The 114,024-nt window shown below is 68.6% G+C and carries 107 protein-coding genes and 3 rRNA genes (2 of these 110 only partly in view); 59 read left to right on the forward strand and 51 right to left on the reverse strand.

Annotation, left to right across the window (positions count from 1 at the left end; translation table 11 throughout):
* Positions 1-174 carry the start of an AI-2E family transporter gene (locus QNO11_RS00270; RefSeq protein WP_257507184.1) on the reverse strand. The gene continues 939 nt to the left of window position 1, outside the view, so 174 of the gene's 1,113 nt are visible here — the first part of the coding sequence; its start codon is at positions 172-174; the stop codon falls past the left edge of the window.
* Between the two features lie 108 nt (positions 175-282).
* Between QNO11_RS00270 and QNO11_RS00275 the strand changes: the two genes are divergently transcribed.
* Positions 283-573 (forward strand): chorismate mutase, encoded by a 291-nt coding sequence (locus QNO11_RS00275; protein WP_257507183.1) that lies wholly within the window; start codon positions 283-285, stop codon positions 571-573.
* Between the two features lie 54 nt (positions 574-627).
* Here QNO11_RS00275 and QNO11_RS00280 read toward each other — a convergent pair whose 3' ends face one another.
* From QNO11_RS00280 to QNO11_RS00290, 3 genes are read right to left on the reverse strand one after another with little or no spacing between them, the layout of a single operon-like run.
* On the reverse strand, positions 628-1,323 hold the full coding sequence (locus QNO11_RS00280) for a hypothetical protein (protein ID WP_257507182.1): 696 nt from the start codon (positions 1,321-1,323) through the stop codon (positions 628-630).
* The gene (locus tag QNO11_RS00285) at positions 1,320-2,246 is read right to left on the reverse strand and encodes an ABC transporter ATP-binding protein (RefSeq protein WP_257507181.1); all 927 of its coding nucleotides are present in this window, start codon (positions 2,244-2,246) and stop codon (positions 1,320-1,322) included. Before QNO11_RS00285 ends, QNO11_RS00280 begins: the two co-directional genes overlap by 4 nt.
* A complete protein-coding gene (locus QNO11_RS00290) occupies positions 2,243-2,620 on the reverse strand; it encodes a GntR family transcriptional regulator (protein ID WP_257507180.1) in 378 nt (125 codons plus the stop codon). The genes QNO11_RS00285 and QNO11_RS00290 overlap by 4 nt, the downstream gene beginning before the upstream one ends.
* Before the next feature lie 353 nt (positions 2,621-2,973).
* Between QNO11_RS00290 and QNO11_RS00295 the strand changes: the two genes are divergently transcribed.
* The 3 genes from QNO11_RS00295 (at position 2,974) to QNO11_RS00305 (ending at position 6,240) form a co-directional block, all read left to right on the forward strand.
* The gene (locus QNO11_RS00295) at positions 2,974-4,290 is read left to right on the forward strand and encodes a quaternary amine ABC transporter ATP-binding protein (RefSeq protein WP_257507179.1); all 1,317 of its coding nucleotides are present in this window, start codon (positions 2,974-2,976) and stop codon (positions 4,288-4,290) included.
* On the forward strand, positions 4,287-5,198 hold the full coding sequence (locus tag QNO11_RS00300) for an ABC transporter permease (protein ID WP_257507178.1): 912 nt from the start codon (positions 4,287-4,289) through the stop codon (positions 5,196-5,198). The genes QNO11_RS00295 and QNO11_RS00300 overlap by 4 nt, the downstream gene beginning before the upstream one ends.
* 115 nt (positions 5,199-5,313) lie before the next feature.
* Positions 5,314-6,240 carry a glycine betaine ABC transporter substrate-binding protein gene (locus tag QNO11_RS00305; RefSeq protein ID WP_257507177.1) on the forward strand — a complete coding sequence of 309 codons (927 nt, stop codon included), beginning with the start codon at positions 5,314-5,316 and terminating at the stop codon, positions 6,238-6,240.
* A 166-nt stretch (positions 6,241-6,406) separates the two neighbouring features.
* On the opposite strand, the gene QNO11_RS00310 is transcribed toward QNO11_RS00305, so the two are convergent.
* The 9 genes from QNO11_RS00310 to QNO11_RS00350 form a co-directional block, all read right to left on the reverse strand.
* A complete protein-coding gene (locus QNO11_RS00310) occupies positions 6,407-7,153 on the reverse strand; it encodes a hypothetical protein (RefSeq protein WP_257507176.1) in 747 nt (248 codons plus the stop codon).
* A gap of 52 nt (positions 7,154-7,205) precedes the next feature.
* Complete coding sequence (locus tag QNO11_RS00315; protein ID WP_257507175.1) at positions 7,206-8,009, reverse strand: hypothetical protein; 804 nt, start codon at positions 8,007-8,009, stop codon at positions 7,206-7,208.
* Positions 8,010-8,099: 90 nt separating this feature from the next.
* Positions 8,100-8,231 (reverse strand): hypothetical protein, encoded by a 132-nt coding sequence (locus QNO11_RS00320; protein WP_257507174.1) that lies wholly within the window; start codon positions 8,229-8,231, stop codon positions 8,100-8,102.
* A gap of 10 nt (positions 8,232-8,241) precedes the next feature.
* Positions 8,242-10,572: a phosphoribosylformylglycinamidine synthase subunit PurL gene (gene purL, locus QNO11_RS00325; protein ID WP_257507173.1), complete on the reverse strand. Its 2,331-nt coding sequence runs from the start codon at positions 10,570-10,572 to the stop codon at positions 8,242-8,244.
* A gap of 46 nt (positions 10,573-10,618) precedes the next feature.
* Positions 10,619-11,701, reverse strand: a complete 1,083-nt coding sequence (locus QNO11_RS00330; RefSeq protein WP_285169948.1) for a LacI family DNA-binding transcriptional regulator — start codon at positions 11,699-11,701, stop codon at positions 10,619-10,621.
* Positions 11,682-12,575: a glycerophosphodiester phosphodiesterase family protein gene (locus QNO11_RS00335; protein ID WP_257507171.1), complete on the reverse strand. Its 894-nt coding sequence runs from the start codon at positions 12,573-12,575 to the stop codon at positions 11,682-11,684. The genes QNO11_RS00330 and QNO11_RS00335 overlap by 20 nt, the downstream gene beginning before the upstream one ends.
* A complete protein-coding gene (locus tag QNO11_RS00340) occupies positions 12,572-14,329 on the reverse strand; it encodes an ABC transporter permease (RefSeq protein ID WP_257507170.1) in 1,758 nt (585 codons plus the stop codon). The genes QNO11_RS00335 and QNO11_RS00340 overlap by 4 nt, the downstream gene beginning before the upstream one ends.
* On the reverse strand, positions 14,326-15,363 hold the full coding sequence (locus tag QNO11_RS00345; protein ID WP_257507169.1) for an ABC transporter ATP-binding protein: 1,038 nt from the start codon (positions 15,361-15,363) through the stop codon (positions 14,326-14,328). Before QNO11_RS00345 ends, QNO11_RS00340 begins: the two co-directional genes overlap by 4 nt.
* Positions 15,364-15,408: 45 nt before the next feature.
* The gene (locus QNO11_RS00350; protein WP_257507168.1) at positions 15,409-16,470 is read right to left on the reverse strand and encodes an extracellular solute-binding protein; all 1,062 of its coding nucleotides are present in this window, start codon (positions 16,468-16,470) and stop codon (positions 15,409-15,411) included.
* 165 nt (positions 16,471-16,635) lie between these two features.
* Between QNO11_RS00350 and QNO11_RS00355 the strand changes: the two genes are divergently transcribed.
* On the forward strand, positions 16,636-17,529 hold the full coding sequence (locus QNO11_RS00355) for a TerC family protein (RefSeq protein ID WP_257507167.1): 894 nt from the start codon (positions 16,636-16,638) through the stop codon (positions 17,527-17,529).
* A gap of 80 nt (positions 17,530-17,609) precedes the next feature.
* Here the strand turns inward: QNO11_RS00355 and QNO11_RS00360 are convergent, their stop codons facing one another.
* Positions 17,610-18,596 (reverse strand): aldo/keto reductase, encoded by a 987-nt coding sequence (locus tag QNO11_RS00360; protein ID WP_257507166.1) that lies wholly within the window; start codon positions 18,594-18,596, stop codon positions 17,610-17,612.
* 288 nt (positions 18,597-18,884) lie between these two features.
* On the opposite strand from QNO11_RS00360, the gene QNO11_RS00365 reads away from it, so the two are divergent.
* From QNO11_RS00365 to QNO11_RS00380, 4 genes are all read left to right on the forward strand, one after another.
* The gene (locus QNO11_RS00365) at positions 18,885-19,313 is read left to right on the forward strand and encodes a hypothetical protein (protein WP_257507165.1); all 429 of its coding nucleotides are present in this window, start codon (positions 18,885-18,887) and stop codon (positions 19,311-19,313) included.
* An 11-nt stretch (positions 19,314-19,324) separates the two neighbouring features.
* Positions 19,325-19,696 carry an ArsR/SmtB family transcription factor gene (locus QNO11_RS00370; protein WP_257507164.1) on the forward strand — a complete coding sequence of 124 codons (372 nt, stop codon included), beginning with the start codon at positions 19,325-19,327 and terminating at the stop codon, positions 19,694-19,696.
* Between the two features lies 1 nt (position 19,697).
* Entirely contained in the window at positions 19,698-20,690 is a 993-nt protein-coding gene (locus tag QNO11_RS00375; RefSeq protein ID WP_257507163.1) for an SRPBCC family protein, read from the forward strand.
* A 100-nt stretch (positions 20,691-20,790) separates the two neighbouring features.
* The gene (locus QNO11_RS00380) at positions 20,791-21,228 is read left to right on the forward strand and encodes a DUF2599 domain-containing protein (RefSeq protein WP_257507162.1); all 438 of its coding nucleotides are present in this window, start codon (positions 20,791-20,793) and stop codon (positions 21,226-21,228) included.
* Positions 21,229-21,274: 46 nt separating this feature from the next.
* Here the strand turns inward: QNO11_RS00380 and sufU are convergent, their stop codons facing one another.
* The 7 genes from sufU to QNO11_RS00415 all read right to left on the reverse strand — a co-directional run bounded on the left by sufU (position 21,275) and on the right by QNO11_RS00415 (position 29,899).
* Positions 21,275-21,739, reverse strand: a complete 465-nt coding sequence (gene sufU, locus QNO11_RS00385; RefSeq protein ID WP_257507161.1) for a Fe-S cluster assembly sulfur transfer protein SufU — start codon at positions 21,737-21,739, stop codon at positions 21,275-21,277.
* Entirely contained in the window at positions 21,736-23,046 is a 1,311-nt protein-coding gene (locus QNO11_RS00390; RefSeq protein ID WP_257507160.1) for an aminotransferase class V-fold PLP-dependent enzyme, read from the reverse strand. The genes sufU and QNO11_RS00390 overlap by 4 nt, the downstream gene beginning before the upstream one ends.
* A complete protein-coding gene (locus QNO11_RS00395) occupies positions 23,043-25,112 on the reverse strand; it encodes an APC family permease (protein WP_257507159.1) in 2,070 nt (689 codons plus the stop codon). The genes QNO11_RS00390 and QNO11_RS00395 overlap by 4 nt, the downstream gene beginning before the upstream one ends.
* Positions 25,113-25,224: 112 nt before the next feature.
* Positions 25,225-25,437: a hypothetical protein gene (locus QNO11_RS00400; protein WP_257507158.1), complete on the reverse strand. Its 213-nt coding sequence runs from the start codon at positions 25,435-25,437 to the stop codon at positions 25,225-25,227.
* A gap of 504 nt (positions 25,438-25,941) precedes the next feature.
* Positions 25,942-27,156 (reverse strand): amidohydrolase, encoded by a 1,215-nt coding sequence (locus tag QNO11_RS00405; RefSeq protein WP_257507157.1) that lies wholly within the window; start codon positions 27,154-27,156, stop codon positions 25,942-25,944.
* Between the two features lie 27 nt (positions 27,157-27,183).
* Complete coding sequence (locus QNO11_RS00410) at positions 27,184-28,194, reverse strand: LacI family DNA-binding transcriptional regulator (protein ID WP_257507156.1); 1,011 nt, start codon at positions 28,192-28,194, stop codon at positions 27,184-27,186.
* Positions 28,195-28,213: 19 nt separating this feature from the next.
* Complete coding sequence (locus QNO11_RS00415; protein WP_257507155.1) at positions 28,214-29,899, reverse strand: glycoside hydrolase family 13 protein; 1,686 nt, start codon at positions 29,897-29,899, stop codon at positions 28,214-28,216.
* 89 nt (positions 29,900-29,988) lie between these two features.
* Here QNO11_RS00415 and QNO11_RS00420 point away from each other — a divergent pair, with 89 nt between their 5' ends.
* Positions 29,989-30,510, forward strand: coding sequence for an adenine phosphoribosyltransferase (locus tag QNO11_RS00420; RefSeq protein ID WP_257507154.1), 522 nt, complete (start codon positions 29,989-29,991; stop codon positions 30,508-30,510).
* A 112-nt stretch (positions 30,511-30,622) separates the two neighbouring features.
* Here the strand turns inward: QNO11_RS00420 and QNO11_RS00425 are convergent, their stop codons facing one another.
* From QNO11_RS00425 to QNO11_RS00440, 4 genes are all read right to left on the reverse strand, one after another.
* Complete coding sequence (locus tag QNO11_RS00425; protein ID WP_257507153.1) at positions 30,623-31,555, reverse strand: 2-hydroxyacid dehydrogenase; 933 nt, start codon at positions 31,553-31,555, stop codon at positions 30,623-30,625.
* A gap of 16 nt (positions 31,556-31,571) precedes the next feature.
* Positions 31,572-32,279 carry a phosphoribosylformylglycinamidine synthase subunit PurQ gene (gene purQ / locus QNO11_RS00430; RefSeq protein WP_257507152.1) on the reverse strand — a complete coding sequence of 236 codons (708 nt, stop codon included), beginning with the start codon at positions 32,277-32,279 and terminating at the stop codon, positions 31,572-31,574.
* Positions 32,276-32,524: a phosphoribosylformylglycinamidine synthase subunit PurS gene (purS, locus tag QNO11_RS00435; RefSeq protein WP_257507151.1), complete on the reverse strand. Its 249-nt coding sequence runs from the start codon at positions 32,522-32,524 to the stop codon at positions 32,276-32,278. The genes purQ and purS overlap by 4 nt, the downstream gene beginning before the upstream one ends.
* A gap of 73 nt (positions 32,525-32,597) precedes the next feature.
* Positions 32,598-33,092 (reverse strand): tetratricopeptide repeat protein, encoded by a 495-nt coding sequence (locus QNO11_RS00440; RefSeq protein WP_308211098.1) that lies wholly within the window; start codon positions 33,090-33,092, stop codon positions 32,598-32,600.
* 160 nt (positions 33,093-33,252) lie between these two features.
* Here QNO11_RS00440 and QNO11_RS00445 point away from each other — a divergent pair, with 160 nt between their 5' ends.
* The 5 genes from QNO11_RS00445 to QNO11_RS00465 all read left to right on the forward strand — a co-directional run bounded on the left by QNO11_RS00445 (position 33,253) and on the right by QNO11_RS00465 (position 39,118).
* Positions 33,253-34,524 carry an ABC transporter substrate-binding protein gene (locus QNO11_RS00445; RefSeq protein ID WP_257507150.1) on the forward strand — a complete coding sequence of 424 codons (1,272 nt, stop codon included), beginning with the start codon at positions 33,253-33,255 and terminating at the stop codon, positions 34,522-34,524.
* A gap of 86 nt (positions 34,525-34,610) precedes the next feature.
* Positions 34,611-35,666 carry a carbohydrate ABC transporter permease gene (locus tag QNO11_RS00450; protein WP_374113769.1) on the forward strand — a complete coding sequence of 352 codons (1,056 nt, stop codon included), beginning with the start codon at positions 34,611-34,613 and terminating at the stop codon, positions 35,664-35,666.
* Positions 35,663-36,577: a carbohydrate ABC transporter permease gene (locus QNO11_RS00455; RefSeq protein ID WP_257507149.1), complete on the forward strand. Its 915-nt coding sequence runs from the start codon at positions 35,663-35,665 to the stop codon at positions 36,575-36,577. The genes QNO11_RS00450 and QNO11_RS00455 overlap by 4 nt, the downstream gene beginning before the upstream one ends.
* Before the next feature lie 4 nt (positions 36,578-36,581).
* On the forward strand, positions 36,582-38,078 hold the full coding sequence (locus QNO11_RS00460) for a GH1 family beta-glucosidase (RefSeq protein WP_257507148.1): 1,497 nt from the start codon (positions 36,582-36,584) through the stop codon (positions 38,076-38,078).
* A gap of 17 nt (positions 38,079-38,095) precedes the next feature.
* Positions 38,096-39,118 carry a LacI family DNA-binding transcriptional regulator gene (locus QNO11_RS00465; protein WP_257507147.1) on the forward strand — a complete coding sequence of 341 codons (1,023 nt, stop codon included), beginning with the start codon at positions 38,096-38,098 and terminating at the stop codon, positions 39,116-39,118.
* Between the two features lie 132 nt (positions 39,119-39,250).
* Here the strand turns inward: QNO11_RS00465 and QNO11_RS00470 are convergent, their stop codons facing one another.
* Complete coding sequence (locus QNO11_RS00470) at positions 39,251-40,594, reverse strand: uracil-xanthine permease family protein (protein ID WP_257507146.1); 1,344 nt, start codon at positions 40,592-40,594, stop codon at positions 39,251-39,253.
* A gap of 80 nt (positions 40,595-40,674) precedes the next feature.
* The gene (locus QNO11_RS00475; RefSeq protein ID WP_257507145.1) at positions 40,675-41,607 is read right to left on the reverse strand and encodes a phosphoribosylaminoimidazolesuccinocarboxamide synthase; all 933 of its coding nucleotides are present in this window, start codon (positions 41,605-41,607) and stop codon (positions 40,675-40,677) included.
* Between the two features lie 245 nt (positions 41,608-41,852).
* Between QNO11_RS00475 and QNO11_RS00480 the strand changes: the two genes are divergently transcribed.
* On the forward strand, positions 41,853-43,373 hold the full coding sequence (locus QNO11_RS00480) for a DHA2 family efflux MFS transporter permease subunit (protein ID WP_374113768.1): 1,521 nt from the start codon (positions 41,853-41,855) through the stop codon (positions 43,371-43,373).
* 82 nt (positions 43,374-43,455) lie between these two features.
* Complete coding sequence (locus QNO11_RS00485) at positions 43,456-44,031, forward strand: carboxymuconolactone decarboxylase family protein (protein ID WP_257507144.1); 576 nt, start codon at positions 43,456-43,458, stop codon at positions 44,029-44,031.
* A 9-nt stretch (positions 44,032-44,040) separates the two neighbouring features.
* On the opposite strand, the gene QNO11_RS00490 is transcribed toward QNO11_RS00485, so the two are convergent.
* Positions 44,041-44,919: a siderophore-interacting protein gene (locus QNO11_RS00490; RefSeq protein WP_257507143.1), complete on the reverse strand. Its 879-nt coding sequence runs from the start codon at positions 44,917-44,919 to the stop codon at positions 44,041-44,043.
* Between the two features lie 189 nt (positions 44,920-45,108).
* Between QNO11_RS00490 and QNO11_RS00495 the strand changes: the two genes are divergently transcribed.
* The 8 genes from QNO11_RS00495 (at position 45,109) to rrf (ending at position 55,616) form a co-directional block, all read left to right on the forward strand.
* The gene (locus tag QNO11_RS00495; protein WP_257507142.1) at positions 45,109-46,014 is read left to right on the forward strand and encodes an amidohydrolase family protein; all 906 of its coding nucleotides are present in this window, start codon (positions 45,109-45,111) and stop codon (positions 46,012-46,014) included.
* A gap of 1 nt (position 46,015) precedes the next feature.
* On the forward strand, positions 46,016-47,719 hold the full coding sequence (locus tag QNO11_RS00500; RefSeq protein ID WP_257507141.1) for a thiamine pyrophosphate-dependent enzyme: 1,704 nt from the start codon (positions 46,016-46,018) through the stop codon (positions 47,717-47,719).
* A 61-nt stretch (positions 47,720-47,780) separates the two neighbouring features.
* Positions 47,781-48,815 carry an Ldh family oxidoreductase gene (locus QNO11_RS00505; protein WP_257507140.1) on the forward strand — a complete coding sequence of 345 codons (1,035 nt, stop codon included), beginning with the start codon at positions 47,781-47,783 and terminating at the stop codon, positions 48,813-48,815.
* A 1-nt stretch (position 48,816) separates the two neighbouring features.
* The gene (locus tag QNO11_RS00510; RefSeq protein ID WP_257507139.1) at positions 48,817-49,239 is read left to right on the forward strand and encodes a cupin domain-containing protein; all 423 of its coding nucleotides are present in this window, start codon (positions 48,817-48,819) and stop codon (positions 49,237-49,239) included.
* A gap of 36 nt (positions 49,240-49,275) precedes the next feature.
* The gene (locus tag QNO11_RS00515; RefSeq protein ID WP_285169549.1) at positions 49,276-49,812 is read left to right on the forward strand and encodes a carboxymuconolactone decarboxylase family protein; all 537 of its coding nucleotides are present in this window, start codon (positions 49,276-49,278) and stop codon (positions 49,810-49,812) included.
* Positions 49,813-50,345: 533 nt separating this feature from the next.
* Positions 50,346-51,867, forward strand: a 16S ribosomal RNA gene (locus QNO11_RS00520).
* Between the two features lie 424 nt (positions 51,868-52,291).
* Positions 52,292-55,395: ribosomal RNA gene (locus QNO11_RS00525) — 23S ribosomal RNA — on the forward strand.
* A gap of 104 nt (positions 55,396-55,499) precedes the next feature.
* Positions 55,500-55,616, forward strand: a 5S ribosomal RNA gene (gene rrf / locus QNO11_RS00530).
* The 16S, 23S and 5S rRNA genes sit together here, the layout of an rRNA operon.
* A gap of 81 nt (positions 55,617-55,697) precedes the next feature.
* Here rrf and QNO11_RS00535 read toward each other — a convergent pair.
* Positions 55,698-56,291: a hypothetical protein gene (locus QNO11_RS00535; protein WP_257508777.1), complete on the reverse strand. Its 594-nt coding sequence runs from the start codon at positions 56,289-56,291 to the stop codon at positions 55,698-55,700.
* Positions 56,292-56,379: 88 nt separating this feature from the next.
* Here QNO11_RS00535 and QNO11_RS00540 point away from each other — a divergent pair, with 88 nt between their 5' ends.
* From QNO11_RS00540 to QNO11_RS00550, 3 genes are read left to right on the forward strand one after another with little or no spacing between them, the layout of a single operon-like run.
* A complete protein-coding gene (locus QNO11_RS00540; protein ID WP_257508778.1) occupies positions 56,380-56,730 on the forward strand; it encodes a VOC family protein in 351 nt (116 codons plus the stop codon).
* A gap of 44 nt (positions 56,731-56,774) precedes the next feature.
* A complete protein-coding gene (gene tyrS, locus QNO11_RS00545; protein ID WP_257508779.1) occupies positions 56,775-58,088 on the forward strand; it encodes a tyrosine--tRNA ligase in 1,314 nt (437 codons plus the stop codon).
* Positions 58,089-58,103: 15 nt separating this feature from the next.
* The gene (locus QNO11_RS00550; RefSeq protein WP_257508780.1) at positions 58,104-58,901 is read left to right on the forward strand and encodes a DUF4184 family protein; all 798 of its coding nucleotides are present in this window, start codon (positions 58,104-58,106) and stop codon (positions 58,899-58,901) included.
* Positions 58,902-58,950: 49 nt separating this feature from the next.
* On the opposite strand, the gene QNO11_RS00555 is transcribed toward QNO11_RS00550, so the two are convergent.
* Positions 58,951-60,720, reverse strand: a complete 1,770-nt coding sequence (locus tag QNO11_RS00555) for an FAD-dependent monooxygenase (protein WP_257508781.1) — start codon at positions 60,718-60,720, stop codon at positions 58,951-58,953.
* A gap of 42 nt (positions 60,721-60,762) precedes the next feature.
* Between QNO11_RS00555 and QNO11_RS00560 the strand changes: the two genes are divergently transcribed.
* From QNO11_RS00560 to QNO11_RS00585, 6 genes are all read left to right on the forward strand, one after another.
* Complete coding sequence (locus QNO11_RS00560) at positions 60,763-61,284, forward strand: MarR family winged helix-turn-helix transcriptional regulator (protein WP_257508782.1); 522 nt, start codon at positions 60,763-60,765, stop codon at positions 61,282-61,284.
* 181 nt (positions 61,285-61,465) lie between these two features.
* Positions 61,466-63,007, forward strand: a complete 1,542-nt coding sequence (locus tag QNO11_RS00565; protein WP_257508783.1) for an ABC transporter substrate-binding protein — start codon at positions 61,466-61,468, stop codon at positions 63,005-63,007.
* Positions 63,008-63,080: 73 nt separating this feature from the next.
* Positions 63,081-64,028, forward strand: a complete 948-nt coding sequence (locus QNO11_RS00570) for an ABC transporter permease (RefSeq protein WP_257508784.1) — start codon at positions 63,081-63,083, stop codon at positions 64,026-64,028.
* Positions 64,025-65,935, forward strand: coding sequence for a dipeptide/oligopeptide/nickel ABC transporter permease/ATP-binding protein (locus QNO11_RS00575; RefSeq protein WP_257508785.1), 1,911 nt, complete (start codon positions 64,025-64,027; stop codon positions 65,933-65,935). Before QNO11_RS00570 ends, QNO11_RS00575 begins: the two co-directional genes overlap by 4 nt.
* Positions 65,932-66,795 carry an ATP-binding cassette domain-containing protein gene (locus tag QNO11_RS00580; protein ID WP_257508786.1) on the forward strand — a complete coding sequence of 288 codons (864 nt, stop codon included), beginning with the start codon at positions 65,932-65,934 and terminating at the stop codon, positions 66,793-66,795. The genes QNO11_RS00575 and QNO11_RS00580 overlap by 4 nt, the downstream gene beginning before the upstream one ends.
* A gap of 73 nt (positions 66,796-66,868) precedes the next feature.
* On the forward strand, positions 66,869-67,777 hold the full coding sequence (locus tag QNO11_RS00585; protein WP_257508787.1) for a LysR family transcriptional regulator: 909 nt from the start codon (positions 66,869-66,871) through the stop codon (positions 67,775-67,777).
* A 29-nt stretch (positions 67,778-67,806) separates the two neighbouring features.
* Here QNO11_RS00585 and QNO11_RS00590 read toward each other — a convergent pair whose 3' ends face one another.
* Complete coding sequence (locus QNO11_RS00590) at positions 67,807-68,973, reverse strand: MFS transporter (protein ID WP_257508788.1); 1,167 nt, start codon at positions 68,971-68,973, stop codon at positions 67,807-67,809.
* Between the two features lie 221 nt (positions 68,974-69,194).
* Between QNO11_RS00590 and QNO11_RS00595 the strand changes: the two genes are divergently transcribed.
* The 9 genes from QNO11_RS00595 (at position 69,195) to QNO11_RS00635 (ending at position 76,107) form a co-directional block, all read left to right on the forward strand.
* Complete coding sequence (locus tag QNO11_RS00595) at positions 69,195-69,731, forward strand: MarR family winged helix-turn-helix transcriptional regulator (protein WP_257508789.1); 537 nt, start codon at positions 69,195-69,197, stop codon at positions 69,729-69,731.
* Positions 69,732-69,744: 13 nt separating this feature from the next.
* Complete coding sequence (locus QNO11_RS00600; RefSeq protein WP_257508790.1) at positions 69,745-70,683, forward strand: VOC family protein; 939 nt, start codon at positions 69,745-69,747, stop codon at positions 70,681-70,683.
* A complete protein-coding gene (locus tag QNO11_RS00605) occupies positions 70,680-72,155 on the forward strand; it encodes an NAD-dependent succinate-semialdehyde dehydrogenase (protein WP_257508791.1) in 1,476 nt (491 codons plus the stop codon). Before QNO11_RS00600 ends, QNO11_RS00605 begins: the two co-directional genes overlap by 4 nt.
* A 17-nt stretch (positions 72,156-72,172) precedes the next feature.
* Positions 72,173-73,003, forward strand: a complete 831-nt coding sequence (locus QNO11_RS00610; RefSeq protein ID WP_257508792.1) for a fumarylacetoacetate hydrolase family protein — start codon at positions 72,173-72,175, stop codon at positions 73,001-73,003.
* The gene (locus tag QNO11_RS00615) at positions 73,000-73,455 is read left to right on the forward strand and encodes a VOC family protein (RefSeq protein ID WP_257508793.1); all 456 of its coding nucleotides are present in this window, start codon (positions 73,000-73,002) and stop codon (positions 73,453-73,455) included. Before QNO11_RS00610 ends, QNO11_RS00615 begins: the two co-directional genes overlap by 4 nt.
* Positions 73,456-73,518: 63 nt before the next feature.
* On the forward strand, positions 73,519-74,289 hold the full coding sequence (locus QNO11_RS00620) for an alpha/beta fold hydrolase (RefSeq protein ID WP_257508794.1): 771 nt from the start codon (positions 73,519-73,521) through the stop codon (positions 74,287-74,289).
* Position 74,290: 1 nt separating this feature from the next.
* Complete coding sequence (locus tag QNO11_RS00625) at positions 74,291-74,758, forward strand: GlcG/HbpS family heme-binding protein (protein ID WP_257508795.1); 468 nt, start codon at positions 74,291-74,293, stop codon at positions 74,756-74,758.
* Between the two features lie 12 nt (positions 74,759-74,770).
* Positions 74,771-75,826, forward strand: a complete 1,056-nt coding sequence (locus tag QNO11_RS00630) for a uroporphyrinogen decarboxylase/cobalamine-independent methonine synthase family protein (RefSeq protein ID WP_257508796.1) — start codon at positions 74,771-74,773, stop codon at positions 75,824-75,826.
* Positions 75,823-76,107 (forward strand): putative quinol monooxygenase, encoded by a 285-nt coding sequence (locus tag QNO11_RS00635; RefSeq protein ID WP_257508797.1) that lies wholly within the window; start codon positions 75,823-75,825, stop codon positions 76,105-76,107. The genes QNO11_RS00630 and QNO11_RS00635 overlap by 4 nt, the downstream gene beginning before the upstream one ends.
* A gap of 9 nt (positions 76,108-76,116) precedes the next feature.
* Here the strand turns inward: QNO11_RS00635 and QNO11_RS00640 are convergent, their stop codons facing one another.
* From QNO11_RS00640 to purD, 6 genes are all read right to left on the reverse strand, one after another.
* Positions 76,117-76,632, reverse strand: coding sequence for a nitroreductase family deazaflavin-dependent oxidoreductase (locus QNO11_RS00640; protein WP_257508798.1), 516 nt, complete (start codon positions 76,630-76,632; stop codon positions 76,117-76,119).
* 134 nt (positions 76,633-76,766) lie between these two features.
* Positions 76,767-78,008 carry an MFS transporter gene (locus QNO11_RS00645; RefSeq protein WP_257508892.1) on the reverse strand — a complete coding sequence of 414 codons (1,242 nt, stop codon included), beginning with the start codon at positions 78,006-78,008 and terminating at the stop codon, positions 76,767-76,769.
* A 35-nt stretch (positions 78,009-78,043) separates the two neighbouring features.
* Positions 78,044-78,496, reverse strand: coding sequence for a flavodoxin domain-containing protein (locus QNO11_RS00650; RefSeq protein ID WP_257508799.1), 453 nt, complete (start codon positions 78,494-78,496; stop codon positions 78,044-78,046).
* A 28-nt stretch (positions 78,497-78,524) separates the two neighbouring features.
* Positions 78,525-79,727, reverse strand: a complete 1,203-nt coding sequence (gene lhgD, locus QNO11_RS00655) for an L-2-hydroxyglutarate dehydrogenase (protein ID WP_257508800.1) — start codon at positions 79,725-79,727, stop codon at positions 78,525-78,527.
* Positions 79,727-81,172 carry an aldehyde dehydrogenase family protein gene (locus QNO11_RS00660; protein WP_257508801.1) on the reverse strand — a complete coding sequence of 482 codons (1,446 nt, stop codon included), beginning with the start codon at positions 81,170-81,172 and terminating at the stop codon, positions 79,727-79,729. The genes lhgD and QNO11_RS00660 overlap by 1 nt, the downstream gene beginning before the upstream one ends.
* A gap of 144 nt (positions 81,173-81,316) precedes the next feature.
* The gene (gene purD / locus QNO11_RS00665; RefSeq protein WP_257508802.1) at positions 81,317-82,588 is read right to left on the reverse strand and encodes a phosphoribosylamine--glycine ligase; all 1,272 of its coding nucleotides are present in this window, start codon (positions 82,586-82,588) and stop codon (positions 81,317-81,319) included.
* A 128-nt stretch (positions 82,589-82,716) separates the two neighbouring features.
* On the opposite strand from purD, the gene QNO11_RS00670 reads away from it, so the two are divergent.
* The 3 genes from QNO11_RS00670 to QNO11_RS00680 all read left to right on the forward strand — a co-directional run bounded on the left by QNO11_RS00670 (position 82,717) and on the right by QNO11_RS00680 (position 84,388).
* Complete coding sequence (locus tag QNO11_RS00670) at positions 82,717-83,073, forward strand: sterol carrier family protein (RefSeq protein WP_257508803.1); 357 nt, start codon at positions 82,717-82,719, stop codon at positions 83,071-83,073.
* A 101-nt stretch (positions 83,074-83,174) separates the two neighbouring features.
* Positions 83,175-84,023, forward strand: a complete 849-nt coding sequence (locus tag QNO11_RS00675; protein WP_257508804.1) for an HtaA domain-containing protein — start codon at positions 83,175-83,177, stop codon at positions 84,021-84,023.
* 65 nt (positions 84,024-84,088) lie between these two features.
* Complete coding sequence (locus QNO11_RS00680) at positions 84,089-84,388, forward strand: potassium transporter Trk (protein ID WP_257508805.1); 300 nt, start codon at positions 84,089-84,091, stop codon at positions 84,386-84,388.
* A 1-nt stretch (position 84,389) separates the two neighbouring features.
* Here QNO11_RS00680 and QNO11_RS00685 read toward each other — a convergent pair whose 3' ends face one another.
* Positions 84,390-84,998 carry a zinc-binding alcohol dehydrogenase gene (locus QNO11_RS00685; protein ID WP_257508806.1) on the reverse strand — a complete coding sequence of 203 codons (609 nt, stop codon included), beginning with the start codon at positions 84,996-84,998 and terminating at the stop codon, positions 84,390-84,392.
* A 94-nt stretch (positions 84,999-85,092) separates the two neighbouring features.
* On the opposite strand from QNO11_RS00685, the gene purM reads away from it, so the two are divergent.
* The 3 genes from purM to QNO11_RS00700 are packed head-to-tail and all read left to right on the forward strand — an operon-like array spanning position 85,093 to position 88,916.
* Entirely contained in the window at positions 85,093-86,211 is a 1,119-nt protein-coding gene (gene purM / locus QNO11_RS00690) for a phosphoribosylformylglycinamidine cyclo-ligase (RefSeq protein WP_257508807.1), read from the forward strand.
* 6 nt (positions 86,212-86,217) lie between these two features.
* Entirely contained in the window at positions 86,218-87,678 is a 1,461-nt protein-coding gene (gene purF, locus QNO11_RS00695; protein WP_257508808.1) for an amidophosphoribosyltransferase, read from the forward strand.
* Positions 87,675-88,916: an MFS transporter gene (locus QNO11_RS00700; protein WP_257508809.1), complete on the forward strand. Its 1,242-nt coding sequence runs from the start codon at positions 87,675-87,677 to the stop codon at positions 88,914-88,916. Before purF ends, QNO11_RS00700 begins: the two co-directional genes overlap by 4 nt.
* Before the next feature lie 7 nt (positions 88,917-88,923).
* Here the strand turns inward: QNO11_RS00700 and QNO11_RS00705 are convergent, their stop codons facing one another.
* Positions 88,924-89,103, reverse strand: a complete 180-nt coding sequence (locus tag QNO11_RS00705) for a DUF3073 domain-containing protein (RefSeq protein ID WP_257508810.1) — start codon at positions 89,101-89,103, stop codon at positions 88,924-88,926.
* Positions 89,104-89,244: 141 nt separating this feature from the next.
* Between QNO11_RS00705 and QNO11_RS00710 the strand changes: the two genes are divergently transcribed.
* The gene (locus QNO11_RS00710) at positions 89,245-89,763 is read left to right on the forward strand and encodes a universal stress protein (protein WP_257508811.1); all 519 of its coding nucleotides are present in this window, start codon (positions 89,245-89,247) and stop codon (positions 89,761-89,763) included.
* A 1-nt stretch (position 89,764) separates the two neighbouring features.
* Here QNO11_RS00710 and QNO11_RS00715 read toward each other — a convergent pair whose 3' ends face one another.
* Both QNO11_RS00715 and QNO11_RS00720 read right to left on the reverse strand, forming a co-directional pair.
* Positions 89,765-90,370, reverse strand: coding sequence for a PadR family transcriptional regulator (locus QNO11_RS00715; protein WP_257508812.1), 606 nt, complete (start codon positions 90,368-90,370; stop codon positions 89,765-89,767).
* Positions 90,370-91,233, reverse strand: coding sequence for a DUF4097 family beta strand repeat-containing protein (locus QNO11_RS00720; RefSeq protein WP_257508813.1), 864 nt, complete (start codon positions 91,231-91,233; stop codon positions 90,370-90,372). The genes QNO11_RS00715 and QNO11_RS00720 overlap by 1 nt, the downstream gene beginning before the upstream one ends.
* Positions 91,234-91,380: 147 nt before the next feature.
* On the opposite strand from QNO11_RS00720, the gene QNO11_RS00725 reads away from it, so the two are divergent.
* Positions 91,381-92,130 (forward strand): MerR family transcriptional regulator, encoded by a 750-nt coding sequence (locus QNO11_RS00725; RefSeq protein ID WP_257508814.1) that lies wholly within the window; start codon positions 91,381-91,383, stop codon positions 92,128-92,130.
* Positions 92,131-92,193: 63 nt separating this feature from the next.
* Here QNO11_RS00725 and QNO11_RS00730 read toward each other — a convergent pair whose 3' ends face one another.
* The gene (locus QNO11_RS00730) at positions 92,194-92,358 is read right to left on the reverse strand and encodes a hypothetical protein (RefSeq protein ID WP_257508815.1); all 165 of its coding nucleotides are present in this window, start codon (positions 92,356-92,358) and stop codon (positions 92,194-92,196) included.
* A gap of 329 nt (positions 92,359-92,687) precedes the next feature.
* Between QNO11_RS00730 and QNO11_RS00735 the strand changes: the two genes are divergently transcribed.
* From QNO11_RS00735 to QNO11_RS00750, 4 genes are all read left to right on the forward strand, one after another.
* Positions 92,688-93,659 carry a DNA topoisomerase IB gene (locus QNO11_RS00735; protein ID WP_257508816.1) on the forward strand — a complete coding sequence of 324 codons (972 nt, stop codon included), beginning with the start codon at positions 92,688-92,690 and terminating at the stop codon, positions 93,657-93,659.
* A gap of 9 nt (positions 93,660-93,668) precedes the next feature.
* The gene (locus tag QNO11_RS00740; protein WP_257508817.1) at positions 93,669-94,076 is read left to right on the forward strand and encodes a fluoride efflux transporter FluC; all 408 of its coding nucleotides are present in this window, start codon (positions 93,669-93,671) and stop codon (positions 94,074-94,076) included.
* Positions 94,073-94,447, forward strand: coding sequence for a fluoride efflux transporter FluC (locus QNO11_RS00745; protein ID WP_257508818.1), 375 nt, complete (start codon positions 94,073-94,075; stop codon positions 94,445-94,447). Before QNO11_RS00740 ends, QNO11_RS00745 begins: the two co-directional genes overlap by 4 nt.
* Before the next feature lie 106 nt (positions 94,448-94,553).
* Positions 94,554-98,246 (forward strand): efflux RND transporter permease subunit, encoded by a 3,693-nt coding sequence (locus QNO11_RS00750; RefSeq protein WP_257508819.1) that lies wholly within the window; start codon positions 94,554-94,556, stop codon positions 98,244-98,246.
* A 2-nt stretch (positions 98,247-98,248) separates the two neighbouring features.
* Here the strand turns inward: QNO11_RS00750 and QNO11_RS00755 are convergent, their stop codons facing one another.
* Positions 98,249-99,169 (reverse strand): aldose 1-epimerase family protein, encoded by a 921-nt coding sequence (locus tag QNO11_RS00755; RefSeq protein WP_257508820.1) that lies wholly within the window; start codon positions 99,167-99,169, stop codon positions 98,249-98,251.
* 235 nt (positions 99,170-99,404) lie between these two features.
* On the opposite strand from QNO11_RS00755, the gene QNO11_RS00760 reads away from it, so the two are divergent.
* Entirely contained in the window at positions 99,405-101,546 is a 2,142-nt protein-coding gene (locus QNO11_RS00760) for a DEAD/DEAH box helicase (protein WP_257508821.1), read from the forward strand.
* Positions 101,547-101,613: 67 nt separating this feature from the next.
* Here the strand turns inward: QNO11_RS00760 and QNO11_RS00765 are convergent, their stop codons facing one another.
* From QNO11_RS00765 to QNO11_RS00775, 3 genes are all read right to left on the reverse strand, one after another.
* On the reverse strand, positions 101,614-102,855 hold the full coding sequence (locus QNO11_RS00765; protein ID WP_257508822.1) for an amidohydrolase: 1,242 nt from the start codon (positions 102,853-102,855) through the stop codon (positions 101,614-101,616).
* Positions 102,856-102,949: 94 nt separating this feature from the next.
* The gene (locus QNO11_RS00770; protein ID WP_257508823.1) at positions 102,950-104,215 is read right to left on the reverse strand and encodes a glycosyltransferase; all 1,266 of its coding nucleotides are present in this window, start codon (positions 104,213-104,215) and stop codon (positions 102,950-102,952) included.
* A gap of 43 nt (positions 104,216-104,258) precedes the next feature.
* The gene (locus tag QNO11_RS00775; protein ID WP_257508824.1) at positions 104,259-105,305 is read right to left on the reverse strand and encodes an Rv2578c family radical SAM protein; all 1,047 of its coding nucleotides are present in this window, start codon (positions 105,303-105,305) and stop codon (positions 104,259-104,261) included.
* A 112-nt stretch (positions 105,306-105,417) separates the two neighbouring features.
* On the opposite strand from QNO11_RS00775, the gene QNO11_RS00780 reads away from it, so the two are divergent.
* Entirely contained in the window at positions 105,418-106,464 is a 1,047-nt protein-coding gene (locus QNO11_RS00780) for a M15 family metallopeptidase (RefSeq protein WP_257508825.1), read from the forward strand.
* 187 nt (positions 106,465-106,651) lie between these two features.
* Complete coding sequence (locus tag QNO11_RS00785) at positions 106,652-107,815, forward strand: acyl-CoA dehydrogenase family protein (protein WP_257508826.1); 1,164 nt, start codon at positions 106,652-106,654, stop codon at positions 107,813-107,815.
* Between the two features lie 123 nt (positions 107,816-107,938).
* Here the strand turns inward: QNO11_RS00785 and QNO11_RS00790 are convergent, their stop codons facing one another.
* The 5 genes from QNO11_RS00790 to QNO11_RS00810 all read right to left on the reverse strand — a co-directional run bounded on the left by QNO11_RS00790 (position 107,939) and on the right by QNO11_RS00810 (position 112,531).
* On the reverse strand, positions 107,939-108,751 hold the full coding sequence (locus QNO11_RS00790) for an energy-coupling factor transporter transmembrane component T (protein WP_257508827.1): 813 nt from the start codon (positions 108,749-108,751) through the stop codon (positions 107,939-107,941).
* Positions 108,748-110,508 (reverse strand): ABC transporter ATP-binding protein, encoded by a 1,761-nt coding sequence (locus QNO11_RS00795; RefSeq protein ID WP_257508828.1) that lies wholly within the window; start codon positions 110,506-110,508, stop codon positions 108,748-108,750. The genes QNO11_RS00790 and QNO11_RS00795 overlap by 4 nt, the downstream gene beginning before the upstream one ends.
* 69 nt (positions 110,509-110,577) lie before the next feature.
* Positions 110,578-111,129 (reverse strand): ECF transporter S component, encoded by a 552-nt coding sequence (locus QNO11_RS00800; RefSeq protein ID WP_257508829.1) that lies wholly within the window; start codon positions 111,127-111,129, stop codon positions 110,578-110,580.
* 68 nt (positions 111,130-111,197) lie between these two features.
* Entirely contained in the window at positions 111,198-112,193 is a 996-nt protein-coding gene (locus QNO11_RS00805; RefSeq protein WP_257508830.1) for a pirin family protein, read from the reverse strand.
* On the reverse strand, positions 112,190-112,531 hold the full coding sequence (locus tag QNO11_RS00810) for a GNAT family N-acetyltransferase (protein ID WP_257508831.1): 342 nt from the start codon (positions 112,529-112,531) through the stop codon (positions 112,190-112,192). Before QNO11_RS00810 ends, QNO11_RS00805 begins: the two co-directional genes overlap by 4 nt.
* A 125-nt stretch (positions 112,532-112,656) precedes the next feature.
* Between QNO11_RS00810 and QNO11_RS00815 the strand changes: the two genes are divergently transcribed.
* Positions 112,657-114,024, forward strand: the 5' portion of a protein-coding gene (locus tag QNO11_RS00815) for a carbon starvation CstA family protein (RefSeq protein WP_257508832.1). 900 nt of this gene lie beyond the right edge of the window; 1,368 of the gene's 2,268 nt are visible here — the first part of the coding sequence; it begins with the start codon at positions 112,657-112,659; the stop codon falls past the right edge of the window.

Below are 114,024 nucleotides of genomic sequence, written 5' to 3' on the forward strand. Positions count from 1 at the left end.
GATGAGGATGGTCGACAGGCTCGAGATCGCCAGCCCCAGCACGAAGGCGGCGAGGCCACCGAGGGTGAGCATGAACCCGAGGGTGAACGGGCTGGACAGGCTCGTCGCGCGACGCGGAATCGGCGCACCCGAAGGCGCGGTATCGGCGAGCGGGCGGTCGGAGGTGTCGCTCATGGGGACACTCTAGGGGCGGGCATCCGCCGACGGCAGGGTGGTGCGTGCCCGCCCGCTACGGCCCACCCGCCGCACTCGCCGGTAGGGTCGAGTGACGAGGAGGATGCCATGACCGACCCCGCCGTGACGCTGCGGAATCTGCGCACCAGCATCGACAACATCGATGCCGCGCTCATCTTCATGCTCGCCGAACGCTTCCGATGCACCAAGCAGGTCGGCATCCTCAAGGCCGAGCACGGCATGCCGGCATCGGACCCTTCGCGCGAAGAGCAGCAGATCGCGCGCCTGCGCGGGCTGTCTGAAGAGGCCGATCTCGATCCCGAGTTCGCCGAGAAGTGGTTCAACTTCGTCGTCGCCGAGGTCATCCGCCACCACACCGCCGCGGCCGACGGGCGCTGACACGGCAAACGCCCCGAGCCGAAGCCCGGGGCGTCCGCGTCGATGAAGGAGCGGTCAGGGGATGGCGCGGCGCAGCGTCGCCCACGAGCTGACCGCGAGCACGGTGATGAGCAGCACTCCCCAGGCAGCCAGGCCCAGCGCGCCCTGCGTCAGGATCCACTCCATGACCGGGCCCCATGCGCCGCGGAGCGTGATCAGCCACGTGATTCCGGCCAGGGCCAGGCCTACTGCGGACAGGATGATCGCCACCCACGTGCTGCCGAACCGCTTGTAGATCGTGGCGGCCCAGAACCCGATGACGAAGAACAGCATGGCGATGACGAAGAACACGAAGCCCGCCGCCAGCGGCCCTGCCTCCCAGATCCAGTTCAGGTGGAAGAAGTAGCCGTTCAGGCCCCAGCCGTTCGTGGCCAGTTCGACCAGCCCGCCGAGCACGAACACCACTGCCAGGATCGCGGAGGTCATCGCGGCGGTGAGCACCGTGCCGAGGTAGAACTCCCGGCGGGTCACGCTCATGGCCTGCGAGAAGGGGAAGCTCAGCGTCAGAGCCTGGACGCCGACGAAGAGGAAGGTCCACAGTGGCGCCTGTGCACCGCCGCCGAACTTCGGTTCATCGATCCCCGCGCTGGCGAGCATCCCGTAGATCACCAAGGTGACCGCCAAAGCACCCGCCAGCACGATGAGGGGCACCCAGATGTAGGTCTGCTTGTTCACCAACTGCATGCGGACGACGTTCAGTGTGCGGCTCATCGGAGCGCTCCTTCCTCGGCGGATGCCGCGGAGTGGGTGGATGCCGCGTTCTCGGCGGCGTGCTGGGTGGTGCGCACGATCAACTGCTGGAGTGAGACCGGGGTCACGTCCAGGCCGCTGCGGGCCAGCTTTTCGCGGTCGGCGGCGGTCAGTGCCCCGAGCACGGTGACGCTGGAGACGTGGCCGAGGGTCTCTCGGTGGGTCACCTCGCGTCCGGCGACGAAGGCGTTCACCGCGGCGGTGTCGCCGACGATGTTCGCGGCGCGGTCGCGCACGGCATCCGTCGACTCGTCCATGATGATGCGGCCCCGATCGATGACCAGCACCCGCTCGATGAGGTTGGCCACCTCGTCGATCAGGTGGCTGGAGAGGATGACCGTGCGCGGGTTCTCGCTGTAGTCGGCCAGCAGCCGGTCGTAGAAGATCTGCCGAGCGACGGCATCCAGCCCCAGATACGGCTCGTCGAAGAACGTGATCTCCGCCCGTGCGGCGAGACCGATGATGACGCCGACAGCCGACAGTTGCCCGCGCGAGAGCTTCTTGATGCGCGTCTTCAGCGGCAGCTGGAAGTCATCGATCAGCTGTTCGGCGAACTCCTGGTTCCAGTTGGGGAAGAACAGCCCAGCCGTGCGGAACGCGTGGATGGGTGTGGCGTCGTCGGGGTACTTCTGGCTCTCGCGCACGAAGCACATCCGCTGCAGGATGCGGGCGTTCTCGTACGGGTGCTCCCCGAAGACGCGCACGTCGCCGCTGGTGGCGAAGTTCTGCGCCGTGAGGATCGACATGACCGTCGTCTTGCCGGCGCCGTTGCGGCCGAGGAGGCCGTAGATGGTGTCTTTTTCGATCGCGAAGCTCACGTCGTCTACGGCGACCGTCTCGCGATAGCGCTTGGTGAGTCCTGTGACCTCGATGACGGGAGTCATCGTGCCGTCCCTTCTGCGGTGGTGTAGCGCTGTTGGATGAGTGCCCCGAGCTCATCGGGGCCGAGCCCGAGGGCGCGTGCTTCGGCGAGCAGCGGCTCGACGTAGCGGTCGGCGAACGCTGCCCGGCGCTCGCCGCGCAACTGCTCGCGGGCGCCGGGGGCGACGAACATGCCGATACCGCGCCGCTTGTACAGCACGCCCTTGTCGACGAGCATGTTCACTCCTTTCGCCGCCGTGGCGGGGTTGATCCGGTGGAAGGCGGCGAGGTCGTTGGTCGAGGGTACCTGTGCCTCTTCGGCTAGAGACCCGTCGACGATGGCGTCCTCGATGCCCTCGGCGATCTGCAGGAAAAGAGCCCGGCCCTCTTCGATCACGTCGCTCCGTTCACTGGTTCATTACTTGACTAACTAACCGTGCAACGCCGCGCGGCGAATGTCAAGGGGTCGGGCCGTTCGAGGACTGCGGCGGTTTGCCACACTGGCCAGCGCTATATACCCTTGAAACGGGCCTTGAGCCCCGACGACCAGTCCGCGGTCGCTCGACGTGGCCGACCCGAGGGCCACCGATCCGAGCAGCCGTATGGTCGACGGTCATGGCGGCGGACCCGATGTGCGTCGCTCGAGCGCTGAACCGCGTCGATTTCCGACGCGTGTGCGGCGGCGCCGATGACCGTCCACCCGGGCGTTACCTATGTTGGCCTGAAGACGCGGCTGCCGAGGTGAAGCACGTGAATGACGTACCCGCTGTCCAAGCGAAGAATCTGTTCAAAGTTTTCGGACGCAACCCGAAGGATGCCGTCAAGCGGCTGCGCGCCGGTCAGAGCCGGGCGGACATCGCCGATGCCGGCACCGCGGCGGTGATCGACGCCAGTTTCACCGTGCAGCCAGGTGAGATCTTCGTCATCATGGGGTTGTCCGGCTCGGGCAAGTCGACGATCATCCGCATGCTCAACGGACTGCTGCAGCCCACCGCGGGCGAAGTGCTCGTGCAGGGCAAGAACGTCACGACTGCGTCGGCGACCGAACTGCGCGGCATCCGTCGTTCGTCTGTGTCGATGGTCTTCCAGCACTTCGCACTGCTGCCGCACCGCACCGTGCTGGACAACGCCGCGTATGCGCTGGAGATCCAAGGCGTCGGCAAGGAGGAGCGGCGCAAGCGCGCGCTGGAGATCCTCGACAAGGTCGGCCTCGCCGACCGGGCCGAGGCGATGCCGGACGAGCTGTCCGGAGGCATGCGCCAGCGTGTGGGTCTTGCCCGCGCGCTCACCGCAGGCACCGACATCCTGCTGATGGACGAGGCATTCTCGGCGCTTGACCCGCTCATCCGCCGCGAGATGCAGGAGCAGCTGGTGGAGCTGCAGCGCGAGATGGGGCGCACGATCGTCTTCATCACCCATGACCTCAACGAGGCGATGTTCCTCGGCGACCGCATCGCGGTCATGCGCGATGGGCGCATCGTGCAGAACGGCACGCCGGAGGAGATCCTCACCGATCCCGCCAACGACTACGTCGCCCAGTTCGTCCAAGACGTCGACCGGGCGCGGGTGCTCACCGCCGGCGCCGTCATGGAACCAGCCCACGCCACCACGCCGGTAAGCGCCGGCCTGCGCGGAGCCCTGCGGTCGCTGCGCGAACTGCAGGCGGGGTCGGTGTTCGTCACCGAGAACCGGCACCTGCTGGGTGTGGTCAGCGACCGCCAGGTGATCCGCGCGATCAAGGCGGGCCAGACCGATCTGCGTGCGATCGTGGACACCTCGGTGCCGACCGTGTCGCCCGAAGATTCCCTCACCGACGTCGTCGAGCGCGCGGTCGAGACCACCATGCCGGTGCCCGTCATCGACGCCAGTGGACGGCTGGTCGGTCTCATCCCTCGGGTGACGCTGCTGGCGGCGCTGGGCAACGTCCCGCCCATGACGCAGTCGATGCCGATCATCGAGCCGGCCCCGGTGCCGCAATCCGACCTCACTGATTCGCTGGCACGGCTCGGTGCGGCGGAGGCCTCGGCTTCCGAACTCACCGCTTCGTCGAAGGGGGATGCCGCGTGAACGACCTGATTCGCCTTCCGCTCGGCGAGATCGCCGAGACGTTCGTCCGCTGGCTCATCGACACGATGGGCTGGCTCTTCGACGGCATTCGCGCCGTCTTCCTCGCCGTCTACGACTCGCTCGAGTGGGCGCTGCAGGCGCCGCCGTTCTGGGTGATCATCCTCGTTTTCGCCGCGCTGGCGTGGTGGGCCAAGGGTGTGTGGCTCGCGCTCGGAACGCTCGTGGGCCTGCTCGCCATCGTGGGTGTGGACCAATGGGACAACGCCATGCAGTCCCTCGCGCTGGTGATCGTCGCCTCGGTGATCGCCCTGGCGATCGGCATCCCACTGGGCATCTGGGCCGCCCGCAACGACACGGTGTCCAAGATCGTGCGCCCGCTGCTGGACTTCCTGCAGACCATGCCCGCCTTCGTATACCTGATCCCGGCCCTCATGCTGTTCCGGGTGGGCGTCGTCCCCGGCATCGTCGCGACGATCGTGTTCGCACTGGCGCCCGGCGTCCGGCTCACCGAGCTCGGCATCCGCGGGGTCGACCGCGAGGTCGTCGAGGCAGGGCACGCGTTCGGCGCGTCGCCCGGCCGCATCCTGCGTCAGATTCAGCTGCCGCTGGCCATGCCCAGCATCATGGCCGGCGTCAACCAGGTCATCATGCTGAGCCTGTCGATGGTCGTCATCGCCGGCATGGTCGGCGCCCGCGGCCTCGGCGGCGACGTCGTGCAGAGCCTGCAGAAGATCGACATCGCCCTGGGCGTCGAAGCAGGGCTCTCCGTCGTGGTCATCGCGATGATCCTGGACCGGTTGACGTCGGCGCTGGCCACGCGCAGTGCCCGCAGCACGGCGCGCACTCGCGCTGCCACTGCCAAGCGCGGTGGCGTCAAGGCGAAGCCCGTCGCCGCGGCATCCGCCTGACGTCCCCACACCCCCCACACACTTGCGAGCTCATCACTCGCGAGGGGTGCGGAGACTCCGCGCCCGACCACAACGACCGCTCCGTGCTCAGCACGCGGAGGGAGAGGAAGTCACGATGACCAAGAGAAGCAGGATGCTGGGGGCGCTCGCCTTCACATCAGCCGCCGCCCTGGCCCTGACCGGTTGCGCCGGCGGTTCCGGCGACGGCGGCTCCACCGGCTCCGACGGCGACGCCGCGGCCGACCGCCCCATCACGATCGCCGTGTTCAACGGCTGGGATGAGGGCATCGCCGCATCCGAACTGTGGAAGGCCGTGCTTGAGGAGCAGGGCTACGAGGTCGAGCTGGAGTACGCCGACCCCGCAGCCGTGTTCAGCGGCATCGCCAGCGGCGATTACGACCTGACGCTTGACACCTGGCTGCCGCTGACGCATGGCGACTATGTCGAGGAGTACGGCGCCGACATGGTGGATCTGGGTGCCTGGAACGAGGACGCCAAGCTCACCCTCGCCGTGAACGAGGATGCCCCGGTCGACTCGATCGATGAGCTCGCCGAGAACGCGGACCTGTTCGACAGCACCATCATCGGCATCGAGTCCGGTTCGGGTCTGGCGACCGTCGTCGATGAGGAGGTCATCCCCGGGTACGGCCTGGAGGAGTTCGACCACGTGACCTCGTCGACGCCGGCGATGCTCACCGAGCTGGACACCGCCACCAGCGCGGGCGAGAACATCCTCGTGACGCTGTGGCGTCCGCACTGGGCGTACGACGCCTACCCGCTGAAGGACCTCGAGGACCCGAAGGGTCTGCTGGGCGAAGCCGAGGGTCTGCACACGTTCGCGTCGACCACGTTCGAGGAGGAGTTCCCCGAGGTCGCCGAGTGGCTGGGCGCCTTCACGATGGACAGCGAGACGCTGTACTCCCTCGAGAACGCGATGTTCAACGGGCAGGACACCGACGAGTACGAGGACATCGTCGCCGAGTGGATCGCCGAGAACCAGGAGTACGTCGACTCCCTGACGGCCACCCCCGCCGCCGAGTGAGTATTCCCCGCGTCGAGTGAGCATTCACCCTGTCGAGTGAGCATTCACCCTGTCGAGTGAGTACTCCCGGCGCGGGGAAACCCTGTCTGGGCGGGCTCGTGAGTAGTCACTCGCGACCACGAGTACTCACTCGCGATCACGAATACTCACTCGGCAGCGCGAATACTCACTCGGGAGTTCGGGGACGCGCGGGGTCGCCGGCGGTGAGCTGCAGCGCGACCTTCGTCTCCAGCACCTCGACGGCCCCGTCGGACAGCGAGATGAGACCATCCAGCTCCTCGCGCACCCGCTTGTACGCGAGCTGCCGCTCGGCGGGCGTCGCGGCCTGGTCGATCGCCACCGTCAGCAACTGCTTCGCCGTCGACAGGCGCTTGCGCTCCACCTCGGTGAACGACGAATCGCGCATGCGCCGGGCCTCCCGCTCGGCCAGGTCGAACGCCACCTCGTACTCGGTCACGGCGGCCCGGTACTCGTCGAACTGCTCCTTCGACACCTTGGTCCTGGCGGACTCCGGCCGTAGGTGGTCGGCGTTCTTCTTCGCGCGCAGGAACGCCGCCGTCAGCGGCTGCCGTCCATCGCTCATCGCGGGGAACGCGATGAGCTTGCCGACGTCGAGTTCGTACTCCAGCCAGCGGCGGGTCACTTCGTCGTGCGCCGCGATGAGCTGCTCCAGCTGGCTCGGCTCCGGCGACGGACGGGTCAGCGCCATCGGCACGGATGCTGTCGCCACCGGCTTCGCGCGCGCAGCGGCCTGCGCTGATTTCAGCTCGCTCTTGGCCCGGAGGATCTCCAGCCGCCGCTCGTGGCGGCGCTTCGACGCGCGCTCCCAGGCCTTGCCGACACCCCCGAGCGCTCCGGCGAGCGGGAAGGCCAGCCACCAGTAGCTGCCAAGGAACTCGAACAGGGGGTCCACCCCTGTCATGCTAGCCCTCGCGTGCTGCCGTCGAGGGCCGCGGGGACGCCCGTTACGCGGATGCCGGCGGCTTGGGAGTGCGGGCGGGCACCGGCCAGATCGGCCGCGACGAACCCCCGCCAGCCCCGCCATCACCGTCAACACCCGGAGCCGCGGAAGGCCGGGGCGCACCGGGAACACGCGGAAGGGCAGACCGCGCCGCGCGGTGGGCCTCCTGCTCGGCGACGGCGAACGCGACCTCCGCGCGCCGCACGGCATCGCGGTAGGCCAGGAACGCCGCCGGCGTCACCTTGTCCCGCGCCGATGCCGGACGCAGCGACTGCGCCTCGCGCTGTGCCCGCAGGAACGCGAGCGTGGCCGGATGCCGTGCGTCGAGCATCTGCGGAAACGCGAGAGCCTTGCCGGCATCCGTCTCGTACTCCAGCCAGCGCGCCGTGACGGCGTCGTGCTGGGCCAGCAGTTCCTCGATCGGCAGCGGGGCATCGCCGCCGGCCATGCCGTACCGCGCGCGCGTCGCCTTCACGCGGCTGCGGCTCGCTCGTAGCTGCAGCGACGCCTGCCGCTCCTGTTGCTTGGCCGCCTGCAGTGCGCGCCGCGCCTCGAACTGCGACGGGATGCCGGCCGCACCGCGCTGCGCCTTCGCGCTGAGTAGATCAGCCTGCGCGGCGCGCAGCTGGGCGCGCGCGGCTTGCAGCGCGCGGTACGCGGTCTGCTCCTCCTGGCGGGCGGCATCCAACTCGAGTCGTCGAGCGCGGCGCCGGTTGGTGGTCAGTGCCCCGTAGCCGACGGCGCCCACGCCTGCGGCAGCCGGGGCGATCCACCACCAGCTGCCGACGATCAGGAGCACGGTCTCCACCCTGCCATCGTAGCCGCGGCCCCGCGACGGGGTCAGGGCGGGGCCGCCGTGCGGGGCGGATGCCGCGGATGCCGCAGGGCAGCGCGCGGGTCAGCCGAAGATCAGCGCGATCACCGTGGAGCCGCCACCGACGAGGATCAGCGTCACGATCACGACCCACGCCACGATCTTCATGCGGCGCTGGCGTCCCTGTCCGTACGAGCCGTATTCGTCGTCGGTCATGTCATCCCTCTCAGGCGGGGTCGGCGACCGTCGCGCCGAACGCGGCGGGCAGGGTCGCACGCGACAGCTCGCGCAGTTCGGAAACGGGAATGGTGAACACGTCCTGCACCTCGAGCGCCGGCTCGTCGCCGTCGCCGGGGGCGTCGGTCACGCCGATGCGCAGCACCGGGTAGCCGCGGCCGTCGCAGAGCCCGCGGAACTTGACGTCGTCCTCGCGGGGAACGGTGACGATGACGCGGCCGGTGGATTCGGAGAACAGTGCGGTCGCGGCATCCACCCCGTCGCGCTCCATGATCTCGCGCAGCCACACCCGGGCTCCGACGCCGAAGCGCATGACGCCCTCGGCGAGCGTCTGGGCGAGCCCGCCGTCGGAGAGGTCGTGCGCGCTGGAGACGAGCGACTGCAGCGAGGCCGCATGCAGCAACTGTGCCAGGCGCTTCTCGGCGGCCATGTCGACCTTCGGCGGGCGACCGCCGAGGTGCCCGTGGATCGTGCCCGCCCACTGGGAGCCGCTCAGCTCCGTGGACGTGACGCCGAGGAGGTAGATGTTCTCGCCGGCATCCTGCCAGCCGCTGGGGATGCGCCGGCCGACGTCGTCGATGATGCCGAGCACGCCCACCACGGGGGTCGGGAAGATCGGGGTGTCGCCGGTCTGGTTGTAGAACGACACGTTTCCGCCGGTGACGGGCACGCCCAGCTCCAGGCATCCGTCCGACAGGCCCTCGACGGCCTGGCCGAACTGCCACATCACTTCGGGGTTCTCCGGGCTGCCGAAGTTGAGGCAGTCGGTGACGGCGGTGGGGACGGCGCCGGTGACGGCGACGTTGCGGTAGGCCTCGGCCAGGGCCAGCTTGGCGCCCTCGTAGGGGTCGAGCTGGCAGAAGCGGCCGTTGCAGTCCGTCGCGATGGCAAAGCCCAGGCCGGACTCCTCGTCGACGCGGATCATGCCGGCGTCATCGGGGAAGCTCAGCGCGGTGTTGCCCAGCACGTAGTAGTCGTACTGGTTGGTCACCCATGAGGTGTCGGCGAGGTTGGGGCTGGCCACCAGCTGCAGGAACTGGGTGCGCAGCGTCTCCGGGTCGTCGGAGCGGGGGAGGGCGGATGCCGAGTCGTCGCGGAGCGCGTCGATCCAGGTCGGGTACGCCACCGGGCGCTCGTACACCGGGCCGTCGACGGCGACGGTCGACGGGTCGACGTTGACGATCTCCTCGCCGTGCCAGAAGATCTGCAGCCGGCCGTCGCCGGTGACCTCGCCCAGCACGCTCGTCTCCACGTCCCACTTGCCGGTGACGGCGAGGAACGCCTCGAGCTTCTCGGGAGCGACGATCGCCATCATGCGCTCCTGGCTCTCGCTCATGAGGATCTCCTCCGGCGTGAGCGAGGGGTCGCGCAGCAGCACGTTCTCCAGATCCACCCGCATGCCGGAGCCGCCGTTGGCGGCCAGCTCGCTGGTGGCGCACGAGATGCCGGCGGCGCCGAGGTCCTGGATCGCCTCGACCAGTTCGCCCTGGTACAGCTCCAGGCAGCACTCGATGAGCACCTTCTCGGCGAACGGGTCGCCCACCTGCACCGCGGGGCGCTTGGTCGGGCCGCCGTCGGCGAAGGTGTCGGATGCCAGGATCGAGGCGCCGCCGATGCCGTCGCCGCCGGTACGGGCGCCGAAGAGCACGACCTTGTTGCCGGCGCCGGTGGCGTTGGCGAGCTTGATGTCCTCGTGGCGCATGACGCCGACCGCGAGGGCGTTGACGAGCGGATTGCCCTGGTAGACCGAGTCGAACACCGTCTCGCCGCCGATGTTGGGAAGGCCCAGGCAGTTGCCGTAGAACGAGATGCCGCTCGTGACACCATGGACGACGCGGGCAGTGTCGGGGTGGTCGATCGCCCCGAAGCGCAACTGGTCCATGATGGCCACCGGCCGCGCGCCCATCGAGATGATGTCGCGCACGATGCCGCCGACGCCGGTCGCCGCGCCTTGGAACGGCTCGATGTAGCTGGGGTGGTTGTGGGATTCGACCTTGAAGGTCACGGCCCAGCCCTCGCCGACATCCACGACGCCGGCGTTTTGGCCCATGCCCACCATCAGGCGGGTCTTCATCTCGTCGGAGACCTTCTGGCCGAACTGGCGCAGGTAGATCTTGCTCGACTTGTAGGAGCAGTGCTCGCTCCACATGACCGAGTACATCGCCAGCTCGCCGCTGGTGGGGCGGCGGCCGAGGATCTCACGGATCTTGGCGTATTCGTCGGCCTTGAGGCCGAGCGCCGCGTACGGCTGCTCCCTGCCGGGAGTGGCGACCGCGTTCTCGACGGTATCGGCGACAGCGGTCGAAGTGGGGGTGGTCACGCGGCTCAGCTCCAGGGATTCGGTGGGGGCGCCGGACGGGTCCATCCTAGCCGCGGGGATCCGGCGCCTCTCCCGGGTCGGCCCGCCGCAGGGTGTGGCCGGCGATGAACGTCGACGGGTACACCTCACGTACCGGCGGACGGGAATCAGATGTCCCGAGCTCTTCGGCCATTACCTCGATCCCTCGTCGGGCCAGCTCCTCGGCCGGAAGGCGCACGGTACTCAAGCCCAGCAGCTTCAAGCCCGGCAGCACGCCGTCGACACCGGTGACGGACAGGTCCTCCGGCACGCGCAGCTGGGTGCCTTGAGTCGATTCCAGGAAAGCTACGACGCGTTCGTCGGAGGGGAACATGGCTGCGCTCACGCGACCTTCCCGCGTCAGGCGCACCAACTCGGGGGTGACGTCACTCAGCCGCGCGAACGAATCTGTGTGCACGGGTACGGGGCGGGCGCCGAGCTCACGTAGACGCGCGATCATCGCTTCCGAGCGGCTGTGCTCAACGAACGAGACGGCCTCGGCGGTCGCGACCACGGCGACGTCGCGGTGCCCGTGCGCCCACACCTCCTCGGCGGCAAGGCGTCCGTTCGCTGGCTCGTCGTATGCGATGGAATGGATGCCTTCCAGCGTCACGGGGCGGCCGACGACCACCACGGGGACGAACTCCGCGAAGGTCGCCACCCTGTCCAACGGAATCGTGCCCGTCGCGATGAGGAGGCCTCGCACGCGCTGTTCCAGGAGGTGATCGAGGGCGTTCAACTCGTGCGTGACGCCTTGCATGAAGGCTGGCGAAACCGTGAGCAATCTCAGCCCGCGCTCGGTGGCTCCGTGCTGGAGTTCGGAGTGGAGTAGCCCGTAGTAGGGGTTGCGTACGTCGCGCACGAGAAGCCCGACCACGTCAGATGCGCTGCCTGCCAACTGTCGTGCGGCCCCGTTGCGGATGTATCCCGTGCGGCGGATGGCGTCCAGCACCGCACTTCGGGTCGACTCCGAGACCCCGGCAGAACCGTCGAGCACGCGGGAAACCGTTGCGTCGGACACGTTCGCCTCGCGAGCGACGTCCTTCATGGTCACGCGCGGCCACGTGCGCGTCCGACGCGCTGCGGTCATGTCATGGCCTGCGTGCGCCACGGCCCACAAGGAAGTCCTGCAGCAGACCCGGCCAGTCTGTCTGGATCACATCGGCGCCGGTGTCCACGAGGCGCCCCCACCCATCCTCAGGATCCTCAAGCACCGAGATCGTGTCATCCCACCCGGCCAGCAGGTCTGAGCCATTGCCCAGGTCCAGCGCGTTCATGTAGGAGAACGTAGCGCGTTCGCGCAGTCCATGGGACCACGCCGGGTCGCAGAACGGATGTGTGGGATCGGCGGTTACCGCCTCGATTCCTACGACGTTGAGCCGCGAGTCCCCCAGGAGCGCTTCCGCCGCCTCGGCGGACTTGGCGATGGGCAGCAGCGGATACTTGGTGTCGTGTCGCCGCGCGGCGTGCAGCGCCTCGTCGTCCGTCGCATCCACCTTCATCAGGACCCGGTCGGCCACGCCATGCTTATCGAGCACATCCAAGAACCCCGGCCAATAGCGCCACGACCTGTCGACGTTCAGTAGCGCGTCGGGACAATCGTCCAGTAGCGCCTCCAGTCGCTGCACGCGCACCAGTGGCGCCGCTGTCCGATGAGGGTAAGCGAGCTGATCGATCTCGACCGAACTCATCGTCTGCAGGTTACGGTCGATGCCGAAGTGCTGCCGTTCGTAACCGTCATGGAAGACGAAGTACTCGCCATCGAGTGAGCGGACGACGTCGATCTCGACCAAGTCGCCGCCGCTGCGGACGGCGGCGGTCACGGCGGCAGCCGTGTTCTCGGCGACCATGCCCTGTCCGGTGCCGCGGTGCACGGCGATGAGGAGACCGCGCAGCGCGAAGCGATCATTGAGGCGCCGGTTGATCAGAGTGTGCGCGGGTTGCCCGAACTCCGAGCGGCGAATGTTGGTGACGTCAGCGGTCATCGGATGCTCTTTCGGGGCGTTCGGGTGATTGCAGCACTGGTGGGAAGGGGAGAACGTCGGCGGGGCTTGCGCCCGTACACCGCCCACATCGCCGCCGTGGAGATGACCATGATCAGCACCGTGTAGACGTAGCTCAGGGCCACGCCGTCACTGATGGTCTCGGCGCTCGTCGCGTTCTTGATGACGATGCCCAGGGGCTGGAGCAGCGGGTGGGAGAGGAAAATCGCCGAGTCATAGTCGTCGAGAAGGCTCGTGAAGTTGAGCGCACTGATCGCCGCAGCCGTGGGCGCGATGAGCGGCAGCAGCACCCGACGGAAGGTGTACATCTGGCTGGCGCCGAGCATGGACGCCGCTTCCTCGAGGTTGTTCGGCACGCCGGCGAAAGCGGCCTTGAGCAGCCGGAACGTGAATGGGATCTTCCCGATGATGTAGGCGATCGCGAGTATCCAGAAACTGCCCGTGAGCACCGCGCCCAGCACCGCGGGTTGTGGCCGGTTGAACGTGAGAATCAGTCCGAGGGCGATCATCGTCGAGGGGAGGAACCACGGGATGTGTAGGAGATACTCGATCACCCGCGTGAGGGTGTTCTTGTTGTGCTGCACCATCCGCGCAGCGAAAACCATCAACGCGAGCGCCACCGTCGCTGCGATGATGCCGTACGCGACACTCACGAGGAACGGCTGCAGCCCCTTCTGGGTCGTGAAGACAGCGACGTAGTTGTCAACCGTGAAACTCGACGCGCTAAGCGTGCCCGAACTGATCGCGGTGACCTCGGTGAACGAATACAGCACCACCAAAGCCGGGGGTAGCACGTACACGACGAACAAGGCGTAGGCGATCACATGGGTGACGGCGTTCACGACCGGGTTGTGGATGCGCTGCTTCTCCAGCGGCGTCGGGACCTTCGACACTGAGAAGTACACGCCACCTCGCTCCACCCGGTTGAGTACTGCAAGCAGCACCACGGTTGCGATACCGAGGAGGATGGCGAGCGTCGCCGCGAGGTCTTGGGAGGTCGACGTGGTGGCGAACGCGAGGATCATGGGGCTGACCGTCTGGAAGTCCCGGCCGCCGAGGACCTGCGGTGCGGCCAGCGCGCCCAACCCGCCGAGGAAGGTCAGGATCGTGATCGCGAAGATCATCGGTTTCAGCACCGGCAGCACGATCCGGCGCAGAATGGACAGGTCGCTCGCCCCCATCATTCGCGCTGCCTCGATGGTCTGCAGGTCCACCTTGCTTATCGCTGCGGCGAGGAAGAGCAGGTGGTTGCCGGTCGATGCGAAGGTCATCACCGCGACGACGGCGAACATCCCGGAGAACCAGTTGGGGTCCAATTCGGGAAACAACTGCATCGCGAGGCGAGTCACGGCACCCGTCGGTCCGTAGACCTGCTTGTACCCGAACACCAGGACGATGCCACCGCAGACGAGGGTGCTCGCGTACCCGATCCACAGCAGGCGGGCGCCGCGGATCGCGTAGAACCGGGTCACCAGCACGAGGAAAATGCCGACGATGTTCACCGTGATGGAGAGGATCGTGGCCAGCAGCACGCTGTTCCACAACGACCGCACCGCACGCTCGGAGCCGAAGAGGCGGTCGAACGCGCGCAGCGTGATGCTGCCGGTGTCGTCAGTGAACACCTCGCCCAGGAGAGTGACGTTCGGCATGATCAGGAACGCGCCGATACCCCAGGCGAGCACGACGGTGACCGCGAGCCAGAGCGGGTTGCGCAGCATGCGCAGCGAGCGGGTCACCTCTCGACGTCCGCGGCTGGATACTGCAGGACGTGCTGGGCGGGCAGCGCGAGCCGCACGCGCGTTCCCGGCTCGTGTCCGACCGTCCCGTCTTCGCGGACGATCGCGCGGAGCACGCCGAGGGGCCCGCAGTCCACGGCGTACGCCGAGTTGGTGCCGTGATACACCCTCGACGCCACGGTTCCAGCCACGACCGGCTGGTCGACATTCTCGTCACCTGCGAGAAGGGTCGGTTTCTCCAGGCGCAGGTAGCTCGTCGCCGCCGGGTCCAGGTGTGTCGCCCCCTGTTCACGCAGATGTGCCACAAGGGCAGCCTCCAGGCGATTGGCCTCACCTATGAATGTGCAAACAAACTCCGTCGTCGAGTGGGCGTACACCTCTTCGGGTGTGCCCACCTGCTCGATACGACCGCCGTTCATGACCGCTACACGGTCCGACATAGCCAGCGCCTCGTCCTGGTCGTGGGTCACATACACCGTCGTGATCCCGAAGCGCTGCTGCAGTTGCTTAAGCTGCAGCCGCAGCTGCTGGCGCAGCTTGGCATCGAGGTTGGACAGCGGCTCGTCCAGCAGCAGGATCTTGGGGCGCAGCACGAGCGATCGAGCAATCGCGACGCGTTGCTGCTGGCCGCCGGAGAGTTCGCTGACGTTCTTGGTCAGCTGATCCGGGCGCAGTTCCACTTCGGAGGCGATCGCGTGCACTCGCTCGGCGACCTCGGCGGCGCTGACCCGCTTGGTCTTCAAGCCGAAGGCGATGTTCTCCGCCACGCTCATCGACGGGAAGAGTGCATAGTTCTGGAACACCATCCCGAGGTCGCGCTGGTCGCTGCGCAGCCGGGTGACGTTCTTGCCCCCGATGGTGATGGTGCCTGAGGCGGGCGCGGTGAGTCCCGCGAGGGTGCGCAGCGCCGTGGTCTTGCCGCAGCCCGACGGGCCCAGGAGGGTGAAGAACTCACCCTCCTGGACCGTCAGGGAGAAGCTCGGCAACGCGGTGAAGTCTGCGTACGTCACGGTGACGTCGGAGAAGGTGATCACTTTTCGATTCGCATTCCAGCCGGGGTGCCGACTCGGTGAGGGGGCTCAGCCCAGGTGGTTCAGTTCGATCTCTTCGACCCAGCTCGAGAGGTTCTCGGCCACGAATGCCCAGTCGATGTCCTGAGCGGTGAACGACGCCGTCATCTCCACCGCGTCCGGGTTCGCATCGGCGATCGCGTCGGCGTTGGTCGGCGCGGTGAAGAACTCCTGAGACCAGGCGGCCTGGATTTCCGCGCTGCCGAACCAATCGACGAACTCCTGCGCGAGCTCGGCGTTGTCGCTGCCCTTGACCACTCCGATGCCCTGGTTGACGAGGGGTACGCCGACCGAGGGGCGAATGGCTTCGCTCTGCACCCCGTACTCCTGCTCGCGGCTGGCCTTGCCGGCGAGCCACATCTGACCCATGTCGACTTCGCCGGAGGACATCCGCGCGTAGAGGTCCGTACCCTCCACCACGGGGGAGCCGTGTTCGAAGAAGCTGTCGATGGCGGCCCAGCCGTCTTCGCTGATGCCGAGGTAGCCGTCGTCCTCGCGATAGCGGCTGAGCAGGCTGGTCACCACCAGTTGCGTCGTGCCGCCGGTGAGCGTGGTGGCCGTCTCGTAGCGGCCATGGAAAGACTCGTCCTCGAAGAGATCGGTCCAGTCCTGCGGTGCATCACCCGGGTTCGCGAAGGCCTCCGTGTTGTACACGATCATGATCGGCTCCTGCACGATCGCGTGATAGACGCCGCTGGGGTCGATCGGCTCGACCTTGTCGGCCCAGGCCGGCTCGTAGGCCTCGAGCGCGTCGGCGGCCTTCATGTACTCGAAGTGCACGTTGTTCGGGCCGAAGACCACATCGGCGATGGGGTTCGTCGCCTCGGCGATGACGCGCTGCGCGATTTCTCCACCGCCGGCATCCACGTACTCCACATCGAACCCCGCCTCAGCGGCCTGCGCGACGAGCCACTCGCCCCGCCCATCGGATACCGAGTTGGAGTAAACGATCAGGGTCTCGTCGCCGCCTCCCTCGGCGGGCGATGAAGCATCCGTGGCGCAGCCGGACAGAATGAGGCCGGTCAGGGCGATCCCCGTGGCGGTGGGCAACGCGACTCGACGGTGGGTCATGTGCTATTCCTTTGGTCGTTGTAGATCCGAGGATCGATGTATGCGCTTACATGACTACCACGCATGCGCGTGCGCCACCATTGTTTATGTCGATACGCGTTGGACCCGTCGTCGTGGACGGCGGTTCACGGCGGTCGCATAGATTCCACCCTCTAGCCTGAGCGGATGGACTTCGCGCTCGAGCTGACCCCCGATCTCATCGCCGTGTTCTTCACGTTGTTCGTGTTGGAGGTCGTGCTCGGCGTCGACAACGTCATCTTCATCTCGATCCTCGCCTCCAAGCTCCCCGTAGAGCAGCAGGCCAAGGCGCGGAACCTCGGGCTCACGCTCGCGATGGTCATCCGGGTGGTGCTGGTCTGCTTCGCCGGCTGGATCATCACGCTGAAGGACGACATCTTCGAGTTGTTCGGGATGGGCTTCTCCGTGAAGGACATCATCCTCATCGCCGGTGGCCTGTTCCTGGTCTACAAGGCTGTCACCGAGATCCACCACAAGCTCGAGGGTGAGGAAGACTCCCACGGCGCGGCGCCGAAGACGATCACCTTCGCTTCGGTGCTGACGCAGATTCTGCTGCTGGACATCGTCTTCTCGCTGGACTCCGTCATCACCGCCGTCGGCATGACCGATAACATCCTCGTCATCGTCGCGGTGGTCGTGCTGTCGTTCGGCATCATGCTGTTCGCGTCGAAGTTCATCTTCACGTTCGTGAACAACCACCCCACCGTGAAGATGCTGGCGCTGTCGTTCCTGCTGCTGATCGGTGTGTTCCTCATCGCCGAGGGCTTCGGTGTGCACATCGACAAGGCCCTGATCTACGCGCCGATGGCGTTCGCGATCCTCGTCGAGGCCCTGAACCTGGTCTACGCGGCCAACAAGGCCAAGCGCGAGCACCGTCGCCAGCAGGCCGTGAAGCTGCGCCCCCGGTACGTCGACGTCGACGAGTCGGTCGCCGTCGCCGCTGCGGTGTCGAAGGCTCCGGATGCCGGTGCCGTCGGGATCTCCCGCAAGCCCGTCGCCGGCAACGTCGACCCCGACGCCTCCCGCGCCGGCCTCGGCTGACCCGCTGCCGAGTGAGTATTCGCGCTCCCGAGTGAGTATTCGCGCTGCCGAGTGAGTATTCGTCGCGTCGAGGTGCGGTCTCAGCGGTCGAGGTAGCCCATGTGCTGGGCGTTGTAGCGGTCACCCTGGACGCCGATGCGGCGGGTGAGGCCGTCCAGGTCGTCTCGTTCGTCCGCGGACAGCCCCACGGTCGTCGCGGCTGCGTTCTCCTCGATGCGGGAGGTGCTGCGGGTGCCGGGGATGGGCACGATCCACGGGTGCTGCGCGAGCAGCCACGCCAGCGCGACCTGCGCCGGAGTGACGTCCTTGGCGGCGGCGAGTTCTTTGACCTGATCGACCAGCGCCTGATTCGCGGCCAGGTTTCCTTCCTCGAAGCGGGGAACGCGTCGTCGGATGTCGTTCTCGCTGAAGGTGGTGGATGTGGTGACGGTGCCGGTGAGGAATCCCTTGCCGAGGGGGCTGAAGGGCACGAATCCGATGCCGAGTTCGGCGAGGGTGGGGAGCACGTCGGTTTCGGGGTCCCGGGTCCAGAGTGAGTATTCGCTCTGGACGGCGGTGACAGGGAAGACCTCGTGGGCGCGGCGGATGGTGGCGGCGGATGCCTCCGATAGCCCGAAATGGCGCACCTTGCCTTCCGCGACGAGCTCCCCGACGGTGCCCGCGACGTCCTCGATGGGAACGTTCGGGTCGACGCGATGCTGGTAGAACAGGTCGATCACGTCGGTACGGAGCCGTTCGAGGGATGCATCGGCGACGCGGCGGATCTGCTCGGGTCGACTGTTCAGGCCGACGCTGATGCCGTGCTGGATGTCCCAACCGAACTTCGTCGCGATCACGACCTGATCTCGCACCGGCGCGAGAGCTTCGCCGACCAGTTCCTCGTTGACGTACGGCCCGTACACTTCGGCGGTGTCGAATAAGGTGACGCCGAGGTCGACGGCGGATCGCAGCACCGCGATCATGTCGCCGCGGGACCCGGGATTCGGGCCGTAGCTCTGGGACATGCCCATGCAGCCCAGCCCGACGGCGGAGACTTGCAGCCCCCGTCCGAGTGTTCGTGTGTGCATCGTGCTGCTCCTTCACGGTGTCGTCCCTGACGGCGAGGCTACGCGCAGAGTCGTCAGCGGGGCATGCTCTGCCAGGACACAGCCATTTTCGGGACGAGATGCTTCGGGCGGGGCCTGAGGCGTCGTGGTAGTTCCGTCTCACCCCTGTGCGCAGTACGCTCCGAGCCCGAGGGCCGCGCGAGGTCATATGAGCCTGCTGTCGGCTGGAGACAATGGGAAAGCGCGAACGATGTGGTGTGTAGAGAGGGTGAGAATGCGGAGGACCGCGCCGTCACGAGGGTCCGCCGCATGACCGGGACCAGGGTGCACGACGGACCGGGCGGTCCGAGGAGGAGCGCACCGTGGGTTCCCGTGTCCGCCGCCCTCGGCTGGGTCGGACTGCTCGTGCACAATGTGGCCGATTTACCCGGTCAGACGATCCTCAGCCCAGAATCGCTCATCCCTCTGGCACTGACGGTCGTGCTCGTCGCTGCGTGGTTCACGCGGTTGCGATCCGTCGCAGCGTGGGCTCTTTTGGGGTGGGGTGTGTTGAACCTCCTGGGCGCAATCTTCACCGTGCTGCCCCTGCCGATCCTCCCTTTCGATCCGGCTCAGACCTCCGCCCACTACGCGTTCCACGTGCTCTACGGGATCACCCAAGTGCCGCTCGTCGTCTCCACTGCGATCTGGCTCCGGAGCCGCATCGGGGGTCTTGACGACGACAGGCATCCGTCGTAACGTGCAACCAAATGGTTGTACAAACGGAATTGACCGATGATGAGACCGACCGCCTGTTCCACGCACTGGCGGCCGCGACGCGGCGCGACATCCTGCGGCGGACGCTCGAACACGAGCAGTCCGTCTCGGCACTCGCCGCCGCGTACGACATGTCGTTCGCGGCCGTGCAGAAGCACGTCGCCGTGCTCGAGATGGCCGGGCTCATCGTCAAGCGCGCCGAAGGGCGCGAGCGGCTCGTGCGGGCGGATCCGACCATGATCGCCCGGGCACGCGCCCTCCTCGCGGCCTACGAAGCTCTGTGGCGCGCTCGCATCGACCGGCTGGACGATCTGCTGGCCGAACCCACCGAACCACCCTCTCCCTCAACGACGCAAGGAGATTGACATGCCCGTGACAGATGTCACCACCGACCCCGAAGAGCTCACGATGACGCTCAGCGCCGAGTTCGCCGCCCCCGTCGAACGCGTCTGGCAGGCGTTCACCGACCCGCGGGAGCTGGAGCGGTTCTGGGGTCCTCCCGGCTGGCCGGCCACCTTCACCGAGTTCGACCTCACAGTCGGCGGCCGCGTCCGCTACGAAATGGTCAGTCAGCAGGGCGAGCACGCCCGTGGCGCCTGGGAGTTCCTTTCGATCGAGCAACCCACGCGCTTCGAAGTCATCGATTCCTTCGTAGACGAGGACGGCGCCCCTTCCGAAGGGATGCCGCCCGGGATGCGGGTGACCTACGACTTCGAGCCGACGGCCGACGGATGCCGTCTGCGCAGCGTGACCTACTTCACGTCGGTCGAGGCGCTGGAAGAGGTCATCGCGATGGGCGCGATCGAGGGTTCGACGATGGCCATGAACCAGCTCGACCGCGTTCTGGCCGGATTGCGGGCGTACGCACAGGGCAAGGGCACGCAGGTGGAAATGCTCGACGACGCCCACGTGCGCATCACCCGACTGATCGAGGGCCCGCGTGAACTGGTGTGGCGCGCGCACCATGAGCCCGACCTGCTGCGGCGGTGGATGCTCGGTCCCGACGGCTGGTCGATGACCACGTGCGAGGTGGCCCCCGAGGTGGGGCAGACCTACCGTTACGAGTGGGTGCAGAACGGCGTCGAGGGTTCCGGCTTCGGGTTCGAGGGCGAGACCCTGCTGGTCGACCCGCCGCGGCGTGCCGCGACGACCGAGCGGATGATCGGTACGGACGGCCCAACCGTCATCAACGACCTCACCCTCGAGGAAGAAGACGGCGCCACGTTGCTGACCCTGGTGATGGAGTACCCCGACGCCGAGACTCGCGACATGATCCTCGCGACCGGCATGGCCGAGGGAATGGAAACCAGCTACGCGCGGCTGGAGTCGGTGCTCGCCGGCGAAACGGCGGTCCACTGACGCGCAGCGCCTCCTCCACAGGCCGGCAACTCCGGGGAGTTATCCCCAGAACGCCGCCGCGCGACCTCCAGGCCGCGCGGCGGCGTTGCACGCTGAGGGCATGAGCGCACCCATCCAATCCCCACCGCTGACCGATGACCTGCGCCTGCAGGAATACCTGGAGCCGCTCCTGCAGAGCGCGACTCGTCGCCAACTCTGGCTGTTCTTTCTCGACGCGGACGACCGCCTCGACGGTCCGGTACTTCCGGTCGGCGAACTGCCCGGTGACCCCGCCGTAGTCGTGCAGGTCGATGACTTCGGCGACGGCCCGTTCGCCGACGTCCTCGGCGCGCGACTATCGCTCCTCATGCGCGAACTTGAATTCGCCCAGATCGTGCTCGTGTGGGAACGGCCGGGAGGTGCGAAGGTTCGCGCGGAAGAGCGCGCCTGGGGCCGGGCCCTGGGCGGGGCGCTGCGCGCCAACGGCGCCCGCGTGCGCGCGCAATTCGTGCTGCACGACCGCGGGATGCAGATCATCGCACCCGACGACCTGATGTAGCGGCGGGCGCGGCAACGCGCGGCAACCCCGGCCGCGGCAACCGCCGTCAGGCGCGGGGCAGGGCGTCCTCGAGGGCGACCCACGCGAGCATCGCGCACTTCACGCGGGCGGTGAACTTCGACACCCCCGACAGCGAGGTCGCGTCGCCGTAGACGTCCTCGTCGAGCGGGATCCGCCCGCGCGAGCGCAGCGCCTCACGGAAGCCGGCGATCAGGGCGATCGCCTCTTCCCGGCTCATGCCGCCGTCGGATTCGACCCGGTCGTCCACGAGCGAGGCGAGCATGGATGCCGACGCTTGCGAGATCGAGCATCCGGCGCCGTCCCACGTGACCGAGGTGAGCGTCTCGCCGTCGTCGGAGACGCGCGCGCGCAGGGTGATGTCGTCGCCGCAGATGGGGTTGTGCTGGTGGGAGGTGGCGGTGCGGCCGTCCTCGGGGGCGAGTCCGCGGGCGTGCGGGTGCTTGGAGTGATCGAGGATCAGGTCCTGGTACAGCGATTCCAGCCCGCTCATGCGTGTGCTCCTTCGGCTCCGAAGAACGCGCGTACTCCGGAGACGGCGTCAAGGAAGCGGTCGATGTCGTCGTCGGTGGTGAAGACGGATGCCGATGCGCGCACCGAGGCGGTCAGGCCGAACCGGGCGTGCAGGGGCTTGGCGCAGTGGTGGCCGACGCGCACCGCGATGCCGCGGGAGTCGAGGAACTGGCCCACGTCGTGGGCGTGGACGCCGGCGACGTCGAACGAGGCCAGTCCGATCCGATCGACGGTGCCGTCCGCGGCATCCCCCAGCACCCGCACGCCGTCGATGTCGCGGAGCCCGGCGAGCAGGCGCCGGCCGATGGTGCGCTCGTGCGCGTGCACGGCATCCATCCCGATGTCCTGGAGGTAGCGCACCGCGGCGCCCAGACCGATGGCCTGCGACACCGGCTGCGTGCCGGCTTCGAATTTCTGCGGCGCGGGCAGGAAGCCGGCCTCGTCGAGGGTGACCGTGGTGACCATCGACCCGCCGGTGAGGAACGGCGGCAGCGCCTCGAGCACCTCGGTGCGGCCGTACAGGGCGCCGAGGCCATAGGGGCCGAGCATCTTGTGGCTGGAGAACGCGGCGAGGTCGACGCCGAGCGCCGGCAGGTCCAGCGGCAGGTGGGGCACCGACTGGCAGGCATCCATCACCGTCAGCGCACCGACCGCCCGCGCGAGCGCGACGAGCTCGGCAACGGGGTTCACGATGCCGAGCACGTTCGAGACGTGCGCGAACGCCACGACACGGGTGCGCTCGCCGATGATCGACGCGGCGGCATCCAGGTCCCACGTGCCGTCGTCGCGCACCGGGATGTGACGCAGCACGGCGCCAGTGCGGGCTGCCAGTTCCTGCCAGGGGATGAGGTTCGCGTGGTGCTCGGCCTCGGTGACGACCAGTTCGTCGCCCGGGCGGAGCGCGTAGGGGGCGGATGCCGGCAGGCCGCGGCCCGCGGTGGCGTTGCCGATCGAGTAGGCGACGAGGTTGAGGGCGGCGGTCGCGCCGGCGGACCAGACGAGGTTCTCCGGTGCCGCACCGACGAATCCGGCGACGGTCTCGCGGGCGTCCTCGAAAAGCTCGGTCGCCTCGGCGGCGAGGGTGTGCGCGCCGCGGTGCACGGCGGAATTCGCCCGGGTGAGGAAGTCGATCTCGGTGTCGAGCACGACCCGCGGCTTCTGGCTCGTCGCTCCGGAGTCGAGGTAGATGAGCGGCTCGCCGCCCACGGTTTCACCGAGGATCGGGAAGTCGGCGCGCAGCGCGGCGGCGTCGAGGACCCGGCCGGGCTCGGATGCGAGAGTTGTCACCCTTCCAGGCTACGCCGCGTGGCGGCGGGTGGCTGCGGATCGATGTGGGCCACCAGGCCGTAGCTGGCCTGGTGGTTCCCCGCGCGATCGTCGCCGGGGAGTGGCCGAGCCCGGCGCCGGTCGATGAGCTTCGACGAATCCAGCAGCCACGGGACAAGTGTGATGGCCACGCCGTGCACGAGCATGAGGTGCTGTGCGAGGCGTTTGGCGCGTCCGTTGTGCAAGAACACCTCCCACCAGTGCCCGACGATGTACTGCGGCAGGTAGATCGTGACCACCGACGACCCGTGTTTCTCGCGGTAGTCGCGGATGAATCCCGCCAGCGGGGCGGCGTAGTGACGGTAGGGCGACTCGAGGATGACCAGCGGCACCGGCACCGCGTGCTCTTCCCAGTCGGCCTCCAATTGGGCGGTCTCCCGCCTGGCGATCGCGATGTGAACCGCCAGCGTCGTGTCGTGCTCGGCCGCCAGGGCATAGTCGATCGCTTTGGCCGCGGGTTTGTGGAGGTTTCCCACGAGCACCAATGCCACGTCGCCGTGCGCGCCGAAGTGGACCGTGTCGTCCATCGCGGTCTCGATCTGCACGTTGCGGTAGTAGTGGTGCACGCCGATCATCAGCGCCGTGAGCACCGGGATCGCGAGGAAGACCAGCCACGCCCCATGAGTGAACTTGGTGACGGTCACGATGGCGAGCACGAGCGCGGTCGACATCGCGCCCACGCCATTGATGATCAGTCCCGTCGTGGCAGCGCGCCGCTCGGCGGCGGCCGTCTTCGGCAGCAGACGCAGTTCGCGCTGCCAATGCCTCACCATGCCGATCTGACCGATCGAGAACGAGACGAAGACCCCGATGATGTACAGCTGGATGAGCGTAGTCAGCGTCGCTTGGAACACCACCAGCACCGCGATCGCGGCGATGCCGAGGATGATCATTCCGTTGGAGTACACCAGGCGGTCCCCGCGCGTATCGAGGGACTTCGGCGCGTACCCGTCGCGGGCGAGCACCGATCCGAGCAGGGGGAACCCGTTGAACGCGGTGTTGGCGGCGAGCAGCAGCACGCAGGCGGTCGCCGCCTGGATGACGTAGAAGGGCACTGACCCCATGCCGAAGGTCGCCGCCGCCACTTGAGCCATGAGCGACGGCTGCGGCTGCGTGCAGTCGAATCCGACGAGGTGACACGGGTTCTCCGCGTAGTGCACGCCGGCGACGAGCGCCAGGGTCGTGAGCCCCGCGAACAAGACGATCGCGATCGTCCCCATGATCGCCAGCGTCGCACGCGCATTGCGCTCCTTCGGTGGACGGAACGCCGGCACCCCGTTGGCGACCGCTTCCACTCCGGTCAGTGCCGAGCATCCGCTCGCGAATGCACGCAGCACCAGCAGCACCACTGCGGCCTGGGTGAGGCTCTCCGCCTGCACGGCGTAGTGGGCGCTCGAGGCGACGGGCGCATCGCCCAGCGCCCACCGTGCGAGACCGGTGACGATCATGACCGCCACCGAACCGATGAAGACGTACGTCGGCACCGCGAACGCGTGGGACGCCTCACGCACACCGCGGAGGTTCACCGTGACGAGCACGACGACGAACCCCACCGCCAGCTCCACGCGCCAGGGATCCAGCGCGGGAAGCGCCGAGATGATGTTGTCCACGCCGGCGGCGATCGATACCGCGACGGTGAGGATGTAATCCACCAGCAGCGCGGATGCGACCACGACGCCTGGCAGCTGGCCGAGGTTGGTCCGGGCCACTTCGTAGTCGCCGCCGCCGGAGGGATATGCCGTGATGAGCTGGCGGTAGCTGAGCACCACGACCGTCAACAGCAGGACCACCGCGAGGGCGACCCACGGACTGAACGCCAGGAAGCTCAGTCCTCCGAGCATCAGGATCATCAGCAGCTCCTGCGGCGCGTAGGCCACCGACGACAGTGCATCCGAGGCGAAGATGGGCAGCGCTCGCCGCTTGGGCAGCAGCTGCTGCTCCTGCTTCGCTGACGTGAGCGGGCCGCCCAGCAGCAGCCGCTTGACGGCGGGGGACTCCACCCCCGGGTCGGGATCGTCTGTGGTCACGGCGCGGCACGCTACGCCTGTGGGACAGGACGCGCAATGGGTCCGGACAATACCCCGCCGATGCCGCGGACTCAGGGGCCGAGCGACTCCCGGTGGACGCGGGTGGGGCTCGTCACATGTCCAAGTAGCTGCCGTAGGTGATCTGCTCGACGACGTGTCCGGCTGCGTCGGTGTGCACGAAGACGGCGTGGTCGCCCCCGACCTCGGCGCGCTCGAGCCCGAACCTGAGGACCAGTCGTACGTCGTATGTCACTTCGTCATCGGGCCCCAGGGCGCGCACCTCGTCGGTCGGCATCCCGATCCGCAGTCCGAACTCACCGGTCACCGCGACATCCGCGACCTCGTTGCCGGTGTACTGCGCGTACGAAGGCTCGTGATACTGCTCGCGCGCCGGCCCCCCCTCTTCATACAGGGGTCGGCGCCGTGGTGTCCGCAGTCGGTACGGGCGGGGAGGGACTCGACGCAGACGGGTTCGGAAGCGCGGATGCCGTCGGCGTGGGGTTCACGTCTGCTCGGGACAGGGCGAAGACGCCGACGAGCGCGAGGGCCACGGCAAATCACGGCGGCAGCGGTGAGGGCGACGAGGAGTCCGACGCGAGATCCGTCTCGGGCGGGGGCGGTCACTTGCACATCGTGGCAGGCACACCTCGGCCCGGCGAGAAGCGCCACGCCGGGCGCGACGGCGTCTTCCGGCCGACCGGATGAGGGGATCGGCTGGAATACGGTGGGTTTCCGGCGTCCGGCCCTCACTCCGGCAGATCTCCGCATTTCGGCAACAGGTGCAGGGCGAGCGCGACGGATGCCGCGCCGGAGCCTGCCCGGGTGCGCGTCAGCCGAGGAACTCCCGCGCCGCCACGACGAGGTTGCCGACACCGCGTTCGATCGTGGGGTGCATGATCGGGGCGTAGAACGGCGAGTGGTTGGTGGGGATGTCCTTCTCCACGGTGTCGGCCGCGACCGCGGCGGCATACGCCTCGGGATCCACGCCGCCGAAGAACCAGAACACCAGCGGCGCTCCGCTGTCGCGGGCGAACCAGGACACGTCCTCGCTGCCGGTGAACATGCCCGGGTCTATCACGGTGCCCTCACCGAACGCGCGCTCGAAGGCTGCGGTGAGGCGCGCCGTGGCATCCGCGTCGTTGATCGTCGGGGGCAGCGTGTGCTGGATGCTGATCACGGGCGGCGCTTCGGCACCGGAGGCATCCGCCTCGGCCCGGATGATGCGCTCCACCTTCGCCATGACCCGGTCACGCGCCTGGTCGTCGGGGTAACGCAGGCTGAGCTCGAGTCGCGCCTCCGCCGGGATGATGTTGTTCTTCAGCCCGGCGTGGATCGAGCCGACCGTGACGACGGCGACGTCGCGGGGGTCGACCTCGCGCGAGACGATCGTCTGCAGCCGCATCACCGTCGCCGCCGCCATCACGACCGGGTCGATCGTCGAATGCGGTCGCGATCCATGGCCGCCCCGTCCGAGCAGCGTCACGGTGAGTCCGTCGGATGCGGCCATCTGCGTGCCGCTGCGTACCCCGAGGACCCCGGCGGGCAGCGGAGTGACGTGCTGGCCGAGCACGATGTCGGGACGGGGGAACCGGTCGAGCACACCGTCGGCGATCATCGCCTGCGAGCCGGAGCCGTACTCCTCGGCCGGCTGGAACACCGCCACGATCGTGCCGGACCATTCATCGGTCGTCGCGTGCAGCCGCTCGAGGGCGCCCAGCAGCGCCGTGACGTGCATGTCGTGGCCGCACGCGTGCATGATCGGCACATCCTGCCCGGCCGGATCCGTCCCGCGGGCGGTGCTGGCGTACCCCAGTCCGGTGCGCTCCTCGACGGGGAGGCCGTCCATGTCGGCGCGCAGCCACACCACCGGCCCCTCGCCGTTGCGCAGCACCGCCGCCACACCGGTCTTGCCGATGCCCTCTTCGAACTCGATCCCCAGCTGCTCCAGCACCCTGGTGACGACTGCGGCAGTGCGGGTCTCCTGGAACGACAGCTCCGGATGCCGGTGCAGATCGATATAGAGGGCTTCGAGGTCGATGCTCATGCCGCGAGCCTAGGGGCAGGCCCGCGACTACGTCGTCGGCGGGGCCGTCGACGCCCGCACGACGAGCTCGAACGGCAGCGCAGCGAGCGGCACCACCGGCACGGTCGCCTCGAGCTCGGCGAGCACCGCCGCCGCGGCCCGCAGACCCTGACCGTGCGGGAACTGGTCGATGGTGGTGAGCCCGAAGAACCCGCTCAGGTCGTGGCCGTCCACGCCCACGACCGACAGATCGCCCGGCACGTCCAGCCGCAGGTCGCGGGCGGCGATCAGCGCGCCGATGGCCATCTCGTCGGATGCCGCGAAGATCGCCGTCGGTGGGCGCTCGCCCCGCAGCAACCGCATGGCAGCCCGGTGGCCGCCTTCGATCGTGAAGTCGCCGTACTCGTGCCGGGCGGAGGCGGGGGGTATGCCGGCATCCGCCAGCGCCTGCTCGAACCCCCGCCGTCGCTGCGTCGGGATGTGGGCGTCGTCGACGGCGTACTCGGGAGTCGTGCCGATGTGGGCGATGTCGCGGTGCCCGAGGGCGGTGAGGTGCCCGGTCGCGACGCGCGCAACGGCGACGTCGTCGACGGACAGACTCGGCAGCCGCGGGTGGGCGGCGCCGAGCGCGACCACCGGGAGCCCCAGCTCCACGACGCGTTCGACCTCGGTCGCGTCCAGCGAGATCGCGATCGCGATCACCGCGTCCACCCGGCGGCGGCGCAGGAACGTCTCGAAGACGGTGGCGCGCTCGCCGGCATCTTCGGTGAGCGCGTACAGCGTGATGTCGTATCCGGCACGCTGCAGCCCTGACGCGATGCCGGCGAGCACCGTGGAGAAGTACCAGCGGTCGACCACCGGCAGCAGCACGCCGATGTTGCGGGTGCGCCCCGAGGCCAGGCTCGACGCCGAGGACGACACGACGTAGCCGAGCGCCGCCGCCGCGTCCAGCACCCGCGACCGGGCGCCCTCGGACACCTGGCCGCGGCCGCTGAGCGCGCGCGACACGGTGGCCGTGGACACTCCGGCCGCACGGGCGACCTCGTCGATGCTCACCATGCCCGCGGCCCGCCGCGCGTCAGGCCGCTCGCAGCCACACCGTGGTGTCAGTGGGGAGGATGCCGCCGGTCACCGGCTCGCTCGCGGCGATGAGGTCCGCCCTGGGCAGCTCCACCGGCGCCTCGCCGAGGTTCGCGATCACGGTCACGTCGCCGTTGCGGAACGCCAGCACGTCGTCGCCGTAGCCGTCGAGCCACTCCAGCGTCCCGGCGCCGAGGCGGTGCTCGCGGCGTGCGGCCAGCAGGGTGCGGTACAGCGACAGCGTGGATGCCGGGTCCCCCGCCTGCACGTCGCGGGCAAGGGACTCCCACTCCTCCGGCTGCGGCAGCCACGACTGGCCGGTCGGGCTGAAGCCGTAGGCGGGGGCGTCGGCGTGCCACGGGATCGGCACGCGGCATCCGTCCCGTCCGTAGCGCTCGCCGTCGGTGCGGAACCACGTCGGATCCTGACGCGCCTCACCGGGCAGGTGGATGACCTCGGGAAGGCCCAGTTCCTCGCCCTGGTAGATGTAGGCGGAGCCGGGCAGCGCCAGCATGACCGCCGACGCAGCGCGGGCGCGGCGCAGGCCCAGGACCGCGTCGGGCTGACCGGGGGAGTCGGGACCGATGCCATGACCCTGCGGGTTCTCGGCCGTCAGTGCCAGCCGAGACGCGTGGCGCACGACGTCGTGGTTGGACAGCACCCAGGTGCTCGGTGCGCCCACCGCCGGGTAGGCCCGCAGCGACTCGTCGACGACGTCGCGCAGCGCGGCGGCATCCCATTCGGTCTCAAGGTAGGCGAAGTTGAACGCCTGGTGCATCTCGTCGGGACGCACCCACAGCGCCGTCATGTCGACGGTCGGCAGCCACGCCTCGGCGCAGAGGGCCCGGTCGCCGCCGTACTCGGCGAGCAGCTTGTTCCAATCGCGGTAGATCTCGTGCACGCCCTCCTGGCCCCAATACGGCACGTTCGCCTCGTCGCCGCCCATCGACCCGCTCTCCGGGTCGGGGCTGTAGTCGGGGAGGCCCTCGGCCTTGACCAGGCCATGGGCCACGTCGACGCGGAAGCCGTCGACGCCGCGGTCGAGCCAGAACCGCAGGATGCGGCGGAACTCCTCGTGCACCTCGGGGTTGGACCAGTCGAAGTCGGGCTGGGACGTGTCGAACAGGTGCAGGTACCACTGGCCGGGCGTGCCGTCGGGTTCGACGACGCGGGTCCAGGCCGGCCCGCCGAAGACGGAGTCCCAGTTGTTGGGCGGCAGTTCGCCGTCGGCGCCCTTGCCGTCGCGGAAGATGTAGCGGGCGCGCTCCGGGCTGGCGGGGGCGGCGGCCAGCGCCTGCTGGAACCACACGTGCTGGTCGGACGAGTGGTTCGGCACGAGGTCGGCGATGATGCGGATGCCGCGGGCGTGCGCTGCCTCGATCAGGTCGTCGAAGTCGGCGAGCGTGCCGAAGAGCGGGTCGACGTCGCAGTAGTCGGACACGTCGTAGCCGGCATCCTTCTGCGGCGAACGCTGGAACGGGCTCAGCCAGATCGCGTCGACGCCGAGGGTGCGGAGGTCATCGAGGTGCTCTGTCACGCCGGGCAGGTCGCCCACGCCGTCGCCGGAGGCGTCGGCGAACGAGCGGGGGTAGATCTGGTAGATGACGGCCGTGCGCCACCACTGCGCACCGGGCCGGGAGTCCGCGAGCGAGTCGCCGGGCAGAACGGTCTCGGGAAGAGTCATGCGGCAATGCTAGTGCAAGCGCTTGCAGTGGGATGCGGCGGTGTCGCGCTCCCAGGGGATGCCGCGGGAGCGGCCGGTAGAATCCATCGGTGACCCCCGAACCCGCGCTCGCGCACGCCGACTCCCTCATCCGCACGATCCCCGACTATCCGAGGCCGGGAGTGCTGTTCCGGGACGTGACGCCTCTGCTGGCCGATGCCGCGGCGCTGCGCAGCGTCATCGATGCGATGATCGCTCCGTTCGCGGGCCAGTTCGACGTCGTGGCCGGCATCGAGGCGCGAGGATTCCTGCTCGCCGGCGCCATGGCCACCGCCGCCGGGGTGGGGCTCGTCCCGATCCGCAAGGCGGGCAAGCTCCCGCGCCCCGCGGCAGCCGTCTCCTACACGCTCGAATACGGCACGGCCACGATCGAGGCGCACGACGACATCCCCGACGGTACCCGCGTGCTGCTGGTCGACGATGTGCTCGCCACCGGCGGCACGCTCGTGGCCGCACACGAACTCGTCGGGGCCGTCGGCGGCGTGGTCATCGGCACGGCGGTGCTCATGGAGCTTGCCGGCCTCGGGGGCCGCGAAGCCGTCGGCGACGTCCACGCGGTGTTCACCGCCTGACCGGCGCGCGGCGGCCGGCAGCGGTCGCGAGCGTAGGAGATGGTGCGGAGGTAGGACTTTCCTCGCGGCATCCGTCCTACGCTCGCCCCATCTCCTACGCCCGTGACACGCGTCAGGTGCGCAGGACCACATTGATCGGCTCCTCGCCGGCGACCATGCGCTCGGCCTGCGTCCGCAGCAGCCGCGCGATGCGTGGCCGCATGGCGCTGGAGGCGCCACCGACGTGCGGTGCGATCAGCACGCCGGGCGTGCCCCATAGCGGGTGACCGGCCGGCAGCGGCTCGGGGTCCACGACATCCAGCGCCGCGCGCAGCCGGCCGGAGCGGGTCTCGGCAACGAGAGCGTCGGTGTCGATGAGCGAACCGCGCCCGACGTTGACGACGAGGGCGCCGTCGGGCAGCAGGGCGAGCGTGCGGGCATCGAGGATGCCGCGGGTCTCGTCTCCGCCGGGGAGGGTCAGCACGACGATCTCGGCGTGCGGCAGCAGGTCGTCGAGCTCGTCGATCGCGTGCACGTGCACGCCGTCCTCATCGCGGGCGGTGCGGGCAACGACCGTGAGCTCGATCTCGAACGGCGCCAGGCGAGCGGCCGTGGCCTTGCCCACCCCGCCGTAGCCGATCAGCAGCACCCGCCGGTCGGCGAGGCTCTGCGAGAACTGCGGCATCCACACGCCCTCACGGGTGTTGACGGCGAAGTCGTCGATGTGGCGCTGGGCGGCGAGGGTCAGCCCGACGGCCAGCTCTGCGGTCGACGTCTCGTGCACGCTGGATCCGTTGGCGAAGACGATGCCCTTCGGCAGCAGGTCGGCGACGCCCTCGTAGCCGATCGCCTGACCCTGCACGAGCTGCACGTCGATGCCGTCAAGCCGCTGCAGCAGCGAGCCCTTGCTCATGTACGGCGGCACGACGATGTCGATCCGGTCGCTCGGGGCATCCGTGTCCATCGCCCACACGATCACCTCCACTCCGTTGGGAAGCGGCGCCAGGTCCGCGGCGAGCTGGTCGGAGGGGACGCTGATGAGGAAGGGACGGGTGTCGGAGGTCACTCTTCGACGATACGGGTCAGACGGCGGATGCCACCACGGCGGCGACCGCCGATGTGAAGAACGGCAGGCCGTCGACGCCGGAGCGCATCGCAGCGGCGGTGCTGGGCCCGAAGCCTGGTTCGACGGCGTGCTCGGGGTGCGGCATGAGCCCCACCACGTTGCCTCGACCGTTGGTGAGCCCGGCGATGTCGCGCAGCGACCCGTTCGGGTTGACGTCGACATATCGCAGCGCGACGAGACCTTCGCCCTCCAGCCGGTCCAGTTCGGACTCGCTGGCGACGTAGCCGCCGTCGGCGTTCTTCAGCGGGATGACGATCTCCTGGCCGACCTCGTACTCGCTGGTCCAGGCGGTCGAGGCATTCTCCACGCGCAGGCGCTGGTCGCGGCGGATGAACTGCTGGTGCGCGTTGCGGATGAGTCCGCCCGGCAGCAGGTGGGCTTCGACGAGCATCTGGAAGCCGTTGCAGATACCGAGCACCGGCATGCCCTTCGCGGCGGCATCCTTGACTTCGGCCATGATCGGGGCCAGGGCGGCGATGGCGCCGGCGCGCAGGTAATCGCCGTAGCTGAAGCCACCCGGCAGCACCAGGGCGTCCACGCCTTCGAGGTCGTGCGAGCCGTGCCAGAGTGCGACGGGCTCGGCCCCGGCCAGCCGGATTGCGCGCCGCGCGTCGCCGTCGTCGAGCGAGCCGGGGAAGGTGATGACCCCGACCCGGGCGGTCACTGAACGACCTCGATGCCGACGACGTCCTCGATGACGGCGTTCGAGAGGATCTCATCTGCGATGCGGCGCGCGGTGGCCAGCACCTCGTCGGTGACCTCGCCGTCGACGGTGAGTTCGAACCGCTTGCCGATGCGCACGGAGCCGAAGTTCTCGACACCGAGGCGATCGAGGGCGCCGGAGACGGCCTTCCCCTGGGGATCCAGCAGCTCGGCCTTGGGCATGACGTCGACGACGATGGTGGGCATGTGGGGGCTCCGATGTCGCGGGAAGGGTGCCGGGCCAGTCTACGGGGCGGTCGCGCGACGGCGCGGGAGGAGCCTACGAGCCCGCGAGGGAGCGGATGTAGGCGGCGTTGCCGCGGACGGCGGGCTTGTACCGGTCGAGGTCGGGTGCCACGACGCCGTCGGCGATGACCTCGAGCAGGGCGGCGATCGCCTCGTGGTAGCGGCCCGCTGCGTGCTGCGTGATCGCCTCCCACACCGTCAGCGACGGCGACCCGGGGAAGTCGCGGCGAGCCAGCGCGAAGATCTCTGCCGAGCGCTCGAGCTCACCCAGATTCCGCAACGTCGAGCCGTACTGCAGGTAGCAGCGCCGCAGCAGATCGCCTGACAGGCCGGCGCGGAGTGCGCGCTCGTAGAACGACCGAGCGGTCTGCTCATCGCCGGCGGTGTCGTACGCGCCGCCAACTTCGTAGAGCACGCGGGCATTCGTGGGGTGGTCATCGAGGATCGGCCGCAATGCGTCGATCGTGGGCCGCATGTCGTCGCGGTCGCGCGCAGCGAAGATCCGGTCGAGTTCATCGTCGATGGTCACCCGCTCATTCTGGCGTTACCGAAGCGTGACCAAGTCTGTGGGAGCGCTCCCTTGACGCTCATGGGAGCGATCCCATAACGTCAGTCCTATCGGTGAGAGCGCTCCCAACCCGACGCCCGGACCGAGGCAGAGCCATACCCACACCACAAAGGAGTGACACGTGAATTCACGCGCACTGCGACGCACCGCCCTCCTGGCCGTCGTCGCGACAACATCCGCGATCGTGCTTGCCGGCTGTGCCGGCGGGGACGCTGGCGGCGACAGCAGCGAAGGCGAGGGCGGCGGCGAAACCCTCACGCTCGCCACCTTCAATGACATGGGCTACTCGGACGAACTTCTCGCGGAGTTCACCGAGGAGACCGGCATCGAGGTCGTCCACAACAAGGCAGCCACGTCCAACGACGCGCGTGCGAACTTCTTCCAGAAGCTCGGCAAGGGCGGTCTCGCGGACGTCGAGGCCGTCGAGGTGGACTGGTTCACCGAGATGATGCAGTACTCCGACCTCGTCGTGCCGGTTCCGGATGACCTCAAGGGTCGCTGGCTGGACTGGAAGGAAGCCGCAGCGACGGATGCCGATGGCAACCTGGTCGCGTACGGCACCGACATGGGCCCCCAGGCGGTCTGCTACCGCCAGGACCTGTTCGAAGCCGCCGGCCTGCCGTCGGACCGTGAAGCCGTCGCCGAGCTGTTCCCGACGTGGGACGCGTTCTTCCAGGTCGGAGCCGACTACACCGAGAAGACCGGCAAGCCGTTCATCGACTCGGCCAACTCGGTGCTGCAGGGCCTGGTGAACCAGCTCGAGATCGCCTACGAGGACCCCGACGGCTCGATCGTCGCCGCCGACAACCCCGACATCCGCGCCGCCTACGACGCGGTCGTCGACAAGGGCATCCCGATCTCGGCATACCCCGGGCAGTGGAACGACGACTGGTACGCCGCCATGGCCGGTGGCGACTTCGCCGCCATGCTGTGCCCGCCGTGGATGCACGGCATCATCGCCGGTGAGGCTCCCGACATCGAGGGCTGGGACATCGCCAACGCCTTCCCCGAGGGTGGCGGCAACTGGGGCGGCTCGTACCTCGTCGTCCCCGCTGATGGTGAGAACACCGAGGCTGCCCAGCAGCTCGCCGACTGGCTGACGGCCCCGGAGAACCAGATCAAGGCGTTCACCAACGCCGGCACCTTCCCGAGCCAGATCGAGGCGCAGGACAGCGCTGACCTCACCGGCTACGTCAACGAGTACTTCAACGACGCACCGACGGGCCAGATCGGCATCGACCGCGCCAACGCGATCACCGTGTCCACCTACAAGGGTCAGGACTACTTCAAGTACCACGACGCACTGCAGAACGCGATCACCCGAGTCTTCGACGGCCTCGAAGACAAGGAGACCGCGTGGGAGACGTGGCTGACCGAGATCAGCGGCTTCTGACGCCCCCTCTCGACCACTGAACCACGGGGGTGCGGATCGCATTCGACGACCCGCACCCCCGTGACTCCCGACAACGAAAGGCGATCGTGACCGCTACCGACTCCCGCCCGGCGACGCGCGCCGCGGCATCCGATCAGCCGCTGCGACCGCCGCGCGTGATCTCGTTCTCCCAGAAGCTGAGCAAGTGGGATCTGAAGTTCTCCCCCTACCTGTACATCTCGCCGTTCTTCCTCATGTTCGCGGTCGTGGGACTGTTCCCCATCGCGTACACGGCGGTCATCTCCTTCATGGACTGGGACCTCGTCCGCAACTCCGGAGAGTTCGTCGGATTCGACCAGTACATCTGGATCCTCACGCAGCCCCACTTCTGGACCGCGCTGCGCAACACCTTCAGCATCTTCGTCCTCTCCAGCGTCCCGCAGCTGATCCTCGCGATCTTCATCGCGGCGGTGCTCGACCGCAACATCCGTGCCAAGACGTTCTGGCGCATGGCCGTGCTCGTGCCCTATGTCGTCGCCCCCGTCGCGGTCGGCCTCATCTTCAACGCGATGTTCGCCGACAAGTCCGGGCTCATCAACAGCTGGCTCGAGGTGATCGGGATCTCCGAGATCCCCTGGCACGTCGAGCCCTTCTGGAGTCACGTCGCCATCGCGACGATGGTCAACTACCGCTGGGTCGGCTACAACGCGCTGATCCTGCTTGCGGCGATGCAGGCAGTGAACCGTGATTACTACGAAGCCGCCACCGTCGACGGCGCCGGTCCCATCCGGCAGTTCTTCAGCATCACGATGCCGTCCCTGAAGCCCACGCTGATCTTCGTCATCATCACCTCGACGATCGGCGGTCTGCAGATCTTCGACGAGCCGCGCGTGTTCGACCAGTTCGGACGCGGTGGCGCAGGTCAGCAATGGCTGACCATCACGCTCTACCTCTACGACATCGGATGGGGGCAGTGGAACTTCGGCCGCGCAGCGGCGATGGCCTGGATCCTGTTCATCATCATCCTCGGCATCGGATTGATAAACCTGCTCGTCACCCGCACCGTCGTGCGGGATGAGGGGATGCGTTCCGAACTCGGCAAACGCCAGCAGAAGCGGGCCGCACGCGCGGCCAAGAAGCAGGTCAAGGAGTCCCAGCGATGAGCATCGGCACCCCCCCGCCCCTCGCGATCGTCGAGTCGGGCATCCCCAACGCGGCAGCACGCCGCCGCGGCGCCAAGACGATCCGCATCCGCGGCTCCCGCCCCGGAATCTGGGCGTACGCCACCCTCGGGGTGGTCTTCCTCTCCGCCGTCTTCCCGCTGTACTGGTCGTTCGTCATCGGCTCCGGCGACTCAACGACGCTGCGCGGAGACTTCCCCTGGATCCCGGGCGGCAACTTCATCTCGAACGCCATATCGGTCATGACCAACCCGGCGGTGAACTTCTGGCCGGCGCTGTGGAACTCCATCTACAGCTCATTCATCATCGCGGCAGCAGTGGTGATCACCTCGACCCTGGCCGGCTGGGCCTTCGCGAAGCTGCGCTTCCTCGGGGGGCCGGCGCTGCTGGTCTTCGTCGTGGCGACCATGGCGGTGCCGCAGCAGCTGGGCGTCGTGCCGCTGTACATCCTGTTCGCCGACCTGGGCTGGACCGGTGAGATCGGCGCGATCATCATCCCCGCCCTCACCAGTGCCTTCGGCGTGTTCTGGATGACGCAGTACCTGCAGCAGGCGGTGCCCGATGAGCTCATCGAGGCCGCTCGCGTCGACGGTGCATCGATGATCCGCACGTTCTGGACGGTCGGTGTCACGGCGGCGCGTCCGGCGGCGGCGATGCTGTTCCTGTTCACCTTCGTGGGCGCCTGGAACAACTTCTTCTGGCCCTTCATCGTGCTCGACCGCCAGAACCCGACGCTCCCGGTGGCGTTGTCGCTGCTGCAGTCGAACTACTTCGTCGACTACTCCGTCGTGCTCGCCGGCGTGGTGCTGGCGACCATCCCGCTGCTGCTGCTGTTCATCTTCGCGGGCAAGCAACTGGTCAGTGGGATCATGGCCGGGGCCGTCAAGGGCTGAACCAATGAGCATCATCACGCACGAGAGGTCTGCCCACATGTCGGCATCCACTCCCCGTCCCTTTCCGGCGAACTTCCTGTTCGGGGCCGCCACGGCCGCCTACCAGATCGAAGGTGCGGCGCACGAGGACGGCCGCAAGGATTCGATCTGGGATGCCTTCTCGCGCGTGCCGGGCGCGGTGATCAACGCCGACAACGGCGACGTCGCCTGCGACCACTACCACCGCTACCGCGACGACGTCGCACTGATGAAGCGGATGGGGCTGCAGACCTACCGGTTCTCCACCTCGTGGTCGCGGGTGCGTCCCGACGGCGGCGCGCTCAACCCGAAGGGCGTCGATTTCTACAAGCGCCTCGTGGACGAGCTGCTCGGTGCCGGCATCCTGCCGTGGCTGACCCTGTACCACTGGGATCTGCCGCAGGCGCTGCAGGAGAAGGGCGGCTGGGCCAACCGCGACACCGCGGAGCTGTTCACCGAGTACGCGCTGGACATGCACGACGCCCTCGGCGATCGGGTGCAGGCGTGGACGACGCTGAACGAGCCGTGGTGCTCGTCGTTCCTCAGCTACACCGCCGGCATCCACGCGCCCGGTCGCCAGAGCGTGACGGAGGGCGTGCTCGCCGCGCACCACCTGCTGCTCGGACACGGCCAAGCGGTGCGGGAGCTGCGCACCCGCGACTCGTCGCTGCAGATGGGACTGACGCTCAACCTCACGGTGGCCGATGCCGTCGACCCGACCGATCCCCTCGACATCGACGCCGCCCGGCGCATCGACGGCCAGTTCAACCGGTGGTTCCTCGACCCGATCTTCCGGGCCGAGTACCCCGCGGACACCGTCGAGGACATCCGGTCGGTGGATGCCGGGGCGATCGCGGCGCTCGAGCAGGCCATCCGACCCGGCGACCTCGAGGCGATCGCCACACCGATCGACACGCTGGGCGTGAACTACTACCACGGCGAGTACGTCGGCGGGCGTCCGCCTGCCGTCCCCGTCACCGGTGGCGACGCCCCGACCGACCGCGAGGGCTCGTCGCCCTTCCCCTCGCACGAGCGGATCCACTGGCACGACCGGGGTCTTCCCCGCACGACGATGCACTGGGAAGTGCAGCCCGAGGGGCTGACCCGACTGCTGCGCCGAGTGCAGGAGGACTACACCGGCGCCGACGGCGTGCCTCTCTACGTCACCGAGAACGGCGCCGCCTATGACGACGTCGCGGTGGTGGAAGACGGGCAGACCCGCGTGCACGATGTGGAGCGCACCGAGTTCGTGCGTGCGCACCTCGCGGCGATCCTCGACGCGCAGGATGCCGGCGTCGACGTGCGCGGCTACTTCTACTGGTCGCTGCTGGACAACTTCGAATGGGCCTGGGGCTACGAGAAGCGGTTCGGCATCGTGCATGTCGACTACGACACCCAGCAGCGCACCGTCAAGGACAGCGGCCGCGAGTACAGTCGAGTGATCGCCGAGCGCTCGCTGGACGCCGAGCCGGCGGCAATCTGACGTCCGGGGGCGATGACATGAGCACGGATGCGCTGCGCAGCGTCCCCGGCGCGGTGACGATCGAAGAGGTCGCCGCCGCAGCAGGGGTCTCACGGTCGACCGTGTCGCGCGTCGTCAACGGGTCGACCGCCGTCAGCCCGGCTGCGCTGGAGTCCGTGAACCGGGCGATCGCCGAGCTCAACTACGTGCCCAACCGTGCCGCCCGCTCGCTGGCCAGGCGTCAGACCCTGGCGATCGCCCTCGTGGTGCCCGAGGACACGTCGCGGTTCTTCGGCGACCCGTTCTTCGCGGCGGTCGTCTCCGGCATCAATTCGCGCATCAGCCGCTCCGACTACGTGCTGAACCTGATCCTCGCGAACGACGACCCTCGCGACAAGACGACGAGCTACCTGCGCAGCGGGGCCGTCGATGGTGCGGTCATCGTGTCGCACCACACCAGCGACACGTTCATCGACCGCATCGCCGCGAGCGTTCCGGTGGTCTACGGCGGACGTCCGGTGCGCGAGCGCGACAACGACTACTACGTCGACGTCGACAACGTCGCCGGAGGTCGCGTCGCGACGCAGCACCTCATCGACCGGGGGCGGCGGCGGATCGCGTCGATCACCGGCCCGCTCACGATGCCGGCGGGCGTGGACCGGCTGCAGGGATACCGCGAGGCGCTGGCAGGCGCCGGCCTGGAGGAGGTGGCGGTCCTGGACGGAAACTTCACGGTGCAGGACGGCGCGCGGGCGATGACGCGGATGCTGGAGTCGGGGGTGGAGTTCGACGCGCTCTTCATCGCCAGCGACCTGATGGCCCGGGGTGCCCTCACCGTGCTCGCGGGCGCCGGCATCCGGGTGCCTGACGATGTCGCCATCGTCGGCTTCGACGACTCTCCGGTGGCCACCACGGTGACCCCGGCCCTCACGACGGTGCGACAGCCGTCCTATGGGCAGGGCGAGCGGATGGCCACGATCCTGCTCGATCTGCTCGCCGGCGGAAGCCCGCAGCAGGTGACCATGCTCGACACCGAGCTCATCGTGCGCGACTCGTCCTGACCGCCCCCGGCGCGCCCGCCCCCTGCCGACCACCCGAAACCGGTGAGACCGCAACTGGCGGCCGAGACCGTGGTTGTTTCCCACTGTCTCGGCCGCCAGATGCGGTCTCACGGTGCGGTTGAGCGAGGGCGGTCAGGGCTGCGGGTCGCCGCCCAGCTGGCCCACGGCGGGGATCGGACCGCCGTCATCGGCGCCGGTGCGGCGCCAGCGGGCGATGGCGTTGCCGGCATGGTAGATCACCAGCGCGGCGACGGTGCCCAGCACGATCGCGCCGAACTGGAGCGTGCCGAAGTTCATCGCGAAGCCGGCGATGGCGATGATGAACGACACCGCGACGGTGTACTGGTTGACCGGCCGCGAGAAGTCCACGCGGTTGTCGACCCAGATCTTGATGCCGATGACGCCGATGAGCCCGTAGAGCGCCGTGGTCACGCCACCGAGAACGCCGGCGGGGATGGTGTTGAACAGTGCGCCGATCTTGGGAGAGAAGGCCAGCAGGATCGCCACCAGGCCCGCGACCCAGTACGCCGCCGTGGAGTACACGCGGGTGGCGGCCATCACGCCGATGTTCTCGCCGTAGGTGGTGGTCGCCGAACCGCCGAAGCCGCCGGCGAGCACGGTCGCCGCACCGTCGGCGATGAGTGCTCGCCCGGTGTGTTTGTTGATCGAGGGGTCTTCGGCCATCGTGGCGACACCGCGCACGTGGCCGACGTTCTCGGCGACGAGCACGAGCACCACCGGCAGGAACATCGGCACCAGGGCCCATGCGCCGGGGTCGCCCAGGCCGGCGAGGTGGAACTGCGGCAGGCCGATCCAGGCCGCCTCGTTCACCGAGGTGAAGTCGATCTGCCCGGTGAACACCGCCACCAGGTAGCCGACGATCACGCCCAGGAAGATCGAGATGCGGCCGAGGAACCCGCGGAACAGCACGCTGAACAGCACGACGGCCACGAGCGTGACGGTGGCCAGTTCCGGCTGCAGCTGGAAGTTGTTCCACGCCGCCGGGGCGAGGTTGAAGCCGATCAGAGCGACGATGGAGCCGGCGACCACCGGCGGCATGAGCTTTTCGACCCAGCCGGTGCCGACCGCCTGCACGATGAAGCCGACGGTGGCCAGCAGGACGCCGACGACGACCACGCCGACCAGCGCCTGCGTGAGCTGCTCAGGGCTCGACAGCGGGTCCCCGCCGTTGAGAGCCGTGATCGGCGCGATGAACGCGAACGACGAGCCGAGATAGCTGGGGAGGCGGTTCCTGGTGATGATCAGGAACAGCAGTGTGCCGAGGCCCGAGAACAGCAGGGTCGTCGACACCGGGAACCCGGTGAGGATCGGCACGAGGAACGTGGCGCCGAACATCGCGACCACGTGCTGCGCACCGATGGCGATCGTCGCGGGCCATCCCAGACGTTCGTCGGGCTTGACGACGGCTCCGCGTTCGACGTGACGGCCGTCACCGTGCAGGCGCCAGATGGGCATGAGACTCCTCAGGTGGTTGAGCGGCGAGTACGGGAGTCACACTATCGGCGACCACCCGGTGGCCGTGGCCGCCCGGGCACCTACCCGGTGAGGCGCTCGAGCAGTTCTCGGTACCGGGCCGCGGTGCGCTGGACGATCTCGGCGGGAAGCGGCGGCGGTGTGCCCTGTTTCGACCAGTTCGCCGCGAGCCAGTCGCGCACGATCTGCTTGTCGAATGAGGCCATCCGCTCGGCGGGCGTGGTGCCGGTATGCCACGCGGCGGCATCCCAGTAGCGCGACGAGTCGCTCGTGAGCACCTCGTCGGCAAGCGTCAGGATGCCGTGGTCGTCGACGCCGAACTCGAATTTGGTGTCGGCCAGGATCAGCCCGTGCTTCTCGGCGGTCGCCGCGGCACGGGAGTAGATCTCCAGCGACGTGTCACGCAGCTGCTCGGCACGCTCGCGCCCGACGAGCTCGACGGTTTGGTCGAACGAGATGTTCTCGTCGTGCTCACCAATCGGCGCCTTGTAGGCGGGGGTGAAGATCGGCTCGGGCAGCCGATCGCCATCGCCCAGCCCCGCCGGAAGCGCGATGCCGCACACCGTCCCGTGCTCGCGGTACTCCGCCCAGCCCGAGCCGGTGAGGTAGCCGCGCACGACGCACTCGACCGGCAGCATCTCGAGGGACCGCACGACCATGGCGCGCCCGGCGACGGCGTCGGGGACCAGGGTGTGGGGCTCATCGTCGACGCCCAGTACCGTGCTGGCGGCGAGATGGTTCGGGATGCCGCGCCCGCCGTCCCCGCCCGCGAGCTGGTCGAACCACCACAGGCTGAGGGTCGTCAGCAGCACACCCTTGCCGGGGATCCCTGGCTCGAGCACGAAGTCGAAGGCGCTGACGCGATCGCTCGCGACGACGAGCATGCGCGCGGCGGGGCCGCTAGCCGAGCCCGTCGGTGGCGCCTCCGGTACGTACAGGTCACGCACCTTGCCGGAGTAGACGTGTCGCCAGCCGGGCAGCTCGGAGAAGGTCACGTGCCCATTATCGACGGTGGCGCGCCGCCGCACGCGCTCGCTCAGCTGGGAGGTCGTAGCGGGCGCGCCCGCCCAGGCGCGGGGTCTGCGACCGATCGCGCCACGGCGGCTGGATGAACCACGCCTTCGCGCGTGCCGACCCCCTCGGCGATCATCAACCTGAGATCAACCACATCCGCCCGTCACGAGCCGGGCGTAGAGTCCCCCTGGACCAAGCAGAGCCGCCGAAAGGACAGTGCGAAGACGTGACAGACTCCGACACCCGCGCCCAGCGCACCGGGGCGGCCCGCACCACCTCGGCATCCACCCCCGCCCGCAGCCCGTGGCCGGCGCTGTGGGCGCTGGTCATCGGCTTCTTCATGATCCTGGTCGACACGACGATCGTGTCGGTGGCGAACCCCGCCATCAAGGCCGCACTGGACCCGACCACCGGCAACCTCGACAAGGTCGTTTGGGTCACCAGCGCCTACCTGCTCGCCTACGCCGTGCCGCTGCTGGTCACCGGGCGCCTGGGCGACAGGTTCGGGCCCAAGAACATCTACCTGATCGGGCTCGCGGTGTTCACGCTGGCCTCGCTCGGCTGCGGCCTGTCGCCCACGCTGGGCAGCCTCATCGCCTTCCGCGCACTGCAGGGCATCGGCGCCTCCCTCATGACGCCGCAGACCATGGCCGTGATCACCCGCACCTTCCCCGCCGACCGACGGGGAGCGGCGATGGGCCTGTGGGGTGCAACCTCGGGCGTCGCGATGCTTGTCGGCCCGCTCGCCGGCGGACTGCTGGTGGATGCCTTCGGGTGGGAGTGGATCTTCTTCGTCAACCTTCCGGTGGGCGTCATCGGGTTCGTGCTGGCGTGGATCCTGGTACCGAAACTCCAGACGCATCCGCACCGGTTCGACATGGTGGGTGTGTTCCTCAGCGCGACCGCACTGTTCCTCATCGTCTTCGCCCTACAGGAGGCCGAACAGTATGACTGGGGCGTCATCTGGGGACCGGTGACGGTGTGGATGCTGCTCCTGGCCGGCATCCTGGTGCTCGGCCTGTTCATCTGGCAGCAGGCGCGCACGCGCAGCGAGCCGCTCGTGCCGATGGCGTTGTTCCGCGACCGCAACTTCACCGTCGCCGGCATCGGCATCACCACCGTCGGCTTCATGGCGGCGAGCATGTCACTGCCGTTCATGTTCTTCCTGCAGCTGGCGCGAGGACTCACCCCGACCGAGTCGGCGCTGGTGCTCGTGCCGATGGCCGTCGCCGCCGGCATCCTGTCGCCCTTGGCCGGGCGACTGCTGGACCGCACCGATCCGCGGTTCCTGCTGGTGCCCGGAATGATCGCCGTCTCGGCCGCGCTGATCTGGTACGCCGTGCTCATGAACCTCGACACCCCGATGTGGATGTTCCTGCTGCCCTCGGCACTGATGGGCGCGGGGCAGGCGGGGCTGTGGGGCCCGCTGGCGACGACGGCCACCCGCAACCTCGATCCGCGGCAGGCCGGGGCAGGGTCCGGCGTCTACAACACCATGCGCACGATGGGCTCGGTGCTCGGGTCCGCCGCGATCGCCGCCGTCATGCAGGGGCGCCTGGAAGCGAATCTGCCGGGCATGGCGGATGCCGCGGGCTCGGGTGCCGGCTCCGGCGCGGCGCTCCCGCCGGAGGTCGCTGCGGGTTTTGCGACCGCGATGGCCCAGGCGACGCTGCTACCGGCGGGAGTGATCCTGCTCGGCGTGGTCGCGGCGATGTTCTTGCGCCGTCCGCCTCACATGCACGGTTAGGTTGCAGGGTGCAGGGTGGCAGGCGGATGCCGCGGCGTTCTAGCGTCGCAGCATCCCACCCCGCCCGAGGAAGAGTCCCCGCATGCGCATCAGCAAGATCGCCCCCGACCAGATGACGACGCGTCAGCGCGAGGTGTTCGAGCGCATCGCCGGCTCTCGCGGGCGCCTCGGCGCCCCCTTCCAGGTGTGGCTGCAGAGCCCCGAGCTGTGCGATCGCGTCGAGAAGCTCGGGTCGTATCTGCGGTGGGACTCGAGCCTGCCGCTGCGGCTGCGCGAACTGTCGCTGCTGATCGCCGCGCGCTTCTTCGACGCGCAATACTCCTGGAATGCCCACGTCGACGTGGCGCTGGCCGAAGGCATCCCGCAGCAGGCGATCGACGCGCTGGCGCGGCGGGAGACGCCGGTGTTCGATCGTGACGAGGATCAGGTCTTCTACGCGTTCTGCGACGAGCTGCTCACCGAGCACTTCGTGTCGCAGCAGACTTTCGACGCGGCGCTGGCATATTTCGGACCCGCAGGGCTGGTGGACACCGTCGCGTCGCTGGGCAACTTCACGATGCTCGGGATGCTGCTGAACACGTTCGAGGTCGACCTGCAGGCAGACCGCACGCGGCCGTTCCCCGACATCAACGGCTACGGGCGCGTTCTCATCCCCTGAGTGCGCGGGTCAATCCGGGTCGGTCGGGTCCAGCGGCGCGTGGTGGTCGAACGCGACGACGCCGTGCCGCCAGTAGCCGCTCACGACGGCCTGTGCGGCAGGCAATCCCGCGGTGCGGCGCAGGTGGCGGCGCACCGCGACGAGGGCGGATGCCTCGCCCGCGGCCCAGACGAACACGCCGTCACCGATCGGCCCGAGGGCCTGAAGTGCCGGCATCCATCCGCTCGCATCCGGAACCAGGTGCAGCCGCAGGTCGATGCCGTCCACCGCACCGAGGTAGTCCGCGACCCAGCCGTTCTCGCCACCGACGGCGGCGATGACGTCCACCACGGTGCCCGCAGGAACGCCGCGGATCCAGCGCGACACCGAGGGCAGCGACGTCTCGTCGCACAGCAGCAGTAGGCCGTCGATGTCCTGGGGCGCCCGCTTCGAGCCGCGTGGCCCGACCACGACGAGGCGGTCACCGGGCTGCGCCTGCGCCGCCCAGGCCGAAGCGGGGCCCGGATCCGGGTGCACGAAGAAGTCGAGGTCCACTTCGACACCGCCGCCGTCAACTGCGCGAGGCAGCGGGGTGAAGTCGCGTGCGATCGCGGCGCGGTCCGGCCGGATGATGCCGTCCTCGCCGGGACCCACGGCCGTCGGCGCGACGAGCTCACCGGTGACCGGGTCGGGCAGGAATAGCCGCACATGGTCGGCGGGGCCGGAGCTTGCGAAGTCCGCGAAGTCGGGACCGGTCACGGTGACCCGCACGATCGTCGGCGCGACGCGTGCGACGTGCACCACCGTCCCCTCCCGCGCGGTGAAACGGTTGCGTCCGCCCGCTCGGGCGAACCGGCCGACTGTGTCCGTCACGCGCTCGCGCGGGCGGGTGGAAGAGTGCTCCGTCATGACCCCAGCCAAGCACAGGCGGGCATCGAGGCTGATCGCCGGCGTTGCACGAACGGTTCACATAATCGTGCGTTCGGGCCTCTGGATCGGCGCGGGACCGGCCCCGTACGGTCAGAGCACGGGAGCCAGCAGGCTTTCTGCCGCAGCCGTCGCCGACGGCACCACAGACACTGATCGTTAGGAACCCCGATGTTCATCGTCGACTCGCAGATTCACCTCTGGAAGGAAGAGACGCCCGACCGGCCCTGGGTGCCCGGCGCGCGCGAGCGGATCCGTCTGAACGGCCACCGCGAAGAGGCCTTCCTGGCCGAAGAGGCGGTCTCGCTCATGGACGAGGCAGGCGTCAACCGCGCCCTCATCCTCCCGCCGTCGTGGGAGGGCGATCGCATCGACTACGCCCTCGAGTCGGCGGAGAAGTACCCGGGCCGCTTCGGCATCATGGCGCGCGTGCCCCAGAACGACCAGGAGGAGGGCGAGAAGCTCCTGCACTTCATCAAGGACAACGAGCACATCAAGGGCGTGCGGCTCACGTTCCACCGCCCCGTGGATCGCAACTGGATGATCGATGGGACCAACGACTGGTACTGGCCGCTGGCCGAGAAGCTCGGCATCCCGACGATGGTGCACGCGCCCATCTGGAAGGCCGAGCTCGGACAGATCGCCGAGAAGCACCCGGACCTGAAGATCATCATCGACCACATGGGCATCATGGCGCGCTGCGTCGATGACGCCATCGGCTACTGGGTGCAGGAGACCGCCGATCTGCACCGCTACCCGAACATCTCGGTCAAGGTCTCCGCGATCCCCGGCTACTCGACGGCACCCTTCCCGAACCTCAACATCGAGAAGTACGTGCGTGAGGTCGTCGACAAGATGGGCCCGGAGCGCGCGCACTGGGGCACCGACGTGACCCGTCTGCTCGGTCACGGCCTGACCTGGACCGACACCGTGGAGCAATTCACCAAGCATTTCTCCTTCTCCCCGGAGGAGCTGGAGTGGATCATGGGTAAGGGCATCAGCAAGGTGCTCGGCTGGGACATCCCCGAGCCCGCTGCTGTCGGCGCGGCTGCCGCGACGACGACGGAGAACGCCTGACGTGAGTGAGCAGAAGTATGACGGCGGCGAGCTGCTGATCGAGGCATTCGGCGACCTCGGCGTGGACGTCATCTTCTCCTCGCCGGGCTCAGAGTGGGCCCCCGCCTGGGAGGCGCTCGCGCGCCGCCAGGCGGACGGTGTGCCAGCGCCGAGGTATCTCGACCTCATGCACGAGACCGTGGCCGTGGGCATGGCCACCGGCTACGGTCTCGTGACCCGGCGGGTGCAGGCGGTCCTGCTTCACGCAGCGCCCGGCCTGCTCCAGGGGTCGATGGCCGTGCACGGCGCGCTACTGGCCGGCGTCGGCATGGTGGTGACCTCCAGTGAGTCGCTCACCTACGGCGACGGACCAGGGCCCGACCCTGGCGGCCAGTGGTACCGCAACCTCTCCATCGTCGGCGGCACCCACCACGTCGCGCAGCCCTGGACGAAGTGGTCGCAGCAGGTCGGCAGCATCCACACCCTCTACACGCTCGTCAAGCGCGGCGGGGAACTGGCCGATCGCGCACCGGCGGGACCGGTGTACCTCAACACCCCGCTGGAGATCCTGCTCGAGCCCACCGCGCCTCCCGTCAAGCCCAAGAAGGTGGTGGCCAAGGGTCGCCGGGTGAGCGCGCCGGAAGACATCGCGACCGTCGCCGACCTCATCGCCGGCGCCCGCCGGCCCGTGATCGTCACCGAGACGGCCGGGCGCGACGCCGGTGGCTTCGAGGCGCTGACCGCGCTCGCCGAAGACCTCGGCATCGGCGTGATCGAGCCGATGTCGGCGGTGTGCGCCAATATCTCCAAGGCCAGCCCCGCGTATGTGGGCAACGACGTCGACGCCGTCATGGACGAGGCAGACCTGATCATCCTGATCAACGCCCGCGCCCCGTTCTACCCGCCCAGCCGGCGGCCCGCGAAGGCGACGATGGTCGTCATCGATGAGGTGCCGCAGCGCCCGCACATCGTCTACCAGGTACTCAACGCCGACCACTATCTCGAGGGCGCCGTGCCCGAGACGCTCACCGCGCTGCGCGCGGCGGTGCTCGAGCGGGTGGATGCCGAGGAGCTGGCATCCCGCCGCGCACAGACCGCGCAGGAGCACCACGCCTGGCAATCGGCGACCGACGCGCTCGAGACCAGAGCGCTCGCCGCCCCCGGGATCGACCCCGTCGCGCTCGCGGTGAAGCTGCGTGAGATCGCGCGCGCCGAGGATGCCACCGTCGTCGACGAGACGATCACGCACGGCCGCGTCGTGCAGCGCCATGTCGGCTGGAACCGCCCCGACGGGTTCTTCTACGTGCAGGGCGGGCTCGGGCAGGGCATCGCCGTTGCCCTCGGGGTCAAGCTCGCGGTGGCGGACGGTTTCGTCGTGTACACCGTCGGCGACGGCGCGTTCCTGTACAACCCGGTGATCCCGTCGCTGCTCGCGGCGAAGGACTACGACCTGCCGGTGCTCATCGTCATCTTCAACAACAAGAAGTACCTGTCGATGAAGATGAACCACCTGCGCTTCTACCCGCAGGGGGCTGCGGTGACGACCGACAACCATCTGGGCGTCGACCTCTCCAGCCAGCCCGACCTCAGCCGGTTCGCGGCGCCGTTCGACATGTTCGCCGCCGAGGTCGACGACCCCGAGCAGCTGGACGACGTGCTCGCGCAGGCGGTGGCCGCCGTCAAGGCCGGTACGACCGCCGTCGTCAACGTCGCGGTCAGCCGCTAACCCGATCCCGGTCGGGCGGCTCCTGCCGGGGCCGCCCGACCGCACCAACGAAAGGCACACCATGCCCGTCAGCGTCTCCCCGTCGGCCTTCGAGGCCTTCATCGCCGACATCTTCCAGGCGGTCGGCGTCAGCGCCGAGGATGCCGCGGCCGCGGCACCGTCGTTCGTCTGGGCGAGCCTGCGCGGGGTCGACTCGCACGGCGTCACCCGGGTTCCCCGCTACCTGGAGATGTTCGACAGCGGCGTCGCCAACCCGACGCCGAGCATCACCGTCTCCGACACCGCCCCCGGGGTCGCGGTGATCGACGCCGACTTCGCACCGGGTCCGGTGGCGCTGACCCGCGCCGTCGAGCTGGCCGTGAGCAAGGCCAAGACCCAGGGCGTTGCGATCGTGTCGGTGCGCAACACCGTGCACACCGGCGCGCTCGGCTACTACGCGAGTCTCATCGCCGACCAGGGCTTCGTCGGCGTCGGCATCGCCGCCGGCTCGCCGATGATGTCGTACGAGGGCGCTGTGGGTGCATCGGTGGCCACCAGTCCGCTGGCGATCGCGGTGCCCGGAACCGGCGACAAGCCCACGGTGCTGCTGGACATGGCCAGTTCCCTCATCGCGATGGGCAAGATCGCCCAGTACAAGCGCGAGGGCAAGCAACTTCCCGAAGGGTCGGCGACGACCGCCGACGGCACGCCGACGACCGACCCCGAGCTCGCGAAGATCCCCACACCCCTGGGGGGCGCGAAGGGCTCCGGGCTGTCGCTGATGTTCGAGCTGCTCACCTCGGTGCTCGTGGCGGCGCCGATTCTCACGCCCTACCACGCCGGTCACAAGAAGCACCGGCAGAACGCGACCCTCATCGTGATCGACCCGGCCGCATTCGGCCCGGCCGAGGAGTTCGCTGCGAACGTCGACGCCACGATCGACACGATCCACGGCCTCCCGAAGGCGGAGGGGGTGGAGCGGATCCTCGTTCCGGGCGAGCGCAGCGCGGCATCGCTGGACCAGCGCACCGAGGCGGGCATTCCCGTCGGTGACAAGGTGTGGGCCGAATTCGTCGAGGTCGCCGGCCGGCTCGGCGTGACCGTCCCGGAGGTGTGACATGGCCACGATCGTCAAGTTCGACCAGATCGAGGTGCTCGACCGCGGCGGTGCGGTGAAGACCTGGCCGCTCATCACGGGAGAATCCACCGGCAACACCAACGACCTCGCGACCGGCATCAGCATCTACCCGGTCGGTGCGGGTGCGCCGCTGCACTCCCACAACTGCGACGAGCAGGTGCTGATCCTCGAGGGCGAGGGCTTCGTGGAGGTGCACGAGGCGGACGGGCTCATCCGGGAGCAGCTGAAGAAGGACGACACCGCCTACGTGAAGCGGGATGTGTTCCACCGTTACCAGAACACCGGGGACGTGCCGATGCGCATCCTCTGGATCTACCCGACCGGGTTCGTCACCCGCACCTTCGCCGACACCGGCAAGACGGTGGAGCACCTCACCGCCGAGGACGCCATGGGCGGGCGCTGAGGACGTATGCGACTGCAGGAGATACCCGACGAACGGATGACGGCCCGCCAGCGGGAGCTCGCCGACCGCATCACCGCGCGCCGTGGTGCCGTGCGGGGACCGTACAAAGTGTGGCTGAACAGCCCTGAAGTGTGTGAGCGGGTCGAGGCGCTGGGCGCGTTCGTGCGGTTCGAGTCATCGCTGCCCGAGCACCTGCGGCTGCTGACGCTGCTCATCGCGTGCCGTGCCTTCGATGCGCAGTACTCCTGGAACGCCCATGTCGGGCAGGCGCTCGCCGCCGGCATCCCGCAGCAGGTGATCGACGCGATCGCCCGACGGGAGCGGCCCCCATTCGGCGACGATGCCGACCGGGTGTTCTGGGAGCTCTGCGACGAGCTGGTGCGCGAGCACTTCGTGTCGGATGCCGCCTTCGCCCGGGCCCGGGACCACTTCACCGCCGAGCAGCTCGTCGACGCGATCGCGTCCCTGGGCAACTACACGATGCTCGCGATGTGCTTGAACGCCTTCGAGGTGGATCTGCAGCCCGGGGTCGAGCCACCGTTCCCCGACGTTCGCGGCTACGCCAAGGACTAGCGGCACCTCCAACGCCGCGTCTTTCCGCGGTTCCGGGGCGCGACACGCCCGGGGGGAGGCCCAGATTTGCCGGGTCCCCAGGATCCACGTATTGTTTTCTCTGTTGGCCCCACAGGGAACAGCGGAGAGGCCGAAAGGCCCCGCACCCCTCAAGTAGCCGACAGCCCCCAGCCCTACCGAGTCCCCCGGGACAGTGGTAGGATGGGGATTCCGGTCGAAGACCAGGTAGGGACCACTGATCGACATCACGTCGATCGAAGCGCCGAACTGGTTGCAGCCGGACAAATGATTAGTTGCCCTTCGGGTATGGCTGCAAAGCCGGACCGGAGGAGCATCCGATCCTTGAGAACTCAACAGCGTGCACTTGTCAAATGCCAAATAACCTCGTCCCAGCTTTGGCTGGGTGAGATTCCTTTGGATCAAAGTCCGATTCCCTTTGGGGGGTCGGCAACGGATAAGTCAGTAATGACATCCATTTGGTCAGTTCAAACTCGCTGCTTCGGCCTTTTTCCGGCTGTTGTATGCATTTTTCTTTTACGGAGAGTTTGATCCTGGCTCAGGATGAACGCTGGCGGCGTGCTTAACACATGCAAGTCGAACGGTGAAGCAGAGCTTGCTCTGTGGATCAGTGGCGAACGGGTGAGTAACACGTGAGCAACCTGCCCCGGACTCTGGGATAAGCGCTGGAAACGGCGTCTAATACTGGATACGAGCTGCGACCGCATGGTCAGCAGTTGGAAAGAATTTCGGTCTGGGATGGGCTCGCGGCCTATCAGCTTGTTGGTGAGGTAATGGCTCACCAAGGCGTCGACGGGTAGCCGGCCTGAGAGGGTGACCGGCCACACTGGGACTGAGACACGGCCCAGACTCCTACGGGAGGCAGCAGTGGGGAATATTGCACAATGGGCGAAAGCCTGATGCAGCAACGCCGCGTGAGGGACGACGGCCTTCGGGTTGTAAACCTCTTTTAGCAGGGAAGAAGCGAAAGTGACGGTACCTGCAGAAAAAGCGCCGGCTAACTACGTGCCAGCAGCCGCGGTAATACGTAGGGCGCAAGCGTTATCCGGAATTATTGGGCGTAAAGAGCTCGTAGGCGGTTTGTCGCGTCTGCTGTGAAATCTGGGGGCTCAACCCCCAGCCTGCAGTGGGTACGGGCAGACTAGAGTGCGGTAGGGGAGATTGGAATTCCTGGTGTAGCGGTGGAATGCGCAGATATCAGGAGGAACACCGATGGCGAAGGCAGATCTCTGGGCCGTAACTGACGCTGAGGAGCGAAAGGGTGGGGAGCAAACAGGCTTAGATACCCTGGTAGTCCACCCCGTAAACGTTGGGAACTAGTTGTGGGGTCCATTCCACGGATTCCGTGACGCAGCTAACGCATTAAGTTCCCCGCCTGGGGAGTACGGCCGCAAGGCTAAAACTCAAAGGAATTGACGGGGACCCGCACAAGCGGCGGAGCATGCGGATTAATTCGATGCAACGCGAAGAACCTTACCAAGGCTTGACATATACGAGAACGCTGCAGAAATGTAGAACTCTTTGGACACTCGTAAACAGGTGGTGCATGGTTGTCGTCAGCTCGTGTCGTGAGATGTTGGGTTAAGTCCCGCAACGAGCGCAACCCTCGTTCTATGTTGCCAGCACGTAATGGTGGGAACTCATGGGATACTGCCGGGGTCAACTCGGAGGAAGGTGGGGATGACGTCAAATCATCATGCCCCTTATGTCTTGGGCTTCACGCATGCTACAATGGCCGGTACAAAGGGCTGCAATACCGTAAGGTGGAGCGAATCCCAAAAAGCCGGTCCCAGTTCGGATTGAGGTCTGCAACTCGACCTCATGAAGTCGGAGTCGCTAGTAATCGCAGATCAGCAACGCTGCGGTGAATACGTTCCCGGGTCTTGTACACACCGCCCGTCAAGTCATGAAAGTCGGTAACACCTGAAGCCGGTGGCCCAACCCTTGTGGAGGGAGCCGTCGAAGGTGGGATCGGTAATTAGGACTAAGTCGTAACAAGGTAGCCGTACCGGAAGGTGCGGCTGGATCACCTCCTTTCTAAGGAGCATCTGGCACCCTCGGGTGTCCAGGCGCCAGATTCGAGACATACGTTCTCGACTGGTAGCTCATGGGTGGAACATTTGACTTGGTGCCGGGGAGTGATCTTCGAACTCAGTACGCTGCTTGCAGCTGGAACGGTTGGGGGTGAGTGATACGGCACATGCACGCTGTTGGGTCCTGAGGGACCGGATGCGCACTGACCTTCGGGTTGGGTGCAGACGAACCTCAGGACCTGCTTTTCGTTTCCGGCTTTTGCTGGTTGCGGGAGTGGGTACCGCCCGTACTTTGAGAACTACACAGTGGACGCGAGCATCTTCGAGACGATTTATCGTCTCGATCGATGATCTTAAAGATCATTAGTCAATTTCTGATCCAAGCCTTTATGGCTTGGGTTGCGAGTTTTGATTCAAACTCATGTGATTTTCAAGTCTTTAAGAGCAAACGGTGAATGCCTTGGCATCTGGAGCCGAAGAAGGACGTAGCAATCTGCGATAAGCCTCGGGGAGTGGATAAGCACACTTTGATCCGAGGGTGTCCGAATGGGGAAACCCCGCTGGGCGGCGTGCCGACCTAGTGACTCCCGCCTGAATATATAGGGCGGGTAGAGGGAACGTGGGGAAGTGAAACATCTCAGTACCCACAGGAAGAGAAAGCAACCGCGATTCCGTTAGTAGTGGCGAGCGAAACCGGAACAGGCTAAACCGAGTACGTGTGATATCCGGCAGGAGTTGCGTATTCGGGGTTGTGGGACTTTTCTGGCTGGTCTGCCGATCAGCCGGCGTTACAAGAAGGTATAGACGAACCGCATGGAAAGGCGGGTCATAGAGGGTGACAACCCCGTAGTCGAAATGCCTCTCTTGACGCGAAGAGTATCCCAAGTAGCACGGGGCCCGAGAAATCCCGTGTGAATCTGTCAGGACCACCTGATAAGCCTAAATACTCCCAGATGACCGATAGCGGACAAGTACCGTGAGGGAAAGGTGAAAAGTACCCCGGGAGGGGAGTGAAATAGTACCTGAAACCGTTTGCTTACAAACCGTTGGAGCCTCCTTAGTAGGGGTGACAGCGTGCCTTTTGAAGAATGAGCCTGCGAGTTAGCGATATGTGGCGAGGTTAACCCGTGAGGGGTAGCCGTAGCGAAAGCGAGTCTGAATAGGGCGATTCAGTCGCATGTCCTAGACCCGAAGCGAAGTGATCTATCCATGGCCAGGTTGAAGCGACGGTAAGACGTCGTGGAGGACCGAACCCACTTAGGTTGAAAACTGAGGGGATGAGCTGTGGATAGGGGTGAAAGGCCAATCAAACTTCGTGATAGCTGGTTCTCTCCGAAATGCATTTAGGTGCAGCGTTGCGTGTTTCTTGCCGGAGGTAGAGCTACTGGATGGCCGATGGGCCCTACAAGGTTACTGACGTCAGCCAAACTCCGAATGCCGGTAAGTGAGAGCGCAGCAGTGAGACTGTGGGGGATAAGCTTCATAGTCGAGAGGGAAACAACCCAGACCACCATCTAAGGTCCCAAAGCGCGTGCTAAGTGGGAAAGGATGTGGAGTTGCTTAGACAACCAGGAGGTTGGCTTAGAAGCAGCCACCCTTGAAAGAGTGCGTAATAGCTCACTGGTCAAGTGATTCCGCGCCGACAATGTAACGGGGCTCAAGCACGCCACCGAAGTTGTGGCATTGATATTATTGGTAGGCCTTCGTGGTCCAGCCGTATTGATGGGTAGGAGAGCGTCGTGTGGCCAGCGAAGCGGCGGTGTGAACCAGCCGTGGAGGCTACACGAGTGAGAATGCAGGCATGAGTAGCGAAAGACGTGTGAGAAACACGTCCTCCGAAAGACCAAGGGTTCCAGGGTCAAGCTAATCTTCCCTGGGTAAGTCGGGACCTAAGGCGAGGCCGACAGGCGTAGTCGATGGACAACGGGTTGATATTCCCGTACCGGCGAAGAACCGCCCAAACTAATCCAGTAGTGCTAAGTATCTGAATCCCAGTGACGGATCCCTTCGGGGTGAAGCGTTGGGCCTAGCGTACGACCCCATTCTGGTGCGGTTAGCGTATTAACAGGTGTGACGCAGGAAGGTAGCCCAACCCGGGCGATGGTTGTCCCGGGGCAAGTGCGTAGGCCGAGTGATAGGCAAATCCGTCACTCATACAGGCTGAGACACGATGCGGATAAAAAGTGGGTGATCCTATGCTGCCAAGAAAAGCATCGACGCGAGGTTCAAGCCGCCCGTACCCCAAACCGACTCAGGTGGTCAGGTAGAGAATACCAAGGAGATCGAGAGAATCGTGGTTAAGGAACTCGGCAAAATGCCCCCGTAACTTCGGGAGAAGGGGGGCCTTCGACGTATTAGGACTTGCTCCGAAAGCGTTTGGAGGCCGCAGAGACTAGTGGGTAGCGACTGTTTACTAAAAACACAGGTCCGTGCCAAGTCGCAAGACGATGTATACGGACTGACGCCTGCCCGGTGCTGGAAGGTTAAGAGGACCGGTTAGCCGCAAGGCGAAGCTGAGAATTTAAGCCCCAGTAAACGGCGGTGGTAACTATAACCATCCTAAGGTAGCGAAATTCCTTGTCGGGTAAGTTCCGACCTGCACGAATGGCGTAACGACTTCCCAACTGTCTCAACCGCGAACTCGGCGAAATTGCACTACGAGTAAAGATGCTCGTTACGCGCAGCAGGACGGAAAGACCCCGTGACCTTTACTACAGCTTGGTATTGGTGTTCGGTGTGGCTTGTGTAGGATAGGTGGGAGACTTTGAAGCATGGACGCCAGTTCATGTGGAGTCATTGTTGAAATACCACTCTGGTCACTCTGGATATCTAACTTCGAACCGTAATCCGGTTCAGGGACAGTGCCTGGTGGGTAGTTTAACTGGGGCGGTTGCCTCCCAAAAAGTAACGGAGGCGCCCAAAGGTTCCCTCAACCTGGTTGGCAATCAGGTGTCGAGTGTAAGTGCACAAGGGAGCTTGACTGTGAGACTGACAGGTCGAGCAGGGACGAAAGTCGGGACTAGTGATCCGGCAGTGGCTTGTGGAAGCGCTGTCGCTCAACGGATAAAAGGTACCTCGGGGATAACAGGCTGATCTTGCCCAAGAGTCCATATCGACGGCATGGTTTGGCACCTCGATGTCGGCTCGTCGCATCCTGGGGCTGGAGTAGGTCCCAAGGGTTGGGCTGTTCGCCCATTAAAGCGGTACGCGAGCTGGGTTTAGAACGTCGTGAGACAGTTCGGTCCCTATCCGCTGCGCGCGTAGGAAGTTTGAGAGGATCTGACCCTAGTACGAGAGGACCGGGTTGGACGAACCTCTGGTGTGTCAGTTGTTCCGCCAGGAGCACCGCTGATTAGCTACGTTCGGGATGGATAACCGCTGAAAGCATCTAAGCGGGAAGCCGGCCTCAAGATGAGACTTCCATGCCTTCGGGCGAGAGGCTCCCAGCCAGACTACTGGGTTGATAGGCCAGATGTGGAAGTGCAGCAATGCATGCAGCTGACTGGTACTAATAAGCCGATGACTTGATAACACACCCGTTTGAGGTGCTACGCGTCCACTGAGTGGTTCTCGATGTACGGTCGAGAACCGCACCAACAATTTTTGTTGTGTGCATGACTGAAACATCAATAGTGTTTCGGCGGCCATAGCGAGAGGGAAACGCCCGGATCCATACCGAACCCGGAAGCTAAGCCTCTCAGCGCCGATGGTACTGCAGGGGGGACCCTGTGGGAGAGTAGGACACCGCCGGACTTCTTTCGTGAGAAAGCCACCCAATGCTGGGTGGCTTTCTCTCGTTAACGCAGCGTTTTCGCACCGCGGCGCGGCGCAGCATCACCAGATCGCGAGCCGCACCAGCGCCCCGATGACACAGGCCCACAAGAGGCTGGCGAGCGTACCGACGATGAAGCGCTCCCGCGCCGCCGGGGTGGACAGCTCCGAAAAGCGTCCGATGCCCTTGAGTGCCACCACGACCGCGATGGCTTCGGGGAAGCCGGCGATCAAACCGAGCGTGACGCCGACCCGCTCCAGATATCCGATCGTGGTCCCGCCGCGGAGGATCTCCTGCACCTCGCCGGACTCGTTGGCGTCCCCCCGCACGCCAACGAGGATTCCGCCGGCGATCCCCTGCTGCACGGTGCCGTGTGTTGCCATGTCCAGTACCCGCCGCACGACCGGGTCGCCGCCGAGCACCGAGAGCGCCAGGGCCGGCAGGGCCAGGATCATCCCCATGATGCCCGGCACGTTCTGCGGCGTCATCACCACGATGACCAGGCTCAGCACAATGATCCCCGCAGCGATGGCCAGCGGGATGTTCCGTGGCCGCCGCAGGCTCAGCACGACCAGCGCGAGGGCCGCGCACAGCGCGAGGAACAGGAAGATCGACAGGATCGCGACGACAACGGCGTCGGGGATGACCACCACCATGCCGACAGTGTGGCATGTAGGTCCCTCACTGCACCGGCATCCATTCGCCTCTTGCCACTGATCCGGCGGCTACGCAATGCTCGAACCCATGGCGAAGATGGAGCATTTCGAGATTCCGGCTGACGATCTGCCGCGTGCGCAGGAGTTCTACCAGCGGGTGCTCGGATTCGACTACCAGCCGTGGGGCGACGACATGGGCATGCTGACCCAGCCGGACGGCGAGGGCGTCGACGGCGACCTGCATGAACGCGGTGCGGTGTCGCATCCCACGGTCGTGTTCACGGTTGACCGCATCGAGGACACCATCGCGCTCGCGGTGGCCCGCGGGGGTTCCCAGGTGAACGAGATCCAGGCACTCGGCGAGAACGGCCGCTGGGTGTACATCACCGACTCCGAGGGCAACATGATCGGGCTCTTCGACGAGATCGCCGTCGCCTGAGCCGCACGGAGGCGGCGGCGCAGCGCGCTGATAGCCTGGACCGCGTGTCTTCCCAAGCCCTGACGGTCGCCGAACCCGCGATCGACCCCACGTTCGAAAACGTCTGGGACGAGTTGGTGTGGCGTGGCCTGGTTCACGTGTCCACCGGCCAGGAGGCGCTGCGCGAACTGCTCGCCGGCGACCCGATCACGTACTACTGCGGCTTCGATCCGACCGCGCCGAGTCTGCACCTGGGCAACCTCGTGCAGCTGCTCACGATGCGGCGGATCCAGCTGGCCGGGCACAAGCCGCTGGGCCTGGTCGGCGGCTCGACCGGACTGATCGGTGACCCGCGACCCTCCGCCGAGCGCACGCTGAATACGCCCGAGGTCGTGGCGGAATGGGTGGGCAGGCTGCGCGTTCAGGTGGAGCGCTTCCTGAGCTTCGAGGGCACCACCGCCGCCCGCATCGTCAACAACCTCGACTGGACGGCGCCGCTGTCGGCGATCGACTTCCTTCGCGAGATCGGCAAGCACTACCGCGTCGGCACGATGCTCAAGAAGGATGCCGTCGCCGCGCGGCTGAACTCCGACGCCGGGATCAGCTACACCGAGTTCAGCTACCAGATCCTCCAGGGGATGGACTACCTGGAGCTCTACCGCCAGTACGGCTGTGTGCTGCAGACCGGCGGCTCGGACCAGTGGGGCAACCTCACCAGCGGCACCGACCTGATCCACCGCGTCGAGGGCGCGTCGGTGCACGCGATCGGTACGCCGCTGATCACCAACAGCGACGGCACGAAGTTCGGCAAGAGCGAGGGCAACGCCATCTGGCTCGACCCTGAGATGTGCAGCCCGTACCGGATGTACCAGTTCTGGTTGAACAGCGACGACGCCGACGTGATCGGCCGGCTCAAGGTCTTCACCTTCCTCACGCGTGCCGAGATCGAGGAGTACGCCCAGCTCGTCGAGACCGAGCCGTTCCGCCGGGCCGCGCAGAAACGGCTGGCGCTGGAAGTGTCGACGCTCGTCCACGGCCCCGAGGCGACGGCGGCGGTCATCGCGGCATCCGACGCCCTGTTCGGCAAGGGGGACCTGACGTCGCTGGATGCCGCGACCCTGCGTTCCGCGCTCGAGGAACTGCCGCACGCCACCGCGACGCGCGAGACCACGGTCGTGCAGGCGCTCGTGGACACCGGTCTCACCACCAGCCTGTCCGAATCGCGCCGCGCGATCGCCCAGGGCGGAGTGTCACTGGACGGCGACCGCGTCGACGATGACACCGCGCTGGTCACCGGTTCGCTCCCCGGCGGGGTGTCGGTGCTACGACGCGGGAAGAAGACCCTCGCTGGACTGTTCCTGGCCGAGTCGGCCGAGTAGGCCGACGAGGCGCGGATGCCGTTCACTCCCAGCCACGCAGTCGTCGCGCTGCCGTTCATCCGCACGCCGCTCGTTCCCGCGGCCATCGCCATCGGCGCGATGACCCCGGATCTGCCGCTGTTCGTCCGCGGGACCCCGCTGACCTACGCGGTGACCCACTCCTGGCCGGCGCTGCTGCTGACGGTGCTGGTCGCCTTCGTGCTGCTGCTGGCGTGGCGGTGTCTGCTGCGCCCCGCGGTGCGGGAGCTCTCGCCGCGGTGGCTCGCCGCCCGCCTGCCCGCCGAATGGGACATGCCGGCAGGCGAGGCGGCACGGGATGCCGTCGGGGCCGACCCGCGGCATCCCCGTGGCCGCGCCTACCCCGTGCTCCTTGTGGTCTCGCTGCTGCTGGGCGTGGTCACGCACATCGTCTGGGACGCGTTCACGCACGAGGCGCGCTGGGGTGTGGTGCTCTTTCCAGCGCTCGACGCCGCACGGGGGCCGCTGCTGGGCTACAAGTGGCTGCAGTACGGCTCGAGCGTCGTGGGCCTGGTGGTCATCGCGGTGTGGGCGGCGGTGTGGCTGAGCAGGCGCGATGCCGCGACCCCCGTCTCGCGGGTGTTCCCCGCCGCCGTGCGCATCGGGTGGTGGGCATCGCTTCCGGTGATCCTCGTCGCGGCGTGGGTGAGGGGGCTCGTCGCCTTCGGGCCGCTGGATGCCGATTTCGGCGTGGCCCACCTGGGCTACCGCGTATTGCCCCCGGCGTGCGGTGTATGGGGCCTGGTCACCCTCGTGGTGGCGGTCGCGGTCCAGGTCGCACGAGCGCGCCGCTGATCTCGCTACCCGGACGCGCTCGGGCCCGATTCGCGCGTCCGGGCCGGCGTCAGAGCGCTGCGCCCACCGAGACCCGAGCATCCGCCAGTGCCAGCACGACCGCGAGCGCTTCGCGCAGCGACGCCTCCGGGTCGGTGGTGAGCCGATCCTGCCGCCACGCGATGTGCTGGTCGGGGCGCACCAGAATGCACCCGGACTCGCCGATGCCGGACGCCTTCGCCCAGGCGCCGTAGAGATCCGCGACCTCACCGCCCGCGCCGATGCGCAGTGCGGTCACGGGGATGCCGGTGGTTTCGGTGATCGCGCGGGCCGCGTCCAGCCATGCCCCGCCGCGGGTGCGGGTGAGCAGCGTGAACTGCTCGGGGCGGCAGAGGTCCAACGTCGACACCGTGGTGCCTCGGCATTCCACCCACGCGTGCGGCACCCGGGCCCCGGCGATGTTGCGGGGGCGATAGACGAGCTCGAGATCGATCTCGTCCTCCGGCTCCAGGGTGCCGTCGGGAACGACCGCGCCCTCGCGGTACACCTGATTCATCTCGGTGCCGTGCGCGTGGTAGGACCAGGTCTTGGAGTCCCGGGCCACGGCGAACGCCTCGCGGCGGGCCTCGCCGGCATCCGAATCGGCGAAGAGCACGTCGAACTGCGCCTGGCGCTCGGCGGGAGAGGCCGCCGGATCGATGCCGAGCGCCTTGACCACCTCGGGGTTCTGGTGCCAGCCGGCCACGGCGCGGTCCACGACGTGGCGCCCGATCGGCTGGCGTTCCGTGCTGTACGAAGCGAGGAGCCCCGCGCCGGCGTTCCAGCGCAGCGTGGCGGCGAGCTTCCAGGCGAGGTTGAAGGCATCCTGGATGCAGGTGTTGCCACCCAGCCCGTTCATGGGGGGATGCCGGTGCACCGCGTCGCCCGCGCAGAACACGCGGCCCTCGCTGTAGCGGTCGGCGACGACCTGGTTGATGCGCCACGGATACATCCCGCGGATGGTGATCTCGACGGTGTCGTCCTGGATGATCTCGCGGACGGCGGTGATCAGTTCTTCTTCCGAGAGCGTGGTCACGCTCTGCCCGAGGTGGACGAACCCGACGATCCACTCGTTCCAGGGGCGCACCATGCGCAGCATCGCGTTACCCATCGCCCCGTCGCGGCCCGGCTGCAGGATCCAGAAGATCGAACCTGGGCGGTGCGCGAAGTGCTGCGAGAGGTCCGCCTCGAAGTGCACATTCAGTGCGGGGGCGAGCGCGGGCGTGCCGGTGAAAGGCAGCCCGATGGCCTCGGCCACCGGACTCTGGCCGCCGTCGGCGCCGATCACGTACGCGGAGCGCACCGTGAACTCGGCGCCGGTGAGGCGGTCCCGCAGCGTCGTCGTGACGCCATCGGCATCCTGCGCCAGCGAGACGAACTCGGTGCTGTAGCGGGTGACGACGCCCAGCCGCATTGCTTCGCCGACGAGGATCGGCTCGAACCGGTCCTGCGGCAGGTCGCACCCCTTGCCGGGGCTGTGGGCGTATTCGCCGGCCCGGGCCGGATCGTTGCCCCAGCTCCACATGCGGCCGAACTCCACGCCGGCGACCGCCGTCATCATGACGTGGTTGGCCATCTGGTCGCCCGGCGTGGCCGCAGCCACGCATGCGTCTTCGAGATCGAGAGTGCGCATGACCTCCATCGTGCGCTGGTTGACGATGTGAGCGCGGGGGGAGTTGGCGACCCACGGCGCGCGACTGATCATCATGGCCTTGACCCCGTGGCGGGCCAGCGCGACCGCGGCGGTGGAACCGGCCAGGCCTGCCCCGACGATCAGGACCTCGGTCTCGAGTTGCTCCATCGCGACTCCCTTTCGTTAGTGTTCAGTCACAGCGTGAAACTAATGATGCACGCATACCCATTTCTTTCCAACGGTGGAGCGATCCTGAATACGAACACTGATGCTGCAGAACAGTTCGCGCACGTCGCGGACCTGATCGTCGACATCGCACGCGAGATGCGACTGCGCAGCGGCGTGGACGCGCCCGGCGTCCCGCTCAACCAGACGCAGAGTCAGGTGATGAGGTTCGTGCACTCCTGCCCCGATAGCTCGGTGTCCGAGATCGCCCTCGCAGTGGGCATCAAACGCACCAACGTCAGCTCCGCCCTGCAGGATCTGCGCGAGCTCGGCTACGTCACGACGGCCCCGGATCCGCGCGATGGCCGCGCGATCCGCGTCCGACCGACCGCGCTCGCCGATCGGACGATCGCGCAGTTGGGACGGGCGTGGGCGGGCACGCTGCAGGAGGCGTGGGATGCCGTCGAGCACGGCCGTGACGACATCGCGGCAGCGGAGTCCGTGCTCGCCGCCCTCATGCAGGGCCTGCGGGCCACCCGGCACGACGGCCCCGGCACTCCCCACTGAACGCCGGCGCGACATCACCTCCAGCCGATTTGCGAACACCCGTCGCGATGTGCAGGGTTAGGTTGCGACCACGGCATCCTCGTTAGGGTCTCCGCCCGTTACCGTCAGGGGAGCACCCCGCGGCTCCCGAATCGCCGCGGACGGGTGAGCATCGAGTGTTCTGACGCGAGGAGGCGTCGTTATGCGACGAAAAGCAGCACTACTGAGGGTCGCGATCCCTCTGACCATCGCAGGCCTGCTTTTGTCCGGCTGCGCCGGCGGAGCCGATCCCGAACCCGCGGGGAACAGCGGGGCACCATCCGGACCCAGCGGCACCCTCAAGGTCAACTGGGGTGGCTTCCCGCAGAGCTGGGCGCCGGGCCAGTCCATCGAGCCCGGGTACCTCCGCGTTCCCTACGAGACGCTGACCACCCTCGGTGCAGACGGGTTCACCGTCGAGCCGTGGCTGGCGACGGAGTGGGAGCAGACCCCCACTGATCTCACGCTCACGCTTCGCGACGATGTCACCTTCCACGACGGGACACCCTTCAACGCCGAGGCCGTGAAGATCAACATCGAGTACGTGCGTGACAACGGCGGACAATTCTCGGGCGCGCTGAGCGGTGTCGACTCGATCGATGTGATCGATGAGACGCACCTGAAGATCAACTTCTCCCGCCCCGCGCCGACGTTCCTCACGATGTTGACGCAGCGCAACGTACCCATCGCTTCGCCGGCGGCCATCGCCGACGGCTCGGTCGTGACGGCGCCGGTGGGCACGAGCCCGTGGGCGTACGACGAATCAGCCTCGGTGCAGGGCACGAAGATGGCGTTCGCACTCACCGACGACTACTGGGGTGAGGAGCCGGGCTTCGCCGGCGTCGAGCTGTTCGGCATCGCCGATGACACCGCTGCCACCGCCGCGTTGCTGTCGGGCGAGATCGACATCACCGACACCGAAGACGACCAACTGCCCACGCTGGAGTCGGCGGAGAACGCCGAACTCATCACCTACCCGGCGATCCGCAACAACATCGTGTTCTTCGACCGCGGCCCCGGCGGCGTGTTCGAGGACGTGGATCTGCGCAAGGCCCTGTGCTACGCGGCCGATGCCACCGGTTACAAGGAGATCGACTCGGCGGTGCTCGATGCCCCGCAGCAGCACTTCATCGACGGCGAGTTCGGCAACAACCCGGACATCGTCGGCTACCCGGACAGCAGCGAAGCCGCTGCGGCGTTCAAGGCAGCCGGCAGCCCGGCCGTGAGTGCGACGTTCCCGGCGGCACCGTTCAACAAGCAGCAGCTGGAGTACTTCGTCGACGGCATGAACCAGCTGGCAGGTGTCGAGGTGACCGTGCAGGAGTTGGCGGTGCCGCAGTTCCTCAGCGACTGGAACTCGGGCAAGTACCCGCTCGGCGTCGGAAACAACCCGCAGATCGCCCCCTACGACTGGTACGCCACGTGGTTCGCGGAGCGGGCCTTCTCCAACCCCTCGGGGACTGAGAGTGCGCAGCTCAAGGCCGCGGCGCAGGCTGCCGTCGCTGCCGGCACCACCGAGGAGGCGCAGGGGCTGTGGGCGGAAGTCATGCGGATCATCATCGACGAAGAGGCGCTGGCATGTGGCTTCACGGTGCAGTCGGAGATCATCGCCTGGAACGCCGACACTGTCAGCGGCGTCGAGCAGCCCACCGAAGCGTGGGAGCAGAACCTCGTCAACTACCGCGATCTGAAGCCTGTCGGCTGACGTTCGCCTGACTGCATCACACCCGGAGGTAGAGACACATGGCACTGCGAGCGATGAGGCGAGGGGGACGGCGATGCTGAAACTCATCGGTTATCGGCTCATCCTCGCAGTGCCCCAACTGGCGATCGTGTCGCTGCTGGTGTTCTCGCTGGTCTACCTCATCCCGGGGAGCGCGGCGGCCGTCATCCTGGGCGACGCCGCCTCCTCTCCGGAGGAGATCGCGCGGGTCGAGGCCCAACTGGGCCTCGACCGGCCGTTCTTCGTGCGGCTCGTCGAGTGGTACGCCGCTGCGCTGCAGGGCGATCTGGGCACATCGCTGCTCGCGGGACAACCCGTGACGGACATGATCGCCCAGCGCCTGCCCGCCACCCTGTCGCTGGTCATCGGGGGACTGCTCGTTGCCGTCATCGTGGGCATGGGTCTCGGCCTGTTCGCCGGGGTGAAAGCGGGACAGCCGCGGGACCGCGCCGTCACCGGCGTGACCGCCTTCCTGCAGTCCGTCCCCGAGTTCTGGCTGGGCCAGATCCTCGTGGTCGTGTTCGTGATCCAGCTGAAGCTCGCCCCGGTGCTGGCATGGACGCCGCCGAGCCAGGACGTCGGCAAGTGGCTGACCGGACTGATCCTCCCTTCTCTCGCCCTCGGCGTCGGGACCGCCGCCCTCATCGCCCGCCAGACACGCACCGCGATCGCCGACTCGCTGGCATCGCGCTACATCGACACGCTCACCGCCGCGGGTGTCTCGCGCACGCGGATCATCTGGACCTACGCGCTGAAGAACTCCCTCGTGCCGGCGCTCGCCGCCGTCGGGCTCGCCGTCGGCGTGCTGTTCGGGGTGAGCCTCGTCATGGAGCGCGTCTTCTCGTTCCCGGGCCTCGGCACGCTCATGCTCAACAGTGTCCTGAGCAAGGACTTCCCCGTCGTCCAGGGTGTCGCTCTCGTGATCGGCATCATCATCATCGTCGTCAACGCCGTACTGGACATCTCCTACGGCGTGATCAACCCGAAGGCGCGCCCGTCATGACCGACGCCCAGTACAGCCAGACGGTCGCCGTCCGCACTCCTAAGGGAGCGCCGGCGCAGACGGGCACCGGGCGCACGCTGCGGCGCATCGCGCGCCAGCCGCTCACCGTGATCGCACTCTCGTGGCTGCTGATCGTGGTCGCCGCTGCGGTCTTCGCGCCCCTGCTGGCGCCTTATGACCCGCTCCACAACGACTTCGACGACATGCTGTCCGGGCCGACGGCCGAGCACTGGCTCGGCACCGACGAGAACGGCCGCGACGTGCTCAGCCGCATTCTCTACGGCGCACGCATCGCCCTCCTCGTCGGATTCGGCGCAGTCATCATCGCGATGCTGATCGGAGTGCCCATCGGCCTGCTCCTGGGCTTCCGCGGCGGCTGGACCGACCGGATCGGCACCCGTTTCGTCGATGTGTTCGACGCACTGCCCGGCATCCTGGTGGCGTTCGCCGTCATCGCCATCCTGGGTCGCGGGCTGCTACCGCTGCTGCTGGCGATCGGCTTGATGTTCTGCATGAACTTCGCGCGGATGGCCAGGGCCATCACTCTCGCCGAGCGGCACAAGCTCTACGTGGATGCCGCCCGCGTCTCGGGATTGCGCGAATCGGCCATCCTGTTCAAGCAGGTCCTGCCGAACCTGACTGCGCCGCTGATCGTGCAGGCCGCGATCATGACCGGAACGGCCATCATCATCGAGTCGGCGCTGAGCTTCCTCGGGATCGGTCTGGAGTCCTCGACCCCATCCTGGGGCGGTCTGCTCGGCGTCGCCGCTGCGAAGCTGGCGCTGCAGCCGTTCCTTGCCATCCCGCCGGGAGTGGCGATCGTGCTCACGGTGCTCGCGTTCAACACGCTGGGGGACGGGCTCAACGATGCTCTCGGGGTGGGCAGGCGCAAGCCGTTCCGTCGCTCGAAGCGCACCTCCGACTCCGTCGCCCGCACCGCCCTGCGCCAGGCGCCGGCGGCCGGAGGAATCGCTGCGGCCGAGGCGGGCGGGTTCACCGGGGTGCCCATCGCGATGGGGGTGCCTGCCGGCATCGACCCGTCGCCCGTCACCCGTGACGAGGCAACGGTCGACCACCGTCCCGCGGATCCGGAGAACATCCTCGAGGTGCGCAACCTCACAATCGAGCTGCAGACGACGGAGAAGGGCAACGTCGACCTCGTCTCCGACGTGTCGCTGTCGATCCGTCGCGGCGAGATCGTCGGCATGATCGGCGAATCCGGGTCGGGGAAGTCGACCTTTGCGCGAGCGGTGCTGGGACTGCTCGCGCCCGGCATCGGCGTCTCGGCCGGGTCGATCCTGCTCGACGGCGAAGACGTCGTCGGCAAGACCGAGAAGCAGCTCCGCGGTGTGCGCGGCAGCACGATCGCCGCGGTGTTCCAGGACCCGATGGCCGCCCTGTCTCCGGTGCATACCATCGGCAAGCAACTCGCCGAGCCGCTGCGCGCTCACTTCGGGATGTCCCGTTCGCAGGCGCGCACCCGTTCGATCGAGTTGCTGGATCGGGTGGGCGTGAAGGACGCGCAGACGCGGCTGGGGCATTACCCGCACCAGTTCTCCGGCGGCATGGCGCAGCGCGTGGCGATCGCAATGGCGTTGGCATCGCGACCCGCGTTGATGATCGCCGATGAGGCCACCTCGGCGCTGGACGTCACGACTCAGGCGCAAGTGCTCGACCTGCTGCTGGATCTGCGTGACGAGTACGGCATGGCTATCCTGCTGATCACCCACGACATGGGTGTTGTCGCGGAGGCGTGCGACCGGGCGGCGGTGATGTACCGCGGCGAACTGGTGGAGGTCACCGAGACCGCCGCGGCCCTGTTCGATGCCCCGCAGCATCCCTATACGACTTCGTTGCTCGCCGCTCGCGAGCGCACGCCACGGCCGACTGCGGAGGTTTCCCGATGACCGAGGCCGCCCCCCTGCTGCAGGTCGCGGACCTGTCGATCAGCTACGACAGCGGCGGGCCTTTCCGGAAGCGGAAGAACGTCGTGCACGGTGTCTCGTTCGACATCCGACAGGGCGAGACCTTCGGCCTGGTCGGCGAATCAGGCTCCGGCAAGTCGACGACCGGCCGTGCGATCCTGCGGCTGCTGGCCCCGTCCGCTGGTTCGATCACCTTCGACGGCACCGAGGTGACCGGCTTCGGCCGCACCACGCCGCTGTCGTACCGCCGCGACGTGCAGGCGGTGTTCCAGGACCCGTCGACCTCGCTCAACCCGCGCCAGCCGGTGTCGCGTTGCGTGACGCTCGCCCTCAAGCGCCACGGGATGGGTGATCGCGTCGAGCGGGAGCGCCGCGCCGCTGAGGCGTTCGACCACGTCGGGCTGACCCGTATGCACCTCGACCGCTACCCCAGCGAGTTGTCCGGCGGGCAGCAGCAGCGCGTGGCGATCGCCCGCGCCCTTGCGCTCGGTCCGCGTCTGGTGGTCTGTGACGAGGCACTGAGCGCACTGGATCTGTCCACCCAGAACCAGATCATCAGTCTCCTCGTCGAGCTGCAGGTCGAGACAGGGATGAGCTATCTGTTCATCGGGCACAACCTGGAGATCGTGCGACACATCTCGGACCGCATCGCCGTGATGCGGTTGGGCGAGCTCGTGGAACAGGGCAGCGCACGCGATGTGTTCGACAACCCGCAGCATCCATACACGCGCAAGCTGCTCGGCTCGACGCCCGCGCAGCACCCGGCCGGTCGCGACGAGCGGCGTCGTGTGCGTGCCTCGTTCGCGCAGAGTCCTCTCGCCGTGCCTGCTCTGGAGGTCTGAACCTCTCGCCGGCGGTCGCTAGGCTGGGCCCGTACGCCCGCGGCTCCCGAGCGCGGCGTCTGGAAGGATCACCGTGGATCGCCTTGTCGTCATGAAGACGTTCGTCACCGTTGCGAAATCGTCGAGCTTCAGCGGAGCCGCGCGCGAACTCGGCATCTCCGGCTCCCTCGTGTCGCGCCACGTCGCCGACCTCGAGCGGCAGATCGGGGTGCGGCTGGTCAACCGCACCGCGCGGTCGGTGAGCCTCACCGACGCCGGGCGTCGCTACGCGGAGTTCTCCGAGCGCGTCCTCGGCGAGATCGAGGAGGAGGACGTCTCGCTGTCGCAGGCGCGCGACCTGCCCGAGGGGCCGCTGTCGGTGATCTGTCCCAAGTGGATCGGCACGCTCGACGTGGGCGACGCGATCGCCGCATTCGTGCGCGAGCACCCGAAGATCACGCTCCGATTCGAGCTCGGCGGCATGTCGGATCGCAACTACGACTTCCTTGATCGCGGATACGACGTCGCATTCCACACGCGTGACCTGCGGGACTCGAACGTGCTCATCCGGCGAGTGTCGGAACTGCCGTTCGTGCTCGCGGCATCCGCTGCCTACCTCGCGCGCAACGGTGTGCCGCAGACGGTGGCGGAGCTCAGTGACTTCGACTGCATCCTGCACCCCAATGACCCGGTGTGGCGGCTGGGGGAGGGCGAGGACACCGTGCACCACAAGATCGTCGACCCCAAGGTCGTCGCGAACTCGTACCTCGTCATTGAGAAGCTGCTCGAGCATGACTGCGGCATCGCGCTCATCCCTCGCAACCCCGCCGAGGAGCGCTTGGCGTCCGGCGAGCTGGTCGAGGTGCTGGCGCACCTGCGGCCGCCGGCGCGCGCGCTCTACGCCGTGCACGGACCCGGCGGTCAGACGCCGGAGCGGGTGCGGATCTTCCTTGACTTCATGACCGCTTGGTTCCGGTCGCGCACCGTGCGCGTCGAGGCATGAAGCGAATACTCACTCGGGGGCGCGAATACTCACTCGGGAACGCGAGTACTCACTCGGGCGAGGGCGACGACGGACAGCGCGACGGCGGGGGCGCTCAGTAGCGCGAGGCGCAGCGACGTCGCGTCGGCGAAGGCGCCGATGAGCGGCGGGGCGAGGAAGCCGACGCGCATCACGAGCGACGAGATCGTCAGGCCCACACCCGCGCGCAGGCCCGGCGCCTGGTCGGCCGCCTGCATTGCGGACGGGATCATCGTCGCGATGCCGATGCCGACCAGCGCGAACCCCGCAAGCGAGGTCCACGACGCCGGGACGGCAAGGGCCAGGACGAATCCCGTCGCAGCCAGCCACGCGCCGACGGTGAGGACCCGACCCGGTCCCCACCTGTCGATCGCCGCGTCCCCCACGAGCCGCCCGAGCGTCAAAGCGCACATGAAGGCGATGAATGCGGCCCCGGCCGTTGTCGTTCCGGCGCCGACGATGTCGACGAGGTAGATCCCGCCCCACGTCGAGACGATGTCCTCGAGCAGCGCTCCGGCGATGCCGATGCCGACGATCGCGAGGAACGGCCACAGCGCGAATCGTCCCGCCGCGGTCGGTGCCACCGACGGCCGATCGGGGGCGGGCGCAGCCGGAAGCCGCACGAGCACGCCCGCTGCCAGCGACAGCAGTGCGATCAGGATGCCGGTGGTCACCAGCTGCACGCCGATCGGCACCCCGTTAGCCAGAGCCAGCGCAGCCACCGACCCGCCCACGATCGCCCCCACGCTCCAGACACCGTGCAGGCCGCTGATCACGGACTTGCCCAGCGCACGCTGCACGCGCAGTCCGTGCGCGTTGTTTCCGATGTCCCCCGTGGAATCCAGAATCCCCGCGATGAAGAGGGCCAGAGCAAGCGTCCAGCCGTCGGAGGCCATCGAGATGACGATGAGGTTGAGTCCGAGCAGCATCGAGGACACGACGGCGGTGGGGGCAGAGCCGATAGACCGCAACAGACGACCCGCGATCAGACCCGCCGCAAGAGCCCCGACCGGGCCCGACGCGATCACCAGGCCGAAGGTGGCGTTGTCGAGGGAGAACGTCTCTCGCAGCTCGACATACCGGGGAACGATCGATGCGAACGCCACGGCGTTGACGAAGAAGAGCAACGCGACACCCCACCGAGCCCGACTTGCGCGAGCCTGCGGCACGAGTTCCATCGCGTTCCACCCTATCCGCACGCCCTCGCGGGCCTGGCCACCAGCACCCGCCCACGCCTCGCCCGTCGCGATGGCCGCCTGGCCGGGCCATTCGTGACAGGCGAGCGAGGAGCGTCCACGCGCGAATACTCACTCGGGGACGCGAATACTCACTCGGCGGCTCTTCCACTCGCGGCGAAAAGTGATTATGTTTTGATAATCACATTAGGCGAGGAGGCCGGATGCCCGACGACGTCGTCCCTGATGATCGCACGTTCACGCAACTCGCCGAGCTCGTGATCGACATCGCCCGCGAGGTGCAGTTGCGTACGGCGCAGTCGACCCCGGTGGTGCCCCTGACTCCCACCCAGGGTCAGGTGATGCGCTTCGTGCATCGGCACCCCGGCTGCTCGGCATCCGACGTCGCCGACGGCAGCGGCCTGCAGCGTGCCAACGCCAGCACGGCGCTGCGTGAACTGCGCGAGCGCGGCTACATCACCTCGCAGCGCGACGCCGACGACGGACGTGCCATCCGCATCCACGCCACCGAGCTGTCGGACGCGACGATCGCCACGCTGCAGGGCACGTGGGCCGCCCTCCTCGAGAGGGCGTGGCGCACGGGAGGACCATCGGATGCCGAGGGGGTGCCGGCAGACGTGACCGCGGCGCTCACCCGCATCCACGACGGGCTCGGTGCAGACCGCGCAACGAAAGCCTTCGCGCCCGCCACTCCCGCCCCCGGGGCCCGGGGCGCAGACTCGACCCATCCCGACCGCTGAAGGATCCCTCGCCATGTCCATCGAACGCATCGAGTCCGTCACCTACGGTGTCGACGACCTCGACGAGTGCACGCGTTTCTTCATCGACTTCGGGCTCGCCCTGCGCGAGCAGACTCCGACCCGTGCGGTGCTGACCACCCAGGTCGGCCAGACCGTGGTGCTGCGTCCGCTGGAGGACCCCGAGCTTCCGGCAGCGGTGGAGAGCGGGCCGGGAATCCGCGAGGTGGTGTGGGGCGTCGACTCGCAGGAATCCCTCGAAGTGCTCGTGGCGGGCCTGCGCAGCGACCGGGCTGTACACGTGGACCCCGACGGTGTCGCGCACACCTACGACGAGACCGGCTTCGGCGTGGGGCTCGCCGTCACCCGACCCGAGCACGTCGGCTACGACCCGCGCAAGTACAACAGTTCCGGGCGCATCGAGCGGTGGAACTCCTCGCACGGTGCCATCCCGCAGGTGCGGCCCATTCGCATCTGCCACGTGGCGCTGAACATCCCGAAGGAAGGCAGGCGCGAAGCGGCCGACTTCTACCTGTCGCGACTGAACTTCCGCGCCACCGACATCGTGGAGCCGATGGGGGTGTTCATGCAGATCGAGGGCGACGACGACCAGCACAACTTCCTGCTGTGCCACCGCCCCGACCGCGCCGGCACCAACCACACCTCCTACGAGGTGTCGGGGTTCGATGACGTCATCGAGGGCGGCAACCACATGATCCAGAAGGGGTGGCGGGAAGCCCGTCGCCTCGGCCGTCACACCGTCGGATCCAATGTCTTCCGTTTCATCCACAACCCCGCGGGCGGGCGCGTCGAATACGCCGCCGACATGGACCGCGTCGACGACAGCTACGGGCCGAACGTGCACGCCGAGACGCCGCCGCACCACATCTGGGTGCTCGAGACCAACCGGGAGAACCCGGTTCCCAACACATCAGAAGGAAGCGCTCTGGCATGACCATCGTCACCGAGAACAGCACGGCCGCGGCCGAGATCTATGCCAGCGCGCGGCTGGGCCTGTACATCGACGGCCAGTGGCGCGACGGTGCCGACGGGCGCACGTTCGACGTGCTCAACCCGGCCACCGGAGACGTCATCGGCCAGGTCCCCCGGGCCGAAGCGCGCGACCTCGATGACGCGCTCGCCGCGGCCGAGCGCGCCTTCCCGCTCTGGCGCGACACGTCCGCGTTCGACAAGAGCCGCATCCTCATGAAAGCAACGGCGCTGCTGCGCGAGCGCGCGGGTGAGATCGGCCGGCTCATGGCGATCGAACAGGGCAAGCCCCTGAAGGATGCCGTCACCGAGGTGCAGCGGGTCTCCGGCACCCTGGAGTGGTGCGCGCAGGAGACCCGGCGCCTGTACGGCCGCATCATCCCCACCGACATCGACACGCAGCTGACGGTGCGGTACGAGCCGGTCGGCGTGGTCGGGGCGATCGTGCCGTGGAACTTCCCCGCCGGCTCCCCCATGCGCAAGATGTCGGCCGCCATTGCCGCCGGCTGCGCACTGGTCATCAAGGCCTCGCAGGAGGTCCCGGCGACCGTCTGCGCACTCGCCGAGGTCTTCCACGATGCCGGACTGCCCGCTGGCGTGCTGAACCTCGTCTTCGGCCGGGGCGCCGAAACCGCCGAGCACCTCATCGACGCGCCCCAGACCCGACTGATCGCCTTCACCGGATCGGTGCCCGTCGGAAAGCAGCTCAACGCCCGCGCCGGCGCGCTGATGAAGCCGACCATCATGGAGCTCGGCGGACACGCGCCCGTCATCGTCGCCGCCGACGCCGACCCGGTCCAGGCCGCTCGCCGCGCGTCGGGAGCCAAATGGGCCAACGCCGGCCAGGTGTGCACGTCCCCCAGCCGCTTCTTCGTGCACGAGAGCATCGCTGCGGAATTCACCGCCGAGATGGTGCGTCTGGCCGAAGCGCTCGTCGTCGGTGACCCGCTCGACGATGACGTCACGATGGGTCCGCTCATCAACGCGAAACGGGTCGAGGCGACCGAGCACCTGGTGCGCGATGCCGTCGCACACGGCGCCAGGGTGGCCACCGGCGGGGAGCGCATCGGCGAGACCGGCTGCTTCTACGCCCCCACCGTCCTCACCGATGTCCCGCTGGACGCTGAGGTCATGAGTGAGGAGCCGTTCGGCCCCATCGCGCCGATCACGACCTTCACCGACCTCGACGAAGCCATCCGCATCGCCAACTCGCTACCGTTCGGGCTCGCCGCGTACGCGTTCACCGAGTCGGCTGCGACCGCCGACGTGCTGGTGCGCGGCTTCGAAGCCGGCATCCTCTCGATCAACCATTGCGGCGGATCGGTCACCGAAGCACCCTCGGGCGGGGTGAAGGACAGTGGCATCGGTCGCGAATCCGGCCCGGAAGGCGTGCAGGCGTACCTGGTCACCAAGCGCATCAGCCACAAACTGCGGTGACGGCGAAGGACGAACGGATGCTGCTGGCCCGCTGCGCGCGCGACGGACGCGAGTTCCTCGGCTACGTCGAGGACGACGAGGTCGCCGAGATCTCCGGCGACCCGCTGCGCATCCCCTTCGCGCCTCTCCAGGACGACCCGCAGTCGCTGCGCACCGGCGCGCGGCACCCGCTCGACGCGGTCGCGTTTCTCCCGCCGGTGTTCCCGCCGACCTTCTACGCCGCCGGGTTCAACTACAAGGCGCACAACCGGCACCACGAAGAGCTCGGCTACGACCCGGTGAAGGTGGGCACCCGTCCCGAGGTGGGCTACCGCGCGCAGAGCGCCCTCATCGGTCACGGCGGAGACATCGTCAAACCCGGCGGGGTCGAGGGGCGTTTCGAGGCCGAGGCGGAGCTTGTCGCAGTCATCGGCCGCACGCTCAAGCACGCCGACCGTGACCAGGCACGCGCGGCGGTCTTCGGCTGGACTATCGGCAACGACGTCAGCGCCCGCACCTGGCAGCACGCGGACCGCACGTTCTACCGCGCGAAGAACGCCGACACGTTCAAGCCGATGGGCCCCTGGATCGCCACCGGCATCGACCCTCTGCGCTCCACCACGACGGTGCGGCGCAATGGCGAGGTCGATGCCCGGTTCGCCACCGGCGACATGATCTTCGACCCGTACGACTTCATCGTCGAGATGACGAAGTACATCACCCTGCGACCCGGCGACGTGCTGTGGCTCGGCGCCGACGGCAACACCCCCATGGCCGTGGGGGACGTCATCGACATCGACATCTCCGGGATCGGGACACTCACCAATCGCGTCGTCGCCGACGCGGACAAAGAAAGGATGCCGTCATGAGCACGACCGAGACGAGCGCGGGCACCACTCCGGTGGCCCCCGGCTTCAGCCTGCCGGAGCCGAAGTTCGACTCCGAGGGCCGGAGCATCGAACCGAAGTACATCCACCACGTCAACTTCCCCACCACCAACGTGGACCGCACCGTCGAGTGGTACACGAAGGTCTTCGGGCTGAAGCGGGTGATGCCCAAGAGCAACACCCGGGTGGTGCTGATGACCAAGGGCCGCTTCGACCTGCACTTCACGCCGGTTGAGGAGATGGACCGCATGGCGCCGTACCACTTCGCCATGGAGGTGGAGGACTGGGACGGCTTCCTCGGGCACCTCGACAGCCTCGGCATCCGCCACACCCGCCCGGTGGAGCGCCCCGAGAACCAGTCGAAGTTCTGCTATATCCACGACCCCGACCACACGATGATCGAGCTCGTCTTCCACGGCAAGCGCCCCGCCTGACACCCGCTTCCGACCCGCCGGCATCCGACCGGCCCGTCGCCCCTGCCCTGAGGAGGGACACCCATGCCATACGTGGACAACAACGGCACCACGATCTACTACGAGCAGCACGGCGAAGGGTCGCCGATCCTGTTCGTGCACGGGTCCGGCGGACACCACGCCGCCTGGTGGCAGCAGGTCGTCGCGCTACGCGACCACCACACCGTCGTCACCCTGGACCTGCGCGGCTTCGGCAACTCCGACAAGGACGACTCGTTCGACAGCCTCAACTTCCCCGGCGACATCGTCGCGGTGATTGAGGATGCCGACCTCACCGACGTCACCCTGCTCGGCCAGTCGATCGGCGCCGCCGCGGCCCTCAAGGCCGCACTGCGCGTGCCCGAGCGGGTGCGGGGAGTCATCCTCGCGCACTCCCTCGGCGGCATCGACCACCCCGAGATCACCCCGCTGGTGAAGGCCGACCGCGCCGAGGCCGAGAAGCTGCCGGTGATCGACCGGCTGCTGACGAAGCAGTTCCGCCGGGACGAGTCGGCGAAGACCTTCCTGTTCACGCAGATGGGCACCTTCAACAAGGCCCGCATGCAGGACCTGCGAAACCTCGCCACCGACGGTCCGACGGTCGGGGACGTGGCCGCCGCCGGCATCCGACTTGCCTTCCTCGCCGGCGAGAAGGACGCGGTGCTGAGCCCGGCGACGGTGACCAAGGCGCACGAGCTGATGTCCGGGTCGTTGCTGGAAGTCGTCCCTGGGGCGCCACATTCGATGTATTGGGAGCGCCCCGATCTGTTCAACGCCGCGGTGAAGCGGCTCACCGATGAGCTCGAAGGGAACTGACATGCCTCGTAATGTGATGCAGGCAGAAGCCGAGAAGATCATGGCGGTCGCCGAGCGCGAGGCGCTGCGGCTGGGCAAGGGATTGAGCATCGCCGTCGTCGATTCCGGCGGGTTCCTGGTGAGCGTCCGCCGCTTCGACGGCGCGCGCCCGATGACTCCGCTCATCGCGATCTCGAAGGCCTACACCTCTGCGGTGATGCAGCGCCCCAGCGGCATGCTCAAGGGCTGGTCGAGCTCGGACCCGGTGTTCTTCAGCAAGGTCGGCGACATGGGACAGTTCCCGATCGTGGCCACCGGCGGCGGGGTGACCCTCAAGCTCGAGGGCGAGTTCGTCGGCGGCGTCGGGGTATCAGGCGGCACGCCGCAGGAGGACGAGGCGCTCGCGCAGACCATCCTCACCGAGCTGGGCTACGAGACCGACTTCGCCGAGTGGGCGGGAGCCAAGACCGCCGCCGAGACCAAGGACTGAAAGGGGCAGGCGATGGCAAATCTCTTCGCTTACCGCATCGACAACCACGGTGACAACGTGCGTCCGCCGGCGCTGCAGGAGGCCCGGGCGCGGGCACGCGCCGGGGAGATCACCGAGGCGGATCTGCAGCAGGCCGAGGACCAGGCGATCACCGAGCTGATCACCTACCAGCGTCACCTGACGCTGTCGTGCTTCACGGACGGAGGATTCCGAAACGCCGATTACCGCAGCCCCGTGCTGCAGTCGGTCGCCGGATTCAGCCGGGTGCCCGGCCAGATGAGCGCCGACGGCTTCGGCGCCTGGGTTGTGGACGGCCCGCTGAAGGCACGAAAGCCCATCGCACTGGATGCCGCACGGTTCCTGCTGGACGAGACCGGGTACCCGGTCAAGGTCAAGCTGCCCTCGGCGGCGCACCTCGCGGCGCACACTTACTCAGACGACCTCACCCGGCGCGCGTACCCCGGCGCCGCGGCGCTCGGAGACGCGATCGCCGAGCTGCTGCGCGACGAGATCGAGCTGCTGTTTGAGATCGGCGTGAAGTTCGTGCAGCTGGACAACCCCGACTACTCCGCTTATCTCGTCGGTCGCGAGGTCGGGCCGCTCTCGTTCGAAGAGGCGCTCGAGATCGACAACGCCACCGTGGCCGGGCTCGAGGCCGACGAGGACCAGAAGGTCGCGCTCACCGTCGGGTGGGGCGATCACCTCGACGCGCCGGTGGACACCGCGCGGGCCGAGGCCTTGTTCGCGAGTGCCTTCGACAAGTTCACGTTCCCCTACCACTCGGATGCCGCCGTCGCGCAGAACCTGCCCGCGCTGGTGCCGGACGACAAGCAGATCGGCCTGGGCATCGTGGATGCCACCGTCGCGGGTCTCGAGGACATCGACACCGTGATGGCGCGGCTGGATCTGGCCATCGAGCAGCACGAGTACAACCGCATCGGCTTCCTGCCGCAGCGTGGGTTCCAGCAGGCCGCGTATCGTCCGGCCGCACTCACGCTGGAGCAGCAGCGCCGCAAACTGGAGCACGTCGAGACGTTCGCCACGATGATCTGGGGGAACGAGGCATGAGCGCGGTCACCGTCGTCGCCCGGCTGCACCCGGCACCGGAGCACCTCGAGCAGGCGACGGATGCCGTGCGGGCCGCCGTCGCCGGCATCCGTGCCGAACCCGGCTGCCTGCAGTACGACCCGCATCTGGCCGACGACGGCGCGTTCGTCATCGTCGAACGCTGGGCCTCGCGCGAGGCGCTCACCGCCCACAACACCGGCTCGGCGGTGCAGGTGCTGCGCGACGGGGTCGCGGGGTTGATGGCGGCGCAAACCGAGGTGACGGTCGCCGTCGCGCTGTGAGCCAGACGGTTACAGCCGACCGGTGAACGGAGAAGGGGCGGCATCCGTCGTGAGGCGGAACAGGCGCACGGTGCGGCCGGAGTCGCGCTCGTACTGCCGGTAGCCGGGCCATTGCGCTTCAATGAGCGCCCACGCGGCGTCGCGTTCGGCGGCAGGGATGCGCTCCGCGTGCACGCGATGGCGCCGACCGCGCACCACGACCTCGGCGTCGGGATGGGCGGCGAGGTTCGCCGTCCAGGCGGGGTGCGCGTCGCGCGCGAAGCTCGTGCCCGCGACGATCGCGCCGCCGCGCCCGTCGGGCGTGTACATCAGTTGCGTCTCGCGCGGCTGACCGCTCTTGGCCCCGATCGTGTGCAGCACGAGCGAGGGCACCAGGATGCCGGAGACGATGAGCCTGCCGCCGCTCACGCGCGCGAGGAAGCGCTCGGCGACCGGCAGTGCCGTCGGCGCGATGCGCCGGAAGGTGCGCGTGCGGGTGACCGGCGCGAGCAGGCGGCGGAGGGCGGTGACGAGGCGGTTGGCCATGGCACGAGCATGGCACCCCGTTGCGACCCCTCGCCCGAGGCGCTCGGGCGAGCCCGGGTTCGGTCGTCGCGAAGGGACGCTTCGGCACCGGGGAGGGGCACTTTGCGACGACCGAAGCGTCGCGAGCGCCGCAGTCACCGGGCGTGCGGCACGAACCGGGCGACGTAGCGGGTGAAGCCGACGGCGCCGAGCAGCCCGATCACCCCGATGACAGCGGATGCCGCCGGCAGCGACACCGCGGCGGTGACGCCGGCCAGCACGAGTGGTGTCGCGGCGGCACCGGCATCCGTCAGCGTCCGCCACGATCCGAGGAACGGCGCCGGATCGCCCGGTGGCGCGACGTCGGCGCCGAGGGTCATCAGGATGCCGCTGGAAAGGCCATTGCCCACGCCGACCACAGCGGCCACGGCGATGTACCAGCCGACCGCGTGCGGCAGATCGTGGGTGAGGGCCAGGCCCAGGAACGCCCCCGCCATGAGGATCATCGACGGCAGGCACGCCCAGAGCCGGCCCCACCGGTCCATGATCTGACCGCTGGTGTAGAACAGTGCGAACTCCAGCGCCCCGGTGATGCCGACGACCAGTGCGATCGTCCCGGCATCCAATTGCAGCGAGACTCCCCACAGCGGCAGCAGGTGCACACGCGCCTGCCGCATGGCCGACAGGGTCGCCGCCGGCAGGCCGAGACGGGCGAGCACGCCGCGGTGGTGCCACATCGTCGCGAACACCCCGTCCGGGGACGGCCGGGCGGCCGACGGCGCGGCATCAGGGTTGCGTGCCGCGCGCCGGGTCTGCATCGGCAGCATCCCTGCCGCCGCGAGATCCTCCTCGGGGTCGCGTGCCACGAGCACGAGCAGGATCAGTGCGGCCAGGCATCCGATGAAGAACCAGGCGGCGGCTGACTCGGTGCCGAAGATCGCCAGGAGCAGGGCCGCGGCGAACGGGCCGGCGAACATGCCCAGCCGGAACGATCCGCCCAGCACCGACAGCGCGCGGGCGCGATAGGACAGCGGGACGCGCGTGGTCATGAAGGCGTGGCGGGCCAGCCCGAATGCCGACGCGCACAGGCCGATGCCGAGCACCGACACCGCGAGCACCCCGACGCTGGGCGCGAGCAGCACGCCGATCCCGCCGGCGAGGGCGACGGAGCCGGCGATGGCCATCGTGCGGCGCTCGCCGATGCGGGCCACCGCCCAACCGGCCGGCAGGTTGCCCACCAGGCGGGCCACCACGATGACCGCGGCGATGAGCGCCGCCTGCGCCAGGTCGGCGCCGAGGGCGGCGGCCATGACCGGCAGCAGGGGGACGAGGGCGCCCTCCCCCAGGCCGAACAGGAACGTCGGCCCGTAGATCATCGGGGCGAACCGCAGCAGCATCTGCCGCGTGTCCGCGGACGTTCCGGTCGTGTCGCTCACGATGCTCGCCCGGCGAGCACCTCCCGCGCCCAGGCGACGCCGACGGCGACGTGATCCTGTCGCGAGATCTCGTCGTGTTCGCCGAACGGACCCACCCGCTGCGCGCCGAGCGAGGTGAGTAGGGCGTCGAATTGGCGCGCGCCCCGGTTGTACTTCTCCCGGTACGAGGTGTCGCCGAGCCCGAACACGGCGTACTGAACACCGGTCAGGTCGGGGGAGAGGTCGGCGAGATCGTCGTGCAGGAACTGCGCGAACCCCGGCAGCTCGCCGCCGCCGTGGGTGGCGCAGGCGATGAGGTACAGCGCGTCGGGCGCGAAGACGTCGGTGGTGGCATCGGCCATGTCGATCACGTCGATCTCGGTGCCTGGGCCTGCCAGGGCTGCGCTGACGCCGCGGGCGACGTCCTCGGCCCTGCCGGATTCCGTGCCGTACAGCGCGACGATTCTCATGATTTCGCCATCGTAGCCAGCCGCCGCGCTATGCCTTCGCGGCGGTGAGGTAGTGCGTCACGACGTAGTCGGCGATCGCGATGGAACTGGTCGCGGCGGGCGACGGCGCGTTGCGCAGCAGCGTCACGGGACCCACCTGGTCCACCGCGAAGTCGTCGAGCAGCTCGCCGGCGCGCCCCCACGCCTGGGCACGCACGCCGGCGGCGGTCTTGTGGGTCAGGTCGCTCATCTTCAGCTCGGGCACGAACCGGCGCGCCTTGCGGAACCACAGCGGCTTGATCAGCGAGCTGCTGATCTCATCCACCCCCATGCGCCAATGCTGCTTGGCCAACGGCCACGCGCCCGGCCACCGCAACGACTCCCAGGTGTCCTTGGCCGAGATCTGCAGCCAGTTGTACCCCTCCCGGGCGAGCGCCGGCACGGCGTTGGGACCGACGTGCACGTTGTCGTAGACGCCACGCGTGAAGTGCACGCCCAGAAAAGGAAAGCGCGGGTCGGGCACCGGGTAGATCATCCCGTTGACGAGGCCGGTGCGCTCGGCCGCGAGCTCCCAGTACTCGCCGCGGAACGGCAGGATCTTCGGCGACGCGTCGGCCCCCACCAGCTTCGCCACGACATCGGATTGCAGTCCGGCGCACACGATCAGCCGGTCGAAGACGTCCTCAGAGACCGGAGTCACCACGCGCACGGTGCCGTTCTCCCGATGGATGCCGGTCACCTCGTGCCCCAGCCGGATCTCGCCGCCCGCGGCCCGCACGTCCTGCGCCATCGCCTCGGTGATGCTGGCGTAGTCGACGGCTGCGGTGTGGGGCGAATGGACGGCGGCGACCCCCGCCACGTGCGGTTCGATCTCGTGCAGTCGCGCGGCATCGTCGATGCGCACCAGGTCGGGCACGCCGTTGGCGATCGCCCGTCGTTGGATCTCGGCCAGTGCCGGCAGCTCGGTCTCGTCGACGGCGACGACCAGTTTGCCGACCTCGCGGTAGGGCAGGCCCTTCTGTTCGCAGAACTCCCGGATCGACACCCGACCGGCGGCACACAGGGTGGCCTTGAGCGACCCAGGGGCGTAGTACAGGCCCGCGTGCACGACGCCGGAGTTGCGACCGGTCTGGTGCTGGGCCAGCCGCGGCTCCTTCTCCAGCACCGTGATCGATGCGCCGCGCTGGGCGAGCGTGCGCGCGAGGGCGACACCTACGATGCCGCCGCCGATGATCCCGATGCGTTCGGCCATCAGTGGCTCCTCACTGCCGCGGTCTTGATGCGGGTGTAGAACGATAGCGCGGCGGTGCCCTGCTCCTTGAAGGCGGAGCCCGACTCCTTGAACCCGCCGAAACCCTGGTGGATGTCCCAGCCGCTCGTGGGCTGGTTCACCGAGACCTGACCGGTGTCCACCTCTGCGATGAAGCGGTGCGCGGCGTCGAGGCTGCGGGTGAAGACCGCCGACGACAGGCCGTAGGCCGAGTCGTTGACGGCGGCGATGGCCGCGTCCAGACCGTCGACGGTGACCATGCTCAGCACCGGCCCGAAGACCTCCTCCCGCCACAGGCTGTTCTGCGGCTGGACCGCGACGAACAGCGGCTCGACGAACGCCCCCTGGGCGGCAAGACCGTCGGCCAGCGGTGCGCGAGCCACAACCGTGGCACCCTCGGCGAGTCCGGCGGCGACACGGTCCTGGATGTCCTGCTGCTGACCCCGGCTGACCACGGGGCCGACGTCCACCGGTGCGTCGCCTCTGCCTACGCGCAGCCGGGTCACCGCGGTCGCGACCCGTTCCCGCAGTTCGGAGGCGATCGACCGCTCGACGATCAGCCGACTGGTGGCGGTGCAGCGCTGCCCCGCCTGGCCGAACGCCGCTGCCACGACGACGGCTGCGGCCAGGTCGAGGTCGGCGTCGGCGAGCACGACGGCGGCGTTCTTGCCGCCCATCTCGGTCTGGACGCGCACCCCGGAGCCGGCGAGCTTGCGCTGCAGGCCGAGCCCGACGGAGGTCGAGCCGGTGAACGACACCGCGGCGAACCGGCTGTCGGTGGCCAGCACGTCACCGATCTGGGATCCGCGACCGGTGACGGTGCCCAGCACGCCGGCGGGAAGGCCGGCGCGGTCGAGGATCGCCGCCAACCGCAGCGTGACGATCGGGGTCTCGGTGGCCGGCTTGATCACGACGGCGTTCCCGCTGATGAGGGCGGGCGCCAGCTTGCGCGCGGGTGTGAGCAGCGGATCGTTCCACGGGGTGATCAGCAGGACGACACCGACCGGCTCGACGATCTGCATCGAGAAGGTGCCGGGGCGTGCGTCGGGGAGCAGCTCGCCGAAGGGTGCCCGGCCCATGCCGCCGTAGTACTCGAAGAACTCCGCGGCCTTGCCGACCTCACCGCGGGCTTCGGCGGTCGTCTTGCCCATCTCGGCGACGATCAGGTCGGTGAGGGCGTCGGCGTCGTCGCGGATGAGCGCGGCGGCGTTCAGCAGCACGCGGCCTCGCTCGATGTGTCCGGTGGCGCGCCACGTGCGCGCGCCGGCGACGGCGGCGGTGAGCACCGCGTCGACGTCGGCGGGCCCCATGGCCGGGACATGACCGACGACGGAGTCGTCGGCGGGATTGCGTACCTCGATCGGATCGCCGGCGGCGTCGGTGGTGAACCGGCCGGCGACGAGATTGGCCTCGACGGTGATGCTCACGAAGATCCTTCCCGGGGTGCGCGGGTGCGCACCGTCAGACAGTTCATGCCTGTCCGACCAGCTTCGTGCCCCGCCCCGGTGGGCGGCAATGCGGGCGGCCGACCGATCGCGCAAGCGTTGCTTGCGGGAACCGTCAGCGCCCGGTCAGTCCTCGGCGACGCGCAGCCCGATGTCGGTGCGGTGGTGCGACCCCTCCAGGTGGATGCGGGCCAGCGCGTCATACGCGCGCTCGCGCGCCTGGAAGAACGTGTTGCCCAGGGCCACGACGTTGAGCACGCGGCCGCCGGTGGCGACGAGTTCGCCGTCGCGCCAGGCGGTGGCGGCGTGCGCGAGGTGCACACCCTCGACGGATGCCGCATCCTCCAGACCCGTGATGACCCGCCCGGTCACGGGATCGGCGGGGTAGCCCTCGCTGGCGAGCACCACGGTGACGGCGGCGGCCTCGGCGAACGCCGGCGCGGGTTCGGCCTCGAGGTTTCCGGATGCGGCGGCCATCAGCAGCGAGGACAGCGGCGTCGCGAGGCGGGCGAGGACGACCTGCGTCTCGGGGTCGCCGAAGCGCGCGTTGAACTCGATGACCTTCACGCCCTGCTCGGTGAGGATGAGCCCGGCGTACAGCAGACCGATGAAGGGCGTGCCCTCCGCGTCGAGCTGGCGGATCACGGGCTCGGCGACGTCGCGGGTGACCTCGGCCACGAACTCGTCCTCGCCGCCGAACGCGCCGGCGAGCCAAGGGAGCGGCGAGTAGGCGCCCATGCCGCCGGTGTTGGGTCCGGCGTCCTCGTCGTGGGCCCGTTTGTAGTCCTGTGCGGGCGAGAGCGCGACGACCCGGTCGCCGTCGGAGACGAAGAACAGCGACACCTCCGGGCCGGAGAGGAACTCCTCCACGAGCACCGGTCCGCCGGCGAGGTAGGTCTCGGCGTGCGCGAGCGCGGCGGCGCGGTCGTCGGTGACGATCACGCCCTTGCCGGCGGCCAGGCCGTCGGCCTTGACGACGTGCGGCGAACCGAGCTCGTCCAGCGCCGCCTCCACCTCGGCGACCGTGCGGGCACGCACGGCACGACCGGTCGGCACGCCGGCGGCATCCATGATGCGCTTGGCGAACGTCTTCGAGCCCTCCAGCTGTGCGGCGGCCTTGCCGGGGCCGAACGCGGGGATGCCCCGCTCCCGCAGGGCGTCGGCGACGCCGGCCACCAGCGGCGCCTCGGGGCCGATGATGACGAGGTCGATCGCGTTCTGGTTGGCGAAGTTCGTCACCGCCACCGGGTCGGCGGGGTCGAGCGCGACGAGCGTGGCATCGCCGCCGATGCCGGCGTTGCCGGGCGCCGCGAACAGCTCGTGTCCGGCCTCTTCGGCGCGCAGCGCCAGGATGATGGCGTGCTCGCGCGCGCCCGAACCGAGGACCAGGATCTTCACCCGGCCAGCCTACCCAGCAGCGTTCGCGGGCGGGCAGGGCGCATGACTCAGGAAGGATGCCGGGTTCGGCGCCTCCCGCGGCCACGCCCCGGGTTTTTACCTGAGTTATGCGCCGGTAGCGTGGCGGGATGGCGCGCAAGATCACCACCGAAGCGGGGCGGGCAGCCCTCGCGGCCGTCGCCGCGACGGACACGCCGGCGAGGACCGACCGCGCGACGGCGGTGCGGTACCTGCTGCAGCTGCTGGCCGAGAAGGCGCCGGGAAACACCGTCGAGGTGCGCGTGCCGCCCTTCGGCGCCGTGCAGGTGCTCGAAGGTCCCCGGCACACTCGCGGCACGCCGCCCAACGTCGTCGAGACCGACCCTGCCACCTGGATCGCCCTGGCGACCGGGGCCGAACATTGGACGGATGCCGTGTCGGCCGGCCGCATCCACGCGTCGGGCACCCGGGCGGATCTGTCCGCCCTGCTGCCGCTGCGCCCCTGAGATCGCGCGGGTCATCGCGCCCGCTAGCCTGGGCACGAGGTCAGGGTGTTCCTGACCTCGACGCGCCGCAGCGCGCACCCCCCGACCCGCTGGAGCAGCCCGTGCGTCCGAACACCAAGATCCGATCCGCGCTCCTCCCGGCGGCCATCGCCCTGGTGGTGGCGCCGCTGCTTCTCCCCGCCGCGGCCACCGCCGCGACGCCCTCGCTGCCCGCCGACGCCTGCACGGTGACCGAAGCCGATGCCGCGTGGGGCATCCACGAGTCGCTCCGCGCCGCCGGTGTGATGCCGGACGGCGCGTGGGAGCTCAGCGGCGGCGTCGCGTACGAGGAGTCGGAGTTCCGCTTCACCGGCGGCACCGGCAGTTACGACCCGGCCACCGCGACCGGAAGCGTCTCGTTCCCCGGCAGCATCCGCTTCACCGGTCTCGGCGGCCGGTTCGACGCCCAGCTCTCGGCGCCGACTGTCGTGTTCACCGGACCCGATGCCGCCGAGCTGCGCGCCGACATCTCGGGCACCTCGGTGGCGGGCGCGCTCGCCGGAGACACCACCGTTTCCTCGGTGGAGCAGGTGCCGCTGGTGTCGATCGATCTCACCGAGCACGCCACCGTTGTCCAGTCGGACCACGCGGTGCGGGTGACGGCGGTGTACGCACCCACCGCGCTCATCGCCGCCGGGTTCGAATCGTTCGGCGACGACACGGTCGGCGCGCCCTTCGACCCGATCTCACTGACGGTGGAAGCCGCCTGCCCGACCGAGCCGAGCCCCGAGCCGACGCCGGTGCCGATGATGACGACGATGGTGGATGCCGGTGACCAGTCGGGCACGCCATCGTCGTCTGAGTCCTCGTGGCTGCCGTGGGGACTGGGTGCGCTCGCCGCGTTGGTTCTGTCAGCGGTCGCCTCGATCATCGTGCTGCGCCGCCGGCCTCGTGCGGACGGCCCGGAGTGACCCGCCGCGCCGCGGACTGAGCGCGACGCCGCCCGCGGCGAACGCTGCGGTGAGACAATGGACACATGACCGAGTCCGCGCGTGTGCGCCGCAGCCCGAAGTTCGCGGTGTTCCTCGGGCTCGGTGCGGTGCTCGGCATCCTGGCCGCGCTGATCCTCACCTTCGCCTTCGGCGGCAGCGCCGAGGAGAGCCCCAACACCGGGATGGTCTACTCGCAGACGCAGGTGTTCGGATTCGTCGCCCTCATCTGCGTGCCGGTGGGCATCGCCGTCGGCGGCGTCGTCGCGGTCATCCTCGACAGGGCGCTGGCGCGGCGGGGGCACGATGTGCAGATCGAGCACGAGCGCATCCGCACTCAGGACTGATTCACGCCAACTCCGCGATGATCGGGTTGATCGCCGCATCGAACGCGACGACATCCCCTCGTAGCCCGTCGGTCACCGCGATCGTGAGAGATCCGATCCACCACACCCCGCGCTGCGCCAGCGGCAGCACCTGCACGTTCAGCTCGAACGAATGCGCGCGCCTGCCGACCCGGCGCTCGTGTTCGGCGATCGCCCCGGCGTAGGCGCGATACGACACCCGGGCACCGGCCGCGGCGTCGGCCCCATAGCGTTCGTGCGCCCGCTGCGCGTAGGCGACGCACTCCTGCGCGTGCGGCATCATCGCGTCACGCAGTTCCTCGAAGCCCGCGGTGGGCAGGGCCGCGAGGCTGCCGAACCCCGCCACCAGATCCAGCGGCACCGGCGACGGATGTGCCTGCGGCTCGACGGTCATGGCCCAGAAGCTGCGCCACTGCCGCTCGAGAGCCGCCTGCTGGTCTTCGGTGCGCTGAGTGGATGCCGCAGGCAACCCCCGCAGCGTCGGAAGCTCCTCGGGTGAGCGGATGCCGAGCAGCTGGCGCACGCCGAGGGCGGCGAGGACCGCCTGACTCGCGTCCTCGCGGACCACCCACTCCGGAGTCCCCCCGACCATGCGGCCATTGTAGGCGGGCACCCGGTCTCGGGGGCAGTGCCTCGGGAAGCTGCGAGTCGTCCGCGCTGTCCCCGCGCGCAGGTAGTGTGTACGCGTGGCCTCTCCCTCCCACAATCCTTATGCCGCCGCAGGTGTCGACACCGCCGCGGGTGACCTCGCCGTCGAGCTCATGAAGACGGCCGTCAGGCGAACGCACGGACCGGAAGTGCAAGGCGGGGTCGGCGGCTTCGCGGGCCTGTTCGACGCCACCGCGCTGACCGGGTTCACCAAGCCGCTCCTGGCCACCAGCACCGACGGCGTCGGCACCAAGGTCGCCATCGCGCAGGCGATCGACAAGCACGACACGATCGGCATCGACCTGGTCGGCATGGTCGTCGACGACATCGTCGTGGTCGGCGCCAAACCGCTGTTCATGACCGACTACATCGCGTGCGGCAAGGTCTTCCCCGAGCGCATCGCCGACATCGTCAAGGGCATCGCGCTGGGGTGCGCCGAGACGGGCACCGCCCTCATCGGCGGCGAGACGGCCGAGCACCCCGGACTTCTCGGCATCCACGACTACGACGTCGCGGGCGCGGCGACCGGTGTCGTCGAAGCCGATCGGGTGCTGGGCGCGGACCGCGTGCAGGGCGGCGACATCGTGCTGGCGCTGGCCTCCAGCGGACTGCACTCCAACGGCTTCTCGCTCGTGCGGCACATCGTCGCCGGTGCGGGCATCGGCTACGGCGACAACGCCGCCGACTTCGGCGCCACCTGGGGTGAGGTGCTCCTCGAGCCCACCCGCCTGTACACCGCCCCCCTGCTGCAGGTGGCATCCGACCTCAACGCCGACCTGCGTGCCTTGAGCCACGTCACCGGCGGCGGCATCGCCGCCAACCTCGCCCGTGTCCTGCCGGTGGGCAGTTGGGTGGACCTGGACCGTTCCACCTGGAGCCCGCCGCCGGTCTTCCGCGTGCTCGCCGACCTCGGCGACCTGGACCTGACCGACACCGAGGGCACCTGGAATCTCGGCATCGGGTTCCTGGCGGTCGTCTCGGCAGAGCGGGCGGATGCCGCGGCAGCCGCCCTGACCGCCGCCGGCATCCCGACGTGGCAGGTCGGCGTCGTACACGACACAACGCGCCCGGAGGGCGACTACGAACAGGGCGCCAAGGGCGTCGAGGGTGGCGCGGTGCGCCTGGTCGGCTCGTATCGCGAGCAGGGAGCGAACTAACCCCGCATGTGTGGAATCGTCGGCGTCGTCGGTCACGCCCCGGCCAATCAAGAGGTTTACGACGCGCTGCTGCTGCTGCAGCACCGGGGTCAGGACTCCACCGGCATCGCCACGGCGGAGGCCAGTGGCGTGGTGCACATGAACAAGCAGCGGGGGATGGTGCGGGAGGCCTTCCGCACCCGCGACATGCGCACCCTGCTCGGCACCATCGGCCTCGGCCACGTGCGGTACGCCACCAAGGGCACCGCGTCCAGCGAAGAAGAGGCGCAACCGTTCTACGTCAACGCGCCCTACGGCATCGTGCTGGTACACAACGGCAACCTCACCAACACGCGGGAGCTCAGCGAAGAGCTCTTCCGCACCGACCGGCGGCACCTGAACACCAGCTCCGACACCGAGCTGCTGGTCAACGTGCTCGCCAACGAACTGCAGCAGACCATCCGTGGCGACCGGTTGAGCCCCGGAGACGTGTTCACCGCCGTCGGGCGCGTCCACCGCCGGGTCGAGGGGTCGTACGCCACGATTGCGCTGATCGCCGGGTACGGCCTGCTGGCGTTCCGTGACCCGTTCGGCATCCGTCCCCTCATCCTCGGCACCCGCCGCGCCGCCGACGGCCGGGACGAGTGGATCGTCTCGAGCGAATCGCTCGTGCTGGAAAACGCCGACTACGAAGTGGTGCGCGATGTGCTGCCCGGCGAGGCGGTGTTCATCGACATGGACGGCAACCTGCACTCCCGCCAGTGCGCCGAGAAGACCACGCTCGCGCCCTGCTCGTTCGAGTACGTCTACCTCGCCCGCCCCGACTCGATCATGAACGGCATCGCGGTGTACGAATCCCGCTTGCGCATGGGGGAGCGGCTGGCCGACACGATCGCCAAGCACACGCCCCCCGGATCGATCGACGTGGTCATGCCGATCCCCGACTCCTCGCGCCCGTCGGCGATGCAGGTGGCGCGCAAGCTCGGGCTGGAGTACCGCGAAGGCTTCTACAAGAACCGGTATGTCGGACGCACGTTCATCATGCCCGGGCAAGCGGTGCGCAAGAAGAGCGTGCGGCAGAAGCTCAACGCGATGTCGAGTGAGTTCAAGGGCAAGAACGTGCTGCTCATCGACGACTCGATCGTGCGGGGGACCACCTCCCGGGAGATCATCCAGATGGCCCGCGACGCCGGCGCGAAGTCGGTCACGTTCGCCTCGGCGGCGCCGCCGGTGCGCTACCCGCACGTGTACGGCATCAACATGCCCTCCCGCCAGGAGCTCGTCGCCCACGGCCGCACGATCCCGGAGATCGCCGCGGAGCTGGGCTGTGACCGGCTCGTCTACCAGGAGGTCGAGGATCTGAAGGCGGCGATCCTCGAGGGATCCGACCTGGACGACCTCGATATGAGCTGCTTCGACGGCCGGTACGTCACCGGCACCGTCTCGGACGAGTACCTGGCCTGGGTCGAGGGCACCCAGGAATCTTGAGCCGGCCTGCAGCGGCCGGTTCCGCATCGCACCCCTCCCGACAGGGCGGGGTGCTGGCGCTGGTCGGCATCGTGCTGTTCGCCTTCTCGCTCCGCAGCGCGGTGGCATCGCTGTCGCCCTTGGTGGGGCTGATCTCGGAGGACTTCGCGCTTCCGGCGAGCGTGCTGGGCCTCATCGGCACGGCGCCGCCGGTGTGCTTCGCGGTGTTCGGGCTGCTGGCGCCGCAGTTCGAGAAGCGGTTCGGCGTGGAGAAGGTGACCGTCGCCGCGATCACGGTGGTCGCCGCCGGACTCGTCGCCCGCGGCTTCGCCGTCGATTCGCTGAGTCTGCTCGCCGCCACCGCGCTGATCTTCGCCGGTGTCGGCGTCGGCAACATCCTGCTGCCGCCGCTGGTGAAGAAGTACTTCCCGCGACGGGTCGGACTGCTCACCACCGTCTACACGACCACGATGGCCGTGGCCACCTTCACGCCGCCGCTGATCGCCGTACCGGTTGCCGGCATCGCCGGCTGGCGCCTGTCCCTGGGCGCGTGGGCTGTCTTCGCGGCGCTGGCGACCCTGCCGTGGCTCCTCATGCTCTGGCGGGCGCGCGCAGATGTGCCGGAAGAGATCGAATCGGCCACGCCGCGGCTGTTCGCCCGGCTATGGCGACTGCCGCTGGCCTGGGCGCTCGCGGTGGCATTCGGAGTGTCGTCGACTCTTGCCTACACGTCGTTCGGCTGGCTGCCCACGATCCTGGTGGACATCGCCGGCGTCACCCCCGAGACCGCCGGAGCGCTGCTGTCGCTGTTCGCGCTGATGGGACTGCCGGCTTCGCTGCTCGTGCCCCTCCTGGTCGCGCGGCTGCGTGCCGAGAAGGTGCTGTTCGCCGTCGCGGTGGTCGCCGGGCTGGCGGGGTTGGCGGGCCTCATCTTCGCGCCGCAGGCTGCTCCCACGCTGTGGGTTGCGCTGCTGGGTACGGCGCCGCTGCTGTTTCCCATGATCCTGGTGATGCTGGGGTTGCGCACCCGCACGCATGAGACCGCGCTCGCACTCAGCGGCTTCGTCCAGAGCATCGGTTATGCGATCACAGCGGTGTTCCCGCTCGCGATCGGTCTGCTGCATGATGCGACCGATGGCTGGACGCTTCCGCTGTGGGTGCTGGTCGGCGTCGTCGCCGCAGCGGTCCCCGCGGGGTATGTGATCACCCGCGCCCGCAGCGTCGAAGAGGACTGGGAGCGCCGGTACGGCACGTGGTGAAAGGCGCTTAGGCCTTCTCGTCCTCGAGCTCGTCGGAGTACTCGTCGGCCCACTTGTCGACGTACTGGTTCTCGTCGTCAGGATGACTCAACTCGCGTTCCAGCGCGGCGTAGTTCACGCTCGGGCTGAACGACTTGAGTTCCCTGGCGATCTTGGTGTGCTTCGCCTTCTGACGGCCACGCCCCATGCGAGACCCCCTCATTTTTTCTGAGTCGCGGGCTAAGCGACTGAGCCCGACGTAATCACGATCCGGCAGAACACCGGGAAGAGTAGAATTCAGGATATCACGGAGCCCCGGGCCCGGCCCGAGGGGGAGGGGCATGCCGCTATGTCTGACGAGTCCGCCGAAGCAACGCCCCAGCATGCAGTGCTGGTGGGTGCTGTCCCCGGCCAGCCGCCGCGCGTCTTGAAGGAAGCGGCACGCTACGCCAAGCTGCTGGGTTCCCCGCTTGTGGTGGTGCACGTCGATGTTACGCGATTTGTGACCTACGAGGATCCCGATGGCTACGTGCACTCGGCACCGCTGGATCTGAACATCGCCAACGGCGAGGCAGACCTGGCCGACGTGACCGATGCCGCCACCGCGGCGCTGGACGGATCGGGCGTGCAGTGGCACATGCGTCAGCTGGTCGGGGACCCGGCCCTGGCGATCAAGCAGCTGGCTGAGCAGACCGACGCGCGGCTGATCGTGGTGGGCACCCGTCGGCGCGGGATCGGCGAGTCGATCCGCGAGTTCTTCACCGGCTCGGTCGCCGCGCGCCTCGCGCACCGGCAGCACCGGCCGATCCTCGTCGTGCCGCTGGACGAGCCGGCGGGCGACGACGAGGATCTCTGGCCGGAGCAGTAGGTCAGTCCCGCAGTGCTCGGATGACCTCGCGGGCGGCGTCCTCCAGCGTCGCGATGAGGTCGTTGACGATCGCGGGGGAAATCGTCCCACCCCGCGCAACGTGGGTGCGCAGGTCGCCACGCACCTGTGCGCGGAACTCGGTCAGCGCCGTGTCCGCTCGGTGCAGCTGTTCGCGGCTGAGCGTGCGGGCGTCGTCGGCGACCGGCTGCGACGCCGTGCTGCGCTCGGTCTGAGCGGCCGCGGCGAGGTCGGCCTGCAGACTCCGCATCGCCTCACGCACGCTGCCGCGGACCTCGTCGGCGATCAGGCGCACGCTGTCGGTGAGACCGGCTTCGATACCCTCCAGATCCCCGGATCGGGAGGCTACTTCGGCCCGCCCTGCTTCAGTGATCTGGTAGACGGTCTTACGGCCGTCGACCGACTTCGTGACGAGTCCCTCCTCCTCCAACTTGGCAAGTCGCGGGTACACCGTGCCAGCACTGGGCGTGTAGGTGCCGCCGGTGCGGTCGGACAGGGCCTGGATGAGGTCGTAGCCGTGACGCGGCGACTCGTCGAGCAGGCTCAGCAGGTACAGACGCAGGTCGCCGTGCGAGAACACCGGGGTCATCACCACTCCTCCGGCTCGGGGATCGCGGCCGGGGAATCGGACGCGACGGCATCCGTTCGACGCAGCACCGTCACGTCGCCCGACACGGTGTGGGCGCGCACGTCGGCGAACGAGCCGCTCAGCTCGCCGACCGATCCGGCGTAGTTGACGCCCACGCCGCCGCCGCCCGAGCGGGTGATGCCGTCGATGAGGACATTGCCGCTGACGCTGCGGACGGCGTAGTTGGTCGGGCGGTTCGGGTCCAGGCGCAGCGTCGCGTTGCCGGCGACGGTGTTGATGTTGACGGCCTCGGTGGGGCCGGCGGAGTCGATCAGCATGGCACCGGAGACGGTGTCGACCGTGGCTCTGCGCAGCGATCCGGATGCCGCGACGTCGCCGGAGACGCTGTTGGCGGTCAGCGCGCCCTGCAGCCCTCGCACCTGCGTATCGCCGGAGACGGCGTTGATCGAGACGTCGCCGACGAGCCCGTCGACGAGGATGTCGCCGGACACGGTGTTGAGCTTGGCGTTGGTCTGCAGGCCCGCCACGAGCGCGCTGGCGCTGACGACGCCGAGGGTGAGGCCCAGGCGACGGGGGACGGCGACACTGATCTCGGCCTTCGGGCCGCCGGCCCCGAAGTTGCGGAACACTTCGAGGAAGTTGTCCCACCGCAGCTGTGCGTGGTCGATTTCGAGGAGGTCGCCGGACACCTCGATGCGCAGGTCTTTGACGGTGACGCCGTGGACTTCGACGCGCACCCCCGGTTCGTCGTGCGCGACGACATCGATCTGTCCGCCGACGAGGCCGACTTTGAGTGTGCGGACTCCTTCGATGTCGATGACGCGGGTTTCTCCCGGGTGGATGATCCACTTCTCGAGGGTCATGTCTGCTCCTGAGTTTTGAAGTCACGATATATCGTGTTTGCGGTCACAGTAACACGATATATCGCGATGTCAACGGGTGGACTGAAATCGGGGCTTGACCTTGACGTTGCGTCAACCTCTACGGTCGTAGGCGAGGAGGGGGAGCCCATGGAATGGTCCATCCAGCAGGTCGCGCGGCTTGCGGGCACCACGAGTCGCACGCTTCGTCACTACGACGACATCGGGCTGCTTGCGCCGACGAGCACCGGTCGCAACGGCTACCGCCACTACGACCAGCAAGCCCTGGTGAAACTGCAGCGCATTCTGCTGCTGCGCGAGCTGGGGCTGGGCCTGGTGCAGATCGGCGAGGTGCTCGCCCGCGAAACGTCGCAAGAAGACGCTCTCGCCGCCCACCTGGCGTGGCTGCGCCAGGAGCAGGACCGACTGACGCGACAGATCACGTCAGTCGAATCAACCATCGAGGCACTGGAAGGAGGTGAACAACTCATGGCACAAGACATGTTCGACGGCTTCGACCACACGCAGTACAAGGACGAGGTCACCGAGCGCTGGGGCGCGTCGGCGTACGCACAGAGTGATCGCTGGTGGCGCGGCCTGAGCACGGCGGACCAGGACGACTGGAAACAGCGTTCAATGCGATTGGCAACAGACTGGACGGATGCCGCCGCGCGCGGCGTCGCACCGGAGTCCGACGAGGCCCAGGCGCTGGCCGCGCGTCACGTCGACTGGCTGAGCGATGTCCCCGGTGCGCCCACGGCCGGCAACCTCAAGGGATACGTGACCGGCCTCGGCGAGATGTACGTCACCGATCCGCGTTTTAGTGCGAATTACGGCGGTGCATCGGGTGCGGAGTTGGTCCGCGACGCGCTGCGCATCTATGCCGAGCACGCGCTGTAACCGCCCGCACAACGAAAACGAGGGCCCGGCGCGATGCGCCGGGCCCTCGTCCTCTGGGGACGCTTAGACGCGCTTGTTGCCGCTGATGACGCGGAAGAGGAAAGCGATCAGCGCGATCACACCGACGATCAGTGCGACCCACAGCAGCCAGCTCAGCGCTTCGGTGAGTCCACCAACGATGGCAAGAACGATGGCGACGACGATGATGATCAAGAGTGCAATGTTCATGGGGGCTCCTTGTTTTTACTCCCACCACCCGCGGGGAGAGGGGTGAGGCGCGAGTCAGCGCTCGACGAATACATTATCCATCCTGAGAGTGCTCTACCGAGGTCTTGACGGGCGATCCTCGGCGGTGCTAGAACGTGCGCGCGATGGTTGTCAAGCCCCTGCGGCGATCGATCCGAAGCCCTAACGTCGTGGCATCCGCTGACGAGGAGACGCCATGCCGCAGGGCCGAGGATCGAACAGCCTGAAGGACCCCGGGCTCTACGAAGAGCTGCGTGGTTGCTCTGCCAAGCGCAAGGCGGAGCTCATCCCGATGCTCCGCACCCACTGACGTGGCGCGGCTTCGGCGCGTGCGACCTGCGGCGGATGCCGGCATCCGCCGCGTCCGATCCGGGTCGGGGTTCCGCTATCTCGACGATCGAGGCAAAGCCGTCGGCGACGAGGACCGCGAACGGATCCGGGCGCTGGTCATCCCGCCGGCCTGGCGGGACGTGTGGATCAGCGCCGCACCCAACGGGCACATCCAGGCCATCGGCGTCGACGACGCCGACCGCACGCAGTACCTGTACCACCCTGATTGGGCCCCCAAGCGGGACAAGGGGAAGTACGCCCGAGCCCTGCAGCTGGCCGAGGCGCTGCCGCGTGCCCGGGGGCGGGTGACGGCCGCGCTGCGGCAGGAGGGCCTGGATCGCGAGCGGGTGCTCGCGGCGGCGTTCCGGCTGCTGGATCAGGCGGCGGTGCGCATCGGCTCGGAACGGCATCTCGCTCGCACCGGCAACCGGGGCCTGACGACGTTGCAGCGCCGGCACGCGACGGTCGTGGCACCGGTCGTCTCGCTGGGCTTTCCGGGCAAGAGCGGCAAACGCCAGCTGATCGAGCTGGAAGACGCTGATCTTGCCGCCGTGATGAGCCTGCTCTCGGCGGGCAGACCCGGCTCGCCGCTGTTGTCGTGGGAGAAGGGCCGACGGCGGGTGCCGCTGGCGCCGCACGAGGTGAACGCGTACGTCCGCGTGCTCACCGGCGGGGACTTCACGGCGAAGGACTTCCGCACCCTTCGTGGCACGATCATCGCCGCCGACGCGCTGGCGCGCATCGGCACTGTCGACACCAAACGCGACCGAAAGCGGGCGGAGGTGATCGCGGTGCAGCGCGCCGCGGATGCCCTCGGCAACACCCCGTCCGTCGCGCGTGGCTCCTACGTCGACCCCCGCGTGTTCAACCGCTATAAGAAGGGCCGATTGCTGGACACCTCCGTCTCACCGGAATCGGCGATCCGCGCACTGATTCTGCCGCAGCTTCCCTAGCCTGAGCGCGTGGCGCGGTTCTCATGGGTGACGCTCGTGGTGGTCATCTTCGGCGGTGCGCTCGGCGTCGCCGTGCGCGCGGTGCTCGTGGTGCCGTGGGGTCCGGGGGTGCACCCCCTCGTCTTGCCCGCCATCACGATGCTGGTCAACGTCGCCGGGTCCTTCCTGCTGGGCCTCATCGCGGGCAGGCTCGGCCCGCGGCGGCCGCGGCTGCGTGCCTTCCTCGGCACCGGCGTGCTGGGCGGGTTCACCACCTACAGCGCGTTCGCGGTGCAGACAGTGCAGGTCTTCGGCGCGGCGCCGGTGACCGGGCTGCTGCTGGCAGCGGTCGCGGTGCTCGGCGGAGTGGCCGCTGCGGCATGGGGGCTCGTGATCGGGCGGCGGAAGGCGACCGTTCCCGAGGAGGTCGGCGGATGAACCACTGGGAGATGCTCACGCTCGTCGGCGCCGGCGGGGTCGGCGCGGGCGCCCGCTACGTGGTGGATGCCGTCGTGATGCGCGGGCGCACCGACGTGTTCCCGCTCGGCGTCCTCATCGTCAACGTCAGCGGCTCCGCTCTGCTGGGATTCCTCGTCGGTCTGGGCGCCGTCGTCGCCCCTGCGTGGGTGGCGATCCTGGCGGTGGGCCTGCTCGGCGGCTTCACCACCTTCAGCACGGTCAGCGTCGATTCGGCGCTGCTGGCACAGCGGGGCCGGCGCGACTGGGCCGTGGTCAATCTCGCAGCGACCCTGGGGCTGGCCGTCCTGGCCGCCGCGATCGGGATGGTCATCGGGGGCCTCGTTCCCTGAGAATCGGCGCAGACGCCCCGTGGGATAATGCGACTGGATACATCCGCGTATCCAGTCGCGCTCGCGGCATCCGACCTCCCGCATCCCATGCTCGCAAAGGCAGCCCGTGTCGAACCTCGCCGTCCTGAGCCTCAAGAACCGCGCTCTCATCGCCCTCGTGACGATCGTCGCCGCCGTTTTCGGCGGTCTCGCTCTGACCAACCTCAAGCAGGAACTGATCCCCTCGATCGAGTTCCCCGCGCTGTCGGTCGTCGCCACCTACCCCGGCGCCTCGCCGGATGTCGTCGCCAACGACGTGTCGACGCCGATCGAGACCGCCATCCAGGGCGTGCCGGGTCTGGAATCGACCAGCGCGACGAGCACGACGAATGCCTCGATCATCCAGGCGTCGTTCGCGTACGGCACCGACCTGGCCACGGCCGAGCAGAAGATCTCGCAAGCGATCAACCGCATCAAGGGGCAGCTGCCGGAGTCGGTCGACCCGCAGGTGTTCAGCTTGTCGATCGATGACCTCCCGGTCATCCAGCTCGCCGTCACCGGCTACGACGACGAAGCCGCGGTGCAGGATCTGCTGGAATCCACCGTGATTCCGGACCTCGAGGATGTCGAAGGCGTCAACGCCGCCGAGGTGATCGGCGGCGCCGGACAGCGCATCACGATCACTCCCGACCAGGCGGCGCTGGCCGCAGCGGGCTTCTCGCAGCAGGCCATCAGTGACGCGCTCGAGCAGAACGGCGTGCTGTTCCCCGGCGGCGGCATCACCGAGGACGGGCAGACCCTCACGGTGCAGACCGGCGCGAAGATCGCCTCGATCGAGGAGATCGGGCAGCTCCCGCTGGTGCCCACCGAGGCTGCCCAGTTCGCCGCCGAACCCGTCACGATCGCCGATGTCGCCACCGTGGCAGAGGAGAAGGACCCGCAGACGTCGATCTCCCGGGTCGACGGTGAACCGGCGCTGACCATCGCGGTCACCAAGCTCCCGGCGGCCAACACGGTCGACGTGTCCACCGGCGTTCTCGCGGCTCTGCCGGACCTGGAGAAGGCGCTGGAGGGCGAGGCCGAGTTCACGGTCGTCTTCGACCAGGCGCCCTACATCCAGCAGTCGATCGAGGCGCTCGCGCAGGAGGGCCTGCTGGGCCTGGTCTTCGCGGTGCTGGTCATCCTGGTGTTCCTGCTGTCAGTGCGCTCGACACTGGTCACCGCCATCTCGATCCCCACCAGCGTGCTGATCACGTTCGTCGGCATCCAGGCGTTCGGTTACTCGCTGAACATCCTGACCCTCGGCGCCTTGACGATCGCGATCGGGCGGGTCGTCGACGACTCGATCGTCGTGATCGAGAACATCAAGCGCCATTACGTCGGCACCGCCGACAAGACGCGCTCCATCCTGCTTGCGGTGCGTGAGGTGGCCGCGGCCATCACGGCATCCACCATCACGACCGTCGCGGTGTTCCTGCCCATCGCCTTCGTCGGCGACATGACCGGAGAGCTGTTCCGCCCCTTCGCGCTGACCGTGACGATCGCGATGACCGCGTCGCTGTTCGTGTCGCTGACGATCGTGCCGGTGCTGGCCTACTGGTTCCTGCGCCCCGGCAAGCCGCTGCTGGACGCCGACGGCAACCAGATCGACCCCGAGCACCCTGACGCACCGCCGTCGCGTCTGCAGAAGATGTACCTGCCGATCCTGCGGTGGACCCTCAAGCACTCGTGGGTGACGCTGCTGCTGGCCGTGCTGGTGCTGGCGGGCACCGCGGCTGCTGCGCCGTTCATGAAGACGAACTTCCTCGGCGACACCGGTCAGAACACCTTCACGATGACGCAGGACCTGGGTCCGGCGGCATCGCTGGAGGCCAAGGACGCCGCCGCGCAGACCGTCGAGGACGAGCTGCTGGAGGTCCCCGGCGTCGAAACGGTGCAGGTGTCGATCGGCTCCAGTGGTTCGGCCCTGGCCGACGCCTTCTCGGGCGGCTCCAGCGGTGCGACGTTCTCCGTCACGACCGACCCCGACGCCGACCAGCTGGTCGTGCGTGAAGAGGTGCTCGACGTCGTGGCCGGACTCGAGGACGTCGGCACGGTGGCCGTCTCGGCCACCGGCGGCTTCGGATCCAGCGACATCGAGATCGACGTCACCGCCCCCGACCAGCAGACGCTGCAGGAGGCGACGGATGCCGTCGTGACGGCGATCGACGGCAAGGACGGCGTCGAGCAGGTCACCACGAACCTGTCGGACTCGCTGCCCTACATCGCCGTCGTGGTCGACCGCGCCGCCGCCGCGGCCCTCGGCCTGTCGGAGGTCGCCGTCGGCGCACTGGTATCGGGCACCATGCAGCCGCAGCAGCTGGGCACCGTCGAAATCGACGGCACCGCGCTGACGGTCTACCTCGCCGCCTCCCAGACCCCGGCCACCCTCGAGGAGCTGCGCGACCTGCAGGTCCCCTCGGCCACCGGCCCCATCCCGCTGTCTCAGATCGCGACGGTGGAACAGAGTCAGGGCCCGACGTCGATCACGACCGAAGGCGGCCAGCGCACCGCGACGGTGAGCGTCACGCCCTCCGGTGATGACCTCACCACCGCCTCGACCGTGGTCAACGAGGCCCTCGCCGACGCCGATCTGCCCGCTTCGGCCGATGCGACCCTCGGTGGCGTGGTCTCGCAGCAGCAGGACGCGTTCACGCAGCTGGGCCTGGCGATGCTCGCCGCGATCCTCATCGTCTACATCGTCATGGTGGCGACCTTCAAGTCGTTGCGTCAGCCGCTGTTGCTGCTGGTCTCGGTGCCGTTCGCGGCGACCGGGGCGATCCTGCTGCAGATCGCCACCGGCGTGCCGCTCGGAGTGGCATCCCTCATCGGTGTGCTCATGCTCATCGGCATCGTGGTGACCAACGCGATCGTGCTGGTGGACCTGGTCAACCAGTACCGCGTGAAGGGGCTCTCCGCCCGTGACGCCACGATCGCCGGCGGGGCACGCCGCCTCCGGCCGATCCTCATGACGGCGCTGGCGACCATCTTCGCCCTCACCCCGATGGCGCTGGGCATCACCGGCCACGGCGGGTTCATCTCGCAGCCGCTGGCCATCGTCGTGATCGGCGGGCTCATCTCGTCGACCTTCCTGACGCTGCTCGTGCTGCCGACGCTGTACAACCTCGTGGAGGGTGCGCGCGAGCGTCGCGCGGCCCGTCGTGGTGAGCCGGCCCTCGCCGGCGCCGTCGCCGACGGGGCTACCGATGGCGGCGGCGCGACTGCGCCGCTGACGCGTCGGGACCGCCGGGTGCAGAGCGCCACCATCACCCTCCCGGTCGTCATCCCCGACGCGCCCCGCCCGACCCCGGCCGCTGCCGGTGGCGGTCAGGATGCCGGTGACGCCCCGGCGACCGTGACGGAGGTGGCTGCTGTCGCTCCGGGCGCCGATGTGGAGGTGGCGGACGCGCAGGTTGCGGACGCTACGACCGCGGACGCGCCGACCGCGGACGCGGCCGTGGACGCCACGACCGCGGATGCGGCCGTAGAGCCCGGGGGTAACCGCCTGTCGGCGCTGTCGCAGGCGGTGCAGCCGGCTCGCGTCGGCGAGGACGTGCCGTGGTCGCAGCCGCAGTCCGCCGAGCCCGAGGCCGAGCCCGCGGACGACGAGGCTTCCGCTACGGTCGTGGACACTGCGCCCGATCCGGAGCCCGCGGCCGAGGACGTGCCCGACGTGGACGCCGGCGACGAGCCCGTCGTCGGGTCCGCCGACCACGCGGAGCCGGACGCCGACCAGGAGCTCGACGCCGAACCCGCGCGCGACGAGGACGACCGCAGCTGAGCTCAGGGGGTGCGGTAGGTCGCACCCCACTGCAGCTGCCACTGCTCACCCGGTGCCAGCCATCGCAGCCCCTCGCCGGAGTTGAACGCATCGGCGGGGGCTGTCATGGGCTCGATCGCGATCGCGATCGGCTGGTCCGGGTAGCGGTCGGTGATGAACAGCTGCAGGTAGTCGAATCCGGTGCCGGCCCAGACGTCGAGCACCCGCCCGTCGGGCGCCGTGAGCAGCGTGTGCACGCAGTCCTCGTCGTCGCGGGCGATCGAGCCGTACCCGGTGTTCAGATCCAGGTCGCCCAGCAGCCGGGGTGAGCGCAGGTCGGTGGCGTCGTCGACGGGGACCTCGGCCACCGGAAGCAGCCGGTCGTCGAGTTCGAAGCGCGTCGCGGCATCCAGTTGCACCGACAGCTGCGCCGTCGGGACGTCGCCGATGCAGAAGTACGGATGTGCGCCCAGCGCGACGGGCGCAGGGTCCTCGCCGAGGTTGATGAGACGGTGCGTGACGGTGAGGGAGATGTCGGTGACGGCATACGTCACCTCGGTGGCGATGTAGAACGGGTATCCGGTCTGCGGGTACACATCGGCTCCGAGGGTGATGGCGTCCTCGGTGTACTCCACCGGCTGGTAGCCGGTGTAGCGCAGCAGGCCGTGTGAGGCGCTGCCGGTCTTCGGCTCGCTGAGCGCGAGCTGGTGGGTCACGCCGTGCTGCGTCCACCGGCCGTCGCGCACGCGGTTGGGCCACGGGACGAGCACCACGCCGGATGCCGCGGGGGTGGGGGTGTGGTCGGGATAGCGGGGCACGAGGTCCACTCCGCCCACCTGGAACGCCCGCAACGCGCCGCCGACCTGGGCGATCTCGGCGACGGTCTCACCGCTGTGCACGGTGAACCTGCGGCCGGTCGGATCGTACGGCGTGTGACTGCTCATAGGGCAATGGTAGGACCACGGGCAATTTCCCAGCCGGAACCCGGTAGGCTCTATCAGTCGGCTCTGGACACCACGCGTGGTGCGTGGATGGGTTTGTGAGTCCAAGGGGCCGATGGTGGGCGTCGATCGACGCGCATGACCATCATCGATAATGGCCCCGGCCGACGAATGTCCGGGTATGCCCGCGCGTAGCGGGCGCTGTTCTCGTGTGTTGAGAACCCAGAAGGACATATCCATGCCTAAAAGCAAAAAGCCCGCCGGCGGTCGCCCCGCGAAGAACTTCGAACCGCGTTACGGTGCGAAGACGAGCTACCAGGACCGCAAGCGTCAGCCCGGCGATGCCTCGACCGGCACCACCGGATCGAAGAGCCCCAGCCACCGCGGCTACCGACCCGACACCGCTGCCACCGGCGAGGCGCCCAAGCGCCGCTGGACCGCGCAGGAGAAGGTGGGCCGCGAAGAGGCCCGCACCATCCGCACGCACTCGCAGGGTGACGACCGTCCCCGTCGTTCGTTCGACGACCGTCCGGCCCGCCCGGTCGGTGACCGCCCCCAGCGTGACGACCGCGGCTTCCGCGGTGATCGCGTCGCCCGTGATGAGCGTCGCCCCACCGGTGACGGCCGCCCGTCGTACCGTCCGGAGCGTTCGTCCGACGACCGTCCGGCCCGTGCATACAGCGACCGTCCGCAGCGTGACGACCGTCCGGCCCGTTCGTACAGCGACCGTCCGCAGCGCGATGACCGTCCGGCCCGTTCGTTCAGCGACCGTCCGCAGCGCGATGACCGTCCGGCCCGTTCGTTCAGCGACCGTCCCGCCCGCGATGACCGTCCCACTCGCTCGTTCAGCGACCGTCCGGCTCGCACCTTCGACGAGCGTCCCCGTCGCGACGCCGGCGACCGCCCGCAGCGCGACGACCGCCCGGCCCGTTCGTACAGTGACCGCCCGCAGCGCGATGACCGTCCGGTCCGCTCGTTCAGCGACCGCCCGGCTCGCTCGTTCGACGACCGTCCTCGTCGCGACTCGGGTGACCGTCCGGCACGCTCCTTCGACGACCGGCCCCGTCGCGACTCGAACGACCGCCCGGCACGCCCGGACTGGAACGCCGAGACCAAGAGCAAGGCGCACCAGGACAACGTCGACGTCGTGCACGAGCGTCTGCAGGCCGAAGCGGTTCAGGCCGGCGAGGTCGCAGATGTGACGTTCTCGAGCCTCGGGCTCGGCGACAACATCGTCCGCGTGCTGGCCGATCTCGGGGCACCGACCCCGTTCCCGATCCAGGCCGCGACGATCACCCCGATCCTCGAGGGCAAGGATGTGCTGGCGCGCGGTCGTACCGGCTCCGGCAAGACCATCGCCTTCGGCGCTCCGCTGGTGGAGTCGCTGCTGCGTTCGCAGGCCGGCAAGCGCCGTGAATTCGGTCGCCTCCCCAAGGCGCTCGTGCTGGCCCCGACCCGCGAGCTCGCGCTGCAGATCGACCGCACGATCCAGCCGATCGCCCGCAGCGTCGGCATCTTCACCACGCAGATCTACGGCGGTGTGCCGCAGGCACGCCAGGTCGGCGCGCTGAAGAAGGGCGTGGACATCATCATCGGCACGCCGGGTCGCATCGAAGACCTCGTGGCGCAGGGCAAGCTCAACCTCTCCGAGGTGCAGATCGTCGTTCTCGACGAGGCCGACCACATGTCCGAGCTCGGGTTCCTCGAGCCCATGCAGCGGATCCTGCGTCTGGTCGCAGATGGCGCGCAGAAGCTGATGTTCTCCGCCACGCTCGACCGCGAGGTCGCAGCCCTTGTCGACGAGTTCCTCGTCGAGCCGGCCGTCTACGAGGTCGCCGGTGAAGACCAGGACTCCAGCACGATCAACCACCGCATCCTGGTGATCGATCACCGCGACAAGGCCGAGATCCTCAACTCGCTGGTCGACCGCGCGGGCAAGACGCTCGTCTTCGCCCGGACCCGGGCGTACGCCGAAATGCTCGCCGAGCAGTTCGACGACCTCGGCATCTCGGCGGTCGCGCTGCACGGTGACCTGAACCAGGCCAAGCGCACGCGCAACCTGCAGCGCCTGACCGACGGTCGGGTCAACGTCCTGGTGGCCACCGATGTCGCCGCCCGCGGCATCCACGTCGACGACATCGACCTGGTCATCCAGGCCGACGCCCCCGACGAGTACAAGACGTACCTGCACCGCTCCGGTCGTACCGGTCGCGCGGGCCGCGTCGGCACCGTCGTCACTCTCATCCCGCGTCAGCGCCGTCGGCGTATGACCGAGATGCTCGAGCGCGCCGAGATCGACGCCCCGTTCGACGAGGTGCGTGTCGGCGACGACATCCTCGAAGAGCTGGCCGGCCGCCAGCTCGCCGAGGTGGACGCGTAAGCAGCCCCACCCCGATGCGCCGATCGCCTGCCCAGGCGGTCGGCGCATCGTCGTTTTCAGGCCGGTGTCACGACGGCAGCCAGGTGCGCGTCGCGGTGACCAACGCGGTGACACCCATCGTGAGCGTGGGCTCGATCACCGGCGCGTAGTGCGGCGAGTGGTTGGACGGGACCTTCAGCAGTGCCGGATCCGTCATGTCGCCCGTCGTGAACAGCGAGGGGTCGGCACCGCCGAGCAGCCAGTACGACAGCGGCACACCGGCGGCCGTGGCGAGGATGCCGACGTCTTCGCTGCCCGCTCCCGCCCCCGGGTCCATCACCTTGTCCGCGCCGAGCCAGCTGGCGAACGCGTCGAGCGTCTTCGCCAGCGCCGCCGCGTCGTTCACCACGACGGGGAACCGCTCGATCTCGGTGATGGTGGGCTCCTGCGGCGCGCCGGCGGTGGTGGCCTCGCCGCGGACGATGCGGTCGACGCTGGCGAGGATGTGATCGCGCACCGTCTCGGTGTAGCTGCGGATGTTCAGTTGCAGCTCGGCTTCGTTGGGAATGACGTTCGCTGCATCCCCGGAGTGCACCGAGCCGACCGTGAGCACGGCGGTGGCGGTGCTGGGGATTTCGCGGGAGATGATCGTCTGCAGGCGCAGGATGGTCTCCGCGGCCATGACGACAGGATCGATCGACGCCTCGGGCATGGAGCCGTGCGCGCCGCGGCCCACCAGGCGCACGCGCAGCGAGTCCGAGCCGGCGTACGACGCCCCGGGGTGGCCGGCGATCTTGCCGGCCGGCAGGGGGGCGACGTGCTGGCCGAGCACCACGTCGGGCTTGGGGAACTTCTCGTACAGACCGTCGTCGACGAGCGTCTGCGCGCCGGCACCGAGTTCCTCGGCAGGCTGGAACACGATCATGAGTGTGCCCGACCAGCTCCCCTTGTCATCGGAGAGCACTTTGGCGGCGCCGAGCATGCAGGTCACATGCATGTCGTGCCCGCACATGTGGCCAACTGGCACGACCTTGCCGCTCGCGTCGGTCGCCGTCACCGTGCTGGCATACGGCAGTCCGGTGTCCTCCTTGATGGGAAGGGCGTCCATGTCGGCGCGCAGCAGCGCCGTCGGACCGTCGCCGTTTCGCAGCAGACCCACCACGCCGGTCTTGCCGACGCCGGTCGTCACCTCGAACCCCAGCTCCCCCAGACGCTTCGCGGCGATGCCGGAGGTGCGGTGTTCCTGGAATCCCAGTTCCGGGTGGCTGTGCAGGTCCCGGTACAGATCTGCCAGGGCGGGGTCTACGGTGACGTTCTCGTGCGCTTCCATCGGGGATGCTCCCTTCGTCGCTTGCGGACTCTGCCCTGAGTCTGCGTCGCCGTCGACACCGGCACAAGGCACCCGGCGGGCGCCTCGGGGAGGGCTACGCGAGCGCCGCCACCAGCTCCGCGGCCCGAGGCGCCCCGCCCAGGCTGCGCAGCTCCGCGCCGACGCGGGCGGCGCCGTCCCGGTACGACGGATCGCCCGCTACGCGGCGATACCCGGCCGCGATCCGTTCGGCGGACGGTGTGCCGGTGCGCAGGTTCACCCCCGCGCCGGCCCATGCGACCCGTGCCGCGATCTCGGGCTTGTCCAGATCGCCGCCGCCGATGACCAGCGGAATGTCGTGCGCCAGCGCCGCGAGCGTGCCGCCCCAGCCGCCGTTGGTGATCATCACCTGCACTCGGGGGAGCAGCTGCGCATAGGGGATGAACCCGGCCACGCGGGCATTGTGCGGCACCGGGAACGGCAGGGTGTCGTGACCCCGGATGCCGGTGGTCGCCACCACGATGACGTCCTCGCCGGCCAGCGCCTCCAGGGTGGGACGGATGAGATCGCTCGGATCGATGTTCTGCGTCCCCTGCGTGACGCAGACGACGGTGCGGGATTCCAGGTCGCTCCACCACTGCGGCGGCGCGAACCCGTCCCCGGGCGACCGGGCGACCAGGCCCACGAAGTGCAGGTGGGCGGGGCGGTCAGGTCGGGCGAAGTCGAGGGCAGGGCTACCGCTTGCCGTCACCAGCTGCTGCGACATCACGGTGGTGTTGAAGTCGCGACGGGAGGGCGGCAGCCCCGCGGCATCGCGGGCGCGTGCGAGCGGTTTCTGCAGTGGGCGCCCGAGCAGCCGCGCTGCGATCACACGGAGCGCGGCATCCCTCGCCTTCGTCAGCGGATTGGTGCCGGGGACCAGGCCCACGCCGCTGGGCGGGCCGAATCTGCTGGGCATGTAGGGCGGCAGCACGGCGACGGTCGCCCACGGGCAGCCGGCCTTCTCGGCGAACAGGGCCGTGCCGACCGACAGCTCGTCGCCGGCGATCACATCCCACGGCTCCCGCGACCACTCCGCGGTCAGGTCGGCGACCTGTCCCGGGGCGGTGTTGATCATGCAGTCCTCGACGTTCACGAGGAGCTGCGCGAGGCCCTTCTTGCCGACCAGCCGCGGAAAGGTCGCCGCCATGTCGTGCTCGTCGAAGTCGGGCGCCTCGGTCCACGGCACCGCGCGGGCGCCGACCGCGGCGATCGCGTCGCCGAACGCCCTGCCGGTGTAGAAGCGCACATCGTGGCCGCGAGTGCCGAGTTGTTCGGCGACGGCGAGCATCGGGGTGACGTGGCCGGTGAAGGGCATGGCGGTGAGCATGATGCGTGCCATGCGCAACATGGTGCACCCGGATGCCGACGGGCGAAAGACCGCGTCAGAACAGCGTCGCGGTGGCCGCCGCCTGGCCGCGCGAGGTCGTGACGATCGGTCCGGGCCGCGCCGGGCGGACCGGCTCGTCGTCCTCCGCGCCGCCGGCCAGACCGTGCAGGCGCAGCAGCGGCCGCACCCGGCGCGCCAGCCAGACCCGGTACGCCTTGGGAGCACCGACGGATGCCCCGGGGTACAGGCCGCGGTACGACGAGACCAGTTCGGGGTGCTCGCGGGCGAGCCACTGCATGAACCACGGCTTGACGCCGGGGCGCAGGTGCATCGCGCCCCAGACGATGCGACCGGCGCCTGCGTCCCTGATGCGCCGGAGCGCATCGTCGAGCACCGCCACCGAATCGGTCAGGTGCGGCACGATCGGCATGAGGAACACCGTGACCCGGAAGCCGGCCTCCCTGGCGGCCCGCACGGTGTCCAGTCGGGCCTGGAACGACGGCGCCCCCGGCTCGATCGCGGCGCGCAGCGCCTCGTCGGGAACGGCGATCGACATCGCCAGCGACACCGGCACGGATGCCGCGGCTTCCCGCAGCAGCGGCAGGTCGCGGCGGATGAGCGTGCCTTTCGTGAGCACCGAGAACGGGGTGCCCGATTCGGTGAGCGCGCCGATGATCCCGGGCATGAGCCGGTACCGGCCCTCGGCGCGCTGATACGGGTCGGTGTTGGTTCCCAGCGCCACCGGCTCCCGCGCCCATGACCCGCGGCGCACCTCGCGGGCGAGCACGTCGGCGACGTTGATCTTCACGATGATCTGGGAATCGAAGTCCCTCCCGGCATCCAGATCGAGGTACTCGTGCGTGCCACGAGCGAAGCAATAAACGCAGGCATGACTGCACCCCCGATACGGGTTCACCGTCCAGTCGAAGGGCATCGCCGAGACGGCGGGCACCCGGTTGAGCGCCGACTTGCACTGCACCTCGTGGAAGGTCATCCCGGCGAACTCGGGCGTGGTCACCGAGCGCACCAGGCCGTCGATGCGTTCCATTCCGGGCAGGGCGTCGGCATCCACCACTCCCAGTTCCTGACCTTGCCACCGCATCGGTCCATGGGAACAGATCTTCGAGAGTATGTCAACCGGGGTGGATGATGGATCGAACGGCGCGCTGGGTTCCGATGCGGGCGCGGGGACGCGTAAAGGGGACAATGGGGAGGTGACGGATCCCGAACCGCCGGTGTACCGCCGTGCCCCGCGCGCGGCGGTTGCGCCGCGGCAGCCGGCGCGGCGCGCACGGCGCAGTCGTGCCGCGCGCCGACGGGGAGCGATCGTGCTCGCGGTGCTCGCGGCGCTGGTGCTGTGGGGCGGGATCGCACTGTCCAGCGCTGTGCTGGCGCCTGTGGCCGAGACCGGCCCGAAGGACGGCGTGCCGGTCGGCACGCGCGCCGCGCCGGCGGCCACGACGCTGCCGGTTCCCACCATGCGCGGCGCGGAGCCGGTGGAGCAGGTCGAGGCGGCACCGGACGAGCCCGAGGTGACCGACGGGATCTGCGTCGAGGCCCAGGTGACCGAGGCACTCGCCGCCGGCGACGACCGCGCCGTCATCGCCGCGGCGGGTGGCGCCGAGGCGTTCCGTCAGGCGGTCGCCGAGGGAGCCGCGCCCTGTGTCGACCTGACCGATCCCGCCCGGCTGTGGATGGTGGTCAACAAGCAGCTTCCCTATGCGCCGCTGGAGTACGCCCCGTCGCCGCTGGTCTCCGCCGGCGCCATGCCCGGCGGCAATCAGGCGATCCTGCGAGCGGATGCCGCCGCCGCGCTGTCCGAGATGGCCGCCGCCGCCGAGGCTGCGGGCCGCGAGATCGGGGTGCAGAACGGCTATCGCTCGTTCGGGATGCAGCAGTCGATCTATGCCGCGCATGTCGAGGACCGCGGCGTCGCCGGGGCCGACCTCGTCAGCGCCCGACCCGGCTTCAGTGAGCACCAGTCGGGGCTGACCGCCGACGTCGTCGCCTGCGACGGCGTGTGCGGGCACCTCGACGATCTCGCCGGCACGCCTGCCGACCGGTGGATCCGCGAGCACGCGTGGGAGTACGGCTGGATCGTCCGCTACGAAGAGGGCTACACCGCCATCACCGGCTATGCGCACGAGCCGTGGCACCTGCGCTTCATCGGAGTCGATCTCGCGCGCGCCTACCGCGAGGGCGGTTTCCACTCCCTCGAGGAGTTCTTCGGGCTCCCCGCCGCACCCGACTACGCCGACTAGCGGCATCCCACAATCCCGCGGTACTCAGTTCCGCACATCGCGGCATTCAATCCCACAAACGGGTGTGTTCGGGTGGTCCCAGAGCCTAGACTCGCCTCGGCAGCGTCGCCCTTCGGCCGGCGGTGCCCCACCGAGACGTCTGAGTACCCGGCGGCGCCGCCGCCGAAAACCTGAAGGGGGCCTGCGCATGGAGCGGGACATCTACGACGAAGACCACGACGCGTTCCGCGAGGTCGTCCGCGAGTTCATCAAGCGGTACGTCACCAACGAGAAGCGCGAACAGTGGGATGCCGACGGCGAGATCGACCGAGCGACGATGCTCGCAGCCGGGGAGTCGGGCCTGATCGGCCTGTCGGTGCCCGAGGAGTTCGGCGGCGCGGGAATGCTGCAGGACTACCGCTTCCGCACGATCGTCAACGAAGAGGTGATCGGCGCCGGAGCCGGGTCCCTCGCGGGGGCCTTCGGCATCCAGGACGACCTGGCCGTGCCGTATCTCGTGCACATGGGCACGCAGGCGCAGAAGGAGAAGTGGCTGCCTCGCATGGCCACCGGCGAGGTGCTCGGTGCACTGGCGATGACCGAGCCGGGCGCGGGCAGCGACCTGCGCGGCATCAAGACCACCGCCAAGAAGGTGGACGGCGGCTACCTCGTCAACGGCGCGAAGACGTTCATCTCCTCCGGCAAGACCGCCGACATCGTCGTGACCTTCGTCAAGACGGGGGAGGGCACCCGCCCGGACGCCTTCAGCCTGCTCATCCTGGAGAACGGGATGGCAGGCTTCGACCACGGCAAGAAGCTGCACAAGATGGGCTCGCACGGTCACGACACCGCCGAGCTGTCGTTCACCGACGTGTTCGTGCCGGAGGAGAACCTCATCAGCGGCACCGAGGGCCAGGGGTTCCTGCAGCTGATGATGAACCTGCCGCTGGAGCGACTGTCGATCGGTATCGCCGCGGCATCCGCCTCGCAGGCGGCGCTGGCGTGGACCGTGGAGTACACCAAGAGCCGGGAGGCGTTCGGCGAGCGGATCATCGACTTCCAGAACACCCGCTTCAAGCTCGCCGACGTCGCCACGACCGTCGACGTGCTGTGGGCGTACCTCGACCGGGCGCTGCTGGCGTACAAGGACGGCAAGCTCACCGCCGAAGAGGCCGCGAAGGTGAAGTTCTGGACCACCGACCGTGAGTGGGAGATCCTCGACACCTGCGTGCAGCTGCACGGCGGCTACGGGTACATCACCGAGTACCCGATCGCCCGCGCGTTCCTCGATGCCCGCGTGCACCGCATCTACGGCGGCACGAACGAGATCATGCGCGACATCGTGAGCCGCAAGATCGCCGGCAAGCGCTGACGCCCCGGCGGCGCCGCGCCCGCCGCCCGTCCGCCGCCGGCCCGCCCGCCCGCCCGCCGCGAGAAACCACTTTTCGGACGAGAAACCATGCATCGCGTGGTTTCTCGTCCGATTTGTGGTTTCTCAGCCGCCCCAGGGCGCCAGCAGCAGGAAGAGCGCGACCGTGACCAGCCAGAACAGTGCGACGAACACCGTGTCGCGGGCGCGCCACGGCACCAGATGCCGCTCGGTGCGGTCGGGGTACGCCCCGAACGCGCGCGAGTCCATCGCCAGCGCGACCCGCTCGGCATGGCGGATGCCGCCCGCCAGCAGCGGCACGATGTAGCCGGACCAGCGGGCGATCGCGGCGAAGGGGCCGCGTCCGCCGTGCGAGCCGCGCACCCGATGCGCCTGGCGGATGATGTCCAGCTCGTGCCCGAACCGGGGCACGAAGCGGAACGCGGCCAGCGCGGTGTAGCCGATGCGGTACGGCACCCGCAGCTGCTGCACCATCGACCGCACCAGGTCGGGCCCGGTCGTGGTGAGCCCCGGCAGCAGCGCGAGCACCACGATCGCGCCCAGGCGCAGCGCGGTGGCGAACCCGACGTGCACCGCGCCGGCATACAGCGTCCACCCGCCCAGCTGCAGCACGGCACCGGTGCCCGAGACCAGCGCGGCATCCGTCCACACGCTCAGCCCGAAACCGATGAGGAGGATGCCGAGGGGGACGGCCAGCCCGAGGATCACTGCGAGTCGCACCGTGAATCGCGCACCGATCAGCAGCAGCAGGTACGCCAGCGCCGCGAACGCCAGCGGCGTCGCGGCATCGCGCACGAACACCAGCGCCAGCATCGCCGGCAACGGCGCGACGAACTTCGCCAGCGGGTTGAGGGCGTAGAGGAACCGCGCCGGCGACGTGGAGCGGAGCTGGGCGTACGGGTCGACAGTGGTCGTCATGTCGCACCGCCGGGGAGGTCGGCCAGACGCGCGATGGCGGCCAGCTCCGGATGCCGCGTCACGCCGTGCAGCGCCTGGCGCAGCGGCGGCGGGCGCAGCCCCGCCCGAAGCAGCAGGTCGTCGTCGGCGAACACCTCCGGGGTGGGCCCCGACGCCAGCACCCGCCCGTCACCGAGCACGATCGTGCGATCGGCGTACTCGGCCACCAGCTGCATGTCGTGGCTCACCACGATGATCGTCGTGCCCTGCCGGTTGAGGTCGCGCAGCAGCCCCAGCAGCTCGTCGGCCCGCGCGCGATCCTGGCCGAACGTGGGTTCGTCCAGCGCCAGCACCGGGGCGCCGGCCACGAGAGCCGTGCCGACCGAGAGCCGGCGCTTCTGCCCGCCGGACAGCAGGAACGGGTGCACATCGGCCTTCGCCGCCAGCCCGAACCGGGCCAGCACCTCGAGCGTGCGCTCCCGCACCTCGGCCTCCGGGAGCTTCTGCAGCCGCAGGCCGTGCGCCAGCTCGTCGAACACGGTGTGCGCGATGAACTGATGCTCGGGGTTTTGGAAGACGAACCCGATGCGCCGGTGCAGCGTGCGGGCATCCGCCCTGCCGGGATCGATGTCGCCGACCTGCACGGCGCCGCGCGGCGGCCGGACGACCCCGGCGATGGCCTGCACGAGGGTGGTCTTGCCGGCACCGTTGGCACCGACGACCGCGACGAACTCGCCGGCGTGGACGTCCAGGTCCACGCCGTGCAGGATCCGCGACTGCCCGCGCGACACGGTGAGCCCCCGCACCCGCACGAGCGGCGGGGCGCGGCGGGCGACGGGCGGCGGCGTGCGAGTCGGCGGGACGGATGCCGCATCGGGCGCCGGCGCCTCCTCCAGCGCCGAGTGCAGTTCGGCCGGGGTCAGCGGGAGGGGATCGAGGGCATACCCGGCGCTGCGCAGGCGCAGCGCGGCGATTGTGGCGGTGGGCAGCCACACCCCCATCTCGTGCAGTTCCGCCGCACGCCCGCGCAGCACGGCGGCGGCGGGACCGGCGGCGAACGTACGCCCGTCGTGGTCGAGCACGACGACGCGGTCCACCAGTGCCATGGCGGCATCCAGGTTGTGCTCCACGAGCAGGATGGCGTGGTCGCCCGCGGCCACCAGCTCTGCCAGCGCGGCGTACACCTCGTCGATCCCCTGCGGATCGAGGTTGGCCGTCGGCTCGTCCAGCACGAGCAGCGGCGACCCCAGCGCGAGGGCGCAGGCGATCGCGAGGCGCTGCCGCCCGCCGCCGGAGAGCCGGTCCGGGTTCTCGTGCCGGCGCTGCCACAGCCCCACGCGGCGCAGCGCCGCCTTGCTGCGGGCCAGCACCTCGGCCGCCGGCATTCGCAGGTTCTCCGGGCCGAATGCCACCTCGTCCAGGACGCTCCCGGTCACCAGCTGCGCGTCGGGGTCCTGGAAGACCATGCCCACCTGGGTCGCCAGCTGCGCGACGGGGGTGGTTGCGGCATCCGCCCCCGCCACCTGCACCGACCCGCTCACCGTCGCGGGGACGGCCTGCGGGATGAGGCCGTTCAGCGTCAACGCGAGCGTCGACTTGCCCGAGCCGCTCGGCCCCAGCAGCAGCACCACCTCGCCGCGGGCTATCGTCAGGTCGGCACCCGCGGGGACAGCGGCATCCGCCCCGGGGTAGCGCACGCCCAGCTCGGTCACCCGCAGCAGCGGGGCGGTGGACGTCGCCGCCGACGCGGCGGGTTCGTCGCGTCGAGGGGAGGTCACGGCGGATCCAGAAGACGAAGGGACGGGGTCCCGCCCCAACTTAGCCGAGCCTCACCGAAACATGGCAGGTCAGTACACGCTCGCGCGGGCGACCCCGGCGCGGCGCAGCGCGACACCGATCGCCAGCCCCGCCGCCGTCCACACCACCGGTCCCAGCACCGACAGCGCCAGGTACGTCACCTGCGCCCACGGCGCCAGCGTGGCGAGGTTCGCGACCGTCGCCACGACCACCGCGACGAGCACGCCGATGACGACCGCGGAGATGAAGAACCGCCACGGCTTCCACACCCGGTAGCGGGTGGCGGCGGCGACGAGCTCCTGGATGCCGCCGAACAGCAACGCCGTACCGATGAAGCGCATCGCCCAGTGCGGCGCCATGGCGCTGGCCACCAGCGCTGCGATCAGGTGTGAGATGAGCGCCACCCAGGGCAGCCGTACGGCCTCCTGCGCGATGATGCCGGGGAGCACATGCACGCCCAGCACGAAGCCGTAGACGATCGGGATGCCGGCGACGATCGCGGGGGTCACCCAGCCGGCGAAGCCGCCGAGCAGGCCCGTTGCCACACCGATCGCCGCGCACGTCAGCAGGACGCGCGTCGAGAGACGGGATGCCGGGGCCACGCGTCCCAGCGTATCCGCTCGCGATCGGTGGGTGCCGGGCGGTCTCCCGGAGAAAACCAGGAAATCCCTCAGCTTCGGCGGCGACGGCTGCGCAGCCGCACGGCGGGCAGCGGCGGGGCAGGCACCCGCTCCGGCCCGTGCCCGACGACGTGACCGAACCGCGGCGAGTCGGCCTCCCACGCCTCGCGCGCTTCGACGATCTCCTCGTGGGATCGACCGACGAAGTTCCACCACATCACGATGTCGCTCTCGAACGGCTCGCCGCCGAGGAAGAACACCGTGGCTTGCGCGCTCGCGGTCAGTTCCACGGCGTCGTGCCCGGGTGCGAGGTACAGCAACTGCTGCGGCGCGAGGGGCACCGCGGCATCCGGCCCCGTCGTGACCATCACCTCACCGGTGACGCCGACGACGGCGTGCTCCCACGACGCCGCCAGCGGCAGCCGCACGCGGGCGCCGGCGGCAAGGCGCAGCTCCGCGCCGACGAGGGGCGTATAGGTGGATGCCGGTGAGGTCACGCCCGCCAGGGAGCCCATCACGACGGTCGCCTCCGTGCCGTCGCCGAGGGGCACCTGCGGCAGCTGCTCGTGCTGCTCGAAGGCCGGCGGGCCGTGGCGGCGGGACTCCGGAAGCGCGACCCACAGCTGCAGGGCATCCAGCGGAATCGGGCCGTCGCCGACGGAGTATTCGGAGTGGGCGATCCCCGCCCCGCTGGTCATGAGATCCAGCGCGCCACGGCGCACCACGACGTCGCTGCCCACGGTGTCGCGGTGGCGCACTTCGCCCACCAGCGGCCACGTCACCGTCTGCAGCCCGATGTGCGGGTGGGGCTCGACGCGCATGATCGTCGACTGCGGGCCGAACCGGTCGAGGAAGCACCACGCACCGACGGTCGGCAGGTTGCGCTGCGGCAGGCTCCGGTGAACCTGCATGCCGCGCAGGCCCCCCAACGGCACCTCACGCGCCTCCAGCAGCAGCACGCCGGGGGTCTCCGCTTCGGCGGTGGACGTCTTGGCCTCCGCAGCCGGGAGTGGCTGCGCAGCGGCCTCGGCGTCCCATCGGGTCATGCCGATGCTTCCCCGGCGGCATCCTGACCGCTGCGGAACGGCCACTGCACCACCAGTCCGGCGACCTCGTTCTCCCGCAGGTACTTCGCCACGAACGGGCACAGCGGTTCCACGACTTCGCCGCGGCGGGCGACATCGGCCATCGCCTCGCCGAGGAGCGCGCTTGCCACGCCCCGCCCGCGGAACGCCGGATCGATCTCGGTGTGGATGAAGCGCAACCGCCCGCGCGGGTCGATCTCGAACTCGGTGTAACCCGCGAGCACACCCCCGAGCCGGATCTCGTAGCGGCTGTCGCCGTCGTCGCGGGTGACTGTCGTGGGGGTATCACTGTCGGCCATGGGGGCTCCTCCGGGTCGCTGGATTCCAACGTAGGTGCGGCACGCCGATTCCGCGAGGCTCACCGGGTCGTCGGCGTGATGCGTCTACCTTGGGTGCCACGCAATGTCGCGCCCAAGGAGAACCGATGACTACTCATCCGCCTACCCCACACGGCGGCGCCGCGGCGCTCGCCCCAGACCCCGACCTGCCTCCCGTCGCCCTGCCGGAGCGTGAGACGCGCTGGACGCTGCCGAAGATCCTGCTGTGGGCGGGCATCGCCCTCCTCGGCGGGCTCGCATGGGTCATGCTCGCCATCGTGCGCGGCGAGACCGTCAACGCCATCTGGTTCGTGTTCGCCGCGGTGTGCACCTACCTCATCGGCTACCGCTTCTACTCGAAGGTGATCCAGAAGCACATCACCCGGCCCGACGACCGGCGCGCGACCCCTGCGGAATACAAGCAGGACGGCAAGGACTACGTCCCCACCGACCGCCGGGTGCTGTACGGCCACCACTTCGCCGCGATCGCCGGCGCCGGACCGCTGGTCGGCCCGGTGCTGGCAGCCCAGATGGGCTACCTCCCCGGCACGATCTGGATCATCGTCGGCGTCATCCTGGCCGGTGCGGTGCAGGACTACCTGGTGCTGTTCTTCTCGATGCGCCGCGGCGGCCGCACGATCGGTCAGATGGCCCGCGACGAACTGGGCCGCATCGGCGGGACCGCGGCGATCGTGGCATCCCTGCTCATCATGATCATCATCGTCGCGATCCTCGCGCTCGTCGTGGTCAACGCCCTCGGCGAGAGCCCCTGGGGCGTGTTCAGCGTCTCGATGACCATCCCGATCGCGCTGTTCATGGGCTGCTACCTGCGATGGATCCGGCCCGGCAAGATCACCGAGATCTCGATCATCGGCTTCGTGCTGCTGATCACCGCGATCATCGCCGGCGGCTGGATCGCCGACACCGAGTGGGGCGCGGCGCTGTTCACGCTGGATCGCACCACGATCGCCTGGGGCATCATCATCTACGGCTTCATCGCCGCGGTGCTGCCGGTGTGGCTGCTGCTGGCCCCGCGCGATTACCTGTCGACGTTCATGAAGATCGGCGTCATCGTCATGCTGGCCGGCGCGATCGTGCTGGTGCGTCCCGAAATCAACGTTCCCGCGTTCAGCGAGTTCGCCGATGGGGAGCTGGGGCCGGTGTTCTCCGGACCGCTCTTCCCGTTCCTGTTCGTCACGATCGCGTGCGGCGCCCTCTCGGGGTTCCATGCGCTCATCGCGTCGGGCACGACGCCGAAGCTCATCGAGAAGGAGCGGCAGACCCGCTTCATCGGCTACGGCGGCATGCTCATGGAATCGTTCGTCGCGATCATGGCGCTGGTCGCTGCGATCTCCATCGACCGTGGCATCTACTTCGCCATGAACGCCTCCGCCGCCGCGACCCTGGGCACCGTGGAAGGGGCCGTCGCGTTCGTGAACGGCCTGGGGTTGGCGGGGGTGAACCTCACCCCGGAC

Source organism: Microbacterium sp. zg-B96, assembly GCF_030246865.1.
GTDB lineage: Bacteria > Actinomycetota > Actinomycetes > Actinomycetales > Microbacteriaceae > Microbacterium.

What these genes read in the sequence shown, in the direction of transcription:
- QNO11_RS00355 (WP_257507167.1), top strand. Translation starts at nt 16,636, where the DNA reads ATGGACTTCGCGCTCGAGCTGACCCCCGATCTCATCGCCGTGTTCTTC.
- QNO11_RS00760 (WP_257508821.1), top strand. Translation starts at nt 99,405, where the DNA reads ATGCCTAAAAGCAAAAAGCCCGCCGGCGGTCGCCCCGCGAAGAACTTC.
- QNO11_RS00470 (WP_257507146.1), bottom strand. Translation starts at nt 40,594, where the DNA reads ATGCCCATCTGGCGCCTGCACGGTGACGGCCGTCACGTCGAACGCGGA.
- QNO11_RS00410 (WP_257507156.1), bottom strand. Translation starts at nt 28,194, where the DNA reads ATGGTGAGCATCGACGAGGTCGCCCGTGCGGCCGGAGTGTCCACGGCC.
- QNO11_RS00725 (WP_257508814.1), top strand. Translation starts at nt 91,381, where the DNA reads ATGGAATGGTCCATCCAGCAGGTCGCGCGGCTTGCGGGCACCACGAGT.
- QNO11_RS00785 (WP_257508826.1), top strand. Translation starts at nt 106,652, where the DNA reads ATGGAGCGGGACATCTACGACGAAGACCACGACGCGTTCCGCGAGGTC.
- QNO11_RS00490 (WP_257507143.1), bottom strand. Translation starts at nt 44,919, where the DNA reads ATGACGGAGCACTCTTCCACCCGCCCGCGCGAGCGCGTGACGGACACA.
- QNO11_RS00495 (WP_257507142.1), top strand. Translation starts at nt 45,109, where the DNA reads ATGTTCATCGTCGACTCGCAGATTCACCTCTGGAAGGAAGAGACGCCC.
- QNO11_RS00615 (WP_257508793.1), top strand. Translation starts at nt 73,000, where the DNA reads ATGAGCACGACCGAGACGAGCGCGGGCACCACTCCGGTGGCCCCCGGC.
- QNO11_RS00790 (WP_257508827.1), bottom strand. Translation starts at nt 108,751, where the DNA reads ATGACGACCACTGTCGACCCGTACGCCCAGCTCCGCTCCACGTCGCCG.
- QNO11_RS00670 (WP_257508803.1), top strand. Translation starts at nt 82,717, where the DNA reads ATGGCGCGCAAGATCACCACCGAAGCGGGGCGGGCAGCCCTCGCGGCC.
- QNO11_RS00505 (WP_257507140.1), top strand. Translation starts at nt 47,781, where the DNA reads ATGCCCGTCAGCGTCTCCCCGTCGGCCTTCGAGGCCTTCATCGCCGAC.
- QNO11_RS00280 (WP_257507182.1), bottom strand. Translation starts at nt 1,323, where the DNA reads ATGAGCCGCACACTGAACGTCGTCCGCATGCAGTTGGTGAACAAGCAG.
- QNO11_RS00285 (WP_257507181.1), bottom strand. Translation starts at nt 2,246, where the DNA reads ATGACTCCCGTCATCGAGGTCACAGGACTCACCAAGCGCTATCGCGAG.
- QNO11_RS00755 (WP_257508820.1), bottom strand. Translation starts at nt 99,169, where the DNA reads ATGAGCAGTCACACGCCGTACGATCCGACCGGCCGCAGGTTCACCGTG.
- QNO11_RS00320 (WP_257507174.1), bottom strand. Translation starts at nt 8,231, where the DNA reads ATGACCGACGACGAATACGGCTCGTACGGACAGGGACGCCAGCGCCGC.
- QNO11_RS00630 (WP_257508796.1), top strand. Translation starts at nt 74,771, where the DNA reads ATGGCAAATCTCTTCGCTTACCGCATCGACAACCACGGTGACAACGTG.
- QNO11_RS00560 (WP_257508782.1), top strand. Translation starts at nt 60,763, where the DNA reads ATGATGCACGCATACCCATTTCTTTCCAACGGTGGAGCGATCCTGAAT.
- QNO11_RS00375 (WP_257507163.1), top strand. Translation starts at nt 19,698, where the DNA reads ATGCCCGTGACAGATGTCACCACCGACCCCGAAGAGCTCACGATGACG.
- QNO11_RS00555 (WP_257508781.1), bottom strand. Translation starts at nt 60,720, where the DNA reads ATGGAGCAACTCGAGACCGAGGTCCTGATCGTCGGGGCAGGCCTGGCC.
- QNO11_RS00730 (WP_257508815.1), bottom strand. Translation starts at nt 92,358, where the DNA reads ATGAACATTGCACTCTTGATCATCATCGTCGTCGCCATCGTTCTTGCC.
- QNO11_RS00465 (WP_257507147.1), top strand. Translation starts at nt 38,096, where the DNA reads ATGAGCACGGATGCGCTGCGCAGCGTCCCCGGCGCGGTGACGATCGAA.
- QNO11_RS00360 (WP_257507166.1), bottom strand. Translation starts at nt 18,596, where the DNA reads ATGCACACACGAACACTCGGACGGGGGCTGCAAGTCTCCGCCGTCGGG.
- QNO11_RS00595 (WP_257508789.1), top strand. Translation starts at nt 69,195, where the DNA reads ATGCCCGACGACGTCGTCCCTGATGATCGCACGTTCACGCAACTCGCC.
- QNO11_RS00600 (WP_257508790.1), top strand. Translation starts at nt 69,745, where the DNA reads ATGTCCATCGAACGCATCGAGTCCGTCACCTACGGTGTCGACGACCTC.
- QNO11_RS00810 (WP_257508831.1), bottom strand. Translation starts at nt 112,531, where the DNA reads ATGGCCGACAGTGATACCCCCACGACAGTCACCCGCGACGACGGCGAC.
- QNO11_RS00705 (WP_257508810.1), bottom strand. Translation starts at nt 89,103, where the DNA reads ATGGGGCGTGGCCGTCAGAAGGCGAAGCACACCAAGATCGCCAGGGAA.
- purS (WP_257507151.1), bottom strand. Translation starts at nt 32,524, where the DNA reads ATGCCCACCATCGTCGTCGACGTCATGCCCAAGGCCGAGCTGCTGGAT.
- QNO11_RS00685 (WP_257508806.1), bottom strand. Translation starts at nt 84,998, where the DNA reads ATGGTCGGGGGGACTCCGGAGTGGGTGGTCCGCGAGGACGCGAGTCAG.
- QNO11_RS00305 (WP_257507177.1), top strand. Translation starts at nt 5,314, where the DNA reads ATGACCAAGAGAAGCAGGATGCTGGGGGCGCTCGCCTTCACATCAGCC.
- QNO11_RS00710 (WP_257508811.1), top strand. Translation starts at nt 89,245, where the DNA reads ATGTCTGACGAGTCCGCCGAAGCAACGCCCCAGCATGCAGTGCTGGTG.
- QNO11_RS00590 (WP_257508788.1), bottom strand. Translation starts at nt 68,973, where the DNA reads ATGGAACTCGTGCCGCAGGCTCGCGCAAGTCGGGCTCGGTGGGGTGTC.
- QNO11_RS00510 (WP_257507139.1), top strand. Translation starts at nt 48,817, where the DNA reads ATGGCCACGATCGTCAAGTTCGACCAGATCGAGGTGCTCGACCGCGGC.
- QNO11_RS00635 (WP_257508797.1), top strand. Translation starts at nt 75,823, where the DNA reads ATGAGCGCGGTCACCGTCGTCGCCCGGCTGCACCCGGCACCGGAGCAC.
- QNO11_RS00620 (WP_257508794.1), top strand. Translation starts at nt 73,519, where the DNA reads ATGCCATACGTGGACAACAACGGCACCACGATCTACTACGAGCAGCAC.
- QNO11_RS00540 (WP_257508778.1), top strand. Translation starts at nt 56,380, where the DNA reads ATGGCGAAGATGGAGCATTTCGAGATTCCGGCTGACGATCTGCCGCGT.
- purF (WP_257508808.1), top strand. Translation starts at nt 86,218, where the DNA reads ATGTGTGGAATCGTCGGCGTCGTCGGTCACGCCCCGGCCAATCAAGAG.
- QNO11_RS00570 (WP_257508784.1), top strand. Translation starts at nt 63,081, where the DNA reads ATGCTGAAACTCATCGGTTATCGGCTCATCCTCGCAGTGCCCCAACTG.
- QNO11_RS00650 (WP_257508799.1), bottom strand. Translation starts at nt 78,496, where the DNA reads ATGAGAATCGTCGCGCTGTACGGCACGGAATCCGGCAGGGCCGAGGAC.
- QNO11_RS00485 (WP_257507144.1), top strand. Translation starts at nt 43,456, where the DNA reads ATGCGCATCAGCAAGATCGCCCCCGACCAGATGACGACGCGTCAGCGC.
- QNO11_RS00350 (WP_257507168.1), bottom strand. Translation starts at nt 16,470, where the DNA reads ATGACCCACCGTCGAGTCGCGTTGCCCACCGCCACGGGGATCGCCCTG.
- QNO11_RS00625 (WP_257508795.1), top strand. Translation starts at nt 74,291, where the DNA reads ATGCCTCGTAATGTGATGCAGGCAGAAGCCGAGAAGATCATGGCGGTC.
- QNO11_RS00335 (WP_257507171.1), bottom strand. Translation starts at nt 12,575, where the DNA reads ATGACCGCTGACGTCACCAACATTCGCCGCTCGGAGTTCGGGCAACCC.
- QNO11_RS00515 (WP_285169549.1), top strand. Translation starts at nt 49,276, where the DNA reads ATGACGGCCCGCCAGCGGGAGCTCGCCGACCGCATCACCGCGCGCCGT.
- QNO11_RS00775 (WP_257508824.1), bottom strand. Translation starts at nt 105,305, where the DNA reads ATGCGGTGGCAAGGTCAGGAACTGGGAGTGGTGGATGCCGACGCCCTG.
- QNO11_RS00645 (WP_257508892.1), bottom strand. Translation starts at nt 78,008, where the DNA reads ATGCTGCTGCGGTTCGCCCCGATGATCTACGGGCCGACGTTCCTGTTC.
- QNO11_RS00370 (WP_257507164.1), top strand. Translation starts at nt 19,325, where the DNA reads ATGGTTGTACAAACGGAATTGACCGATGATGAGACCGACCGCCTGTTC.
- QNO11_RS00405 (WP_257507157.1), bottom strand. Translation starts at nt 27,156, where the DNA reads ATGAGCATCGACCTCGAAGCCCTCTATATCGATCTGCACCGGCATCCG.
- QNO11_RS00535 (WP_257508777.1), bottom strand. Translation starts at nt 56,291, where the DNA reads ATGGTGGTGGTCATCCCCGACGCCGTTGTCGTCGCGATCCTGTCGATC.
- QNO11_RS00765 (WP_257508822.1), bottom strand. Translation starts at nt 102,855, where the DNA reads ATGGAAGCGCACGAGAACGTCACCGTAGACCCCGCCCTGGCAGATCTG.
- QNO11_RS00745 (WP_257508818.1), top strand. Translation starts at nt 94,073, where the DNA reads ATGAACCACTGGGAGATGCTCACGCTCGTCGGCGCCGGCGGGGTCGGC.
- QNO11_RS00460 (WP_257507148.1), top strand. Translation starts at nt 36,582, where the DNA reads ATGAGCATCATCACGCACGAGAGGTCTGCCCACATGTCGGCATCCACT.
- QNO11_RS00365 (WP_257507165.1), top strand. Translation starts at nt 18,885, where the DNA reads ATGACCGGGACCAGGGTGCACGACGGACCGGGCGGTCCGAGGAGGAGC.
- QNO11_RS00715 (WP_257508812.1), bottom strand. Translation starts at nt 90,370, where the DNA reads ATGACCCCGGTGTTCTCGCACGGCGACCTGCGTCTGTACCTGCTGAGC.
- lhgD (WP_257508800.1), bottom strand. Translation starts at nt 79,727, where the DNA reads ATGGCCGAACGCATCGGGATCATCGGCGGCGGCATCGTAGGTGTCGCC.
- QNO11_RS00550 (WP_257508780.1), top strand. Translation starts at nt 58,104, where the DNA reads ATGCCGTTCACTCCCAGCCACGCAGTCGTCGCGCTGCCGTTCATCCGC.
- QNO11_RS00575 (WP_257508785.1), top strand. Translation starts at nt 64,025, where the DNA reads ATGACCGACGCCCAGTACAGCCAGACGGTCGCCGTCCGCACTCCTAAG.
- QNO11_RS00605 (WP_257508791.1), top strand. Translation starts at nt 70,680, where the DNA reads ATGACCATCGTCACCGAGAACAGCACGGCCGCGGCCGAGATCTATGCC.
- QNO11_RS00380 (WP_257507162.1), top strand. Translation starts at nt 20,791, where the DNA reads ATGAGCGCACCCATCCAATCCCCACCGCTGACCGATGACCTGCGCCTG.
- QNO11_RS00640 (WP_257508798.1), bottom strand. Translation starts at nt 76,632, where the DNA reads ATGGCCAACCGCCTCGTCACCGCCCTCCGCCGCCTGCTCGCGCCGGTC.
- QNO11_RS00415 (WP_257507155.1), bottom strand. Translation starts at nt 29,899, where the DNA reads ATGACTCTTCCCGAGACCGTTCTGCCCGGCGACTCGCTCGCGGACTCC.
- QNO11_RS00680 (WP_257508805.1), top strand. Translation starts at nt 84,089, where the DNA reads ATGACCGAGTCCGCGCGTGTGCGCCGCAGCCCGAAGTTCGCGGTGTTC.
- QNO11_RS00610 (WP_257508792.1), top strand. Translation starts at nt 72,173, where the DNA reads ATGCTGCTGGCCCGCTGCGCGCGCGACGGACGCGAGTTCCTCGGCTAC.
- QNO11_RS00275 (WP_257507183.1), top strand. Translation starts at nt 283, where the DNA reads ATGACCGACCCCGCCGTGACGCTGCGGAATCTGCGCACCAGCATCGAC.
- QNO11_RS00720 (WP_257508813.1), bottom strand. Translation starts at nt 91,233, where the DNA reads ATGACCCTCGAGAAGTGGATCATCCACCCGGGAGAAACCCGCGTCATC.
- sufU (WP_257507161.1), bottom strand. Translation starts at nt 21,739, where the DNA reads ATGAGCGGGCTGGAATCGCTGTACCAGGACCTGATCCTCGATCACTCC.
- QNO11_RS00580 (WP_257508786.1), top strand. Translation starts at nt 65,932, where the DNA reads ATGACCGAGGCCGCCCCCCTGCTGCAGGTCGCGGACCTGTCGATCAGC.
- QNO11_RS00805 (WP_257508830.1), bottom strand. Translation starts at nt 112,193, where the DNA reads ATGACCCGATGGGACGCCGAGGCCGCTGCGCAGCCACTCCCGGCTGCG.
- QNO11_RS00565 (WP_257508783.1), top strand. Translation starts at nt 61,466, where the DNA reads ATGCGACGAAAAGCAGCACTACTGAGGGTCGCGATCCCTCTGACCATC.
- QNO11_RS00770 (WP_257508823.1), bottom strand. Translation starts at nt 104,215, where the DNA reads ATGGCACGCATCATGCTCACCGCCATGCCCTTCACCGGCCACGTCACC.
- QNO11_RS00455 (WP_257507149.1), top strand. Translation starts at nt 35,663, where the DNA reads ATGAGCATCGGCACCCCCCCGCCCCTCGCGATCGTCGAGTCGGGCATC.